Source organism: Allobosea sp. 2RAB26 (genome assembly GCF_052115465.1).
In the GTDB taxonomy this organism is placed as follows: Bacteria; Pseudomonadota; Alphaproteobacteria; order Rhizobiales; family Beijerinckiaceae; genus Allobosea.
In genome coordinates, this window is record NZ_JBFRGS010000016.1 from 1 (window position 1) to 111,589 (window position 111,589).

General features: G+C 64.9%; 109 protein-coding genes, 1 tRNA gene and 1 pseudogene (1 of these 111 cut by a window edge). 59 read left to right on the forward strand and 52 right to left on the reverse strand.

All coding sequences use genetic code 11. The features are described from left to right. Positions 1-178 precede the first annotated feature (178 nt). Both AB4118_RS25510 and AB4118_RS25515 read left to right on the forward strand, forming a co-directional pair. A complete protein-coding gene (locus AB4118_RS25510; RefSeq protein WP_441492373.1) occupies positions 179-568 on the forward strand; it encodes a helix-turn-helix domain-containing protein in 390 nt (129 codons plus the stop codon). Between the two features lie 222 nt (positions 569-790). Next, a complete protein-coding gene (locus AB4118_RS25515; protein WP_441492374.1) occupies positions 791-1,636 on the forward strand; it encodes a carboxylesterase family protein in 846 nt (281 codons plus the stop codon). Between the two features lie 72 nt (positions 1,637-1,708). Here the strand turns inward: AB4118_RS25515 and AB4118_RS25520 are convergent, their stop codons facing one another. The 5 genes from AB4118_RS25520 to AB4118_RS25540 all read right to left on the reverse strand — a co-directional run bounded on the left by AB4118_RS25520 (position 1,709) and on the right by AB4118_RS25540 (position 6,639). After that, positions 1,709-2,899: a M20 aminoacylase family protein gene (locus AB4118_RS25520; protein ID WP_441492375.1), complete on the reverse strand. Its 1,191-nt coding sequence runs from the start codon at positions 2,897-2,899 to the stop codon at positions 1,709-1,711. Between the two features lie 114 nt (positions 2,900-3,013). Beyond that, complete coding sequence (locus tag AB4118_RS25525) at positions 3,014-3,793, reverse strand: amino acid ABC transporter ATP-binding protein (protein ID WP_441492376.1); 780 nt, start codon at positions 3,791-3,793, stop codon at positions 3,014-3,016. Next, positions 3,790-4,713, reverse strand: coding sequence for an amino acid ABC transporter permease (locus AB4118_RS25530; protein ID WP_441492377.1), 924 nt, complete (start codon positions 4,711-4,713; stop codon positions 3,790-3,792). Before AB4118_RS25530 ends, AB4118_RS25525 begins: the two co-directional genes overlap by 4 nt. After that, entirely contained in the window at positions 4,710-5,600 is an 891-nt protein-coding gene (locus tag AB4118_RS25535; RefSeq protein ID WP_441492378.1) for an ABC transporter substrate-binding protein, read from the reverse strand. The genes AB4118_RS25530 and AB4118_RS25535 overlap by 4 nt, the downstream gene beginning before the upstream one ends. A gap of 76 nt (positions 5,601-5,676) precedes the next feature. Continuing rightward, on the reverse strand, positions 5,677-6,639 hold the full coding sequence (locus tag AB4118_RS25540; RefSeq protein ID WP_441492379.1) for a nitrate ABC transporter substrate-binding protein: 963 nt from the start codon (positions 6,637-6,639) through the stop codon (positions 5,677-5,679). 98 nt (positions 6,640-6,737) lie between these two features. Here AB4118_RS25540 and AB4118_RS25545 point away from each other — a divergent pair, with 98 nt between their 5' ends. Beyond that, entirely contained in the window at positions 6,738-8,063 is a 1,326-nt protein-coding gene (locus tag AB4118_RS25545) for an aminotransferase class I/II-fold pyridoxal phosphate-dependent enzyme (protein WP_441492380.1), read from the forward strand. Positions 8,064-8,152: 89 nt separating this feature from the next. Beyond that, the gene (locus tag AB4118_RS25550) at positions 8,153-9,190 is read left to right on the forward strand and encodes a DmpA family aminopeptidase (protein WP_441492381.1); all 1,038 of its coding nucleotides are present in this window, start codon (positions 8,153-8,155) and stop codon (positions 9,188-9,190) included. Positions 9,191-9,213: 23 nt separating this feature from the next. Here the strand turns inward: AB4118_RS25550 and rnk are convergent, their stop codons facing one another. Then, positions 9,214-9,642 carry a nucleoside diphosphate kinase regulator gene (rnk, locus tag AB4118_RS25555; protein ID WP_441492382.1) on the reverse strand — a complete coding sequence of 143 codons (429 nt, stop codon included), beginning with the start codon at positions 9,640-9,642 and terminating at the stop codon, positions 9,214-9,216. A gap of 558 nt (positions 9,643-10,200) precedes the next feature. Continuing rightward, a complete protein-coding gene (locus tag AB4118_RS25560) occupies positions 10,201-11,106 on the reverse strand; it encodes a dihydrodipicolinate synthase family protein (RefSeq protein WP_441492383.1) in 906 nt (301 codons plus the stop codon). Positions 11,107-11,214: 108 nt separating this feature from the next. On the opposite strand from AB4118_RS25560, the gene AB4118_RS25565 reads away from it, so the two are divergent. From AB4118_RS25565 to AB4118_RS25580, 4 genes are all read left to right on the forward strand, one after another. Then, positions 11,215-11,973: a FadR/GntR family transcriptional regulator gene (locus tag AB4118_RS25565; protein WP_441492384.1), complete on the forward strand. Its 759-nt coding sequence runs from the start codon at positions 11,215-11,217 to the stop codon at positions 11,971-11,973. After that, positions 11,970-12,938, forward strand: a complete 969-nt coding sequence (locus AB4118_RS25570; protein WP_441492385.1) for a tripartite tricarboxylate transporter substrate binding protein — start codon at positions 11,970-11,972, stop codon at positions 12,936-12,938. The genes AB4118_RS25565 and AB4118_RS25570 overlap by 4 nt, the downstream gene beginning before the upstream one ends. A gap of 102 nt (positions 12,939-13,040) precedes the next feature. After that, complete coding sequence (locus AB4118_RS25575) at positions 13,041-13,514, forward strand: tripartite tricarboxylate transporter TctB family protein (RefSeq protein WP_441492386.1); 474 nt, start codon at positions 13,041-13,043, stop codon at positions 13,512-13,514. A gap of 7 nt (positions 13,515-13,521) precedes the next feature. Beyond that, positions 13,522-15,033, forward strand: a complete 1,512-nt coding sequence (locus AB4118_RS25580) for a tripartite tricarboxylate transporter permease (RefSeq protein WP_441492387.1) — start codon at positions 13,522-13,524, stop codon at positions 15,031-15,033. A 106-nt stretch (positions 15,034-15,139) separates the two neighbouring features. Here AB4118_RS25580 and AB4118_RS25585 read toward each other — a convergent pair whose 3' ends face one another. From AB4118_RS25585 to AB4118_RS25610, 6 genes are read right to left on the reverse strand one after another with little or no spacing between them, the layout of a single operon-like run. Then, on the reverse strand, positions 15,140-15,427 hold the full coding sequence (locus AB4118_RS25585; RefSeq protein ID WP_441492388.1) for a hypothetical protein: 288 nt from the start codon (positions 15,425-15,427) through the stop codon (positions 15,140-15,142). 8 nt (positions 15,428-15,435) lie between these two features. After that, positions 15,436-15,729, reverse strand: coding sequence for a copper-binding protein (locus AB4118_RS25590; RefSeq protein WP_441492389.1), 294 nt, complete (start codon positions 15,727-15,729; stop codon positions 15,436-15,438). 31 nt (positions 15,730-15,760) lie between these two features. Then, entirely contained in the window at positions 15,761-16,249 is a 489-nt protein-coding gene (locus AB4118_RS25595) for a cupredoxin domain-containing protein (protein WP_441492390.1), read from the reverse strand. 32 nt (positions 16,250-16,281) lie between these two features. Continuing rightward, positions 16,282-17,718, reverse strand: coding sequence for a multicopper oxidase family protein (locus tag AB4118_RS25600; RefSeq protein ID WP_441492391.1), 1,437 nt, complete (start codon positions 17,716-17,718; stop codon positions 16,282-16,284). Positions 17,719-17,736: 18 nt separating this feature from the next. Beyond that, complete coding sequence (locus AB4118_RS25605; RefSeq protein WP_441492392.1) at positions 17,737-19,245, reverse strand: TolC family protein; 1,509 nt, start codon at positions 19,243-19,245, stop codon at positions 17,737-17,739. Then, positions 19,242-19,457, reverse strand: a complete 216-nt coding sequence (locus AB4118_RS25610; RefSeq protein WP_441492393.1) for a hypothetical protein — start codon at positions 19,455-19,457, stop codon at positions 19,242-19,244. The genes AB4118_RS25605 and AB4118_RS25610 overlap by 4 nt, the downstream gene beginning before the upstream one ends. Before the next feature lie 171 nt (positions 19,458-19,628). Here AB4118_RS25610 and AB4118_RS25615 point away from each other — a divergent pair, with 171 nt between their 5' ends. From AB4118_RS25615 to AB4118_RS25625, 3 genes are read left to right on the forward strand one after another with little or no spacing between them, the layout of a single operon-like run. Further along, positions 19,629-20,393 (forward strand): response regulator, encoded by a 765-nt coding sequence (locus tag AB4118_RS25615; protein WP_441492394.1) that lies wholly within the window; start codon positions 19,629-19,631, stop codon positions 20,391-20,393. Further along, positions 20,390-21,826 carry an ATP-binding protein gene (locus AB4118_RS25620; protein WP_441492395.1) on the forward strand — a complete coding sequence of 479 codons (1,437 nt, stop codon included), beginning with the start codon at positions 20,390-20,392 and terminating at the stop codon, positions 21,824-21,826. Before AB4118_RS25615 ends, AB4118_RS25620 begins: the two co-directional genes overlap by 4 nt. A 19-nt stretch (positions 21,827-21,845) precedes the next feature. After that, positions 21,846-22,274, forward strand: coding sequence for a DUF411 domain-containing protein (locus AB4118_RS25625; RefSeq protein WP_441492396.1), 429 nt, complete (start codon positions 21,846-21,848; stop codon positions 22,272-22,274). A gap of 59 nt (positions 22,275-22,333) precedes the next feature. Here the strand turns inward: AB4118_RS25625 and AB4118_RS25630 are convergent, their stop codons facing one another. Continuing rightward, a complete protein-coding gene (locus AB4118_RS25630) occupies positions 22,334-23,677 on the reverse strand; it encodes an ATP-binding protein (protein WP_441492397.1) in 1,344 nt (447 codons plus the stop codon). 10 nt (positions 23,678-23,687) lie between these two features. Then, complete coding sequence (locus tag AB4118_RS25635) at positions 23,688-24,353, reverse strand: response regulator (RefSeq protein ID WP_441492398.1); 666 nt, start codon at positions 24,351-24,353, stop codon at positions 23,688-23,690. 176 nt (positions 24,354-24,529) lie between these two features. Between AB4118_RS25635 and AB4118_RS25640 the strand changes: the two genes are divergently transcribed. The 7 genes from AB4118_RS25640 to AB4118_RS25670 all read left to right on the forward strand — a co-directional run bounded on the left by AB4118_RS25640 (position 24,530) and on the right by AB4118_RS25670 (position 29,488). Continuing rightward, a complete protein-coding gene (locus AB4118_RS25640; RefSeq protein ID WP_441492399.1) occupies positions 24,530-25,147 on the forward strand; it encodes a DsbA family protein in 618 nt (205 codons plus the stop codon). Positions 25,148-25,197: 50 nt separating this feature from the next. Beyond that, complete coding sequence (locus AB4118_RS25645) at positions 25,198-25,839, forward strand: L,D-transpeptidase (RefSeq protein ID WP_441492528.1); 642 nt, start codon at positions 25,198-25,200, stop codon at positions 25,837-25,839. 80 nt (positions 25,840-25,919) lie between these two features. Continuing rightward, complete coding sequence (blh, locus tag AB4118_RS25650) at positions 25,920-27,218, forward strand: bifunctional sulfur transferase/dioxygenase Blh (RefSeq protein WP_441492400.1); 1,299 nt, start codon at positions 25,920-25,922, stop codon at positions 27,216-27,218. A 32-nt stretch (positions 27,219-27,250) separates the two neighbouring features. Beyond that, positions 27,251-27,547, forward strand: a complete 297-nt coding sequence (bigR, locus tag AB4118_RS25655; RefSeq protein ID WP_441492529.1) for a sulfite-sensing transcriptional repressor BigR — start codon at positions 27,251-27,253, stop codon at positions 27,545-27,547. Continuing rightward, a complete protein-coding gene (locus AB4118_RS25660) occupies positions 27,544-27,948 on the forward strand; it encodes a YeeE/YedE family protein (protein ID WP_441492401.1) in 405 nt (134 codons plus the stop codon). Before bigR ends, AB4118_RS25660 begins: the two co-directional genes overlap by 4 nt. Continuing rightward, positions 27,945-28,388, forward strand: a complete 444-nt coding sequence (locus tag AB4118_RS25665) for a DUF6691 family protein (RefSeq protein WP_441492402.1) — start codon at positions 27,945-27,947, stop codon at positions 28,386-28,388. The genes AB4118_RS25660 and AB4118_RS25665 overlap by 4 nt, the downstream gene beginning before the upstream one ends. A gap of 305 nt (positions 28,389-28,693) precedes the next feature. Continuing rightward, a complete protein-coding gene (locus AB4118_RS25670) occupies positions 28,694-29,488 on the forward strand; it encodes a DUF899 domain-containing protein (RefSeq protein WP_441492530.1) in 795 nt (264 codons plus the stop codon). Between the two features lie 163 nt (positions 29,489-29,651). Here AB4118_RS25670 and AB4118_RS25675 read toward each other — a convergent pair whose 3' ends face one another. Both AB4118_RS25675 and AB4118_RS25680 read right to left on the reverse strand, forming a co-directional pair. Then, the gene (locus AB4118_RS25675) at positions 29,652-30,671 is read right to left on the reverse strand and encodes a PAS domain-containing protein (RefSeq protein ID WP_441492403.1); all 1,020 of its coding nucleotides are present in this window, start codon (positions 30,669-30,671) and stop codon (positions 29,652-29,654) included. Positions 30,672-31,657: 986 nt separating this feature from the next. Further along, a pseudogene (locus AB4118_RS25680) lies at positions 31,658-32,656 on the reverse strand (S10 family serine carboxypeptidase-like protein); the annotation flags it as partial. A gap of 15 nt (positions 32,657-32,671) precedes the next feature. Between AB4118_RS25680 and AB4118_RS25685 the strand changes: the two are divergent. Both AB4118_RS25685 and AB4118_RS25690 read left to right on the forward strand, forming a co-directional pair. Then, on the forward strand, positions 32,672-33,652 hold the full coding sequence (locus AB4118_RS25685; protein ID WP_441492404.1) for a L,D-transpeptidase family protein: 981 nt from the start codon (positions 32,672-32,674) through the stop codon (positions 33,650-33,652). Between the two features lie 65 nt (positions 33,653-33,717). After that, on the forward strand, positions 33,718-34,446 hold the full coding sequence (locus AB4118_RS25690; protein WP_441492531.1) for an extensin-like domain-containing protein: 729 nt from the start codon (positions 33,718-33,720) through the stop codon (positions 34,444-34,446). A gap of 86 nt (positions 34,447-34,532) precedes the next feature. On the opposite strand, the gene AB4118_RS25695 is transcribed toward AB4118_RS25690, so the two are convergent. From AB4118_RS25695 to AB4118_RS25715, 5 genes are all read right to left on the reverse strand, one after another. Beyond that, positions 34,533-35,813, reverse strand: coding sequence for a DUF763 domain-containing protein (locus tag AB4118_RS25695; protein ID WP_441492405.1), 1,281 nt, complete (start codon positions 35,811-35,813; stop codon positions 34,533-34,535). Between the two features lie 147 nt (positions 35,814-35,960). Next, positions 35,961-36,881, reverse strand: a complete 921-nt coding sequence (locus tag AB4118_RS25700) for a serine hydrolase (RefSeq protein WP_441492406.1) — start codon at positions 36,879-36,881, stop codon at positions 35,961-35,963. Positions 36,882-36,921: 40 nt separating this feature from the next. Further along, on the reverse strand, positions 36,922-37,737 hold the full coding sequence (locus tag AB4118_RS25705; RefSeq protein WP_441492407.1) for an ABC transporter permease: 816 nt from the start codon (positions 37,735-37,737) through the stop codon (positions 36,922-36,924). A 3-nt stretch (positions 37,738-37,740) separates the two neighbouring features. Continuing rightward, a complete protein-coding gene (locus tag AB4118_RS25710) occupies positions 37,741-38,676 on the reverse strand; it encodes an ABC transporter permease (protein ID WP_441492408.1) in 936 nt (311 codons plus the stop codon). A 46-nt stretch (positions 38,677-38,722) separates the two neighbouring features. Then, positions 38,723-40,249, reverse strand: a complete 1,527-nt coding sequence (locus tag AB4118_RS25715) for an ABC transporter substrate-binding protein (RefSeq protein WP_441492409.1) — start codon at positions 40,247-40,249, stop codon at positions 38,723-38,725. Between the two features lie 118 nt (positions 40,250-40,367). On the opposite strand from AB4118_RS25715, the gene AB4118_RS25720 reads away from it, so the two are divergent. Then, on the forward strand, positions 40,368-41,243 hold the full coding sequence (locus AB4118_RS25720; protein WP_441492410.1) for a LysR family transcriptional regulator: 876 nt from the start codon (positions 40,368-40,370) through the stop codon (positions 41,241-41,243). Then, positions 41,240-42,115, forward strand: coding sequence for a LysR family transcriptional regulator (locus tag AB4118_RS25725; RefSeq protein WP_441492411.1), 876 nt, complete (start codon positions 41,240-41,242; stop codon positions 42,113-42,115). Before AB4118_RS25720 ends, AB4118_RS25725 begins: the two co-directional genes overlap by 4 nt. 19 nt (positions 42,116-42,134) lie before the next feature. Here the strand turns inward: AB4118_RS25725 and AB4118_RS25730 are convergent, their stop codons facing one another. The 4 genes from AB4118_RS25730 to AB4118_RS25745 form a co-directional block, all read right to left on the reverse strand. Beyond that, positions 42,135-43,109 (reverse strand): ketopantoate reductase family protein, encoded by a 975-nt coding sequence (locus AB4118_RS25730; RefSeq protein WP_441492412.1) that lies wholly within the window; start codon positions 43,107-43,109, stop codon positions 42,135-42,137. Between the two features lie 71 nt (positions 43,110-43,180). Next, entirely contained in the window at positions 43,181-45,181 is a 2,001-nt protein-coding gene (locus AB4118_RS25735; RefSeq protein WP_441492413.1) for an AI-2E family transporter, read from the reverse strand. 216 nt (positions 45,182-45,397) lie between these two features. After that, the gene (locus AB4118_RS25740; RefSeq protein ID WP_441492414.1) at positions 45,398-45,961 is read right to left on the reverse strand and encodes a transglycosylase SLT domain-containing protein; all 564 of its coding nucleotides are present in this window, start codon (positions 45,959-45,961) and stop codon (positions 45,398-45,400) included. A gap of 407 nt (positions 45,962-46,368) precedes the next feature. Continuing rightward, a tRNA-Ala gene (locus AB4118_RS25745) sits at positions 46,369-46,444 on the reverse strand. A 118-nt stretch (positions 46,445-46,562) separates the two neighbouring features. Here AB4118_RS25745 and AB4118_RS25750 point away from each other — a divergent pair. The 5 genes from AB4118_RS25750 to AB4118_RS25770 all read left to right on the forward strand — a co-directional run bounded on the left by AB4118_RS25750 (position 46,563) and on the right by AB4118_RS25770 (position 49,742). Then, positions 46,563-46,853, forward strand: coding sequence for a YggT family protein (locus AB4118_RS25750; RefSeq protein ID WP_441492532.1), 291 nt, complete (start codon positions 46,563-46,565; stop codon positions 46,851-46,853). Position 46,854: 1 nt separating this feature from the next. Further along, entirely contained in the window at positions 46,855-47,172 is a 318-nt protein-coding gene (locus AB4118_RS25755) for a DUF167 family protein (protein WP_441492415.1), read from the forward strand. Between the two features lie 71 nt (positions 47,173-47,243). Continuing rightward, positions 47,244-47,942, forward strand: coding sequence for a carbonic anhydrase (locus AB4118_RS25760; RefSeq protein WP_441492416.1), 699 nt, complete (start codon positions 47,244-47,246; stop codon positions 47,940-47,942). Between the two features lie 90 nt (positions 47,943-48,032). Next, positions 48,033-48,701, forward strand: a complete 669-nt coding sequence (locus tag AB4118_RS25765; RefSeq protein WP_441492417.1) for a cold-shock protein — start codon at positions 48,033-48,035, stop codon at positions 48,699-48,701. A gap of 198 nt (positions 48,702-48,899) precedes the next feature. Continuing rightward, on the forward strand, positions 48,900-49,742 hold the full coding sequence (locus tag AB4118_RS25770) for an inositol monophosphatase family protein (RefSeq protein ID WP_441492418.1): 843 nt from the start codon (positions 48,900-48,902) through the stop codon (positions 49,740-49,742). A 207-nt stretch (positions 49,743-49,949) separates the two neighbouring features. Here AB4118_RS25770 and hemP read toward each other — a convergent pair whose 3' ends face one another. The 6 genes from hemP to AB4118_RS25800 all read right to left on the reverse strand — a co-directional run bounded on the left by hemP (position 49,950) and on the right by AB4118_RS25800 (position 54,868). Next, on the reverse strand, positions 49,950-50,132 hold the full coding sequence (hemP, locus tag AB4118_RS25775) for a hemin uptake protein HemP (RefSeq protein ID WP_441492419.1): 183 nt from the start codon (positions 50,130-50,132) through the stop codon (positions 49,950-49,952). Positions 50,133-50,376: 244 nt separating this feature from the next. Beyond that, positions 50,377-50,862 (reverse strand): bacterioferritin, encoded by a 486-nt coding sequence (bfr, locus tag AB4118_RS25780; protein WP_113517171.1) that lies wholly within the window; start codon positions 50,860-50,862, stop codon positions 50,377-50,379. A 124-nt stretch (positions 50,863-50,986) separates the two neighbouring features. Beyond that, positions 50,987-51,274 (reverse strand): (2Fe-2S)-binding protein, encoded by a 288-nt coding sequence (locus AB4118_RS25785; protein ID WP_043241883.1) that lies wholly within the window; start codon positions 51,272-51,274, stop codon positions 50,987-50,989. Beyond that, positions 51,271-51,810, reverse strand: a complete 540-nt coding sequence (irrA, locus tag AB4118_RS25790; RefSeq protein ID WP_441492420.1) for an iron response transcriptional regulator IrrA — start codon at positions 51,808-51,810, stop codon at positions 51,271-51,273. Before irrA ends, AB4118_RS25785 begins: the two co-directional genes overlap by 4 nt. A 145-nt stretch (positions 51,811-51,955) precedes the next feature. Next, a complete protein-coding gene (locus AB4118_RS25795; RefSeq protein WP_441492421.1) occupies positions 51,956-53,533 on the reverse strand; it encodes a DHA2 family efflux MFS transporter permease subunit in 1,578 nt (525 codons plus the stop codon). Positions 53,534-53,680: 147 nt separating this feature from the next. Continuing rightward, a complete protein-coding gene (locus AB4118_RS25800; RefSeq protein ID WP_441492422.1) occupies positions 53,681-54,868 on the reverse strand; it encodes an HlyD family secretion protein in 1,188 nt (395 codons plus the stop codon). 142 nt (positions 54,869-55,010) lie between these two features. Between AB4118_RS25800 and AB4118_RS25805 the strand changes: the two genes are divergently transcribed. Then, positions 55,011-55,670, forward strand: coding sequence for a TetR/AcrR family transcriptional regulator (locus AB4118_RS25805; protein WP_113517166.1), 660 nt, complete (start codon positions 55,011-55,013; stop codon positions 55,668-55,670). 5 nt (positions 55,671-55,675) lie between these two features. On the opposite strand, the gene AB4118_RS25810 is transcribed toward AB4118_RS25805, so the two are convergent. Continuing rightward, entirely contained in the window at positions 55,676-56,578 is a 903-nt protein-coding gene (locus AB4118_RS25810; RefSeq protein WP_441492423.1) for a DMT family transporter, read from the reverse strand. 187 nt (positions 56,579-56,765) lie between these two features. Continuing rightward, on the reverse strand, positions 56,766-57,800 hold the full coding sequence (locus AB4118_RS25815; protein ID WP_441492424.1) for an aspartate-semialdehyde dehydrogenase: 1,035 nt from the start codon (positions 57,798-57,800) through the stop codon (positions 56,766-56,768). 472 nt (positions 57,801-58,272) lie between these two features. Here AB4118_RS25815 and AB4118_RS25820 point away from each other — a divergent pair, with 472 nt between their 5' ends. Beyond that, entirely contained in the window at positions 58,273-59,337 is a 1,065-nt protein-coding gene (locus AB4118_RS25820; protein ID WP_441492425.1) for a hypothetical protein, read from the forward strand. 141 nt (positions 59,338-59,478) lie between these two features. Next, the gene (locus AB4118_RS25825) at positions 59,479-59,784 is read left to right on the forward strand and encodes a hypothetical protein (protein ID WP_441492426.1); all 306 of its coding nucleotides are present in this window, start codon (positions 59,479-59,481) and stop codon (positions 59,782-59,784) included. A gap of 136 nt (positions 59,785-59,920) precedes the next feature. On the opposite strand, the gene AB4118_RS25830 is transcribed toward AB4118_RS25825, so the two are convergent. From AB4118_RS25830 to AB4118_RS25845, 4 genes are all read right to left on the reverse strand, one after another. Beyond that, positions 59,921-61,357, reverse strand: coding sequence for a homospermidine synthase (locus AB4118_RS25830; RefSeq protein WP_441492427.1), 1,437 nt, complete (start codon positions 61,355-61,357; stop codon positions 59,921-59,923). Between the two features lie 168 nt (positions 61,358-61,525). Next, positions 61,526-62,053 (reverse strand): GNAT family N-acetyltransferase, encoded by a 528-nt coding sequence (locus AB4118_RS25835; RefSeq protein WP_441492428.1) that lies wholly within the window; start codon positions 62,051-62,053, stop codon positions 61,526-61,528. A gap of 117 nt (positions 62,054-62,170) precedes the next feature. Beyond that, on the reverse strand, positions 62,171-63,316 hold the full coding sequence (locus tag AB4118_RS25840) for a type III PLP-dependent enzyme (RefSeq protein WP_069878757.1): 1,146 nt from the start codon (positions 63,314-63,316) through the stop codon (positions 62,171-62,173). A gap of 584 nt (positions 63,317-63,900) precedes the next feature. Then, positions 63,901-64,458 carry a glyoxalase superfamily protein gene (locus AB4118_RS25845; RefSeq protein ID WP_441492429.1) on the reverse strand — a complete coding sequence of 186 codons (558 nt, stop codon included), beginning with the start codon at positions 64,456-64,458 and terminating at the stop codon, positions 63,901-63,903. A gap of 295 nt (positions 64,459-64,753) precedes the next feature. On the opposite strand from AB4118_RS25845, the gene AB4118_RS25850 reads away from it, so the two are divergent. Continuing rightward, positions 64,754-66,343 carry an OpgD/OpgG family glucan biosynthesis protein gene (locus tag AB4118_RS25850; protein ID WP_441492430.1) on the forward strand — a complete coding sequence of 530 codons (1,590 nt, stop codon included), beginning with the start codon at positions 64,754-64,756 and terminating at the stop codon, positions 66,341-66,343. 9 nt (positions 66,344-66,352) lie between these two features. Here the strand turns inward: AB4118_RS25850 and AB4118_RS25855 are convergent, their stop codons facing one another. Then, positions 66,353-66,736, reverse strand: coding sequence for a RidA family protein (locus AB4118_RS25855; RefSeq protein ID WP_441492431.1), 384 nt, complete (start codon positions 66,734-66,736; stop codon positions 66,353-66,355). Between the two features lie 173 nt (positions 66,737-66,909). Between AB4118_RS25855 and AB4118_RS25860 the strand changes: the two genes are divergently transcribed. Next, positions 66,910-67,605, forward strand: coding sequence for an AprI/Inh family metalloprotease inhibitor (locus AB4118_RS25860; RefSeq protein WP_441492432.1), 696 nt, complete (start codon positions 66,910-66,912; stop codon positions 67,603-67,605). Between the two features lie 21 nt (positions 67,606-67,626). Here AB4118_RS25860 and AB4118_RS25865 read toward each other — a convergent pair whose 3' ends face one another. After that, positions 67,627-68,244, reverse strand: a complete 618-nt coding sequence (locus tag AB4118_RS25865) for a GNAT family N-acetyltransferase (RefSeq protein ID WP_441492433.1) — start codon at positions 68,242-68,244, stop codon at positions 67,627-67,629. Between the two features lie 234 nt (positions 68,245-68,478). Here AB4118_RS25865 and zapE point away from each other — a divergent pair, with 234 nt between their 5' ends. The 8 genes from zapE to AB4118_RS25905 all read left to right on the forward strand — a co-directional run bounded on the left by zapE (position 68,479) and on the right by AB4118_RS25905 (position 78,621). Further along, the gene (gene zapE, locus AB4118_RS25870; RefSeq protein ID WP_441492434.1) at positions 68,479-69,678 is read left to right on the forward strand and encodes a cell division protein ZapE; all 1,200 of its coding nucleotides are present in this window, start codon (positions 68,479-68,481) and stop codon (positions 69,676-69,678) included. A 13-nt stretch (positions 69,679-69,691) separates the two neighbouring features. Beyond that, positions 69,692-70,291 (forward strand): TetR/AcrR family transcriptional regulator, encoded by a 600-nt coding sequence (locus tag AB4118_RS25875; RefSeq protein ID WP_441492435.1) that lies wholly within the window; start codon positions 69,692-69,694, stop codon positions 70,289-70,291. Between the two features lie 261 nt (positions 70,292-70,552). Further along, a complete protein-coding gene (gene mdh / locus AB4118_RS25880; protein ID WP_043241858.1) occupies positions 70,553-71,515 on the forward strand; it encodes a malate dehydrogenase in 963 nt (320 codons plus the stop codon). Positions 71,516-71,598: 83 nt separating this feature from the next. After that, positions 71,599-72,795: an ADP-forming succinate--CoA ligase subunit beta gene (gene sucC, locus AB4118_RS25885; RefSeq protein ID WP_441492436.1), complete on the forward strand. Its 1,197-nt coding sequence runs from the start codon at positions 71,599-71,601 to the stop codon at positions 72,793-72,795. Positions 72,796-72,804: 9 nt separating this feature from the next. Then, positions 72,805-73,689, forward strand: a complete 885-nt coding sequence (sucD, locus tag AB4118_RS25890) for a succinate--CoA ligase subunit alpha (RefSeq protein ID WP_069878765.1) — start codon at positions 72,805-72,807, stop codon at positions 73,687-73,689. 111 nt (positions 73,690-73,800) lie between these two features. Then, a complete protein-coding gene (locus tag AB4118_RS25895; protein WP_441492437.1) occupies positions 73,801-76,758 on the forward strand; it encodes a 2-oxoglutarate dehydrogenase E1 component in 2,958 nt (985 codons plus the stop codon). 45 nt (positions 76,759-76,803) lie between these two features. Beyond that, positions 76,804-78,030 carry a 2-oxoglutarate dehydrogenase complex dihydrolipoyllysine-residue succinyltransferase gene (odhB, locus tag AB4118_RS25900; RefSeq protein ID WP_441492438.1) on the forward strand — a complete coding sequence of 409 codons (1,227 nt, stop codon included), beginning with the start codon at positions 76,804-76,806 and terminating at the stop codon, positions 78,028-78,030. Positions 78,031-78,195: 165 nt separating this feature from the next. Beyond that, positions 78,196-78,621 carry a VOC family protein gene (locus AB4118_RS25905; protein ID WP_441492439.1) on the forward strand — a complete coding sequence of 142 codons (426 nt, stop codon included), beginning with the start codon at positions 78,196-78,198 and terminating at the stop codon, positions 78,619-78,621. Between the two features lie 26 nt (positions 78,622-78,647). On the opposite strand, the gene AB4118_RS25910 is transcribed toward AB4118_RS25905, so the two are convergent. Continuing rightward, a complete protein-coding gene (locus AB4118_RS25910; RefSeq protein ID WP_441492440.1) occupies positions 78,648-80,309 on the reverse strand; it encodes an L-lactate permease in 1,662 nt (553 codons plus the stop codon). Between the two features lie 221 nt (positions 80,310-80,530). Between AB4118_RS25910 and lpdA the strand changes: the two genes are divergently transcribed. After that, complete coding sequence (gene lpdA / locus AB4118_RS25915) at positions 80,531-81,928, forward strand: dihydrolipoyl dehydrogenase (RefSeq protein WP_441492441.1); 1,398 nt, start codon at positions 80,531-80,533, stop codon at positions 81,926-81,928. A gap of 138 nt (positions 81,929-82,066) precedes the next feature. Here lpdA and folD read toward each other — a convergent pair whose 3' ends face one another. Continuing rightward, a complete protein-coding gene (gene folD, locus AB4118_RS25920) occupies positions 82,067-82,930 on the reverse strand; it encodes a bifunctional methylenetetrahydrofolate dehydrogenase/methenyltetrahydrofolate cyclohydrolase FolD (RefSeq protein WP_441492442.1) in 864 nt (287 codons plus the stop codon). 223 nt (positions 82,931-83,153) lie between these two features. Here folD and AB4118_RS25925 point away from each other — a divergent pair, with 223 nt between their 5' ends. The 5 genes from AB4118_RS25925 to AB4118_RS25945 all read left to right on the forward strand — a co-directional run bounded on the left by AB4118_RS25925 (position 83,154) and on the right by AB4118_RS25945 (position 88,078). Beyond that, complete coding sequence (locus AB4118_RS25925) at positions 83,154-84,482, forward strand: cytosine deaminase (protein ID WP_441492443.1); 1,329 nt, start codon at positions 83,154-83,156, stop codon at positions 84,480-84,482. Further along, positions 84,479-85,906: an FAD-binding oxidoreductase gene (locus tag AB4118_RS25930; RefSeq protein WP_441492444.1), complete on the forward strand. Its 1,428-nt coding sequence runs from the start codon at positions 84,479-84,481 to the stop codon at positions 85,904-85,906. Before AB4118_RS25925 ends, AB4118_RS25930 begins: the two co-directional genes overlap by 4 nt. 2 nt (positions 85,907-85,908) lie before the next feature. Then, on the forward strand, positions 85,909-86,490 hold the full coding sequence (locus AB4118_RS25935; RefSeq protein WP_441492445.1) for an NAD(P)H-dependent oxidoreductase: 582 nt from the start codon (positions 85,909-85,911) through the stop codon (positions 86,488-86,490). A gap of 93 nt (positions 86,491-86,583) precedes the next feature. Beyond that, the gene (locus AB4118_RS25940; RefSeq protein WP_441480592.1) at positions 86,584-87,066 is read left to right on the forward strand and encodes a MarR family winged helix-turn-helix transcriptional regulator; all 483 of its coding nucleotides are present in this window, start codon (positions 86,584-86,586) and stop codon (positions 87,064-87,066) included. A gap of 97 nt (positions 87,067-87,163) precedes the next feature. After that, entirely contained in the window at positions 87,164-88,078 is a 915-nt protein-coding gene (locus AB4118_RS25945) for a DMT family transporter (protein ID WP_441492446.1), read from the forward strand. Positions 88,079-88,091: 13 nt separating this feature from the next. Here the strand turns inward: AB4118_RS25945 and AB4118_RS25950 are convergent, their stop codons facing one another. After that, on the reverse strand, positions 88,092-89,009 hold the full coding sequence (locus AB4118_RS25950) for an NAD(P)-dependent oxidoreductase (RefSeq protein WP_441492447.1): 918 nt from the start codon (positions 89,007-89,009) through the stop codon (positions 88,092-88,094). 98 nt (positions 89,010-89,107) lie between these two features. On the opposite strand from AB4118_RS25950, the gene AB4118_RS25955 reads away from it, so the two are divergent. Continuing rightward, entirely contained in the window at positions 89,108-90,187 is a 1,080-nt protein-coding gene (locus tag AB4118_RS25955) for a LacI family DNA-binding transcriptional regulator (RefSeq protein ID WP_441492448.1), read from the forward strand. Positions 90,188-90,194: 7 nt separating this feature from the next. Here the strand turns inward: AB4118_RS25955 and AB4118_RS25960 are convergent, their stop codons facing one another. The 5 genes from AB4118_RS25960 to AB4118_RS25980 form a co-directional block, all read right to left on the reverse strand. Then, on the reverse strand, positions 90,195-91,094 hold the full coding sequence (locus AB4118_RS25960; RefSeq protein WP_441492449.1) for an NAD(P)-dependent oxidoreductase: 900 nt from the start codon (positions 91,092-91,094) through the stop codon (positions 90,195-90,197). 47 nt (positions 91,095-91,141) lie between these two features. After that, on the reverse strand, positions 91,142-92,047 hold the full coding sequence (locus AB4118_RS25965) for a carbohydrate ABC transporter permease (protein WP_441492450.1): 906 nt from the start codon (positions 92,045-92,047) through the stop codon (positions 91,142-91,144). Between the two features lie 11 nt (positions 92,048-92,058). Then, a complete protein-coding gene (locus tag AB4118_RS25970) occupies positions 92,059-92,958 on the reverse strand; it encodes a carbohydrate ABC transporter permease (RefSeq protein WP_441492533.1) in 900 nt (299 codons plus the stop codon). A 129-nt stretch (positions 92,959-93,087) separates the two neighbouring features. Further along, complete coding sequence (locus tag AB4118_RS25975; RefSeq protein WP_441492451.1) at positions 93,088-94,407, reverse strand: ABC transporter substrate-binding protein; 1,320 nt, start codon at positions 94,405-94,407, stop codon at positions 93,088-93,090. 179 nt (positions 94,408-94,586) lie between these two features. Next, positions 94,587-95,639, reverse strand: coding sequence for an ABC transporter ATP-binding protein (locus AB4118_RS25980; protein ID WP_069878780.1), 1,053 nt, complete (start codon positions 95,637-95,639; stop codon positions 94,587-94,589). A gap of 264 nt (positions 95,640-95,903) precedes the next feature. Here AB4118_RS25980 and AB4118_RS25985 point away from each other — a divergent pair, with 264 nt between their 5' ends. From AB4118_RS25985 to AB4118_RS25995, 3 genes are all read left to right on the forward strand, one after another. Next, positions 95,904-96,659, forward strand: coding sequence for a FadR/GntR family transcriptional regulator (locus AB4118_RS25985; protein ID WP_441492452.1), 756 nt, complete (start codon positions 95,904-95,906; stop codon positions 96,657-96,659). 171 nt (positions 96,660-96,830) lie between these two features. Beyond that, positions 96,831-97,790 (forward strand): 2-hydroxyacid dehydrogenase, encoded by a 960-nt coding sequence (locus tag AB4118_RS25990; protein ID WP_441492453.1) that lies wholly within the window; start codon positions 96,831-96,833, stop codon positions 97,788-97,790. 134 nt (positions 97,791-97,924) lie between these two features. Beyond that, positions 97,925-98,602, forward strand: a complete 678-nt coding sequence (locus tag AB4118_RS25995) for an AprI/Inh family metalloprotease inhibitor (protein WP_441492454.1) — start codon at positions 97,925-97,927, stop codon at positions 98,600-98,602. Between the two features lie 105 nt (positions 98,603-98,707). Here the strand turns inward: AB4118_RS25995 and AB4118_RS26000 are convergent, their stop codons facing one another. Continuing rightward, positions 98,708-100,030, reverse strand: a complete 1,323-nt coding sequence (locus AB4118_RS26000) for a dicarboxylate/amino acid:cation symporter (protein WP_441492455.1) — start codon at positions 100,028-100,030, stop codon at positions 98,708-98,710. A 133-nt stretch (positions 100,031-100,163) separates the two neighbouring features. Next, positions 100,164-101,297, reverse strand: coding sequence for a 4-hydroxyphenylpyruvate dioxygenase (gene hppD / locus AB4118_RS26005; protein ID WP_441492456.1), 1,134 nt, complete (start codon positions 101,295-101,297; stop codon positions 100,164-100,166). Positions 101,298-101,423: 126 nt separating this feature from the next. On the opposite strand from hppD, the gene AB4118_RS26010 reads away from it, so the two are divergent. Both AB4118_RS26010 and AB4118_RS26015 read left to right on the forward strand, forming a co-directional pair. Further along, positions 101,424-101,894 (forward strand): Lrp/AsnC family transcriptional regulator, encoded by a 471-nt coding sequence (locus AB4118_RS26010; protein WP_441492457.1) that lies wholly within the window; start codon positions 101,424-101,426, stop codon positions 101,892-101,894. Positions 101,895-102,000: 106 nt separating this feature from the next. Then, on the forward strand, positions 102,001-102,894 hold the full coding sequence (locus AB4118_RS26015; RefSeq protein ID WP_441492458.1) for a tellurite resistance TerB family protein: 894 nt from the start codon (positions 102,001-102,003) through the stop codon (positions 102,892-102,894). 20 nt (positions 102,895-102,914) lie between these two features. Here the strand turns inward: AB4118_RS26015 and AB4118_RS26020 are convergent, their stop codons facing one another. After that, a complete protein-coding gene (locus tag AB4118_RS26020; protein ID WP_441492534.1) occupies positions 102,915-103,247 on the reverse strand; it encodes an NIPSNAP family protein in 333 nt (110 codons plus the stop codon). Positions 103,248-103,249: 2 nt separating this feature from the next. Next, a complete protein-coding gene (locus AB4118_RS26025) occupies positions 103,250-104,434 on the reverse strand; it encodes a pyridoxal phosphate-dependent aminotransferase (protein ID WP_441492459.1) in 1,185 nt (394 codons plus the stop codon). 367 nt (positions 104,435-104,801) lie between these two features. Here AB4118_RS26025 and AB4118_RS26030 point away from each other — a divergent pair, with 367 nt between their 5' ends. The 7 genes from AB4118_RS26030 to AB4118_RS26060 form a co-directional block, all read left to right on the forward strand. Then, on the forward strand, positions 104,802-106,622 hold the full coding sequence (locus AB4118_RS26030) for an IlvD/Edd family dehydratase (protein WP_441492460.1): 1,821 nt from the start codon (positions 104,802-104,804) through the stop codon (positions 106,620-106,622). Positions 106,623-106,653: 31 nt separating this feature from the next. Continuing rightward, positions 106,654-107,556: a LysR family transcriptional regulator gene (locus AB4118_RS26035; protein WP_441492461.1), complete on the forward strand. Its 903-nt coding sequence runs from the start codon at positions 106,654-106,656 to the stop codon at positions 107,554-107,556. An 89-nt stretch (positions 107,557-107,645) separates the two neighbouring features. Then, positions 107,646-108,659: a Bug family tripartite tricarboxylate transporter substrate binding protein gene (locus AB4118_RS26040; protein ID WP_441492462.1), complete on the forward strand. Its 1,014-nt coding sequence runs from the start codon at positions 107,646-107,648 to the stop codon at positions 108,657-108,659. A 9-nt stretch (positions 108,660-108,668) separates the two neighbouring features. Further along, complete coding sequence (locus AB4118_RS26045; protein WP_441492463.1) at positions 108,669-109,700, forward strand: zinc-dependent alcohol dehydrogenase; 1,032 nt, start codon at positions 108,669-108,671, stop codon at positions 109,698-109,700. Then, positions 109,697-110,353 carry a hypothetical protein gene (locus AB4118_RS26050; protein WP_441492464.1) on the forward strand — a complete coding sequence of 219 codons (657 nt, stop codon included), beginning with the start codon at positions 109,697-109,699 and terminating at the stop codon, positions 110,351-110,353. Before AB4118_RS26045 ends, AB4118_RS26050 begins: the two co-directional genes overlap by 4 nt. Positions 110,354-110,478: 125 nt before the next feature. After that, entirely contained in the window at positions 110,479-111,318 is an 840-nt protein-coding gene (locus AB4118_RS26055) for an isocitrate lyase/PEP mutase family protein (protein WP_441492465.1), read from the forward strand. Continuing rightward, on the forward strand, positions 111,315-111,589 hold the 5' portion of the coding sequence (locus AB4118_RS26060) for a hypothetical protein (protein WP_441492466.1). It continues 52 nt past the right edge of the window; only the first 275 of its 327 coding nucleotides appear in the window; it begins with the start codon at positions 111,315-111,317; the stop codon falls past the right edge of the window. Before AB4118_RS26055 ends, AB4118_RS26060 begins: the two co-directional genes overlap by 4 nt.

Sequence of the window (111,589 nt, forward strand, 5' to 3'; positions counted from 1 at the left end):
TGGTGACCGTGTCACGATCGATCGCGATGCAGAAGGACCCAGCTTCGTGCCCGGGCGACAGAAACGCCCGGCCCTTCACCTTGACCGCCGGCATGCCATAGCTGGTTGAAATCCCGGCGCCAGGAAGCGTCAGTGCGTAGGCAACGGCCGCATCGCTGACCCGGCGCGCGATGCGACCATGCTGTGCAGCGCCTTCGGGCTGTCGCGCTCGGCGCTGTATCGCCTGTTCGCGCCACTGGGCGGGGGGTCGGACTATATCCGTCGACGCAGGCTGGAGCGCGCGCGTCTCGCGCTGAACGGAGCGTCGCTCGAACGGGGCGGCATCGGCAAACTCACGCGCAGGTTCGGCTTCTCCAGGGACCATGCCTTTTCGCGTGCCTCCAAGGCCCGGTTTGGGCGCGCGCCCCGTGAGGACGCCCATGGCGCCGGCCGAGCCCGGCGACGACAGTCCGGAGGCTTGGCTACGACGCCTGGACTGGTAGTCACTGACGGTATTTGCGGCCCCGCCAGTGGGCGGTGTGAACGAGCTGATCTGCTTCCGGAAGTCCTGAGCCGTCGCGAGGCGTGAGACCTTCGCAGGCGAGGTTGAGCCGCGTTCGCCGGCTGAGCCACGAAGCGATCTAGGGTCGCTCGCACACGACAATCCACAAAGCGGCTCGAAGGCCCATTGCCTGCTCTGAGCCCAAAGAAAATCTATCAGCTCGGCAGAGATTTGACCGTTTGTGAAGCGTCAGACGACGGCAGATGAAGAGGCGGTGAACCCTGAGATTTCGCAACCGATGAGGACACGATGCGCCGATTGCTCAATCTTGCCGCGACGCTGCTTGCGGCATTCACCATAGCCGGATCCGCGGCTCAAGGCGGCGAAATCAGGGAAGATCGGCGCATCTCCCAGCCATCGCCGGCGCAGTTGGCGGCGGTCGAGTCCCTCGTCAAAATGCCGATCGACGTATTCCAGCCGAGCGTCTTCGCCGGTCCCAACGGGCGCAGCATTCCCTATCGTCTGCTTTCGCCGGCCGCTCAAAGCCAAGCGAAGTTGCCGCTCGTCATCGCACTGCATGCATCGGGTGGGGTTGGCACCGACAATGTCAGCCAGGTTGGGCCTTTCATCCGGAGCTGGGCCGCTCCATCGATCGCCCGTGAATTTCCGGCATACGTCGTCGTGCCGCAATTTCCGACGCGCAGCGCAAACTATACTGGCGAAGGCATCAATCGGGCCGCAGCCCCGAGCGACCATCTTGTCGACGTTTTGGCTTTGGTCGAGGGTTTGAAACAGCGCTTGCCGATCGATCCGCAGCGGGTCTACCTAGTCGGGTTCTCAATGGGGGCGTCAGCGGCGATCATCGCCGCGGCAACGAAGCCCAAGACGTTCGCCGGGGGCGTCGCATTCTCGGGAGTTCCGCCGCAGCGCGGCCTGGCGAAACAAGCGGCGAAGGTCCCGTTCCTGATCGTCCATGGAACCGGCGATCGAGAGAATCCGTATGCCGCGTCGAGATCATGGGCCGATGCGTTGGCCAGGGCCGGCGGTTCGCCCATGTTCGTGACCTATGACGGGATGGACCATAAAGTCAGCCCGGACCAGTTCTTGGCGCCGGAATGGCGCACTTGGCTCTTCAGCCAGCGAGCGCCACGGTAGCGTTGCGCCGCACGTTGCCCCGGTGGAGCCTGGGGCATGGGGCGGCATGCGGAAAGTCGACAGGGCCGGGCTTTATCCGTTGGCCTGCAGATAGCGCTCGACGAGCCGGGCCCACATCGCGGCGCCGACGGTCAGGCTGTCATCGGCGAAATCATACTGCGCACTGTGCAGGATCGGTGAGTTGAGGCCGTTGCCGAGGCGCAGGAAACTGCCTGGCCTGTGCTCGAGGAAATAGGCGAAGTCCTCGCTGCCGGGAATCAGCTGGCAGGTCGCGACCTTGTCGGCGCCGACCAGCTCCTCGGCGACCATGCGCGCGAAGCCCGTCTCGGCCTCGGCGTTGACCACGACAGGATAGCCGCGCTCGTAGTCGATCTCGATCGACGCGCCGTGGCCTTCCGCGACCGAACGCGCGAGCCTGACGATGCGCTCCTCCAGAAGGTCGCGAATCTTCGGCTCGAACGAGCGTACGCTGAGCGCCAGCCTGGCCTCTTCGGGGATGACGTTGACGGCCTGGCCCGCATGGATGGTGCCGACCGTAACGACGGCGGTCTGCGTCGGGTCGATATTGCGCGACACGACGGTCTGCAGCACGACCACGAGATGACAGGCGACCACGACCGGGTCGATGGTCAGATGCGGCCGCGAGGCGTGGCCGCCCTTGCCCCTGATCGTGATCGTGACCGTGTCGGCGGCGGCCATCATCGGACCTGACCGCAGCAGGATCGTGCCCTCCGGCGCGCCGGGATGGTTGTGCAACCCGAAGATCGCATCGATGGGGAAACGCTCGAACAGCCCGTCGGCAATCATCGCCTGGGCGCCGCTGATCTTGCCTGCTTCCTCGGCCGGCTGGAAGATCAGCGTCACCGTGCCGTCGAAGCGGCGGGTGCGGGCGAGGTATTCGGCCGTACCGAGCAGGACGGCAGTGTGCCCGTCATGGCCGCAGGCGTGCATCTTGCCGGGCCGAAGGCTGGCATAAGGAAGGCTGGTCTCTTCGGTGATCGGCAACGCGTCCATATCGGCGCGGATCGCGATGCTGCCCTTGCCGGTGCCGCTGCTCAGGCGCGCCACGACACCATGGCCGCCGACATTGCGGGTTACCTCGTAGTCCCAGGCCGTAAGCTTGTCGGCGACATAGCGCGCGGTCTCGATCTCCTCGTGGGAGAGTTCCGGGTTGGCGTGAAGGTAACGGCGCGTCGCCCTGAGATCGGCCTCCATGGCCTCGAAATCGGAGACGCGGGCGAAGCTGTTGTCGAGCGCGGACATGATCTATCTCGGTCTTTGCGGATGCGACCCGGCACTGGCCGGATTACTGCGGCTAGCGCATCGGTCCGAAACGCGGATCGCGGTTTTCGGGAATGCCGATGCAAACAAAGGAGGTCAGAGGAAGCGCGACAGGAAGGCCTGGGTCCGCGGATGGCGCGGATTGTCCATCACCTCTTCCGGTCGGCCCATTTCGACGATCTTGCCGCCATCCATGAACACCACCCGGTCGGCGGCCTCGCGCGCGAAGCCGATCTCGTGCGTGACCACGATCATGGTGAGCCCCTGGCGGGCGAGATCGCGCATCGTCGCCAGGACTTCGCCCACCAGTTCGGGGTCGAGCGCCGATGTCGGCTCGTCGAACAGCATCAGTTTCGGCTTGATCGCCAGGGCGCGGGCGATGGCGACGCGCTGCTGCTGGCCGCCGGAGAGCTGGCGCGGATAGCTTGCCGCCTTGTCGGAAAGGCCGACCCGATCAAGCAGGTCGAGAGCCTCGGCCGTCGCGTCCTTGCGGCTCACGCCATGGACGCCGATCGGCGCCTCGATGACGTTCTCCAGCGCCGTCATGTGCGGATAGAGATTGAACTGCTGGAAGACCATGCCGATCTTGCGGCGCTGGCGCGCGATGCCATTGCCCGTGAGCTTCTGCAGCCGGCCGTTGCGCATCCGGTAGCCGATCTGCTCGCCATCGACCTCGATGAAGCCCCGGTTGATGGCTTCGAGATGGTTGATGCAACGCAGGAAGGTCGACTTGCCCGAACCCGAAGGCCCGAGGATGACGACGACCTCACCCGGCATCACGTCGAGGTCTATGCCCTTGAGGACCTCGAGATGGTCGAAGGACTTGTGGATGTCGCGGGCCCTGACGAGCGGCGTGGTCGCTGCAGCGGCGGTCAATGGCTTGCCTCCTGCACGGCCGGCAGCGGAGCAGCCGCGCCGTCGCGGCGTTCGCCTCGGCTGTAATAGGCCTCGATATAGCTCTGGCCGACATTGAGGATCGAGGTGATCAGCAGGTACCAGAGGACCGCAACCAGCAGCATCGGGATGATCTCGAAGGTGCGGTTGTAGATCGACTGAACCGAGTAGAGCAGATCGGCCATGGCGATGACGCTGACGAGCGAGGTCGCCTTGATCATGCTGATGAGCTGGTTCCCGGTCGGCGGCACGATCGAGCGCATGGCTTGGGGAATGATGATCCGCCGCAGCGCCCGGCCCTTGGTCATGCCGAAGGCCTCGGCGGTCTCGGCCTGGCCGCGATCGACCGAAAGCAGGCCGCCACGGATGATCTCCGCCATATACGCCGCTTCGTTCAGCGCGAGGCCGACGATGGCAGCGGTGACGGGGGTGATGACCGAGTTGGTTTCCCAACTCGCCAGGGTCGGCCCGAACGGGATCGCGAGCGAGATCTGGGGGAACAGCGTCGAGAGATTGTACCAGAAGATCAGCTGCACGAGCAGCGGCGTGCCACGGAAGAACCAGATGAACAGCGACGCGGAGGAGCTCGCGAGAGTGTCCTTCGACAGCCGCGCGATCGCCAGGACGAGCCCGAGCGCGGTGCCGATCACCATGGCGACGACCGTCAATCCGAGGCTGACCGAGAGGCCGTTGAGCACGGTGCGGTCGAAGAAATAGGCGGCGACGACCGGCCAGCCGAAATTCTCGTTCCTGGCGACGATCAGGCCGAAATCGACGACGATTATGGCCGTGACCGCCCAGAGGATCAGGCGGCCGATCGGGAACGGGGCGTGCGCGTTGGTCACGTCCCTCGGGTCGGCGCCGCCGGAGCGCGGCGCGGTCATCGCGGGCGTGCCGCTCATTTCGGCAGGGCCCCACCGAGATTGAGGCCGGGCTCCTTGAGCATGTTGTTCCCGAGGCCCCATTTCTTCATGATCGCGGCATAGGTGCCGTTATCGATCAGGATCTTGACGGCATCGCGCAGGACCGGGCCGAGTGGCGAGCCCTTGGGAACGACGGCGCCCTGATAGAGATCCTCAAACCCGTTGCGTGCACCGACGCCGGTGAGTTCAAGCTGGCCGTTGGCCTGAGCGACGAAATAGGTGAGGGGCGCCTGCGAGGAGAAGAAGGCATCGGCGCGCTTGGAGCGGACTGACAGGATAGAGCTCGGCTGATCGGAGTAGGACTGCACCTCGATGGGGCTCTTGCCGTCCGCCTTGCACTTCTCTGCCTGGACCTGGATGACGCGCTCGGCCGAGCCGCCGGCCATGACGGCGATGCGGTTGCCGCAGGCGGTGTCGAGCGAGGTGATGCCCTTGGGATTGCCCTTCTGCACGGCGAAGACGACGAATTCCTGGACCCAGTCGACGAAGTCGTTGGCTTCCTGCCGGCTCTTAAAATCGCCGACCGGGCCGAAGGCGAACTGGTAGCGTCCGGCATTCACGCCGGCGAGCAGGGCAGGCAGGCCTCCCACCGTCGCATGCTCGATCGTGACGCCCAGAACCTGACCGATGGCATCGGTGAGGTCGGAACTCGCACCACTCATCTCGGTGCCGGTGACGATCTCGTAGGGCGGGAAGGAGCCGTTATTGACCGAAATCATCTTGCCCTTGCTGCGCAGCGTCTCAGGCAGGCGCGCCCGCAGCTCCTCGTTGACCGTCTGCTTCGCGATCGTGCCCTGCTGGGCCAGCGCGGATCCGGCCAGCGTCAATCCGGCGAAGGCGATGGAGGCAATCAATCTGAAATACATGGTGCTACTCCCCATTCTTGTCTGAACTTGCAGGCCGGGCGGTGGCGCCGGCCTGTCGCAACGCTTCTCGGGCGTGTCAGCGGGTCCGCGCTTGCCGCGGGAAAAGCTCGGCCGGTGTCAGCAGGCGCGGCAGGATCTTCTGCTCATGGAGCTCGGTCGCGAAATCGGCGATCATGACTTCGTTCTCGGCGAAACCGCTCGCGCTCCACGAAGAGGGCAGATCGCGGGCGCAACGGCGCAGCTCGTCGAACATCCAGGGTGTCGTATCGGCGTATTTCTCGCGCTTCTCGAGCCAGAGCCGCTGCGACTCGTCGATCAACGCACTGAGCTCGTCCATGATCCAGGGGTGGTCGCGGACGAATTCGGCTTTGAAGCCGATCAGGTGCATGCCCGGGATGTAGCCGACCTCGTGGAAATAGGTGGTCTCCGCCGCCCGGAAATCCTCGAGCACCTGACGGAACGGCGAGGCCGGATCGAAGAAGCCCTTGGGCATGAAGGGAGTGAAGACGGCATCGAGCCCGCCATCCCGCAGGAGATCCACCATCGGGCGCTCACCCGGAGCAGCCTCGATCCGACCGGGACGACCGAAGCCGTCGAGGCGGTCGGTGATCGGGTGAGCCTCGGTCAGGCGCCCGGCATACCACATGGCGTCCTCGACGCCGACGCCTTCGCGGCGCACGGCGGCGCGGGTCCACGTGTTGCCGGAATCGCGCCAGCCTGTGACGCCGATCTTCTTGCCGGCAAGGTCGGCGAGCGTGCGGATCGCGCTGTCCTTGGTCGTCACGATGCAGCGATGACGAAAGCCGCGCATGATGAAGTTCGGCATGCCGACGATCTTGTCGTTGCCGTCATGGCGCAGCTGGGCATAGCGGCTGAATGACAGCTCTGCGGCATCGTAAGCTTCGTCGGTGGCCAGATCGCCGACCAGTGTGCCGACGCGATCGACCTGGATCTTCAGGCGGGGCGAGGAGACGTCGCCAAGAACGAGCGGGGTCATATAGTCCCAATCGCGGAGTGCAAGGCGCAGCGTCACAGCCATGTTGGCAACTCTGAAAAGCTCTCGACAGGCCAAGTGCTAAATGTTCAAAAATGACTGCGCAAATGTTATTATGTTATTGAACATTAAATGGCCGGCAGATGAACAGCTCGATCAGCGCCGACTGGCTCGCAAGGACGATCGCTGATCGCAGCATCCGGGGCATCGCCCTGGAGACCAGCGCGCTGATCAGGGCGGGGGCGCTGCCGGTCGGGGCGCGGCTGCCGGCGATCCGCGACATCGCCTATGAAATGAAGGTCAGTCCCGCGACGATCTCCGAGGCCTGGAGCGAATTGCGCCGCCAGAAGATCATTCGCGGCCGGGGGCGCAACGGCACCTGGGTCAGTGGGGACCGCTTCATTGCCCAGCCGGAACGGCTGGCGAGTTCCGGCGACTACGGCGCCGGCGTGCTGAACCTGTCGCTGGCAATTCCCGACATAGCCCTGCTGCCACCGCTCGCACCGGCGCTGGCCCATGGCGCAACGGTCGAAAAGCTCAACAGCTATGAACGGAGCCGGGTCGTACCGGAACTGCGCGAGGCGGCCGAAGCGCGCTGGCCCTATCGACCGGAAGCATTCCTCGCCACCAATGGCGGTTACAATGCCGTCTACAATACCCTGCGCGCCCTTGTGACGCCGGGCTCGGCCGTCGCGATCGAGCATCCGACTGCCATGCGGCTGCTCGATATCCTCGAGGATCTTGGCGTCAGGATCGTGCCTGTGGCCTGCGACGAGCACGGCCCCCTGCCGGCCTCGCTCCGCGCCGCGGCGAAGGAACGGCTTGCTGCATTCGTGTTCCAGCCGAGACTGCACTCGGTTACGGGGCAGACGGTCAGCGCTGAGCGGCTCGCGCTGATCGGCGACATCCTTGCGGAGAGCGATGCGCTGATCATCGAGGATGACGGCGTGGCCGACATCTCGGGGGCACCGCCCGCGTCACTCGGCGTGCGCTTTCCGGAGCGCACCATCCATATCGTCTCCTATTCGAAGACCCTCGGGCCCGATCTGCGGCTCGCGGTGCTGTCGAGTTCGGCTGCGATTGTCGAACAGGTCCAGTCCTACCGGGCCTTCAGCGCGGGCTGGACGAGCCGCCTGCTCCAGGGCGCAACCTCCTGGCTGCTGCGTGACGAGGCGAGTCGGGATATCGTGGCGAAGGCCCGCACCGTCTACCAGCAGCGGCGCGACAGGCTGGCTGCGGCGCTGGCCGCGCGCGGCATCCGCACCGCGCCCGGAAGCGGCCTTTGCCTGTGGGTTCCGATCATCTCGGAGCCCTTCGCCATGGTGACGCTCGCCGCGCGCAACATCGCGGTCAATCCCGGCAGCAAGTTCTCAGTCCTGCCCAGCGCGCATATCCGCGTCGCGACCGCGACCCTGACCGATCGCTATGAGGAAGTCGCCGATGCGATCGCTCTCGCCCGGTCCCCCTGATCGCGGGAACGGGCCTGCGTTCCGGTGCTGGCGGATGCCGGGGTTTGCGCTATAGCCGGAAGTATCGTCAGCCAGCCGGATTGCCGCCCATGCCTGCCCGCGCCCGTTCCCTTGGTTTGATCTGCGGCTCGCTGCCGCCCGGCCCGCTCAATGCGATTACCGATGTTGCCGGCGTCCGTGTCGGCCACAGGACCATTTGCGACGGGGATATCCAGACCGGGTTCACGGCCATCCTGCCCCACGGCGACGATCTGTTCCGCGAGAAACTGCGCGCCGGTGTCGATGTCATCAACGGCTTTGGCAAGAGTGCCGGGCTGGTGCAGGTCTCCGAACTCGGCCAGATCGAAACCCCGCTTCTGCTGGGAAACACATTGTCGGTCGGAACTGGCTTCAATGCCCTGGTCACGCGCGCGCTCGCGGCCAATCCCGACATTGGCCGGACGACCGGAACGGTCAATCCGGTCGTGCTCGAGTGCAATGACGGTTTTCTCTCAGACATTCGGGCGCGCGTTCTGAGCGAGAGCGACGCCTTCGCGGCACTTGATGCTGCTATGGCAGGCCCGGTCGAGGAGGGCGCCGTCGGCGGCGGGACCGGCATGAGCGCCTTTGGTTTCAAGGGCGGCATCGGCACGGCCTCGCGCCTGCTCAGGCTGGACGGCAGGGATTATACGCTCGGCGTGCTGGTCCAGGCCAATTTTGGCAATGCGGGAGACCTGGTTCTGCCTGATGGCCGCCGGCCCGTTCCGCCCGCCATGCCGCACGCGGCCGCGCCCGAGCGTGGGTCCGTCATCATCGTGGTGGCGACCGATATTCCGATGGAGTCGCGGCAGCTGACGCGCGTTGCCAGGCGGTGCGGTGCGGGGCTGGCGCGGCTCGGCGCATTCTGGGGCAATGGCAGCGGCGATATCGCGCTGGCCTTCAGCACGGCCGGCCGCATCAGCCATCATGAGCGCGCCGATCTCGCGCCGATGGTCGTGCTCAACGAGAATCGAATCGATCTGCCGTTTCGCGCGGCCGCCGAGGCGACCCAGGAGGCCGTCCTCAACGCCATGCTCGCCGCGCCGGCGGTGGCGGGGAGAGACGGTCATGCGAGGCCTTCGCTCGCCGACGTTCTCGGCCGCTCCTGAGGACTCGCTGTCGCCCGTCGCAATCAGGCCGGTTGCGGCGCGCCATCGGCCGGATCGCGGACGGCCTGAACCGTCAGCCGCTTCACGTCGCCGCTGCGCGTCGTCCAGTTGATGGATTGGCCGACCGAGAGGCCGATCAGAGCGGTCCCGATCGGGGTCAGGATCGAGATCTTGCCCTGGGCAATGTCGGCCTCGGGCGGATAGACCAGGGTGACGGTCGTGGTCTTGCCCGTGACCTCGTCCTGGAACAGCACTTCGCTGCCCATGCGGACGGCGTCGGCAAGCTGGCGCCCCTTGGCGAGAACGCGGGCGCGCGCCACTTCGTCCGCGAGTTCCGCGGCGACATCGGGAAAGGTGTTGGTCGCCGCAATCGCGAGCTGGGTGAGCTTCTCGTGATCGATTGCGGTCAAGGTGATGCGGGGCTTTGCCCCGCCGGAGGTCCGGTTGGTCATGTGAACATCGTCCTGAATGAATGCGCGCCCGCAGGCCTCGCGTAGCAGTGGAAAATTGCGCGCAGGCGAGCTTGCACGATGCCGGACAATGGCGTCGGGGGGCTCTCTGCCTTCGGCAGACGCTTTCGTCGCTTGCGCTGATGGATGGGTTTGCGGGGCGTTGCCCGCTTCGACCTTAAGTCCGGAATGATGCCGATTCGGCGCCGGAAGGCCGACCGCCCCGAACCCGAGGCGCGCGGCGCGACGAATCCGGGGCTAGTTGCCCGCGATCAGGTTACCTGCCCGGTGCAGGCCGCGACGGAAATTGGAGAAGCGCGCCATCATGACTCATGACTTAGGCTCGCCGCCCGAATTGTCAAATCACAAGCCTGCCGGAAGGCCGCGGTCGCGGAGCGCAACGCTGCTCTGAGACGCGGGGCAAGGCAGGCGGGCCGACTCCGTCAGGCCCGATCACGACGCTCGATCATCAGGCCGGTATCGCATCCGGTCCATGATCCAACCTTCTGTGTTTGCATCGGCATTCCCGAAAAACCGCAATCCGCTTTTCGGGCCGCTGCCTTAGGCCGCAGCGCTGTAGGGGCCGAGCTGCGCGGCGTGCCGCCGCACGAGTTCCAAACCGAATTCCGTCGGGCGCAGAGCGGGGGACCGGTCGTGAATGGCAAGACCGGCGCGCTCGCCGAAGAGGCGCTTGCCGTAGCAGAGCAGGCTCTCGATCGACTGCATGATGAAGACGATTGCAGGCGAGACGTCGCGATAGGCGGCCTCCGCGCTGGGCTCGTCTCCAGCCATGAAGTGGTTATAGGCGCGTAGCGAGTGATCGATCGTGTCGGGGGCCAGGATCATGCCCGCGCAGCCGGCGCGCAGGTTGTCGACCAGTTCGAGGCCGCCGCGACCGTTGAAGACGGGAAGCCGCCCTTCCGTGGTCGTGATCAGCTGCCGAATGTCCACGGCTGGGCCTTCACCCTTGATCAAGCTGATATTCGGATGGCGCGACACCAGTTCGCGGATGTCTTCGGCCGAGAGGCCGCGCCCCATATAGGCTGGTGCATTCTGGATCGCGACGGGCAGGGAGGTCGCGTCAGCGACCCGGCCGAAGAAGCGGATATATTCAGCCGCTCCAAAACTGCCGACCATCGGCGGCTGCAGGATGACCCAGTCGGCCTTCGCAGCCTCGGCTGCCCTGACCTGCTCGATCTGTTCCGCGACGGACGAACCGTAGATCGTGAAGGCGAGCGGCACGCGTCCGGCAGTGTCCTCGGAAACCCATTCCATCAGCGCCAGGCGCTCGGACTGGGTCAGTTTGGACACTTCGGTGGCGAGGCCGAGCGCGGCCATGCCGTGCACGCCCAGCGCAAGGCAGAGCTCCGTCTGGCGGCGCATCGCTGCCCGGTCAAGCCGCTCCTGCTCGTCGAACAAGGCGTAGACCATGGCATGAATGCCGGCGAAAGGCGGCGCGAAGCCCATCTCGTATCCTCACGGTAGCGTATCGTTTCGAAGATCAGATGTTAAACATCAGATGAATAGTTGCAAGCGAAACCCGAGCGTGGCAATTTCATGAAAATGGAGGGTCGAATGTCCCAGGCTCATGGCATGCGGAAAGGCGCGAAGCCCGGAAAGATCGGCGCGATGGTCTCCGCGCTCGGCGCTGCGATCGTGCGCGGCGAGATCGCGCCGGGGGCGGTACTGCCTCCCGAGCACGAACTGGAGGCGCATTACCGGGTTGGCCGCAGCGTCGTCCGCGAGGCGATGAAGACGCTGACTGCGAAGGGGTTGGTGAGCGTCCGCCCGCGCCACGGCACGCATGTTCGTCCGGCCCAGGACTGGATGCTGCTCGACAGCGATGTCCTGGGATGGGTGCGGAACAGCGGGGGGCTCGACCGCAGCCTGTTGCTCGCATTGGAGGAAACCCGCGCGATCATCGAGCCGGCAGCGGGTGCCCTCGCGGCGCAGCGCGCAACGCCTGAGGATGTCTGGCGGATCAATGCCGCGCTTGCGGCGATGGACGACGGCCAGTTCGACCCGCAGGCAGCGATTGCGGCGGACAAGGCTTTTCACCTCGCCATTCTCGAGGCCACACATAACCCGGTGCTGCGCAGCTTTCGCGGCGCAATCGATGCGATCCTGAGCGCCATCTTCGACATCACCGTCGGCGTCTTCACCGGCAACCTGCCGAACCATGCCGCCGTTGCGCGTGCGATCGAGGCCCGCGACGCAAAGCAGGCGCGCGAAGCCATGGAAGTCCTGCTTGGTTACACCTACGGGCACCTGCTCTCGGACGGCGCAATAACGCCGCCGGATCTCAAGAAATCCACCCTTGGAGAAACGCCATGACATTCAAGACCCTGATGCTCGCCGCAGCGATGACGGCGACGAGCCTTGCCGCGTCCGCCGCCTGGCCGGAGCGGCCGGTCACCCTGATCGTGCCCTGGGCCGCCGGCGGCGGCACCGATGCCGTTGCCCGCATTCTCGCGGCGGGGCTGGAGAAGGAGCTCGGCAAGCCGGTCAATGTCGTCAATCGCACCGGTGGTGGCGGCGTCGTCGGCCATACCGAGATCGTCAATGCCAAGCCGGACGGTTACACGATCGGTCTGGCCACCGCCGAGGTGACGACCTTCTACTGGTCGAACACCGCACCCTTCACCTATGAGAAGCTGACGCCGCTGGCGCTGGTGAACTTCGATTCCGCCGCGTTCAACGTCGCGTCCAACAGCCCCTGGGCCAGTCTGCGCGCGGCGCTGGACGACATCCGCAAGCAGCCGGTCGGCCATTTCAAGATGTCGGGCATGGCGGCAGGAGCCGCCTATCACCTCGCTTTTGCCGGGCTGCTGCAGCTCGAGGGCATCGACCCGAAGAGCGTCGTCGTCGTGCCGAGCCAGGGTGCGGCGCCTGGTTTCCAGGAGCTGGCTTCCGGCGGCGTGCAGATCGTCCCGTCATCGCTGCCCGAGGGCAAGCCGATGATCGATGCAGGCCGCGTCAAGTCGCTGGCCGTGCTCTCGAAGGAGAAGACCTCGGCCTTCCCGTCGGTGCCGACGGTCAAGGACGCGATCGGCAAGGACTATGAGGGCGGTACCTGGCGCGGCCTTGCGGCTCCCGCCAATCTGCCGGCCGAGGTCACGGCACGTCTTGTCGAGGCGACCGACAAGGTGGCGAATTCCGACAGCTACAAGGGCTTCCTGGCCGAGCGCGGCTTTGGCTATGCCTTCGCCAAGGGGCCGGCCTTCGGCAGCTTCCTCGCCGAGCAGCACAAGCGCAATGGCGAGATCATGGGCGCGCTCGGCCTGCGCCTGCGCCAGTAGCGCCAGCCGAAGCCAGCCCGGCCCCGCGCCGGAGCATGACGCGGCGCTGGCTTGCCCGCGCCGCGTCCACCCCATCGTGTCCTTCGCGCCGGGCAGGTCTCCATGAAATTCAACGATCTCTTCGCCGGGCTGGTGTTTCTCGGGCTGGCCGCGCTCGTCGCGACGGCATCCTGGCATCTGCCGAACCCTTCGCAGCAACCGCTGGGCCCCTCGGCCTTCCCGCTGATCCTGTCCGGATTGCTGGCGCTTTGCGCCGCGATCCTCGGGGTCAATGGCGCTCGCGCGGTCGACCGCGGCCCGATGCTGGCCCTGGCCGACTGGGCACGCAGCCCTGCGGCGTTGATGAAGCTCGCGCTCGTGCCGGCCGCAGTGCTGTTCTACCTCTGGTTCTCGGAGGTGTTGGGCTTCCTCATCACGGCACCGCTGATCCTCTTCGTGCTGTTCATGGCGGGCGGGGTCCGGCCGGGCCTGGCACTCGCGCTCTCCCTGCTCGCGGCGCTTGCGATGCATTCGATCTTCTATCTCGGTCTCGGCGTGCAGCTGCCGTGGGGGCCCCTCGAACCGATCCGCTGGTGAGGCTGCCATGCTCGATGCCTATGTCACCGCGCTGGGGATGGTGCTCGATCCCTATGTGCTCGCTGTCATCACCGCCTCGGCCATTTACGGCCTCATTGTCGGATGCATTCCCGGCCTGTCCGCCACGATGGCGACAGCGCTTCTGGTGCCGCTGACCTTCTTCATGCCGCCCGTCCCGGCCATCGCCGCGATCGTCACGACCAGTACGATGGCAATCTTTTCCGGCGATATTCCGGGCTGCCTGCTGCGCATTCCCGGCACGCCGGCCTCGGCGGCCTATGTCGACGATTCCTACCAGATGACGCTGCGGGGCGAGCCTGAGCTGGCGCTCGGCATCGGGCTCTGGTTCTCGGTTCTCGGTGGCCTGTTCGGAACCGCGGTGATGATGGCGGCGTCCCCGGCCATCGCCGATTTCGCGCTTGGCTTCGGCTCGGTCGAGTTCTTCTGGATCGTCATGCTCGGTCTCGGCGGGGCAGTCTTCATTGGCTCTTCGACGCCGCTCAAGGCCTGTATCGCATTGCTGATCGGCCTGATGATCTCGCTTGTCGGCATGAACAATCCGGCCGGCCAGCCGCGCTTCACCTTCGACTCCACCGAGATGCTCGGCGGTGTCTCGCTGATCCCGATGATGGTCGGCATGTTCGCCTGCTCGGAGGTGATGCGCCACATGATCTCGGACGGAAGCGCGCCGCAGATCGTCATCAAGAAGATGGGGCCGATCTTCGCCAATATGTGGCGGCTGACCAAGCAGTACCCGTGGCAGCTTGTTCGCGGCAGTGCGCTCGGGACCGTCGTCGGCATCCAGCCCGGCAGCGGCGCCGACATGGCGGCCTGGATGTCCTATGCGATGAGCAAGCGCTTCTCGAAGACGCCCGAGAAATTCGGCACGGGTCACCCCGAAGGACTGATCGAGGCAGGAGCCTCCAATAACAGCTCGCTTGCCGGCGCCTGGATTCCGGCTCTCGTCTTCGGCATTCCCGGCGACTCGATCACCGCGATTGCCATCGGTGTCCTGATGATGAAGAACATGGCGCCGGGGCCGACGATCTTCGTCAACAATCCCGAGAACGTCTACGCGCTGTTTCTCGTCTTCGTCATTGCCAACCTGTTGATGCTGCCGCTCGGCTGGGCGATTATCAAGGTGGCCTCGCGGGTGCTGCAGGTGCCCCGCAAGATCCTGATGCCGATCATCCTGCTCTTCGCCATCGTCGGCTCCTATGCGATCAACAACTCGCTCTTCGATGTCGGGCTGATGCTGGCCTTCGGTGCGCTTGCCTTCGTGCTTGAGGAGAACGGCTTTCCGATTGCGCCGGTCATTCTTGGCGTGGTGCTCGGCCCGCTGCTGGAGGAGTATTTCATCAACTCGATGATCAAGTCCGACGGCAGCCTGATCGGCCTGGTCAATCGACCGATCGCGGCGGTGCTTGCGGCGGTGACGGTCGGGATCATTGCCTGGACGATCGTCGCCTCGCTGCGGGCGCCGAAGCATCCGGCAAGGCCGATGCCGCTGGACCTGTGACGCCGCTTGAAGCCAAAAAGGAAGGCCGGCAGCGATGATTGCGCTGCCGGCCTTCTTTCCATTGTGCTCTTTCCCCTGAGCGGACTGTCGGCAAGGGGCTCATCGGCTACCTGTCCCGCTCGTCCTCCGACGAGGGGCTGCTTGCTGTGCAACGACCAGCGATGCAGACCAGTTCGATCACCTTGTGCTCGGTACTGAGGCAGTTCGCCCGGTAGATGACGATCTTGCCCTGATCGGGCAGCCTAGTGACCTTGGCGTTGGCACAACCGGATTCGAGCAGGGCGCGTTGCAGGTCACCGTCGCTTGCGGCGCCAGGGGATGGAGCGGATATGACGAGGGCAGCGAGTGCCGCGAAGAACCGATCGCGCCCGCTGCCCGCCGAGTTGCGGGTCACCGCCGTGCTTACTTCGCCTTCTGCAGCGAGGTGACGGTGATCTGACCGTTGACGCGCTCGGCGGTGAACTTGACCTTTTCGCCGGCCTTCAACTCCTTGAGCATGGCCGGGTCGGCGGCCTTGAACACCATCGTCATGCCGTCCATGTCGAGGTTCTTGATCGGGCCGTGATCAAGCGTGATCTTGCCCTGAGCCATATCGACCTTCTTGACCGTCGCGCTCACCAGAGCTGCGTCCTGCGCCAGGGCCGCGCCAGCAAGGCTGCCGCTAACGAGCGCGATCGTGAGAAGTCTGCGCATCATGGTCTCCATCGTGATGTGAGGGTTGCCGCGGTCACTTGACGGTGATGGTGCCGGTCATTCCGGCTTCGCGGTGGCCGGGGATCAGGCACGAGAAATCGAACTGCCCGGCCTTGGTGAACTGCCAGACGATCTCCCCGGTCTTCTTGGGGGAGAGGCGCTTGGCGTTCGGATCGTCATGCTCCATGTCGGGGTTCTTCTGCATCTCGACGGCGTGCTTGAGGTTCTCCTCGAGCGTCGCCACGACCAGCTCGTGATCGAGCTCGCCATTGTTGCGCAGCTGGAAACGGATCTGTTCACCGCGCCGGACCTCGATCCTGTCCGGGATGAACTGCATCTTGCCGTCACGCTCGGCCATGGCGATCTGGATCAGCCGGGCCGGCTTCTTGGGATCGCCCGGCTTGCCATAGGCGGTCTCGTCGCCATGGCCGTGCCCGGCTCCGCCAGGACCGGCCAGCGCTGCGGCGGCGGAGAACATGACGGCCACAGCCGCCAAGCCGAGTTTCGTGAACTGCTTTGACATGGTTCCTCTCCCGAAGGGATGTCGATGGACGCTCAGTGGTTGGAAAGGCCGCCGGCCTTGGCCGCGGGCAGCGGTTTGCCATCCGGGCCGAGTCGGGGTTTGCGCGGATCCTTCACGCGCCAGTCGGCTGATTGCACGCCGCTGTCGGGCGCAGTCGCACGGGGTGCCTCGGTCAGCGTGGCGCCCTTGAATTCGTAGGCGACGGTGCCTTCCGGGTGCTTGAACCAGCCGGGGTCCTTGTAGTCGTTCTTGGCGAGGCCCTCGCGGACCTTCACGACCGAGAACATGCCCCCCATTTCAACCGGGCCGAACTGCGCGAAACCCGTCATCATCGGCAGAGTGTTGTTCGGCAGGGGCATTTCCATCGCGCCCATCTCGCCCATGCCGTTGGAGCCCATCGGCATATAGCCTGGCGCGATCTTGGCGATCCGCTTGGCAATGTCCTTCTTGCCGACGCCGATATAGGTTTTCACCGAGTGGCCCATGGCATTCATGGTGTGGTGCGACTTGTGGCAATGGATCGCCCAGTCGCCGAGCTCGTCGGCGACGAAGTCGAAGGCGCGCATCTGGCCCACCGCGACATCGATCGAGACCTCGTCCCAGGCGGCCGCTGGATCGACCCAGCCGCCATCCGTGCAGGAGACCTTGAACTCGTAGCCGTGCATGTGGATCGGATGGTTCGTCATCGTCAGATTGCCGAAGCGGATGCGCACCTTGTCGTTCTTCGCCACGACGAAAGGATCGATCCCCGGGAAGACCCGGCTGTTCCAGCACCACAGGTTGAAGTCGAGCATCGTGTTGACCTTCGGCACATAGGAGCCGGCCTCGATGTCGAAGGCATTGAGCAGGAAGACGAAATCACGGTCGACGCGGCGGAAGGCCGGGTCCTTGGGATGAACGACGAAGAAGCCCATCATGCCCATCGCCATCTGGACCATTTCGTCCGAATGCGGGTGGTACATGTAGGTGCCGGAGCGCCGCAGCAGGAACTCGTAGACATAGGTCTTGCCCGGCGGGATATGCGGCTGGTTCAGCCCGCCGACGCCGTCCATGCCGTTGGGCAGACGCTGGCCATGCCAATGGATCGTCGTGTTCTCTGGCAGCTTGTTGGTGACGAAGATGCGGACCTTGTCGCCCTCCACGGCCTCGATGGTGGGGCCCGGCGACTGGCCGTTATAGCCCCAGAGATAGGCCTTCATGCCCGGCGCGAGCTCGCGCTCGACCGGTTCGGCGACGAGATGGAACTCCTTCCAGTCGCCGTTCATCCGCCAGGGCAGGGTCCAGCCGTTCAAAGTGGCGACCGGCTGGTAATCCGGCCCGCTGGTTGGAACCAGTGGTGCCTGGGTCGAGGCGTCCGTCATGGTCGGCGCCTCGGGGACCGAAGCGAAGGCGGTGCGGCCGGAGACGGCTGTCGCACCGGCAAGGACGAGGCCGGACGAGCCGATGAAGCCTCTGCGTGACATGGTCATGGTGTCGTTCCTTGCTCGCTAATGGCCTGCGCCGCCGCCGTCGCCACCGGTGCTCGCGGCGGCGGTCGCTCCACCGCCACCGGTGCCGCCACCGCCGATCACGACGTGCTTGAGGTCGGTATGGGCGATCCAGAAATCGCGGCGCGCATTGATCGCGGCGACATTTGACAGGATGCGCCCGCGCGCATCGGTGATGAGCTGCGTCACATCGACGAGCATGCCGTTATAGTGCAGCAGCGACTCGTCCTGGATGATCTTGCGCAGCGGCAGGACGTTATTCTGGTATTGCCGAGCGATGTCATAGGTGGCGCGATAGCTGGTATAGGCTTCGCGCGCTTCCGAGCGGATTTTGACGGCCTTCTCGGCAAGCTTGTTGGCGGCCTGCATATAGTTCTGCTCGGCCTGGACCACGCGCGACTGTCCGAAATCATAGATCGGGATCTCGATTTCGAGTTCGAGCGTGGTGCTGCGCTTCGACTCCCGCTCGACGTCACCATCGGCCAGAGCCCTGCGCCCACGGTCATAGGTGCGCCGGCCGAGCAGATCGACGTCGTTGACGAAGCGGGTTGCGTTGGTGAGGCCCAGCGACTTCGCCAGCGCGTCGAGATCGCCGCGGGCGATCTGCAGATCGATCCGCTTGCGCAAGGCCTCGGCTTCGATCGCCTTGGCACTCTGGATTTGCGGAAGGGGCGCAAGATTGGCGGGGATCTGGAACTTCAGCTCGTCGCCCCACAGGCCAAGCAGCCGCACGAGGCGTTCGCGCTCCTGGCGCTGCAGCAGGCGTGCCTGGCCGAGCTGGGCGTCGAGCTCGGCGTCGAAGGCGAATTCGCGGGCCTGATCGAGCTTGTTGATGCCGCCGGACTCGCCGAGCCGCTTGAACAGCTCGGAGGCGGCGTCGGTGGAGTTCTTGGCCTGCTCGAAGAAGCCGACCTGCGCATTGGCGGCGACGGCCCGGTAATACTGCCGGCGCGTTTCGGCTGCCAGCTTCAGCACGGATTCGGCGGCGCGCAACTGGGCGGTCTGGAATGTCTCGCGGGCGATTGCGGCGCGCGCCGGCAATGTCGCAAGCGCGAAGAGGCTGCCTGCGACCTGGCGCTCGATCTCCAGTTCAAATCGTCCTGAAAGCTTGGAGATGCCAAAGCGGGGATTGGGCGGCAGGCTCGCCGCGACCATCTGTGCCTCGGCAATGCCGAGATCATTGAAGGCGGCTTGCAGGCCGCGATTGTTAAGCAGCGCGATCTGCACCGCGGAATCGGCCGTCAGCGGTTTCCTCAGCAGCTGGTCGACGCGAGCCTTGGCGCTGATCGCCGCCCCGGCATCATTGATCTTGACCACGTCCTTCTTCAGCTCGCTGAAGGCGAGATTCTGCGCCGGGCCGATGCCGCCATCGGCGGAGAAGGTCGCGCAACCGCCAAGGAGCGCGGCCATGCCGGCGACAAGGGCGAGGCGGGAAACAGACGGGAAGCGCATGATCGACCGGAAAGGGACGGACGCAGGCGTGGCCACAGTGATCGGTCCTTCGGTCATGGCTGCGGTCCAACGCGCCGATTGAGTTCACGCCAGTCCTTCGGCTCGGCCGGGCGCAGCACGGTGCTGCCGGCAGTGACGCTCTGATAGGCAGGGGCGGGGACGTTCACGTTCGGATCGGCCGGACGTGCGAGATAGTCAGGCAGCGGTTTGCCGGCGCAGGCGCCGAGCACGATCGCAAGGGTTGCGAGGAGGAGTGGTCTTGCAATCATTGCGATTCGGCGTCTCCAGCGGCGTGGTGACGTCTGACTAGCAACGGCGCTCCGGCCGCGTCCGTTACAAATTGTTGCGAAGCGATCCGCGCATTTGGCGCAAGCAGGCGTTATCTTGACCCTTGAGCCGCGTACCGATCACTCCTCGCCCGTCCAGTCGGAAGTCCGAAGTTGAACCCATTCCCTGCAAGCGTTCAGGCCGAGGATCACGGCCATGTGCTGGTGGTCGACGACGACCCGCAGATCCGCCTGCTGGTCGCGCGCTTCCTGCAGCGGCATAGCTATCAGGTCAGCGGCGCCGCCGATGGCGATGCGATGTTCGACATCCTCAAACGCAGCGAGATCGACCTCGTCATTCTCGACCTGATGCTGCCGGGCCGTTCGGGGATTGAACTCTGCCGCGATATCCGCGCGGTCTCGCCGGTGCCGATCGTGATGCTGACGGCCCGCAGCGAGGAGAGCGACCGCATACAGGGGCTCGAGGTCGGCGCCGATGACTATGTGACCAAGCCGTTCAGTCCACGCGAGCTGCTGGCGCGGGTTCGGGCCGTGCTGCGGCGCACGCGCATCCGCCGGGGCGAGCCGAGTGATCGCGCCAGCGAGCAGATAGGCTTCGATGGCTGGACGATGGATCTGCGCCGCCGGGAATTGCTGTCGCCGTCGGGAACGCTGGTCGATCTTTCGACTGGCGAGTTCGACCTGCTGCTTGCCTTTGCCGAACACGCCAACAGGGTGCTCTCGCGAGAGGCGCTGATGCAGTTTGCCAAGACGCGCAGCAGTGACGACCCTTTCGACAGGACGATCGATGTCCAGATCAGCCGCCTGCGCCGCAAGCTCGAGGCGGATACGAATGGCAGCCAGCTGATCAAGACCATCCGAGGCTCGGGCTACATGTTCACGCCGACCGTGCAGGCGCGCGAGGGTGAGCCGGCATGAGCAAGTCCCTCCGTCCGCGCTGGCCCGACACGGTTGCGGGCCGCGCCATCCTGATCCTCGTCGCGGCGCTGCTGGCTTTCCATTTCGCCGGCTACTGGGCCTATCGCGTCAGCGTCGACAGCATGGCCAATGTGCAGCGCGACAAGGCGCTGGCGGAGCGCATTGTCACGATCAAGCGCGCGATCGCCGGCAACGTGCACGATGCAGAGCGCGATCGCGTCGCCCATGATCTGTCGAGCGCGAGCCTGGAGGTGCACTGGAGCAATGTCAGCCTCGTCCTCGGTACCGCGCCGAAAACCGAACGCACGCAGGCGATGGCGGCACGGCTGAAGGAACTCGCGCCTGAGCTCGCATCGGAATCGTTTCGCCTGGGCTATGCCGATGGCGGGGCCCCAGGCGCCGGAGAGGGAGATGCCGATCGCCACATGATGCTGGTCTCGGTCAGGCTGGACGACGGCTCCTGGGTCAATTTCTCCTCGACGACGCTCGGGGCCGCGCAGCATGCCGACTGGAACGTGCTGGCGATCATGATCTGTTTCGGCGTGGCGATCATCGTCATCGGCGTGCTGCTGCTGCGCTGGGCGACGCGGCCGCTGCGCGACCTGGCGCTGGCAGCCGAGCGCTTCAGCCTCGACCAGGCCCCGACACCGCTCAGCGAGGTCGGCCCCGCTGAGGTGCGCCGGGCGGCGCGCGCCTTCAACACCATGGGCGAGCGCATCCAGCGCCTCGTCGCCGAGCGCATGCAGGCGCTGGCGGCGGTCTCGCACGACCTGCGCACGCCGATCACGCGTCTGCGGCTGCGCTCGGAGCTGATGGAGGACGATGCGACGCGCGATCTGGTCGATGCCGACCTCTCCGAAATGGAGGCGATGATCGATTCGACGCTCGAATTCCTGCGCGGCGGCGTCTCCAGCGAGGCGATCCGTCCACTCGACATCGTCTCGGTGATCGAAACCATCGTCGACGACCATATCGATCAGGGGCGAACGATCACGCTCAGCGGACTCGGTCATGGCCGCGTACTCGGGCGACTGCTCGCCTTGAAGCGCGCCTTCTGGAACCTGATCGGTAACGCGGTGAAATATGGCGATCAGGTCTCGATCGCCATATCGGAGACACCGACCGGCCTGAGCTTCATCATCGAGGATGACGGGCCGGGCATTCCCGAGCAGGAGGTCGAGCGTGCCTTCCAGCCATTCGTCCGGCTCGAGGAATCGCGCAGCCGGGAAACCGGCGGTACCGGACTCGGGCTGACGATCGCGCGCGCGGTCATTCATGCCCATGGCGGCGAGATCTTGCTCGCCAACCGGGCGGAAGGAGGCCTCCGGGTCACGGTGACGTTGCCGACGCTGGCTGCCAGCGAACAGCAATTCGCGGATGCGCTGACGACGGGGCGCTTTCCCTTGCCGGCCGCGAACCCGGCCCGCTCATGATGTCTATCTGGAGAGAACGATGAAAACCCTTGCTACCGCGCTGACGCTCGCGCTCTTCGCTGCTCCGGCGGCGGCCCAGTCGATCCAGGTCCATCTCAGCCCGACCTGCGGCTGCTGCAAGTCCTGGGTCAAGCATCTCGAACAGGCGGGGTTCTCGCCCAAGGTCGTCGAGAGCAAGGACATGGCAGCAAGCAAGCGCCTGGTCGGCGTGCCCGATAAGGTCCAGTCCTGCCATACCGCGATCATCGAGGGGTATTTCATCGAAGGCCATGTGCCGGCCCCGGACATCCGCAAGCTGCTGCAGGACAAGCCGGCTGCAATCGGCCTGGCTGTGCCCGACATGCCGGTCGGATCTCCCGGCATGGAGGTCGAGGGCGTGACGCCGGACCGGTATGAGACGCTTCTGGTCGGGGCAGATGGCGAGACGACGGTCTTCGCGAAGCACTGACCTAACCACCTGTGTTTGCAGCGGCCCGAGTAGCGCAATCCACCCTTCCGGCCGCTGCTTCAGCGCTGCAGCGAACCGTCGTTCCAGAGGAGCGCTGCCTGCAATCCCGGGCCGTCTGTGCGGTTGCTCAGGACGAGCAGCGCTCCGACGCGCCTGGCGGCGATGTCGACGATGGTCAGGCCGAGCCCTGTGCCTGTCGGGCTCTTGTGGCGACCGCGGTAGAAGCGTTGCGTGACCAGGCCGAGTTCTTCCTGGGGGATGCCGGGGCCCTGGTCGAATACCGCGACGCCGCGACCATCGGCCGTCGGACGCCAGGACACGACACCACCGCCCGGCATATGCTGGATCGCGTTTTCGTGCAGGTTGCGCAGCGCCAGGGCGAGGCTCTCGCGGTCGCCTGGCACATCCAGGGCTGCGAGCCCAGGGTCGATTTCGACGTCGATGCCGGCCGCCGGAGTCGCATTGTCGATGATCTCGGCGAGGAGCCCGCTGACCCGGACACGGCCCGAGACCGGACCTTGCTGTTCCGTTTCGAGCTTGGCGAGCGTCAGCAGCTGCCGAACGAGGCGGGCCGTCCGGTCCACTGAGATCAGGATCTGGCGTAGCGCGCCTTCCCTGATCGATGCGTCGGTTGTGGCCAGCGCGATCTGCGCCTGCGTCTTCAAGCCAGCCAGCGGGGTTCGCAATTCATGGGCGGCGAAGGCCGTGATCTCGCGCTCATGGCGGCGGGCGGCCGCAACCTTGTCGAACAGACCGTTCAGCGCCTGCGCGAGCGGCCGGACCTCGATGGGGGCTTCGGCCGCCGCGAGGGGGCGCATGTCCTCGGCGTCACGGGACTTGAGTTCCGCAGCCATGGTCGCGAGCGGGCGCAAGCCCCGGCCGAGGCTGAGCCAGATCAGCAGGCCGAGCAACGGGGCGATCAGCAGCGCGGGCGCGAGAAGCCCGGTGATCAGGTCGTTGACCAGCCCATGACGCAAGCCGATGCGATCGCCGACCATGACGCGGATGCCCTTCTGGGCATCCTCGACCGCGTAGACCCGCCAGCGTTCGCCATCGACCGTTCGATCGGAGAAGCCGGCGGCCTGATCGGTCAGCTGGGAGCCCGGCGCACCGCTGGAACGGGCAACCAGCCGGCCGTCGAGCGACCAGATCTGGCAGGATAGCTGGCGCTCGTAGAATGCCGGCTCGACCGTCGCGCCGGGTAGTCCGGCGATAGCGGTGTCCGGCATCCGGCCGGCGTCGACCAGCGAATGCACCATCTTCGCCGCCTCCTGCAGGCGGGTGTCGAGCACATGTTCCAGCTTGGACCTACTGTCGAGATAGATCCAGGCGACCGCGCTGAGCCAGATCAGCCCGGTGGCGGCAATCAGGATGACGAAGAGGCGCGTGCGCAGGGAGGTCATGGCCCAGGCCTCATTTCGTCACCTGTCTCATCCGGTAGCCAAGGCCGCGCACGGTCTCGATCACGTCGCGGCCGATCTTGGCACGCAGATTGTGGATATGGACCTCGACGGCGTTGCTCTCGATATCCTCCTGCCAGCCATAGAGCCGGTCTTCGATTTCACCCTTCGAGCGGACCGCGCCAGGACGCTCCATGAGTGCCGACAGCACTGCGAATTCGCGTCGGGAGAGCGTGACGGGCGTGCCGGCGACGCTGGCAGCAAGCGTTGCGGGGTCGAGCATGATGGCGCCCGCAGCCATGACGGGCGCGGCCCGACCGGCATTTCGGCGCGCCACGGAGCGCACCCTGGCCGCCAGCTCGTCGAGATCGAAGGGTTTGCCGAGATAGTCGTCGGCGCCGGCATCGAGGCCGCGGATCCGGTCTGCGACCTCGTCGAGCGCCGTCAGGAGGAGGACGGGCGTGCGGTCGGACTTGCCCCGCATCTCCTTCAGCACGTGGAGCCCGGACCCATCCGGCAACATCAGATCGAGCACCACGGCGTCAAAACAGGAGGTCGCGAGCGCGGCCAGCGCCTCGGCGCAGGTCTCGACGCGGTCCACCGTCGCCCCGGCAAGCCCGAGCCCGACCTTCAGCCCGTCCGACAGAACAGGATCATCCTCGACGACGAGGATACGCATTTCGGTTCTCTCCATTGGCCACGCCCTCCCTCGCTGGCGCGGCTTAAGGCTGGCTTAAGGTGGATTTCCGACCCGGGGGCATCCTTTGCGCAGCGCATGGCCATGCCGTCCGGCGTGCCGTGCGGTGCCAGACCTCATTCGTCCATCCGGACCCGGAAGCCTGAGCGGAACCCAGCATGAATCGCAGAAACCTCATTCGTATTGCGGCCGCGCTGGCCGCTGCGCCCTTCATCTCGCCCATGGCGATGGCCCAAACCATCGATGTCGAAGGAATCCTCAATGATCCCGAAGCGCCGGCTGGCGGGAACCCGAAGGGCGATGTCACGATCGTTGCCTTCCTCGACTACAACTGCCCCTACTGCAAGAAATCCGCCCCCGACCTCGCGCGCGTCGTCAGGGAGGATGGCAAGATCCGCCTTGTCTACAAGGAATGGCCGATCCTGGGCGAATCCTCTGTCCTTGCGTCGCAGATCGCGCTCGGTGCCGGCTATCAGGGGCGCTACGAGGCCGTTCACAAGGCTCTGATGGGGCTTCCCGGCCGGCTGAGCTCGAAGGACACGATCCTGACGGCGGTCAAGGGCGCAGGCGTCGACATGAACCGCCTGCAGGCCGATCTCGATGCGAATGCAGAGAAGATCACGGCACAGCTGCGGCGCAATCTGGCGCAAGCGGATTCGCTGGGCCTGCAGGGCACGCCAACCTATCTGGTCGGACCGTTCCGGACCTCGACGCTCGACTACAAGGGCTTCAAGCAGGTCGTCGCCGATGCACGCGGAAAGCAGGCGGCACGATGAGGCTGCAGACTCGCTCGGCGATGCTGCCATCGCGCCGCAAGGCGGTCAGGATGGTCCTCTCCGCCGTCGGCTTTCCGCTTCTGGCCGGCGCCTGCACGACGACCTCGCTGCCGCCGCCGCAGATCGCGAATGCCATCCCGACCGTCGACCCGCTGGCGGCTGAGCGCTATGCGGCGCTCGACAATGAACGCTTCTCTGTCCCTGCCGTTTCGCTCGAGGATCTGAAGCCGGCCTATATGCGCCAGCTCGTCGATTACCGGACCCGCGAGCAGCCCGGAACGATCGTCGTCGATCCCGAGGCACGCTTCCTCTATCTCGTGCAGGAGGGCGGCAAGGCGCTGCGCTATGGCGTCGGGGTCGGCAAGGAGGGGCTTGAATTCACCGGGACGGCGCGCGTCGAGCGCAAGGCGCAATGGCCGCGCTGGACGCCGACGCCGGACATGATCCGGCGAGAGCCCGGCCGCTATGCGAAATGGGCCGGCGGCATGGCAGGTGGCGCGAGCAATCCGCTCGGCGCCCGGGCGCTCTATCTGTTCAAGAACGGCAAGGACACGCTCTACCGCATCCACGGCACCAACGAGCCCTGGACGATCGGCGAGGCCGTCTCGTCAGGCTGCATTCGAATGATGAACCAGGACGTGATCGACCTGTATAATCGCGTTGCCGGCGGCTCCAGGGTGGTGGTGCTCTGACCGCGTGACGTGCCTCTTGCGGGCCTTCAATATACATTATATGATATTGTATATTGAAGACCCGCAAGAGGAGCGACGCCATGCCGACCGTCAGGATCAGCGACAGGCTCACCATTGGTGGCCAGCCATCGCTTGCCGAGTTTGCGCAGCTCGCAGGCGAAGGCTTCGCGACGGTCGTCAACAACCGGCCCGATGGCGAGGAGGCCGGGCAGCCCGGCACCGAGGCCGAGGCGTCCGCCGCAGCTGAAGCCGGGATTGCCTATGCGCACATACCCGTCACCGGGCCGACCATCACCGAGGCCAATGTGCGGGCATTCCAGAGAGCGGTCGCCTCGGCATCCGGACCGGTCTTCGCCCATTGCAAATCCGGAACGCGCGCGTTGACCCTGCACGCGCTGGGCGAGGTTATCGACGGGCGCCTCGAGGCGGCGGATGTCCGGGCATTCGGCGAGCGGCTCGGCTTCGATCTCAAGGGCGCGCAGGCCTGGCTCGCTGCCCGAGCGCTGCCGGCCCGGCCCGAGGTCAAGGGGTTCTACGAGCCGCGCAGCGGCAGCATCCAGTATGTCGTCTCGGATCCTGCGACGAAGAGCTGTGCGATCATCGACCCGGTGCTCGACTATGACGAGAAATCCGGGGCGACCAGCACGGCGAGCGCCGATGCGCTCCTGTCGCATGTCGCGGCGCAGGGGCTGACCGTCGCGTGGATTCTCGACACCCATCCGCATGCCGACCATTTCTCAGCCGCGCATTATCTGAAGCAGAGGACCGGGGCGCCGACCGGCATCGGTGCGCATGTGGTCGAGGTGCAGAAGCTTTGGAAGAAGCTCTATAACTGCCCGGCGCTGCTGACCGATGGTTCGCAATGGGACCGGCTGTTTTCTCATGGCGACCATTTCAGGCTTGGCTCGATCGATGCGCATGTCCTGTTTTCGCCCGGCCATACGCTGGCCTCGATCACCTATGTGATCGGCGATGCCGCCTTCATCCATGACACGCTCTTCATGCCGGATTCCGGCAGCGCCCGGGCCGATTTCCCCGGCGGCAGCGCCACAGCGCTCTGGGCCTCGATCCAGGATATTCTGGCGATGCCTGACGAGACCCGGCTCTTCACCGGTCACGACTATCGGCCGGGCGGACGCGAGCCGCGCTGGGAGAGTACGGTCGCAGAGCAGAGGCGAGCGAACCCGCATGTCGCGGGGATGGACGAGGTGGGCTACGTCGCGCTGCGCGAGGCACGCGACAAGACATTGCCGATGCCAAAGCTGATCCTGCATGCGCTGCAGGTGAATATTCGGGGCGGGCGCCTGCCGGAGCCGGAAGACAACGGCCGGCGCTATCTCAAGATCCCGCTCGATGCGCTCGAAGGTGCCGTCTGGTGACCCTGTCGAGCGAGGTGACGAAGCCAGTCGATATGGCGGCCCGCGCGGACGAGGTCGCGGGACTGCTCAAGACGATGGCCCACCCGGCGCGGCTGATGCTTGCCTGCATGCTTGCCGAGGGAGAATACGCCGTCGGCGAACTGGAAAGCCGGCTCGGCATTCACCAGCCGACGCTCTCGCAACAGCTCACGGTGCTGCGGGAGGCGGGAATTGTCGAGACGCGGCGGGAGGGCAAGCAGATCTTCTATCGCCTGACGGCGGACAAGGCGGCGCTGCTGATCCGCGCGCTCTATGACATCTTCTGCGAGCCGGAGGCCCCGCAACCATGAGTTACTGGCCCTCGCTCTTCGGCGGCATGCTGATCGGGCTCTCTGCGGCGCTGCTGCTGCTTCTCAACGGTCGCATCGCCGGCATCAGCGGCATCGTGGGCCGGCTGGCGCAGGGCGCTCAGGTGCCGGCCAACGCCGCTTTCCTGATCGGGCTCCTGGCCGGTCCGGTTCTCTTCGCCATCGCCTTCGGCCGCTGGCCGCAGGTGACGATCGCGGCCTCCTTGCCGATCATCCTGATTGCGGGGCTGCTGGTCGGCTTCGGCACGCGGATGGGCTCGGGCTGCACATCGGGCCACGGCATCCTCGGGCTTGCGCGCTTCTCCCGCCGTTCGATTGCCGCGACCGTCACCTTCCTGGTAGCCGGAATCGCTGCGGCCACCCTCATGAGGCTCGTCGGATGACACAGCGCTTGCCACGCCTGTTCGTCGCGCTTGTCGCCGGCGCCATGTTCGGCTTCGGCCTTGCGCTGTCGGGCATGCTCGATCCGGCCCGCGTCATCGGCTTCCTGGATATCGGGAGCGATCATTGGGACCCGAGCCTCGCCTTCGTGCTCGGCGGCGCTCTTGCCGTTGCGCTCGCTGCGATGGCGCTGGTGCGGCGAATGAAGCGTCCCGTCCTCGACGATCATTTCCATATCCCTGTGTCCGGCCAGGTCGACCGGCGGCTCATCCTCGGATCTGCTCTGTTCGGGCTCGGCTGGGGCATGGCCGGCTTCTGCCCGGGTCCGGCGATTGCCGCGCTTTCCATGGGGTTTCTGCCGGTCGAACTGTTCGTTGCGGCCATGCTGGCCGGCATGACGATTCATGACCGCTTCGTCGCCGCCGGGACTGCAGGCGGTTGATTCGATCCGTGTCAGTCCGGATCTGAGCCCTCAACGCAGCTTCGGATTCTTTGGCGCATGGAGTTTGTCCTGCCGCTCAAAGGGGCTGAGTGGCAGGGTCCGATCGCGGCGACTTCCTTGAGTGGCGCAGGCCCCGCGCCTGCGATCAGCGGCTCCGTCCGAATATCGCCACGCTTGTTACTCCCACTGGCCGATCTGCGGTGCCAAACTGCCTGACGATCAATGGCGATCAATGAGCGCCAAATGGAAGCGTGTTGCGTCCTGAAGGTGCGGGAGATCGCCTAAACCAGGAGGTTTCAGAGGCCATGACACAATCAGCCGAGAGCGGACGGAAAGGCGGACAACCGGTCATGCGGACACCAGCGGTCGTACCGTCGCTGGCATGGGAGGAAGCCCGCAAGCAACTGATCGTGAAGGAAAAAGCCCAGACCCTGGCCCGTGACGCCCTGGCCGCTGAGCGGCGGCGCATGCCGTGGACGGCCGTGACGAGTGCGTATGCGTTCGAGGGGCCTGCGGGCAAAGCCAGCCTGCTCGACCTGTTCGACGGTCGGCGGCAGCTGATCGTCTACCGCGCCTTCTTCGAGCCGGGCGTTTTTGGCTGGCCGGACCATGCCTGCCGGGGCTGCTCCATGGTGGCCGACCAGGTTGCGCATCTCGCCCACCTGAACGCCCGCGACACCACCCTCGTCTTCGTCTCGCGTGCGCCGCAGGCGGATATCGCACGGCTCAAGGAGCGGATGGGCTGGACGATGCCCTGGTTCACCCTCACGGACGGTTTCGATGCCGATTTCGGCGTGGACGAATGGCACGGCACGAACGTGTTCTACCGTCACGGTGGTCGGGTGTTTCGCACCTATTTCATCAATAACCGCGGCGACGAGCAGATGGGGAACACCTGGAACTATCTCGACATCACGCCGCTGGGCCGGCAGGAGGTCTGGGAGGACTCTCCCGCAGGCTATCCGCAGACGCTAACCTATAAGTGGTGGAACTGGCACGACAGCTACGTTGCCGACGCGGCGCCCGACAAAAAATGGGTCGAGGTGTCGGATGCCGGAGAGGCTGCCTTCCGGGACCGAAAGGCAGATCCAACGGCGTGAGCCGTGCCTCACGCCGTTTCCGAGTTCTGCCGGGAGAATTTTACGCCTGCGCTGCCATTGAGCGTTCAGGCGCCTGAAACGGTGTCCTGAACGTTGCAACGCGGTTCTGGCCGACGCGAGCCCTGCGGGTCTGGCCGGTCATGACATGGAGGTCGATGGCGCATCAGCGACGCAGATCGGCGAGGTCCGCCTCGATCACTGCGACCAAACCGGTGGGCAGCCAAAGGTACTGCATCTTGGCGCCAAGCTGAGATTGCGCCGCCCTATCGACGAGAACGCTGCCGAAGCCCGGCTGTCCGGAAGGCGTGACCACGTCGGGGCCGCCGATCTCTTGCCAGGTTATGAAAAGCTGCTCCTGCCGAACCTCGGTGGAAACCGACACGGACCCGCTTTCGCTGGACAGCGCACCATACTTGACCGCATTGGTCGCCAGCTCATGAAAGATCAGCGCCAGCGCGGTCGCTGCACTCGGGCCGACCGCAGCATCCTCTCCTTGAATGGTCACGCGATCTGCGTGGCCCTCGCGATAAGGGTCGAGCAGGCGTGACAGCAGCAGCGTCAATCCTCCGTCGCCGATCTCCTTGTCGACGACGAAGGCATGGGCGCGATGCAGGGCCTGGAACCGGCTCTGCAGTTTCTCGGCGAAGCCCTTGCTCGCCGGCTCGAAGCGGGCCGCCATCCGCACCAGACTGTTCACAACGGTGAAGATGTTGGCGATTCGATGCGAAAGCTCGCGGGCGATCAGCTCACGCTGCTCTTCGGCGCGGCGCCTTGCTGTAATGTCGATATGGGCCCCGACGAGGCGAACCGCGCCGCCATGCTCGTCTCTGGTGATTTCGGCCTTTGCGAGGATCCAGCGCGTCTGGCCGTCACTTGGCCTGATGATGCGATACTCGACTTCGTACTCGGTGGCAGGGCTTTTAACGGTGGCGAGGAAATGGCCCACGACACGCGCGCGGTCATCGGGATGAATCCGGGCAACCCAGGCCTCGTGGCTTTCATGGATCGCGTCCGGCGGTAATCCGTGGACGGCCAAATACTCTGGCGAGCGGACATTCTTGAATTCACCGTGGCGCAGGTCGACCTCCAGGCCGCCGATCTGCCCGATGCGTTGGATGCGTGCGAGCTCGGCTTCGCGGGCGCGAAGTTTGCTCTCGGCCGATTCACCTAGGTTGTTCAACATCTTGTCCCGGCTCAATCGGCGCAGGATCCTATATGTCGCCGTGCTTGACCACCCGCAATGTCATTGGACATGGCGTGGCAGCTTTCGCTGTGATCAGTTGGGAAAGCGGGGCTTCAGCGCGAGGGCCCGGCTCCTCCTCACAATCCCTGGCGGGCCTCGATCATGGTGCGAGCCGCCTCGCGCAAATTCGCGCGCGAGGCGTCACGCGAATAGAACATGTGCCCGCCGGGAAGGACCTGCAGCTTGACGCGGGCAGGATCGCCCAAGGCAGGCAGTTGATCGAGAAGCAGCTTGGTCTCGAAATAGGGCGTGACGAGATCGGTGAACCCGTGTGCGACGATGACCTCGAGGCGGGGATCGAGCGCGAGCACATTGCGGAGCTCGCGGATGGATTCGCGGTCGCCGCGACCCTGGCCATAACTCCAGCGGCGGTTGACCTCTTCGTTCAAAAGAAAGTAGCGCCCTTCGGGCCGCCAATTCAGATCGCTCGCATAATGACTGAGCATTGCGCTCGTCAGGGGGGCCGTGATCGCGCCCAGCACGGCGTCCGGCGCCCGGCCGCGCGCGGCTTCGGGATCGGGGTCGAGGGCCGCGACGTTTCCATCATAAGGACTGCCGACAAGCCCCTTGTTGCGGTCCAGCTCGCGCAGAAAGGTGGTTGCATCGACCTTGCCGCCCATGCGCTCCACGAGAGCCCGGTCGAGCCCTGTCAGCGCTGAGACCCTGTCGGCCAGTCGTTTGGTCGCGTCGCTGTCGCGTGGCCCCTTCAGGAGATCGGCGAGATAGTCGCCGGCAGCATAGTTTTCGGCCTCTGCGAGCGTCTGGTGGGAGAGTTTGCCTTCGCGCTCCAGCTTCACCGCGGCCATCGCCGGGAGCGACACCACCCAGCGAAGCGGCGAGCTGCCGGCGTCGCGCTGGTAGGTGAAGTCGAGTACCGGGGAGAGCATCACGATGCCGGAGACGCCGACACCGTCGCCGGTCTGCAACTCGCTGGCGATCTTGGGGGCGCGGAACCCGCCATAGCTCTCGCCGACGAGGAATTTCGGCGAAGCGAGGCGGTCGTTCAGCCGCAGCCAGTTGGTGACGAAGCGTGAGAGCGACTTGTAGTCTCCCTCGACCGACCAGAGCAGCCCGCGTGCCTCATCGGTGCCGGCGGCGAAACGGCTGAATCCCGTGCCCACCGGGTCGATGAAGACGAGATCGGTGAAGTCGAGCCAGGTATCGGCATTGTCGACGACGAGGGGCGGCATGGACGGGGCGTCGCCCTGCCGGCCGAAAGGCAGCCGCTTCGGCCCCATCAGGCCGAGATTGAGATAGGCAGAGGCGGCACCAGGTCCGCCGTTGAAGGCAAATGTGACCGGGCGCGACGAGGCGGGGACGCCCTGACCACGGTCGAGCACATAGGCGATATAGGCGATTTCGGCGAGCTTGCGGCCGGACTGATCACTGACCGGCAGCGCGCCGGCCGTGGCCGTATAGCGCAGCGTACGGCCGGGCAGGGTCAATTCGTGACGCGTGACGGAAGGCGGCGGCAGGGCTACGCCCTGGCCGGTGACAGGGCGAGACTCCTGCCGATTTGCCTGCGCATCTGCTGGGCCCTGATCCCGCCGCGCCGGCGCAGTCTCCTGCGCTCGCGCCTGGTCCAGGAAAGCCAGAGGCGCTGAAATGGACAGCCCGGCAACGGCAAGTGCGAAAAGCGCGCGAAATCTCATGGCATGTCCCGATGACGATCCCCAAGAACTTAAGCTGATCCAATGCGGAACATGCCAAACATCTCGTATCACGAAGCCGTTAGGTTCCCTGGGCGAGGTCGCTTCGGTAGCGCATCTGCGTGATGGTTGTCGGAGGTCTAATGGCTGTTGGATTGCCGACCATGCCGGCGTCCCAAGGGCGACTTGGCCACGCTGACTGGCTGAGCCGAACTGGTGCCCTGTCAAGATCTCGGGAACATGTTGGCGCTTCCGCCGTATAGGGTTTGACCTCATCGGAACCCCCGATCGATGAAGCTCACCGATCTGCACGTAATGGTCCTTATGGTGCTCGTACTCGGTGCGGCCCCTGTGTCGGCCTTGACGCCCGATCAGATCAACACGGCGACATTCGCGCGACCGATCCGTCAGGCGGCGAACGGGCCCGATCCCTTCATCGTGAAGGCTCAGGCCCTGCTCAGCCGGCGCAGCATCTCGCCCGGCGTGATCGATGGCGTCGATGGCGAGAACTTTCGCAAGGCGGTCGCGCAGTTCCGGCGCCAGGAGAACCTAGGCGAAAGCGACGAGCTGGACGAGGTCGCGTGGCTCGGTCTCGGCGGCGATACCGATCAGGATGTCGTGGTCGAATACAAGCTGTCCGAAAAGGACACGGAATACAAATTCGCCGACGCCATTCCCCGCGACTACGCCAAGCAGGCCAGGATGAAGCGGCTCTCCTACACGAGCCCGCAGGAGATGCTCAGCGAGCGCTTTCACATGAGCGAAGGGCTATTGATGGCGCTTAATCCCGAGCAGCGCTTCACCAGCGCTGGCCGCGGAATTTACGTCATCTCTTCCGAACGCTCTCTCCAGAAGGGCGCTGCCAAACGGGTCGATGTCGTTAAGAGTACGGGCATGGTCGTCGCTTATGGCGATGGGGACACCATCCTTTCCAGCTATCCGGCAACAATCGGAAGCACTGACACGCCCTCTTTGAGCGGGCAGTACAAGGTCACGCGCATCGCGAGGAACCCGAGATACACCTACAATCCCGAGAAAAACTTCCGGCAGGGCAAGAACGATGAAACCCTCGTCCTTCCGCCCGGACCCAATGGACCGGTTGGAACCGTCTGGATCGCTTTGTCGGAACCGACATACGGCATACACGGCACGCCGGAACCCTCGCGGGTCAGCAAGACGACGTCGCATGGATGCGTGAGATTGACGAACTGGGATGCGGAGGAGCTGGCCGACCTCGTGCGCCCGGGTGTGCCGGTGCGATTCCTGGATTGAGGGCGGTGTCAGGTCGCCAGAGACGGCGAGTTCTCGCAGGGATCGCGCTAGCCATTTCTCTGTTCATGTTCGGCTTCGGGGCGCTGGCGCGCGACAGCCAGGCAAAAGTGCAAGGCGTTTCGCAATCGGATCCAGCACGCGTGCTCGCGCCGCTGCCTCCGCCGCGGCCGAGCAGATTGGCCCCGCAGGCTGACTCCACTGCAAACGGGAATTCGTTGGAACAGCGTGTTCCGGCAGTTCCATCGACCTGTATCAGGGCCTTCGAGGAGAGCGGGGGTTTCGTATTGCCCTCGCAGAACGGCGCAAGCACGGGGGAATGTGCGATCGAGGATCCGGTGACGTTCCAGCGCTTGACCATGCCCGACGGTTCCAGGATCGAGTTGGACAGCGCGATCACCGTGCGGTGCTCTCTTGCGCTCGAGGTTCTCGCCTGGATCCGCGACGATCTCGCTGCGCTGGCGAGGCAGGAGAACGCCCGGCTTGCGAAGCTGACAGGGGTCGGCGGATATGCCTGCCGGTCACGAAACGCCGATACAGGTGCGCCGATCAGTGAGCATGCGAGCGGCAACGCTCTCGATGTCGGCGGGTTGCTGATGCAGGATGGCCGCGCCGTGGCATTCGCGGGTCAGGAGCCTCTGTCCCGCTCAATGCGCGACGCGGTGCAGAAGAGCGTCTGCCAACGGTTCGCCACCGTGCTCGGCCCGGGAGCCGACAGTTCCCACAAGGACCATCTTCATCTCGACATGCGCCAGCGCTCGCGAGGGTTTCGCATTTGCCAGTGGACGGTCGAATGAAGAGCAGTCCTGTTCTCCCCCCAGTCAGCATGCCAGACGCCGTCGGCGGAATGCCGATGGCGACGCGCTGGCGCCATGGCTGACGGTCAAGCCGGGTTCGCCTTCGCAGGCGGCGCGGGTGCCGCTTCACCGTCCGACCGCTCCCAGCCGAAGACGCTCCGGCCACCATACTCGGCGGAGCGCAGTCTCTCCTCCGTGACATACTCATCCAACGTCGGACCGGAGACGACGCGCTCCAGGCGCCGGCTTTCCCGGTCCAGACGTGCGATGGCAGCGAGCCTGTCGTCCTGACCGAGTTTCGCCCGATCGATGGCGGATTTCAGCACCGCGATCGTCTGGTCGTAGACCTTGGTGGGCACGGCGAACGGCTGTCTGTCCTTGCCGCCATGGGCGAGAGAGAAGCGCGCAGGATCGGCGAACCGGCACGGCGCGCCATGGATCACTTCCGCGACCATCGCAAGCGAACGGACCGTGCGGGCGCCGACGCCGGGCACGAGCAGCAATTCCGAGAAATCGGCGGGGGCGCTGTCGGCGGCTGCGGCGAGCGCACCATGGAGCCGTCGCGCAATGACGTCCTTGGGCCTGACCTCGTGATGTGCCGGCATGACGAGATGAGGTAGGGAAAGCTGCGCCGGCGACAGGACCGGCGGCGCCCGGTCGCGCTCCAGCGCCGCAAATTCCCTCACGATCCCCGACGGTCCGATGTCGCGCAGCAGATCGATCTGGCCGTTGCGGGAGAGGGCGGCGCGCCTGTCGGTCAGATTGATGATGCTGCCCTGGTTCTTGCCATCGATGGCGGCATGTGGCGCCTCGACGAAACTGCCCAGCCCTTCAGACTGCCAGTGATAGCGCCGGGCGAGGCCGCCATCGCCATTCATGCCCTGCTGCACCACGACCCAATGGCCGTCATTCCCGACGAAGAAGCCATGGAGATAAAGGTCGAAGCCGTCCTGCACGGCGGCACTGTCGACCTTGGCGACCAGCCGGCTCGCGGTGGCGAGCGCCTGTCCGTCGAACCCGACCCTCGCTCCAATCTGTTCGAGCTCGGCCGGTGTCTCGCGCGAATGGCGGCCCCGCCCGCCACAGACATGCAGGCCCAGCTCGCCCGACAGCGGAGCCAGCCCACGCTTGAGCGCGCCTATCACGCTGGTGGTGATACCCGACGAGTGCCAGTCCATTCCCATCACCGCCCCGAAGGACTGGAACCAGAATGGATGCGCCAACCGCCGCAGCAACTCGTCGCGGCCATAATGATGGATGATCGCCGCGCAGATGACCGCGCCGAGCTGCGTCATGCGCCGACCGAGCCAGGCGGGCACGCGGCCATGGTGGAGCGGAAGGTCGGCGCTGCCGGATCGCCGGGTCATGGCGAAGTCTCGCGAACGAAAGAGGAACGCCTGATATAGCCCGGCCTGTCCCCGCTTTCTACAGAAATTGATCCTCGTCGAGGCGGCTGGTCCTGTCGCTCCGTTGCGCCCGACCGCCGGTCGTCGCCGTGCACATCAAGATTCCGTTCAAATCCCGGCTATCTCGGCTGCAACCAACTTACCAATCCCCGGCAGGAAGCCGTCATCCTCTCCGATCGCTTCGCCCTGGGTGAAGACGGTCAGGATGAAGTCCTCGCCGCCAGGCAGGATGGCGCGCATCGCGTCGTGACGGCGAAATTCGGCGCGTACATCGCCCAGCCAGCGGGTCCGTCCGGCCTTGGACCAGATCCGCGAACCGTCCGGCAGGCCGCCGCCGAGATATCCGAGCAGTTGATAGGCGCCGCGGGCCCGGTCGGGACTTTCCTGGTCGCGAATGAGGTGGTCGCGCACCCGCTTCAGGCGAGCTTCCGGCAACAGCGAGGAGCCATAAAAGATCTCTGACATCAGACGCGCCATTGCGATCGGCGTCAGGCGGTTGTGGCCGATGGGAGAGAGATCGAGCCCGATTTTCTCGCGGCCGTAGCGCAAATCATCCATCAGCTTCTGGTCGAGATTGATGCCGACCAACTCGGACCAGCCCAAGCCGGCGAAGAAGCGGTTGATCTCCCGGCGGCGCTCGCACCAGTCGGCCAGGGCCTCCCCCTGCAGCAATGTGTCGCCGGTCGTGCCGGTGAGCAGGTCGATGATGTAGTTCGTTGCCGAATTGGACGACCAGAGGATCATGTCGCGCATCGCGCGGTCGAGTTCCTCATGCTCGGTCAACCGTCCCTCCGTGAGGGCCGCCTGCGCCGCGACGAGGTGAAAGACCTTGACCAAAGAGCATGGGTAGCTCCGCCAGTCGGCATGGCGGGCAGCTCCAACCGGTTTCTCACCAGCAGGCTGAGGGCGCAGCAGGACATAGGCGAACTGGTCCAGCGGGACACCACGTCCGGAATAGATCGAAGACGCATGGGCCTCGATGGCGCGGCCGATCCGCTGCAGTTCTGTATCGTCGCGAAAGAAGCTCATGATGTCCTCATGGCGCAGGCATCGGCCGCGCAGGAAAAGGTCAGCCCTTCGGGCGCAAGGCGGTGTCGAGCCCCTCGCCGATCAGGGCGAAGGTCACACCGGTATAGATGATGGCGAGACCCGGGCAGGTCGCGATCCACCAGGCGTCGAACAGGAACTCGCGGCCGTCCGAGATCATCAGCCCCCATTCCGGTGTCGGCGGCTGGATGCCGAGGCCGAGGAAGCTGAGCGAGGTCACGGCCAGGATCGTCAGGACGACATCCGCCATTGCATAGACGATTGCCGGGGTCACGGCGTTGGGCAGGACATGCCTGGCAACGATGTGCCGGTCGGTACCGCCGAAACTGCGTGCTGCCTGCACGAATTCGAGTTCGCGCAGCACCAGCACCTCGCCACGGACAATGCGGGCAAACGAGATCCAGTTCACCAGCAGGAAGGCGAGATAGAGGTTGAATTCCCCGGGACCCAGCACGCCGACGATGGCGATCACCAGGACATGGAAGGGGAAGGCCCAGAAGATGTCGGTGATACGCATGATCACGGTATCGACGCGGCCACCGACATAGCCGGAGAGCGCACCGATCGCCGCGCCCAACATGGCCGGCGCCGCGACACAGATCAGTGCCACCCTCAGATCGACGAGACCGCCCGCCATGACCCGCGAGGCGACATCGCGCCCGAGATCGTCCGTGCCGAACCAGTGGCCGAGTGAGGGCGGCTGCAACGTATTGCCGTAGTCGATGAGGAAGGGATCATGCGGTGTCCAGACTTGCCCCAACCCGACGAACAGGCTCAGCAGGGCGAGCATCACGAGGCCGATTAGCAGCGTCGGATTGAGGCGGCGCAGTCGCGTCATGGTTCAATCCAGCCTGATGCGCGGGTCGGCCAGCGCGTAGGCGATATCCGTCGCCAGGTTGATCAGGACCACGAGCACGGCAAAGACGATGGTCAGCCCCTGGATCATCGGGTAGTCGCGGGCGAATATCGATTCAACGAAGAGCGAGCCGAGCCCGGGCAGGGCGAAGACCGTTTCGATCACGACCGTGCCACCGATGATCCAGCTCGTATGTGCGCCGAGCACCGAGATCGAGCTGATCAGGGCATTCGGCAGGACGTGCACGCGCATCGTGCGGTTGGTGCCATTACCCTTGGCCCGGGCCGTCGTGACATAATCCGAGCCGAGCACGTTCAGGATGCCGCTGCGCAGGCTGCGGATCGTCAGCGATGCCGTCGCGAGGGCAATCACCAGGGCGGGAAGCGTCAGATGATGCAGCCGCGAAAGAAAGCCGTCCCCGTACCCGGAGGTGGGGAACAGTGGCACCCAGATCGCCAGCATTACGACAAGGACCAGCCCCAGCCAGAATGAGGGGATGGCGAGCAGGATGGTGAAGACGAGTTTGATCAGGACATCCACCGGCTTGTCCCGCTCGACCGCCGAGAGCAGGGCAAGAGGAACGGTGAGGATGACGGCAATGATGGTTGAATAGGCGACGAGCCACAGCGTCGCCGGCAGGCGCTCGAGCACGAGTTCCGAGACCGCGCGGCCGTGCACCACCGAACGGCCGAGGGTCCCTGAACCGATATCGCCGAGGAACAGCCAATATTGCCGCCAGAGCGGCAGATCGAGCCCGAGGCGCTGTTTCAGCAGCGCAACTTCCTCAGGGCCGCCGCGCGCCCCGAGCAAGAGCGTTGCCGGATCCCCCGGCAGCGCGCGCAGCAGGAAGAAGCAGGCCAGCGTGATGCCAAGCAGCACCGGCACCAGCTGGAACAGCCGTTTGAAGATGTAACCGACCATGATGAGCTTCTGAAAGAAGAGGCGGCCCTGCGGGGCCGCCGGCGCTTCACTTCAGCTTGACGTCCTCCAGGCGGAAATTGGAGGTCGGAAGCACTTCGAAGCCTTCGACATTGCTGCGATAGGCGTAGGACGTGCCGGGATAGAACAGGAAGACCGACGGCGCGCCCTCATGCGCGAGCTTGATCATCTCCTTGAACATCCCACCGCGCTCCGGACCATCGGCCGTGACGCGCTCCTTTTCGTAGAGCTCGTTGACCCGCTCGCTCTTCCATTCCGTGTGGTAGGCATTGGCGCGCTCGGGATTGACGATCAGAAAGCCGGCGAGCTGATCGGGATCGATCGTGTCGCTCGAGGCATAGGAAACCGCCATCTCGTAGTCGCCCGCCTTGGTTGTCGACCAATGCGTGCCGCCTTCGACCAGCTTGATCTCGGCCGTCACCCCGACCTGCGCCAGAGCGCTTTGCATCGCCTGTCCGAGCTGGCGGTGCAGCGGACGTCCCGAGTGGATCAACAGCGAGGTCTTGAAGCCGTCCGCATAGCCGGCTTCCTTCAGCAGGGCTTTCGCCTTGGCGACATCGTGGGAATAGGGCTTCAGCGTCGAATCGGCATAGGCCATGGGCGGCATCGGCGAGTTCGCGACCTTGCCGGTTCCATAGAGCAGCGCCTTGACCAGGCCTTCCTTGTCGACGGCATAGTTCAGCGCTTGACGGACACGGACATCGTCGAAGGGCTTCTTCTTCGTGTTCATCATCACGAAGTCGCTGCGCAGGACATCGGCAACAGCAGTCTTGATCGCGCCCGAACGGCTGAGGCTCTGCAACTGGTTGAGCGGGATTTCCAAGGCGACGTCGATCTCACCAGCCTGCAGTTTCAGGACGCGGCTGTTGCCTTCGGGAATGACAAGGAGCTCGGCGCCGTCGAGGTCGGGCTTGCCGGCCTGCCAGTAGGATGCGTTCTTCTTCAGCGAAAGACCCTGGCCCTTATTCCATGCTGCAACCGTAAAGGGGCCCGAGCCGATCGGCTTTTCGAAGAAGCGGTCGGGCGCCGCCTCGAAAGCCCTTTGCGGCAAGATGGCGGAAGAGAACAAGGCCAGGTTGTTCAGAAGCGGCGTGAAGGGCTTCTTGAGCGTGAGGATCACCGTGCGCTGATCCGGCGTCTCGATCGTCTCGATGCCCGAAAAGAAGCGCTTCCAGTTGCTCGCATCGCTGCCGGCCCGCTTCAGTGAGAACGCCACATCTGCGGACGTGACCGGGGTACCGTCGGAGAATTTCGCTTCGCGCAGCTTGAATGTGTAGGTCGTGCCGTCGGCACTGAGCTGCCAGCTCTCGGCAAGGCCAGGCTCGAGCTTGGTGGCATCCTTGCTCGGGCGGAGCAGTGTGTCGAAAATCAGCAGTTGCGCGAAGATCGAAGCGTTGTCGCTGGTGGCGATCGGATCGAGCGAGACGAGATCCTGCGTCTGCGCCAGTCTCAACACACCCTTGGCAAGGGCGGGGGAAGCAAGGCCGCCCATCACAGGCGTCATCACGGCGAGCGCAAGCGCGGCAGCCGAAACCATCGAACGAAATCTGGTCATCGCGATCCCCTGTGGTGCCGGTTCTATGCCGACAATGGCCGGCATCCTTTCATGGGCCTCCTAGTCTTGCTAATGAAAGATTTGGCAAGATCTTCAACCAGTTGGAATAGGGTGCGTCATGAAGCTCTCCTCACTGCAGGTCCTCGACGCCTTCGTCCGGCTCGGCGGGACCGGTGAGGCGGCGCAAGGGCTAGAGATGAGCCAGTCCGCCGTGATCAAGGCGTTGAGGCTTGCCGAGTTCGAACTCGGCTTGAACCTCGTCACAACCTTGCAGGGCCGCTTGATGCCGACGCCTGAGGCGCAGGCCCTGACCCAGCGGGCGCAGCCGGCTTTCGCGGCGCTCAGGCGGGCTCGCCATGAGGCCGACATGATGCGGGTCGGCATGGTCGACCGCCTCCGGATCGTGACGGTGCCGGGACTGGCCCACAGCATCCTGCCGCCCGCGATCACGGCAGCCCGACGCGCCATCGGCGATGCGGCACCTGTCGAGATCATGTTCGATCATGTCGCCGCCCATCTGGCGGCGGGAGATGCCGATCTCGCAATCACCTACGGGCCCCTGCCGAACGAAGGGCTGCGGAATATCACGCTGCAGGAAAGTCCGCTTGTCTGCGTGTTTTTTCAGACAGATCCATTGGCTGCGCGAGACGAAATCGGCCTCGAGGACCTCGCGGGGCGTCGACTGATCAGCTATGGGCCGGATGGTTTCAGCAGCGCCGACAGTTTCCAGCAGGCTCTGACCAAAGCGGGCCTTGCACCGCGGATCTCGATCACCGTCCGTCATACCGACTCGGCTTGCCATCTCGTGCGCGAGGGCTGCGGCGTCGCCATCGTTGATGGTTTCGTGATCAGCAGCGGATTGACCGAGGGGCTGGCCGTGCGGCCGCTGCGCGCGAGCCCGGCCGTCATCGCCTATGCGCATCATCGGGAAGGCTCCCACCTGCAGCACTCCGGGCAGGTCCTGCTCGCCTGCTTGATGGAGCGCGCCCCATGAGCGAACTCACGCCGACCCAGGCCGGCATCCTGCTTGCGGTGCATCGCTTGGGCACGACGATTGAGGCCGCACGTGCGTTCAACCTGACGCAATCGGCCATCAGCAAGATCGTGGCGAGGAGTGAAACAAGCCTTGGTGTGCCGGTCTTCGAGCGGCGCGACGGCAGGTTGGTATTGCGCTCCGAAGCGCGGGAACTGATGGCGAGCCTCGACGCGGTCGAGAGCGAATGGTGCAATCTGCGAGAAACCGTCGCGGATTTGCGTGCCGGGCGCGCCTTGCCACTGCGCATCGCCGCGACGCCCAGCATCGGACAGGGACTGGTTGCAGGGGCCCTGCGCAAGCTGCTGGCGACGCATCCCGACGCACGTGCTGAGCTCATCATGGGCAATCCGGTCGCGGAGCTTTCGAACGGGACGGCCGATATCGGCTTCATGTTCTCGCCGCGCGTGAGCGACGACATTGCTTTGACGCCGCTAGCCGAAGGCTCGATCGTTGCCCTGGTCCGGAAGGATGATCCTCTGGCTGCGCAGGGCAGCGTCGATCTTGCCGAACTCGCGGGGCGCCGGTTGCTCTGCTTCGATCGGGAATCGTCGCCGCTCGGCTGGCTGATCGCCAAGGCGCACGAAGAGGCCGGGCTCGTCTACGCCCCTTTCATGACGGCGCCCTACAGCATCACCGTCGCGCATTTGCTGGCCCGGGATGGCGATGTCTCACTCGTCGACAGCATGCTGTTCGAGGCGCAACGTTTCGATGGCCTCGCCCAACTGCAGATCACGCCGCGCATCCCGATCACGATATGCATGATGACCGCCCGCAGCCGCCCGCTGTCTCACCTGGCAGCGCGCATGGTCGAGATCATCACAGGCGGATAATGTTCTGACCTCGCCCCGATCATTGTCCCCATCGCTGCTGCCAGGCATTGGCCGCCAGGGCGCCAACGCACTCGATCAGCGGCGTTGGCACGCCCGTCCTGCGACCGAGTTCCGCAACAGCGCTGACAATGGCGCCAAGCTCCAGCGGGCGCCCCGCCTCCATGTCCTGCAGCATCGAGGTTTTCACACCGATCAATGTCGGAGGGAGTTCGAGGCGTGCCTCGAGCTCTGGCAGATTCTCGACCCCGAGCGCGGCGGCAACCGCGACACACTCCGCCATGATCGACTTTGCGACGGCCCTGACCGCAGGATCTCCCACGATCTTGTCGACCGTCGCCCCGGTCACGGCCGAAAGCGGATTATAGGCTGCATTGCCGAGCAGCTTTTGCCAGACCTCAGTCCGGATATCTGCGCTCTGCTCGCTATCGACCCCGCCCGCTCTCAACAACGCGACGACGTCTGCCAGCCGGCTGTCATGCGGCTTCAATGGCTCGCCGACAACAAGACGCTTTCTGCCGTTCCAGGCGATGACGTTCGGCGCGGGCCGGTTTGCACCGATATAGACGACGCAGCCGAGAACCTGACCGGCTGGAATGGAGGCCTCGATCGCACCGCTCGCATCGACCGATGCCAGCCTCCGGTCGCCGAACTGCGTTCCCAGACCTTGCAGATACCACCAGGGAATGCCGTTCAGCATCGGCAGAACGATCGTCGATGGCCCGATCAGGGGCCGGATCGAATCGAGACCGCTCGCCCAGTCATGAGCCTTGAACCCGACCAGAACGAGATCCTGGACCCCTGCGGAGGCTGCATCGGCGGCGACCTGCACCGCCACGGTTTCGGTCCCTGAGGGAGACTGGAGCGTCAGGCCCTCCGTTGCGAGCAGAGCAGCGGTCTCAGCGCGCGCGATGATAACGGGCCGCTGACCCGCCTGGGTCATATGCCAGGCAACAACCCCGCCGATCGCTCCTGCTCCAACGATTGCAACGCGCATGGTTCCGCTCACTGATGGACGATCGCCACGACTATAGGGGAGAGTGCTCGGTGCGATAGCGTAGGCCTGTCTTAGCTCGAATGTCCGGCGGACATGGTCGCCAAGTTTCCTGACATTCCGATGTCGGGCACACTCAACTCTTTGGCGATGGAGGTGTCTGTGTTGCGCATCGCGTGCGTCAGGCAGGCATTGCTCATGCCGCGCAGGCTCGTTTCGACCTCGTCGGCGAGGACCGCCGTCTTGAGTTGGGCCGCCGAGCCCGCTGCTGGCGACAAACTGCCAAGGATGATAATCGCGGATGGTAGCCTGCGGCGCAGGCGCTTGATGGCGTATTTCATATGAGCGGAGCTCGTGCCGTCGAGATAGCACAGGCAGATCAGGGCGGGTTGATCCGCTGCCAGCGCGGCGAGGTTATTCGTCGAGAGCGTGTCTGTAGGCAGTACGCGGGCCGGGAGCCCATGCTTGCTGAGGATCTGCGCCAGCATTAGGGCAGCAGCCTCATCGAGCTCCGATTGGGCGGCGACGCAAACCACCCGGTCTTCACCGCGGAAGGCCTCCCCCAGGTTTTCCGATGCCAGAATCGGCAGGTCGGCTGAACTTTCGGCCTCGTCGGTTTCTGCGATTGCTGCTTCTGCCTCGGGGTCGTTGGTCGTTTCTCCGACTGTTGGATTGCGGTCATCATGGTCGGCGAGGTCATCGACGACTTCCCGCACCGTTTCCAGGATCCGTGCCTGTCGTGTCGCATCAAGGACGCCGCGCGCCGCGTCGCTGGCTGCCAGCCGCAGACCTTCCAGGGCGACTTCGTCATAGTAGACGGAGAGGGAGCGCTCCTTGAGAACCTCTTCGGCCTTGTCTGCTGCCTCAGCGGGATCCCCGGCGAGCACACGCTGATAGAAGATCTCGGGAGCGGACAGTGCTGGCCGATCTCCCAAGAGGACATCGAGAAACTCCAGCCGTTCGACATGACGGCCCAGAACCACGAGGCAAACTGTCAGCGGAGTCGCAAGGACCAGCCCGATCGGCCCCCACAACCACGTCCAGAACGTGGCAGCAACGACGATCGCGACAGGCGAAAGCCCCGTCGAGCGGCCATAGACCAGCGGTTCGACAACATGACCGGCGAGCGGCTCGGCAACCAGAAACAGCGCGGCGGTCCAGGCCAGCATAGTCCAGCCGGGATCGACGGATGCAGCGATCACCATTGGGAAAATCGCGGAGAGGATGGCGCCGAGATAGGGAATGAAGCGAAGGATCGCCGAGAGAATGCCCCAGAGCAGGGCGCTCGGGACGCCGATCATCCAGAGCCCGGTGCCGATGACGAGACCGAAGCCGGCATTGAGGACAAGCTGGGTCAGGAACAGCCGGCTGAGGCGGCGAGCGGCGTCGTCGAATGCGGCTGTGGTCTTCTGAAGATCATAGGTTCCTGTCAGCCGGATGAACCTGTTCCTCAGATCCTCACGCTGCAGAAGGATAAAAACGACGAAGATCAGGACGATACCCGTCGTCGTGAGCGGATGGATGAGGGGAGTGAGAAAGGCTCGCAGTGTCTCCAGCGCTCCTGGCTCTGGCTGGTGAACCTCGACCGGGATCGGCCTCGCGTCCGGGGGGCGGACCGTCGGGTCCAACGGCGAAGCGTCCTTCTTTGGCCTATCGAGCTCCTTGCCCAGATCCTGCAGGACGTCCGCCGCGCGCGAGAGGACACCGCTGCCTGGGCCGGCCCCCCGCAGCGAAGCGATCTTCTCCCGCATCGTGCTCTGATAGACTGGGAGTTCTCCCGCGAGCTGGGTTGCCTGGCCGACCATGGCCACCGTCAAGGCGCCGAGCGCCGCGAAGGCGATGAGAACGACAGTGATGACGGCGAGCGAACGGGGAACCCGAAGTTTCTGGAGCCCTTTGACGAGTGGCGCGAGAACAAAACTGAACAGGATTGCGAGAGCAATCGGAACGAAGACATCGCGCCCGAGATAGAGCGCCGTCACGATCAAAGCGCCAATGGCAACATTGCCAAGGCCACTGTCGATCGCCCGAGCGGGCGCCGCCCGAGAGGGGGCGAGAGGCGCGATCGGACGCATGAATTGGTTTTCCTCGGCCACGTTTCATCCACTCAGCGGTAGAAGGTGCGCGCTGTTGGTCACTGCTGGCTGAACGGGAGATCGACCCCGATGTTCCAGCAGGTCTACGGATGCACCTGCCTCTCAGTGTCCGAGAACGATCTCAGACGTGCCCAGGCCCGTCCGGGCGCGAGAACGGCGGGTGACTGACGTCCTCAGTCGCATGGCCTAGCTTCGCTAACGAGCCTCGGGAACTCTGTCCGTCGCGTGGCGGGATTTGGCTAGCCGCGTACGGTCCTTGCCGAGACCGGTTGCTTCGAGAAGCCCCTTCCGCTTGGCATCGTAATAGTACCCATTGCGATAGTAGCGGTCGGCGCGGATCTGATCGCGATCGGCCACGAGCCAGGCTCCCCGCAGGTATTTGAGCCCATAGGTGAGATTGACTTCGGGATCGAGCAACCCGGCCGCCGGGCCGGCATAACCCATGGTTCGCGCCGTCGCGTGTTTGATCTGCATCAGGCCGAAATGGCCATTCTTCTGGGCGGTGGGGCGATAGTTGCTTTCGCGCTTGACGATTCGACGGACCCAATCCGCAGGGAGTTCGTAATGCGCGGAATGTCGTTCGATAAGTCGGTCGATTCCCGCGCGGTCCGAGCCCGGTTGCGGGTCAACGGGCTGTTCGCTGGAGTAAGCGAGCGGTTTCGCTGCCTCCGCGGAAGCGTCGTCCGTGGTGGTGCATCCCGCAATCCCGGCAGACAGCAGGATGATACCGGCTGCAACAAGACATCTTTGCCAAGACAATCTGGCCTCCATCAGCTGATGAACCTGCTCACGGGGACGCCAACAACTCCTGATCCTAGGCTCAACTACCCCAGGCTCCAAGGTACGCGGACTTGCGGCAACTCTGCGGCGGACGATCTGGACACGTGACGGGTGGCTTCCTGCCCAATGACGCTCGATATTGGTTCGGGGATTTGGTGAGGCCGGTCCGGCTGGAGCGTTCGAAGTTAGCTACGCTCCCCCTGTCATCCCGCCAGCGTCGGCAGGACTGCGGAGCAGATTGATGAAGCAATCGGGCAGTCACCCATTGGCCGGGAAGAGGCAGCGAAAAAGCTGGTTCGCGAACCAGGAGCGCCCATGTGCACGCGCCGTGACGGCGGCTGCGTCAGGCCCTTGTTTCTTCTAGCTTAATTCCACCAGGAAAGGCCTGGTGGAGCTGAGGGGATTCGAACCCCTGACCTCTGCAGTGCGATTGCAGCGCTCTCCCATCTGAGCTACAGCCCCAAGGCGCTGGCCTTCTAGGCCTTGCGTCGCGTGAATGTCAATCGCCTGCGCCGGGAGTTTTTCGGCGATGGCGAAATCTTTCCGCGTCACCAGCCTGAAGACGACAAGAGGAATGTCGATGCGTGCCGTTCTCGACGTGGTGATGCTCGCGCTGAACATCTACACTTGGCTCCTCATCATATCAGCGGTTTTGAGTTGGCTGATCGCCTTCAACGTCGTTAATACCCGCAATCAGTTCGTCTCCTCGGTCTGGGATTTCCTCTATCGGGTGACCGAGCCGGTGCTCAGGCCGATCCGGAACATGCTGCCCAATCTCGGCGGTATCGACATCTCGCCGATCATCCTGCTGCTGATCATCTTCTTCATCGAGCGCGTGATCGAGCGCTATCTGTACCCTGCCGTATTCTGAGATGGCCGTTCCCTGGACGGCGACGCCCGGGGGATTGCGGCTGAGCGTCAGGCTGACCCCGCGCGGTGGGCGCGACGGGGTCGACGGCATCGAGGTCCTCGCGGACGGCCGTGCCGTGCTCAAGGCACGGGTGCGGGCCGCGCCCAGCGAGGGGGAGGCCAATGCGGCGCTGATCGCCTTGCTGGCGCGCAGCTTGTCGGTCTCCCGCTCCGCCGTGACACTGGCTGCCGGAAGCACGGCGCGGCTCAAGAATCTGCTGGTTGCGGGGGAAACCGACCTGCTCGCGGCGCGGCTGGAGCAGCTCCTTGCGTCGGGCTAGGGGCTCTTCGCTCCTCCCGCGCTGCACAAATCTCTTGACGAAGGCGGCCAGTTCCTGTCCGAACAAGGGCAATGGACACACCCCAGTCTTTTCCTGAGCGGCTCACGGAAGGCTATCGCGTCTTCCTCGACGAACGTTTCTCGCGCGAGAGGAGCCGCTATGAGGAGCTCGCCGAAAGCGGCCAGACTCCCAAGATCATGCTGATCGGTTGCTGCGACTCGCGTGTCGCGCCCGAAACCATCTTCGATGCGCGCCCCGGCGAAATGTTCGTGGTGCGCAACGTCGCCAATCTGGTTCCGCCATTCTCGCCCGACGATCAGCTGCACGGCACCTCGGCCGCGCTCGAATATGGCGTTCAGGCGCTGAAGGTCGAGCATATCGTCGTGATGGGCCATGGCCGCTGTGGCGGCATCCGCGCCTTTGCCGATGATGCGCAGGGGCCGCTTTCGCCCGGCGATTTCATCGGAAAATGGATCACGCTGATCAATCCGGCAGCACAGCGCAGTGGCGGCCGCGGCCGCAACGAGGACCTAGAAACCTATGTCGAGCGCCTGGCGCTGGCCTCGATCCAGCAATCGCTCGCCAATCTGCGGACGTTTCCCTGCATCAGCATCCTCGAGGGCAAGGGCCGGCTGAAGCTGCACGGTGCCTATTTCGCCGTCGCGACCGGCGTGCTGATGGTGCTCGATGCCGCGACCGGACAGTTCGTTCCGGCCATTGGCGAGATGCCCAAAAAGGTGCAGACTATCCGCTGCAGCGAAGCCGGATGAGGGCGAAAATTTAGCTGCTCCGCCCCCCATGACGGCGGGCGCGGCTTGCGCTAGATTGTCGCTTCCCGGTCACTGATTTTTGAAGCTCGCATGTTCGATCGTCGTAAGCCCTCGGCTCCCGCTCCCTTCGTCACCCACGAAAATATCGAAGCCAAGATCAAGTGGTTCGACCCTGAGAAGGGCTTCGGATTCGCGTCTCCTGCCGACGGATCCGGCGACGTTTTTGTGCATGTCTCGTCCATCGGTCCGCTCGATCCGCAGGATCTGCAGCCGGGTGCGACGATCGTTGCCGATCTCGGCGAAGGCCGCCGCGGTCTTCAGGTCGTGGCCGTGCACGAGATCGACGCCTCGACCGCAACGCCCGCCGCCCCGCGTGGCGAGCGTGCTCCGCGCCCGTTCTCGCCGCGCCCGCCGCGTGACGATTTCGGTGGTGGCGGCTATGGCGGCGGCGGTGGCGGTGGTTATGGTGGCGGTGGTGGTGGCTACGGTGGCGGCGGTTACGACCGCGGCGATCGCGGCGGCTTCGGCGATCGCAACAGCGCCCCGATGGAAGGGCCCTATGACGGTGCCGTCAAGTTCTTCAACTCCGATCGCGGATTCGGCTTCATCGCGCCTGACAATGGCGGACCGGATGTGTTCCTGCATGTCAGTTCGCTGAGCCGCAGCGGCCTGCAGCCGCCGATGGACGGCCAGCGCGTGCGCTTCTCGATCCGCGCCGGCAAGAAGGGCCCGGAAGCTGCGAACGTCAGTTTCATCTGATCGTTGCTTTTGCACCGACCTGATCCAAGGCCCGCCGGTTTGGCGGGCCTTTTTGTTTCGCGATCGGTGCTCGCGGTTCGGGCGCGAGTTCGGGGCGCTTCCTTTGAAACGCGGCGCCGGTTTGGGTGGTGGTAGGCGGTCCTTGGCAAATTGGCGGGATCCAGAGGGCAAGCCCGAGATAGGGGAGCCGAAATCACGATGAGTCTGATCGATAAAGTATCGACGGTTCTGCGACAGGCAGCTGCAGAGGCGATTTTGCCGCGCTTTCGCAATCTGACCGCGCGTGATGTGGAGGAAAAGTCCCCGGGAGAACTCGTCACCGTTGCCGATCGGCATGCCGAACGGTTGATCGGCGAGCAATTGCTGCTGCTTGATCCGTCCGCCAGGGTCGTGGGCGAGGAAGCCTGCGCAAAGACGCCAGCATTGGCTGACACTCTCGATCGGGGCACCGTCTGGTTGATCGATCCGCTGGACGGCACCGGAAATTTCATTTCCGGCCGAGGGCCATTTTCGATCATGCTCGCACTGCTGCGCGAAGGCGAGGCCGTCGCAGCCTGGATGCTCGATCCGTTGTCGGATCAGCTTCATGTTGCCGAGCTGGGCAGCGGCGCCCAGATCAATGGAGTGCCTGTGGTCGCTGATGGGAAGCCGGATGGGCTGCGGAGGGGCTCTATCTCCACTCGTTTCCTGCCGCCTGACGTGCTTGAGGCCATCGAGGCGCGCTCGGATCGAGTGCCCTTGATCGTGCCGCCGCTGCTTTGCGCGGGGGCCGAATATCCTGCCATTGCTACTGGCGAGCGCGATTTCGCCGTCTTCTGGCGAACGCTGCCATGGGATCATCTGCCCGGAGCGTTGTTCTTGAGCGAGGCTGGCGGCCGCGTCGCCCGCTGGGATGGTTCACCCTATCGCGCCGGACAAGACGGTTCTGGCTTATTGGCAGCGCGCACGCCCGATCATTGGCGAGCGACGCACATTGCGCTCTTCGATTGGCGCAATGATCGCGCAGGGGCGAGTGATTCTTGGTTGCGAGCGCTCGACTAGACCCGTTCGAGCGCGCGATGCGGGAGGTCAGGCAAGGTCAGGCCGATGGCATCGCCTGGGCGGATTTCGCCGCCCGCCAGAACGATCGCCATGATCCCGGACTCGCGCACGAGCCGGCCCTCGGAAACGCGCCCGAGGACAGCGGAGAGGAGCCCGGGACGGAAGCAGGCTCTCTGGCACAGAGCGCGTGGCTTGGCGAGCGGGGCGCTATTTGGTCAGGATCAACCGGTCGCGGGCGGTGACGCGCAGGCGATAGGCTTCGCCAAGATGCATCAGGATGACCTCGCGTCCAGTGCCGACCAGTTGACGGACGTCGACGACCGGGACGTCCGATTGTCCGGGGTGGGGTGCTGTTTTGCCAGCAAGATCAGATGGCGGAACGGAACTCATCGCAGCGATCCAAATCGACAATCTGCAGGAGGCAGACAAGGTTCGGCGCTGATCTTCCGTAGAGCTTCAGTATTGAACGATAATCATTACAAACTACGTCGGTATCAGCCTATGAATTAGGTCGCTTTCAATCGCTCCGTCAAGGCGGTGGTCCTGTTGCGACTTCGAGCAACTGCTTCCGCACGAAAAAGCCGGACCTGCGGGGCAGGTCCGGCTTGCGACTGGCGTCGGAATGCTTCGGGGATCAATGATCCGCTTCGAGTCCGCCAATATGCTTCTGGGTGTAGAGTTCGATGCCGACGCGCTCGATCAGGTCGAGCTGGGTCTCGAGGAAGTCGATATGACCTTCCTCATCCTTCATCAGCGCCTTGAACAGGTCCTCGGACGGGTAGTCGCCGACCTCGCGGCAATACTTGGCCGCTTCCTGATAGAGTCCGCGCGCCTCGACCTCGGCCTTGAGATCGCACTCGATCACTTCCTTGACGTTCTCGCCGATGCGCAGCGCGTCAAGCGTCTGCAGATTGGGGAAGCCCTCTAGGAAAAGGATGCGGTCGACGAAACGGTCGGCATGGACCATTTCCTCGATCGATTCCTTCTTCCAGGTCTTGGCCATCTCCTTCAGCCCCCAATTGTCGAGCATCCGGTAGTGCAGCCAGTACTGATTGATCGCGGTCAGCTCGGAGCGGAGCCCCTTGTTGAGGTATTCGATGACCTTCTTGTCACCCTTCATCGCAGCTCTCCTCGGGCTCGCATCACATTAGAATGATCCTAATGTAGAGCGGCAATTCGGAGAATGAAAGGGAGAAGTCGCGCCAGGACCGGGAAATATCGACGTGGCCCGCGGCCGAGAAGCCTCAGGCCGCGATCGTGTCTTCCTCGATCGCCAGCCCGTCCATCATCTGGGTGACGGAGACATGTACCGCGCATTCAACGTCGCGACTGGCGCAGGAATGGCATTGGCTGGCGCAGGCGGCGCGGGCCTCAGCAAGAATGGCTCTGACGGCCCGGGCGCAACGTCCGCAGTCCGGGCTGCAGCCCAGACAGTCATAGGCCTCGCCAGCCGTCACCGGTCCAGTGCCATCGGGGGCAATGGTTCCCTTGATCTGCCGGCAGGACAGGACGTTGCAGGAGCAGACGATCACGCGTGGTGCCCAGCTCCGGCGGCGACCCGGGTCTCGACTTCGGCGCCATCGGCGTTGCGCAGGCGGACAATGACCTCCACGGACGAGATCATCATGCCTTCCGGGGCGACGGGCAGGCCGGAGACCTGGATTTCCGAGCCAGGGATGTCGACGACGGTTTCGTCGTCCTCGTTATAGAAATGGTGATGCTCCGACACATTGGTGTCGAAGAAAGTCTTGGGGCCGGACACCGAAACCTGGCGGAGCAGGCCAGCTTCCGAGAACTGCCGCAGCGTGTTGTAGACGGTCGCGAGGGACAGCGGTTCGCGGGCGCGCAGTGCCTCCTCATAGAGCATTTCGGCGCTGACGTGCCGGTCGCCCTTGGCGAAGAGCAGCCAGCCCAGCGCCATGCGCTGCCTGGTCGGACGCAGGCCAGCATTGCGTAGCCGCGTTTTCACCGCGCTGATCGGGCAGGAAGCAGGGCTCTTCTGCGGCCACGGAATCTGTTCCGCGGCAGCACGGGCCTGGCTGGGATCCTTCACGGGCAAAACGCTCATCGGTACGCCTTCCACATCGCCGGCATGCCGGCCTCGTAGTTTAGAAAACATCTAAACTACTGATATCATTGCTATATTTGGCGGGACTCCGCGCGAATGTCAATCCGGAGCCGGCTGCGACACGGTGCACCACGTCCCGGTGCGGCTAGTGCCCGGCCTCGGCGGGGGCCGCTTTCGGCGGCTTGCGCATGAACACGGCCAGCACGACCAGCCCTGCAAAGATCCAGGTCAGGCCGAGAAAGACATCGCCGAAGGCCATGACCAAGGCCTCGCGATGGGCGAGTTGGCTGATTTTGGCGAGCGCCATCGCCTCGGCATTGGCGCCATAGCCGGCGAAAAGCTGCATCATCTGGGCCAGCCTCTCTTCGGCGACCTGGCTGCCGACAGCGACAGCTTCATGCAGCCGGGTGATGTGCAGGTCGGTCCGGGTGTTCAGCAGCGTGTTGATCACGGCGAGGCCCACCGCGCCGCCAAGATTGCGCGTCAGGTTGTAGAGGCCCGATGCGTTCTTGAGCTGCGCCGGAGGCAAGGTGCCGAGCGCCAGATTGTTGATCGGCACCATGCACAGCATCAGCGAGACGCCGCGCAGGATCTGGGGCAGCAGCAGTTCGTGGAAGTCCCAGTCCTTGGTGATGAAGGACGCGAGATAGGTGCCGGCGGCGAAGCCGGCGAAACCGATCATCATCATCACGCGTGGATCGAGCTTCTGCGACAGCTTGCCGGCGACGGGCGCCGTCAGGAACATGCACAGGCCGGTGACGAACATCGTCTCGCCGATCATCAGCGCGTCATAGCCGCGGATGCGGCCGAGAAAGACGGGGTAGAGATAGGTCAGCCCGTAGAGGCCAATGCCCATCGTGAAGCTGAAGAGCGAGCCGAAGGCGAAGTTGCGGTTGGTGAAAGCGTAGAGATCGACGAGCGGATCCTCGCGCGTCAGCGCCCGCCAGAAGAACAGGACCGCGCCCACCAGCATCAACGCGGTGAAGAACACGATCTCGTGGCTCTGGAACCAGTCGAGCCGCGTGCCTTCCTCCAGCACATATTCGAGGCTGCCGAGGAAGGCGGCCATGCTGGCGAGGCCGAGCCAGTCGAAACGCTTGAGCAGGCCGGGCTGCGGCTTGTCGAAATCGATCAGCGTCCAGGCTGCGATGGTGACGCCGATGCCGGGGATGACGTTGACCAGGAAGAGCCAATGCCAGGAGAAGGCATGGCTGAGATAGCCGCCGACCGTCGGGCCGATGGTCGGCGCGAGCGTCGCGACAAGCCCGATCAGCGGCGAGACGATCGGCCGCTTCGAGGCCGGGAAGATGGTGAAGGCGGCCGCGAAGACGCCGGGAATCATGCCGCCGCCGATGAAGCCCTGGACCGCGCGCCACAGGATCATCTCGTTGATCGAGGACGACATCGCGCACAGCACGCTCGAGACCGTGAACCCGGCTGCGGCGATCGAGAAGAAGACGCGGGTCGACAGCGCCCGGCTGAGATAGCCGGAGAGCGGGATCATGATCACTTCTGCGATCAGATAGGCGGTCTGGACCCAGGCGATCTCGTCGGCGCTGGCTGACAGGCCCGCCTGGATCTCGGCCAGCGAGGCGGAGACGATCTGGATGTCGAGGATCGCCATGAACATGCCGAAGACCATCGCCAGGAAGGCGAAGATCCGCCGCATCGGGATGGCGTCGGAGGCCGCCGGCGCGCCGGCTGTCAGTGTTGCAGTGGCCATGACGGCCTCGTCTTCCTGGCGCCCTGCACCGTCGCCCTGGCCAAGCGGCATTGGCCGCGCAAAGCCGGGGTCAATCGGTGGGCGTTACGGCTGCATGGATTCCGGATCGTCGCGACGCGCCATCCGGAATGGGTCTTGTGGTTCCGTTCAGGCCTGAGGGCGCGGGTCGATCTTCACCACGACCGACATGCCCGGGCGCAGCGCATGGCGCGCAATGGCCTGCGGGCTGAGCGTGATGCGCACCGGGACGCGCTGGACGATTTTGGTGAAATTGCCGGTGGCGTTGTCAGGAGGCAGCAGCGAGAACACCGAGCCCGTGCCGCCGGAAATGCCGCTGACGACGCCGTCAAACACCTGATCGGGCAGGGCGTCGACCGTGACCCTTGCCTTGTCGCCGATCTTCAGGCCGCCAACCTGCGTCTCCTTGAAGTTGGCATCGATATAGACCTGGTCGAGCGGGACGATCGACATCAGCCGCTTGCCGGCACTGACGAGGTCGCCAAGCTGGACATTGGTGTTGGCGACCAGTCCGTCGATCGGCGCTGCGATCCTGGTGAAGGACAGGTCGCGGGCGGCCTTGTCCTCGGCGACCTTCAGCTCGTCCATCTGGCGGGAGGCTTCGTTGCGCTGTGCCTCCAGCACCTTGATATTGGCTTCGGCCGCGGAGACCCCGGCCTCGGCGCTGGCCAGTGCGGCGCGGGCTCGGTCACGCGCTGCCGTTGCCGCATCGAGGGTCGCCTGCGATCCGTAGGACTTGGCGGCAAGGCTGTTGGCGCGGTCGAAATCGGCGACGGTGCGGATGATATCGGCCTGGGTCGAGTCCCGCTGCGCCTGGGCCTGCAGCAGGCTGGCGCGGCCGGCCTCGATCTGGCTGTCGATGCGCAGCAGCGTCGCGGCTGCCGTCGCGCTCTTGGCGCGGGCGCTCTCCAGTGCGATGCGCTGGTCGCCATCGTCGAGGGTGACCAGCGGCTCGCCGGCCTTGACCTGCTGGTTCTGCTTGACGGCGACAGTTGCGACATTGGCTGCGAGCTTGGCCGAGATCGTGGCCATCTCGGCGCCGACATAGGCGTCGTCAGTCGAAACGATGAAACGGCCATTGCGCCACCAGTCGACGCCGAACCAGAGTCCGGTGCCGAGCGCGGCTGTCGCCAGCAGCATCATGCCCGCACGGCGCACCGTCTTGCCGCGCGGCTTGGCGGCAGCAGGGCTCTCCGCTTCGCGCGGAGCTGCTTCGTCGGCCTTGCGGGCCTGGGCGGGGAGCGGCGTGGTTTCGAGCGCGGGGTCGACCAGCTTCAGCCGGTCCCGACGCGACTCAGTCTTTGTCTCGGCGGACATGGGCGATCCTGATAATCACTGTTCGAACCGATCGGTTCGATTTCAGTTGAAGTAGCGCTGGCGATGGCGCATATCAAGTGAAATCGAACTGAGCGGTTCGATTATTTTTGTGCGGCGCAAAATGCCGGGACGAGATGGGGTTATGGACGAGGTTGTGAAGATCGCAGGAGTGCCGCCGCGCCGGAAGCGGCGTGCGGCGGGCGCAGATCCCGACAAACGTCGCCAGATCCTGGACGGAGCCCATGAGGTCTTCCTGACGCGCGGGTTCGACAATGCCAGCATGAGCGACATTGCCGCGGCCGCGAATGTCTCGAAGGGCACGCTCTATGTCTATTTCGAGGACAAGGAACATCTCTTCGTCGCTCTGATCGAACGCGAGCGTGAAGAACAGAAGCGCGGGATCTTCGAAGCGCTCGACGATGATCCCGATCTCGGTCATGCGCTGACGCATTTCGGCGAGCGGATCGTCCAGCTCTTGGTCTGCGATTTTGCGCTCAGCGCCCAGCGCATCGTCGTTGGCGTGGCGGAGCGCATGCCCGATCTCGGCCGTGAATTCTACGAGAACGGACCGTTGCAGGGCGCACGGCGCATCGCCGGCTATCTAGACCGCAAGGTAGCGGAGGGACAGCTGGAGATCGACGATACCGCGCTGGCAGCCGTGCAATTCGTTGACCTGTGTCAGTCGACCGTGCTGCGCCCGCGCCTGTTCAATGCGGTGCGCGAGCGACCGTCCGACGCCGAGATCTCCCGCGTGGTTGCCTCGGCGGTCGCGATGTTCCTCGCGCGATACGGCAAGCGATAGTCCGCTTACAAGGCTCGCGCCCGCATCCGCTCGCGATGGGCGGTGTAGAGGCCCGAGGCGGCGATGATCACCGAGCCCAGCAAGGTGAAGAGATCCGGCAGGACCGAGAACAGGAAGAAGCCGAAGACCGAAGCCCAGAGCAGCTGCACATAGGAGAAGGGCGCGAGCAGCGAGGCGTCGGCATGGCGGAAGGCGATGATGACGAACCAGTGCCCGATGGTCGAAGCGACGCCGATGAAGATGCCGATGGCGATCGCCTCCGCCGTCAGTGGCTTCCAGCCGAGGGGCTGCAGCAAAGTCAGCAGCAGGAAGCCGACCACGGCCGACCAGGTCAGCGTCGTCACCGGGTCCTCCGTCGTGCTCATCATGCGGGTGACGATCAGGGCAAAGGCCCAGGTCGCGGCTGAAAGCGCTGGCAAAAGCGATGCGGCGTGGAAGTTGGCACCTCCGGGCCGGACGATGATCAGGACACCGGCCAAACCGACCAGGGTCGCGGTCCAGCGCCGCCAGCCAACCTTCTCCCCAAGCATCGGGATCGACAAGGCGGTGACGAAGAGCGGCGCAATGAAGCTTGTTGCGGTCGCATCAGCGATCGGCAGGTATCGCAGCGACGAGACGAAGATGATGGAGGAGAGGGTGACTGCGACGCCTCTGAGCAACTGCATGTGCAGACGCTTCGGTCGCAGGCGTGCTGCGCCGCCGCGCAGTGCCACCCCCAACATGATCGCCGTAAAGGCGGCATAGCGCAGCCAGGTGATCTGTAGCGCGGGCATCGTCGCCGCGAGATATTTCGAAGCGACATCGGAGCTGGACAGGAAGATGCTGGCAAGCAGCATCAATCCGATGCCGCGCAGCGCAGCATCGCGACGTTGCGGCACGGGAGGAACGGCCTCGGTATGCGCGGGCAAGGCCGGTACCGGAGCTTTTGAAGGGTGGGGAGAGGACAAGGCGACGCCGGAACTGGAGAGTGGGACGACGCTAGCAGGATTTGCCTGCGGCGGGCGCGCAAACTCGGAACAGCGCCCATGCGCCCGGGCCCTTCATGAAAAAGGCGGGCTTGCGCCCGCCTTCGTGGAGCTTTCCGAGCTGTCGGAATCAGGCCGCCTTCTTGCGCGGCTGGATCAGCTTGCGGTTGACCAGCACCTCGGCGATCTGCACGGCGTTCAGGGCTGCGCCCTTGCGCAGATTGTCCGAGACGCACCAGAAGGCGAGACCGTTCTCGACCGTATTGTCCTCGCGGATGCGCGAAACATAGGTCGCGTCCTCGCCGGCCGCCTCGTGCGGGGTGATGTAGCCGCCGGGCTCGTGCTTATCGATGACGAGGATGCCGGGCGCGGTGCGGAGCACCTCGCGCGCCTCGTCGGCGGTGATCGGCTTCTCGCATTCGATGTTGACGCTCTCGGAATGGCCGATGAAGACGGGCACGCGCACGCAGGTGGCGGTCAGCTTGATCTTCGGATCGAGGATCTTCTTGGTTTCCGCCATCATCTTCCACTCTTCCTTGGTGAAGCCGTCCTCCATGAAGACGTCGATCTGCGGGATGAGGTTGAAGGAGATGCGCTTGGGGAACTTCTTGGTGACGACGTCGCCGGCCGAGAACACGGCGCGCGTCTGGTTGAAGAGCTCGTCCATGCCCTCCTTACCGGCGCCGGAGACCGACTGATAGGTCGAGACGACGACGCGCTTGACGCCGAAGCGGTCATGCAGCGGCTTCAGCGCCACGACGAGCTGCGCGGTCGAGCAGTTCGGGTTGGCGATGATGTTCATCTTGGAGAAGCCGGCGGCCGCTGCGGCATTCACCTCCGGCACGATCAGGGGCACGTCGGGATGCATGCGCCAGGCCGAGGAATTGTCGATGACGACGCAGCCCTGGCCGCCGATCTTCGGCGACCATTGCTTCGAGACCTCGCCCCCCGCCGACATCAGGCAGATATCGGTATCGGAGAAATCATAGTGATCGAGCGCCTTCACCTTCAGCGTCTTGTCGCCGAAGGAGACCTCGGTACCAATCGAGCGCGAGGAGGCAAGCGCCACGACCTCGCTCACCGGGAAAGCCCGCTCGGCAAGGATGTCGAATATTTCGCGACCCACATTGCCTGTGGCGCCGACAACCGCGACCTTGAAGCTCATGCTGCTGTTCCTTTTGGAAGTAACCGGTTCTGTCTCCCCCGGGAGATGCCGACCCGCCTGGTCTGGATGGCGGGTTCGGCCGTAGCCCCCGCCGGGGGGGAGGGCCCGGAACCGAGGCGAAGCGTCAGCGCGACGTCCGGAGCGTGCCGGTCGTCGTTTTGGTCGTGCGTTTCGTCGTCAGGGCGACAATCACAAGCCAAATCCCATAGGGCTGAAAGCATTCGCGGTCGCGCTCGAGTGGATCCTCGCCTCGCGATGCCCATCCAGAACACCCGCGGCGATAAAAAGTCAATTGGTCTCGGCAGCCCAGCGCGTCAGGACGGGATTAACCCTGCCTCCTAACCAGCGATTCACGACAATCGCGGTTCGCAGGCCGCCGGTAACCCGATACTGACCCGGATGCCCTCAGCGTCGCCGGCGGGTGAGGACAGGCTGCTGGCGCGGAGGCGCAGGCAACGAGCGGGGTCTTGTCGTGTCGCGTGAGTTCGCAGCGTTACTGGTCAATGGCTTTCGCCGGCTCGGCTCGAGCTGCCGGGAGCTCGGCTCGGCGGCCGCACATCGTGCCTTGCCCGTGGCGGGTAGCGTGAAGGGCAAGCTCGGCGGTCCCGATCCGATCGGCGCCTTGATCAGCGTGATGGACCATGTCGAGGCCGCGATGCGGACAATCCTCCGCTGGCTGCGCGCTGCAGTCCGCCATCGTGGCCTGGGCCTGACCGGCGGTCTGGTCTGGCGCGGCCTGGCAGCCGTTGCCGGTATCGGGATGGCCGCTGCGCTCGTCACGAGCCTTTCGGGCGATGGCGGCGAAATGCAGGTCGCCAGCCTTGCCGAGCAACCGGCTGCGGAGATCCGGTCCGTTCGGGACGTTCGCCAGGAGCCGCGCCTGCTCGGCGCCCAACATGAAGACTGGACCAGGATCGCGCGGCCGATCGCGATGTTTGGCCTCGACTCACCGGAACTGGAGCGCCAGGCCATGGCCTATGAGGCGAGCCGGAGCCAGGACGGCGCGAAGCGTGAGGATGTGTTGAGCTTTGGGGTGTTCGCCGAGGCAAAGCCGCATCTGCTCCTGCGCCTCGTCGTCGACCATGGCGACGATCATCTGACGCAGCCCTTCATCATCGCGCTGGTGCGCGAGGCCGCTGCACGCGGCATGTCCGTGCAGCGCAGCGGTGCGCCGACAGGGCTCCCCACCAAATTCGGCTCTGTCGAAGCCACGGATGTGACCCTGAGCGATGGTGCGACTGAACGCGCCTGCATCGGCTTCCGCCACCGGGGCGGCGACACGCCGCTGCGACTGAGCGGCTGGTGGTGCGGTGGGGCGGCGCGCCCGGCCGATCGTCAGCAACTGGCCTGCCTGGTCGATGGGCTTGCCCTGCTCAGCGCCGGCGAGGATCAAGTGCTGCGCAGCCTCTTTGCCGCATCTGAACGCAACCGCGACGTTGCCTGCTTGCCGCCGCGCCCGTCCGCGGCCGGTCGCAAGACGTCATCGCTCGACGCCGAAGGCACGGTGCCGAGCCACAAGGCGGCCGCGAAAAGGTGAGGGGGCGGCCGTTGAAATCAGCTGCCCGAGCGTTATCTCTGAGCTATGGGGCAGTAAAAGCGTTAACCGCGGCGGGATAGATTTGGCGCTATCAATCGCCGCTTTGCTTCCCCTTGGTCATCGCCTCAGGAGACCCTCGCCATGAATTCCTTCAAGCGTCTCGCCGCCGGTCTCGGCATTTCGCTCGTGGCGTTGACCGCGGTCGCTTCGGTGGCCGAGGCGCAGCAGCAGCGCAAGCCGTTGCGCGTGATCGTGCAGAAGCGCAGCTATCTCGATCCCGGCAATGTCGTGCCGGTCGGCTCGCTGAACCGATACGCCACTCAGCAGCTCATCTCACCCCCGGTCTATTCGAATGTCGCTGAGCTTTACGGCGATAGCACCTTGCCGCCGCGCATCGGCGCCGGTGTGAACCCGTTCCGGAACACGTTTTCGACGCCGGGCTTCTGAGCCGTCCGGGCAGAGACGAGAAAGGCCCGCCGGTTTGGCGGGCCTTTCTGTTTGGTGCGTGCTGCCTTGCTTCAGGCGGTGCAACGGGGGCCGGAGACCCTCGGGCCGGTGCGAGGCGTCCCGAGGATGGTAGGCGTCAGCGGACCAGAATGTTCCGGAACTGCCAGGGATCGCTGGTGTCGATATCCTCCGGGAAGAAGCCCGGGCGGCCCTGCAGCGGCGTCCAGTCGGTATAGGTCCCGACCACCGGGCCGAGATAGGGCAACTGCACTTCCAGGCAGCGACGGAAATCGAGCTCATCGGATTCGACGATGCCGGCCTTCGGGTTCTCCAGCGCCCAGACCATGCCGGCAAGCACGGCGGAGGTCACCTGGAGGCCCGTGGCGTTCTGATAAGGCGCAATCCGGCGGGTCTCTTCCACGGAGAGCTGCGAGCCGAACCAGTAGGCATTCTTGCCGTGGCCATAGAGCAGTACGCCGAGTTCGTCGATGCCATCGACGATTTCGCTCTCCTCGAGGATGTGCTGCTTCTCCTGCACCTTGCCGGCGCTACCGAACATCTCATGCAACGAAAGCACGGCGTCATTGGCGGGGTGATAAGCATAGTGGCAGGTCGGCCGATAGGCCGGGTTGCCGGCCTCGTCGCGTACGGTGAAGTAATCGGAGAGCGAGATCGCCTCGTTATGCGTCACCAGGAAGCCGTATTGCGGGCCGGGCGTCGGGCACCAGCTCCGCACGCGCGTCTCGGCCCCGGCCTGGAGCAGATAGATCGCCGACTGGCAGCCAGCCTCATGCGTGCGACCGTTCTCTGGCATCCAGCGCTCATGCGTGCCCCAGCCGAGCTCCGCCGGCTGCTGGCCTTCCGAGACGAAACCCTCGACCGACCAGGTGTTGACGAAGACATCGCGCGGCTTGGGATGCTTGGCACGCTGGGTGTCGCGCTCGGCGATATGGATACCCTTGACGCCAACCTGCTGCATCAGGGCGCCCCATTCGGCGCGGTTCTTCGGTTCGGGGGTCTGGAGGCCGAGATCGGCCGCGACGTTGAGCAGGCCCTGCTTGACGAACCATGAGACCATGCCGGGATTGGCGCCGCAGCAGGAGACCGCCGTGGTGGTGCCGGCCGGACGCGCGCGCTTGGCAGCCATGGTGGCTTCGCGCAGCGCATAGTTCGAGCGGGCCTCGGGACCCTTGCTGTGGTCGAAATAGAAGCCGAGCCAAGGCTCGTTGACGGTGTCGATATAGAGTGCGCCAAGCTCGGAGCAGAATTGCATGATGTCGAGCGAGCCGGTGTCGACCGACAGGTTGACGCAGAAGCCCTGGCCACCGCCTTCGGTGAGAAGCGGCTGCAGCAGGCTCTTGTAGTTCTCGGGGGTCACCGCTTCCTGGATGAAGCGGATGCCGCGCTCGTCGAGGAGGGCACGGTTGGTGTCATGCGGGTCGATGACGACGAAGCGGCTGCGGTCGTATTCGAAATGCCGCTCGATCAACGGCAGTGTTCCGCGTCCGATGGAGCCGAACCCGATCATTACGATCGGTCCGGTGATGGTGCCGTGGACGGGCCAATGAGTCATGATGTTTCCTTGGTTGGGGTGGAACGGGGGTAAATCTTTCGCGGGCTCGTATGGAGAGCGGCCGCGCTCGTCAATCCGGAACGCCATTTTTGCGCCGCCAGGGTCGATTTCGACCCCGACGACGCTGAAGACAACCCGGTGCGGATGACGCCGCGGTGACGCTCGCGATCAGGCTGCGAGCGCCGCGGCAGGCAGGGGCTCGATCAGGCGCCCCGTTGCGGACAGGACGCCGGCGGCGCCCGCGAGCGCGCCGGGGCGCAGTTCGAGGCCGAGGAAGCGCTCGCGCTCGACCGGGCCGGGCATGGCAAGATCGCGCATCGGCTCGGCCGAGAAGCCAAACCGAGCGTAATAGGGCGCATCGCCGACCAGCAGCACAGCGCCGTGGCCATGGCAGGCGGCGCGCCAGATCGCCTCGCGCATCATCGTCTTGCCGAGCCCTTCGCCGTGCAGATCCGGGGAGACGGCGAGCGGCCCGAGCAGCAGCGCATCATGGCCGCCGGCATCGATGTTCCAGAGCCTGACGGTTGCCACGACTGCGCCGTCGCGCTCCGCGACAAGCGCCAGCCCGGCGGCCGGCATCCGGCCTTCACGCAGGCGTTCGCTGGTCTTGGCGAAACGGCGCTCGCCGAAGCAACGGTCGAGCAGGGCCTCACGGGCCTGGATGTCGAACGCGGTTTCCTCGCGGATCGTGATCATGACGCACCTCCGGCCGGAGCGCCTGCGCAAGAGCGCAGATCTTCCCGGCGCCGCGCGCGAACGCGGCCAAACAGAATGATTTGGGGGGCGGCTCCGGCAGGTGCCGGAGCCAGAACGTCAGATGACGTATTGCTTCAGCGGCGGGAAGCCGTTGAAGGCGACGGCCGAATAGGTCGTCGTATAAGCACCGGTGCCCTCGATCAGCACGCGATCGCCGATCTCCAGGCTGAACGGCAGCATGTACGGGGTCTTCTCGTACATGACGTCGACCGAGTCGCAGGTCGGGCCGGCCAGGACGCTCGGCACGGTCGCGTCACCGTCGCGCGGGGTGCGGATCGGATAGCGGATCGCCTCGTCCATGGTCTCGGCGAGACCGCTGAACTTGCCGATGTCGAGATAGACCCAGCGAACCTGATCGTCCTCGCTCTTCTTCGAGACAAGCACGACCTCGGCCTCGATCATGCCGGCTTCGCCGACCATGCCGCGGCCCGGCTCGATGATCGTCTCCGGAAGCTGGTTGCCGAAATGCTTCGACAGCGCCCGGAAGATCGCATCGCCATAGGCCGGAACGCCCGGGATCGGACGCAGGTAGCGCGCCGGGAAGCCACCGCCGAGATTGACCATCGACAGCGACATGCCACGGGTGGCGCATTCCTTGAACACCGCCGAGGCCGAGGCCAGGGCGGAATCCCAGGCGTTCACATTCGCCTGCTGCGAGCCGACATGGAACGAGATGCCATAGGCGCCCAGGCCAAGACGATGGCCATGCTCAAGCACGTCCGCGGCCATTTCGGGCACGCAGCCGAACTTGCGCGAGAGCGGCCAGTCGGCGCCGGCGCCGTCGCAGAGGATGCGGCAGAAAATGCGCGCGTCCTTGACCGCGGTGAGGGCGGCGGAACGGGCGATCTTGTCGACCTCGGCTACGCAATCGACGGCGAACAGGCGCACGCCGAGCTCCATGGCGCGCGCGACGTCGCGCTCCTTCTTGATCGTGTTGCCATAGGAGATGCGGTCAGCGGTGGCGCCGGCCGCGAGAGCGAGCTCGATCTCGACGACCGAGGCGCAATCGAAGCAGGAGCCGAGCTTGGCCAGCAGGGCAAGCACCTCCGGTGCCGGGTTCGCCTTCACGGCGTAGAAGACGCGCGTGTCGGGAAGGGCCCGGGAGAAGGCACGATAATTCTCGCGCACGACATCGAGATCGATGACGACGCAGGGACCGTCTTCACGGCGGTTACGCAGAAATTCACGGATGCGCTCGGTCATCGGCGCGACTCCCCTACGGCGCAAGCGGCGCCGATACGACGTATCGCCGGGTGAGTCGTTCGCAGGTCACGGCGCGATGGAGACGCCGAGAACAGCGGACGAAACGTCCGGACCCGAAACACCGTCGATTGGGGACCCCCCGCACGGCCGGCAATGAAGGACAAGCCTCTTCGGTGTTGACCTGTGGAAAGCCAACGAGACCAAAAAAGCCCGCTCCGTCGTTGCTTTAAGCTGCGTCCCCCGTGGAGATTCGGGGTTTGCCGGTTTCGCCTCCGGCTGCTGGTCGCTGTTCGGGAGCGGCTCTCTTGCGAGAACCGGGAGCGTGATTTGAGGGGATATCCATCCCCCTCCATCCGTTTCCCATCCCTGGCGGCTGTCCGGCCTCTTGTCCGAATGCCCACCGACCAGCACGCGGCCACAGGCACGTGCGAATTGGGTAAGCCGCATATACGAACTGCGGCCCCCCTCTACAAGTTCTTTTTGACCTCGGGGTTCGGTTTTTTCGCCGAACGCGCGAGGCAGAAGCGCGCCGGGCTGGTCGACGGGCGCGCAATCGCAGGTATCGAGGCTGATCGAGCCTCAATCTAGACCCGCTTCTCGCAAAAGCGGATGCGGTTCCCAAATGGGTCCGGCACCTCCAGCGTGCGACCGCCCGCGCCATTTTCCTGGATACCGGGTTTCGAGAAGGGATAGCGCTTGCCGATCAGTTCGGCGCGATAGGCGTCCACGCCCTGCATCCAGACGAAGACGGTCGACCCTGGGCTGGCGTCGCCATGATGCTCGGAGAGGTGAAGTTGCAGGCCCGAGCGTGAAACCTGCATATAGATCGGGAATTCAGGTCCGTAGCGGTGGTCCCAATCCATGCTGAAGCCGAGGAAGCCGAGATAGAACTCCTTGGCTTTCTCCAGGTCGAAGATCCGCAGGATCGGGATACCCATATTCAGGGTCACGCCTGTCTGGTCGGTGCCGGCGGCCGGGCGGGCTTCTGCCTCGCCGATTTTCGCCGCGAGGATGTTCCAGTCGTCATAGCCGAACTGCCGGGCGATGATTTCGAGCGCCTGGGCGTGTGAAAGCGCGGTCTGCGGAGCCACGGCTTCGCGCAGGGCCTTGGCCATCAGTTTCGCATCGCGATAGGTGCGCATGGTCACAATCCTTCTCGATGGTGGACGAAGCGGCCAGGGCTCGCATTGCTGGAAGCGTCCACCGGATCGATCGGGATCGGGACGGAAGCGGGATGCATTCACCATGCCCTGGGAGGGCGCGAGCGGCGGGCTGCATCCGGCCCGGGGCGAAACGTAGAAAACAGGGCGATCGGCTGTCAACATCGTGCGTGCCGGAGATGCGCCGCCGCTGCGCCCTAGACCGGCCCCATTTCATCGCCTAAGTCGTTGGCGAGATGCGCCTTCGGGCGCAAACGCGACGGGGCTTCCTCGAATCATGATCGTATCCAATCGCCGCCAGATCCTGGCCGGCCTTTCCGCCGCCTTGAGCTTTTCCGTGGCGCCCGCCGCGCTGCTCGCGCAGCAGCCGGAGACGCAGCCGGCTCCGGCCCCGACCCCACCGCAGCCGCGCTTCGGCTTCGAGGACGTGGTGCGCCGGGCTCGCGAGATCGCGGCCGCGCCCTATGAGCCTGGTCCGACCCTGCCGGAACCGTTGTCGCGTCTCGATTTCGACGCCTGGCGCGATATCCGCTTCCGCCCCGAGCGGGCGCTGCTGGCGCCGACCGGTTCGGGTTTCCGGATGCAGATGTTCCATCCCGGCTTCCTGTTCACGCGCCCGGTGACCGTGAACATCGTGCGCGACGGCGTACCGACACCGGTGCCTTATTCGTCGAACCTGTTCGACTATGGCCGGATCAAGTTCGAGAAGCCGCTGCCGGTCAATCTCGGCTTTGCCGGCTTCCGCCTGCATTATCCGCTCAACGATCCGCGCATTTTCGACGAGCTGATCTCCTTCATCGGCGCCAGCTATTTCCGGGTGCTCGGCCGCGAGCAGCGTTACGGGCTTTCGGCGCGCGGCCTGGCCATCGGTGCCGGCGTGCCCGGAGGCGAGGAGTTCCCTGTCTTCCGCGAGTTCTGGGTGGAGGCACCGAGCGCGGGCGCCGAGCGCGTCACGGTCTATGCGCTTCTCGATTCAGCCTCGGTATCGGGCGCCTACCAGTTCCATATCTATCCGGATGTCGACAGCGTGGTCGATATCAGCGTCGCGCTGTTCCCGCGCAAGACGATCGAAAAGCTCGGCCTCGCGCCGCTGACCTCGATGTTCTTCACCGGCGAGAACGACCGGCGCTTCCATGACGATTTCCGGACCGAGCTGCATGATTCCGACGGCCTGATGGTGCACTCGCGCACCGGCGAATGGATCTGGCGGCCCTTGCGCAATCCGCGGCAGCAGGCGGTTTCCTCCTTCGTCGAAAGCAATGTGCGCGGCTTCGGGCTGATGCAGCGCGACCGTGTCTTCGAGCACTATCAGGATCTCGATCTCAGCTACGAGCTCAGGCCGTCCTACTGGATCGAGCCCCAGGGCGACTGGGGCGAGGGCGTGGTCGAGCTGATCGAGCTGCCGACCGGCGACGAGACCAATGACAATATCGTCGCGCTCTGGGCACCCAAGGCCGCGCTCGAGGCCGGCCGCGAGTTCCGCTTCGGCTACAAGCTGACCGCGCTGCTCGACTCCAGCGACCTCCACCCCGGCGGCCGCGTGATCAACACCTACCAGGCGAAGCCGAAGGCGCTCGGCTCGGGCGAGCCCGTCACCGATGGCGCGCGCCGCTTCATCGTCGATTTCGCCGGCGGCGATCTCGACTATCACCTGAAGCAGCCGGAGAAGGTCGAGATCGTGCCGTCGATCGCCTATGGCCGGATCAACCGTGCCTTTATCGTGCCCAACCCGAAGACCGAAGGTTTCCGCGCCTTCATCGACATCGTCGTCGAGCCCGGGCAACTCGCAGAGATGCGTGCCTTCCTGAAGAGCGGCGACAAAACGCTGACGGAGACCTGGAGCTATCCGTGGCGTGCCGAGGCCTGATCGCTCGGATCAGGCTGCTGCGGCCACGACCTCGATCTCGACCTTGAACTCTGGCAGCGTGAAGCCGGAGACGATCATCAGGGTGGAGGCCGGAGGCGGCGTGCCGACATGAGCGTCACGCGATTCCATATAGGGCTTCATATACGCCCGGTCGGTGACATAGGCATTGATCCGCACGATATCGGCGAGCGTCATGCCGGCTTCGCCGAGGATCTTGGCGATGTTGGCGAAGCAGAGATCGGCCTGAGCCCGTGCATCTTCGGGAATGCTGCCATCGGCCGTGATGCCGAGCTGCCCGGAGCAGAAGACGAGGCGCTGCCCGCCGGGCAGTTCGGCTCCATGGCTATAGCGGGCGAAGGGCGGGCGGATCGAGGGCGGGTTGAGCGGCTTCATGCTGGTTCTCCAAAGCTGCCGGATTATGCCGCGCCGGGCACCCAAGAACCAAATGCCCCGTGGCGGAGTTGATCAGTTCCGGTATTTGGGGGATTGAGGTGCTCATGCCACGTTCATTGCGCAGGCCTAGGCTTGCGAATCAGCTGAGCCAACGAGACGGGAATAGGCACCGCATGACGACCGTGACCGCGACACGACATCGCTTCTTCAAGGCCGCCTGCCTGCTGCCCTTCCTTGCGCTCACGGCCTGCGCGGGGTCGCAGCGTTTCAACGGGCCGGGACCCGGCTTTTCCGGTGGGCCGGGCTACGGCCAGCCTCAGCTGCAATCGGCTCCGCCGATCAGCTCTGCTCCCGTGACGTCGCAGCCCTTGCCGCCGCCGGGCGGATATCCGGCCGCCTCCGCGCCTTCGTCGCCGGGAGCCCTGCCTCCGCCGCAGGATCCGTTCTTCGATCCCAATGCAGGACGGCCGCAACCGCAGAGCGCGCCGCCTGTCGCCGGGGCAACCGAGATTCCGCAACTCAGAGGCGGCAGCGGCCAGGTTGCGACGCTGGGCCAGAGCGCGGCACCCGCCCGCAGCACGGGATCTTCGCGCGACAGCGTCATCGGGAGCTGGACCGCGCGCGAGGCGACGGGCAGTTCCTGCCGGATCCAGCTGTCGAGCACGCCGGCTCTCGATCTCTACCGCGCCAATGCGGCAGGCTGCGCCAATCGTGACCTGCAGAAGGTCAATGCCTGGGACTATCGCGACGGCGAGGTCTATCTCTACCAGCCCGGCGGCACGGTAGTCGCGCGTTTGCGTGCCGGGGACAGCGGCAGCATGAACGGCGCCGTCACCAAATCCGGCGCCGCCCTCTCGCTCAACCGCTGAGGCGGGCCTGCTCGTCGCGCCTCATGGGCGCGACGACGATCTCGCGAAAAAGGCCGGGCGCCAGAACCGGCGCTGCAGCGACAGCGCCAGAGTGGCAAAGCCCTTGGCATTGTCGAAGGCTTCGTCGAGGACGGTGAAAGGCGTCGGCCCGCCGGTGGCGATCGTCCCCTCGACATCGTTGTAGCCGCCAATCAGCTCGGCCTCGAACTTGCGCGCCAGCCGGCGCATGGCAGCGTTCTCGGGCAGGCAGGTCATGTAGAGCGTGCGAATGCCGCGATTGCGCGAGGCCGTGATCAGCCGCGTGAACAGCGCTTCGCCGATGCCTTGCCGGCGCCAGGCCTTCTCGACGCTGAACGCGGCTTCGCCCGTCTGGGTGACGATGTCTTCCAGGCCGCGCAGTTCGGCCGCGCCGCGGACCTTTCCGTCCTCGATATAGGCATAGACCAGCCCGCCGACGCCGAAGGTGGTCTCAGCGTAATTGACGAGAAAATCGTCGTTGACGGCCGTGCCAAAGCGCTCGCGACGCGTAAGCACGTCCAAGCGCAGCAGATGATCGATGAAGAGGGTGCGTTCCGCAGGCCAGAGCCGGCGAATTTCACCCTGGCCGGACATTGCGCCGGCCTTTGTCGAACGAGCCAATTGTCTTCTCCTGTCACAGCGCCAAGTCGCGCTACCGTCCAGGAGGCGTTCGTCCCTAGAGCTCGGGTCGGAAGATGCGCCCCCAATCTGGGAATGCAAGAGGCGAAGCTGTGGCAAATTTGGGCGGGAGCGCGGATATTTCGCCCAATCTGCCCCGATCTGCGGCCCATGCCTAAGCGTGCATCAGCCAGCAGGCTTGCGGTTGCGCCGAGCCTGGCTTAACCCGGGCAGCCGATGCTGTCCCGCCCGCAGGCCATGCCCGCCACCATCTCCGAACGCTATGTCGCCATGGTCGAGGCCGGCGTCATCGAGCGCGATGCGGCGCAATTCGCCGTGGTGAAGCGGCTCGAGGCGTTGTCGGAGACGCTCGCCTCACGCCAACTGGCCAGAAAGAGCAGTGCGCTCGGCTGGCTGTTCGGCAAGCGGCAGGCGTCGGCCAATGGCATCAAGGGCCTCTACATCTGGGGTTCGGTTGGCCGCGGCAAGACCATGCTGATGGACATGTTCTACGACTCGGCGCCGGTTACGGCCCGCAGGCGCGTGCATTTCCATTCCTTCCTGGCCGATGTCCATGCGCGCATCCACGCCTACCGCCAGCGCCTGAAGGCGGGCGAGGTCAAGGAGCCCGACCCGATCAGTCCCGTCGCAGCCGAGCTCGCCGAAGAGGCGACGCTGCTCTGCTTCGACGAATTCACCGTCACCGATATCGCCGATGCGATGATTCTGGGGCGCTTGTTCACGGCGCTCTTCGCGGCCGGCGTGGTGGTGGTCGCAACCTCGAATGTCGAGCCGTCGCGTCTGTATGAGGGCGGGCTCAACCGAGCGCTGTTCCTGCCCTTCATCGCATTGCTGACCGAGAAGGTCGATGTGCTGCGTCTCGATGCCCGCACCGACTTCCGGCTGGAGAAGCTTGGCGGCGCACCGACCTATCATGTGCCTGCCGATGCAACGGCCAGGGCCGCGCTCGACAAGGCTTTTCTGACTCTGAGCGGGGTCGCCCATGGGCAGCCGCTCGTCCTGTCCGTCAAGGGGCATGAGCTGCGCGTGCCGGAAGCGGCCGGCGGCGTCGCGCGCGCCGGTTTCAGGGATCTCTGCGCCGAGGCCTATGGCGCCTCGGATTATCTCGAGCTGGCGGAGCGCTTCCATACGCTGATGATCGAAGGCATTCCGGTGATGGACGAGACGCAGCGCAACGAGGCGAAGCGCTTCATCATCCTGATCGACACGCTCTATGAGCTCCATGTGAAGCTGATCGCGTCGGCGCAGGCCGAGCCGCACGAACTCTACATCGCCACGAGCGGTCGCGAGGCGTTCGAGTTCGACCGTACGGTCTCGCGGCTGATCGAGATGCGCTCCGGCGATTACCTGGCCTTGCCGCATGGCCGTGCCGATTCCGCCGCCAGCGGCGACACGACCGGCCTGGTCGAGACTTGAGAAGCGTCGCCGCATGCCGACGCGCGAGCCGAGCGAAACCCGCATCCTCACCGTCGCCAGCGAGCATCTGCGCCTGCACGGGCTGAAGCGCTTCACCGTCGTGGCGGTCGCCGAAGAAGCCGGCATGACGCATGCCAATGTCTATCGCTATTTCCCGTCGCGGGCCGCGCTCGTCGACGCCGTGGTCGATGTCTGGCTCAAGGCGACGGAGCGCAGCCTCGCCGACATCGCCGACGGACCAGACCCCGCCCATGACAAGCTGGAGCGGCTGATCCTGGCTCTGGCCAAGGCCAATCGCGACCTGCTGCTGGAGGACCGGCATCTGTTCGCCGCGTTGTCGCAGGCTGTCGCCGGGCGTCATGCGATCAGCCGTCGCAACCGCACCCGGGTGAGGGCGCTGTTCGAGCGGGTCATCGACGAGGGCATCGGCTCGGGCGCCTTCGAACCGCGCGATCGCGACAGGGCGATCGCCTTCGTCATCGATGCCACGCATCGCTTCATTCACCCTGCTGCGCTGGCGCTCGACGCGGATGTGCCGCAGGCTTCGGTAGACCTTCGGTTGGCGACGCTGATCAGGGTCATCCTGCGCGTGCTGGCGACGGGCATCGTCTGAAAAATCTGGCTACAAATTACATTTTTTGTAATTTGTAATCGGAAATTTGCCGGCCTTATTCCTGCCTCGCGCGAGGCGTGCATTGCGCAAGACATTGATTTGACGGCGAGAAAGGTGAAGGCTGTTTTCCAGGGCGCGTGCGCTCCAGCCCGACCGTGATCGCCATAAGACGACTTGCAGCAAAAGGCCTGTTTGGGCCAAAGAAACCCACGGTTTCGCCGGGTCTCCGGCATCTCGCAGCGCAAGCACAAGGACTAGGCTATGGCCCGCAAGAAGATCGCCCTCATCGGCGCCGGCCAGATCGGCGGCACGCTCGCCCATCTCGCCGGGCTCAAGGAACTCGGCGACGTCGTGCTGTTCGACATCGCCGAAGGCATCCCGCAGGGCAAAGGCCTCGACATTGCCGAGTCATCCCCGGTCGACGGCTTCGACGCCGGCTACAAGGGCACCCAGTCCTATGAGGACATCAAGGGCGCCGATGTCGTCATCGTCACCGCCGGCGTGCCGCGCAAGCCCGGCATGAGCCGCGACGACCTGATCGGCATCAACCTCAAGGTGATGAAGTCGGTCGGCGAGGGCATCAAGCAATATGCGCCGAAGGCCTTCGTGATCTGCATCACCAACCCGCTCGACGCGATGGTCTGGGCCCTGCAGAAGTTCTCGGGCCTGAAGCCCAACATGATCTGCGGCATGGCCGGCGTGCTCGACTCGGCCCGTTTCCGCCATTTCCTGGCTGAAGAGTTCCAGGTCTCGGTCAAGGACGTCTCGGCCTTCGTGCTCGGCGGCCATGGCGACGACATGGTGCCGCTGGTGCGCTATTCCGGCGTCGCCGGCATCCCGCTGCCCGATCTCGTCAAGATGAAGTGGACGACGCAGGAGCGTCTGGACGCCATCGTCGAGCGCACCCGCAAGGGCGGCGGCGAGATCGTCAACCTGCTCAAGACCGGCTCGGCCTTCTACGCTCCGGCGGCCTCGGCCATCGCGATGGCCGAGAGCTACCTCAAGGACCAGAAGCGCGTCCTGCCGGCGGCTGCCGCGTTGAAGGGCCAGTACGGCGTGCGCGACATGTTCGTCGGCGTTCCCGTGGTCATCGGCGCCAAGGGCGTCGAGAAGGTCGTGAAGATCCGTCTCAACAAGGCGGAGCAGGAAATGCTCTCGAAGTCGGTGGCTTCGGTGCAGGGCCTGATCGACGCCTGCAAGTCCATCGATTCGTCATTGGCGTGAGATAGAGCGAAGGGCGTGCGGCAGTCTCGCTGCTGCGCGCCCTTCCATTCGCCCTCGCCAGCGCACGCAAGGAATTCGAGCACATGAACATCCACGAATATCAAGGCAAGGCGGTCCTCAAGGAGTACGGCGCGCCCGTCTCCGCCGGCTTCCCGGCCCTTACGGTGGCGGAAGCCGTCGAGGCCGCCAAGAAGCTCCCGGGCCCGCTCTATGTCGTGAAGAGCCAGATCCATGCGGGTGGTCGCGGCAAGGGCAAGTTCAAGGAACTGCCGGCCGATGCGAAGGGGGGCGTGCGTCTCGCCAAGTCGATCGAAGAGGTCGAGTCCCATGCCAAGGAAATGCTCGGCAACACGCTCGTGACGGCCCAGACCGGCCCGGCCGGCAAGCAGGTCAACCGCCTCTATATCGAGGACGGCTCGGACATCGAGAAGGAGTTCTACCTTTCGGCCCTGGTCGACCGCGAGACCTCGCGCGTTGCCTTCGTGGTTTCGACCGAAGGCGGCATGGACATCGAGGCTGTCGCCCATGACACGCCCGAGAAGATCCTGACCTTCTCGGTCGATCCCGCGACCGGCATCATGCCGCATCACGGCCGCACCGTTGCCAAGGCGCTGGGTCTCACCGGCGACCTCGCCAAGCAGGCCGAGAAGGTCATCGCCCAGATCTATGCCGCCTTCGTCGGCAAGGACATGGCGATGCTCGAGATCAACCCGCTGATCGTGACGACGCAGGGCCAGCTCAAGTGCCTCGACGCCAAGGTCTCGTTCGATTCCAACTCGCTCTACCGTCACCCCGAGGTGATGACGCTGCGCGACGAGACCGAAGAGGATGCCAAGGAGATCGAGGCGTCCAAGTATGACCTCGCCTATATCGCGCTCGACGGCACGATCGGCTGCATGGTCAACGGGGCGGGCCTCGCCATGGCGACGCTCGACATCATCAAGCTCTACGGCGAGGAGCCGGCGAACTTCCTCGATGTCGGCGGCGGCGCCTCGGAAGAGAAGGTCACTGCAGCCTTCAAGATCATCACCGCCGACCCGCAGGTGAAGGGCATCCTGGTCAACATCTTCGGCGGCATCATGAAGTGCGACGTCATCGCGCGCGGCGTCATCGCCGCCGTGAAGGCGGTCGGCCTCCAGGTCCCGCTGGTGGTGCGCCTCGAGGGCACGAATGTCGAGGAAGGCAAGGAGATCATCCGGACCTCCGGCCTCAATGTCATCCCGGCGGACGACCTCGACGATGCGGCACAGAAGATCGTCGCTGCGGTCAAGAAGGCTTGAGGAAAAACAATGTCCATCCTGATCGACAAGAACACCAAGGTCATCTGCCAGGGCTTCACCGGCAAGAACGGCACCTTCCACTCCGAGCAGGCGATCGCCTATGGCACGCAGATGGTCGGCGGCACCTCGCCCGGTAAGGGCGGTGCGCTGCATCTCGGCCTGCCGGTCTTCGACACCGTCGCCGAGGCGCGTGACGCGACCGGGGCCGATGCCTCCGTCGTCTATGTGCCGCCTCCGGGCGCAGCGGACGCGATCTGCGAGGCGATCGACGCCGAGATCCCGCTGATCATCTGCATCACCGAGGGCATCCCGGTGCTCGACATGGTGCGGGTCAAGCGTTCGCTTTCCGGCTCGAAGTCGCGCCTGATCGGGCCGAATTGCCCGGGCGTCGTCACCGCCGGCCAGAGCAAGATCGGCATCATGCCGGCCAATATCTTCAAGCCCGGCTCGGTCGGCATCGTCTCGCGCTCCGGCACGCTGACCTATGAGGCCGTGTTCCAGACCACCCGCGAGGGTCTCGGTCAGACCACTGCCGTCGGCATCGGCGGCGACCCGGTCAAGGGCACCGAGTTCATCGACATGCTCGAGATGTTCCTGGCCGACCCCAAGACCGAGTCGATCGTCATGATCGGCGAGATCGGCGGCTCGGCGGAAGAGGACGCCGCGCAGTTCATCAAGGACGAGGCCAAGCGCGGCCGCAAGAAGCCGATGGTCGGCTTCATCGCCGGCCGCACGGCTCCTCCCGGCCGCCGCATGGGCCATGCCGGCGCGATCATCTCCGGCGGCAAGGGCGGCGCGGAAGACAAGATCGCCGCGATGGAAGCGGCCGGTATCCGGGTCTCGCCTTCGCCGGCTCGCCTCGGAAAGACCTTGGTCGACGTGTTGAAGGGCTGAACGCCCACGCGATGAGATGGCCGGGCCAGCCCGGCCATCTTACTTAAGACGCAATGACGGCATGAGACGCTCCGGGAACGGGGCAGGACGACGGTAGAAGGCAGGACGACAATGGCTCGCCAGGACATCAACGAGGCTCTCGCGCAGACGGGTTTCCTCTATGGCGGCAACGCGGCCTATATCGAGGACCTCTATGCGCGCTATCAGGCCGATCCGAATTCGGTCGACGAGCAGTGGCGCGGGTTCTTCGCCGGGCTGAAGGATGATGGCCCGGCCATTATCCAGAACGCCAAGGGTGCGTCCTGGACGAAGCCGAACTGGCCGATCCATGCCAATGGCGAGCTCATCTCGGCGCTTGATGGCCATTGGGGCGTGGTCGAGAAGGTCATCGGCGACAAGCTCAGCGCCAAGGCCAAGGCTGCCGGCGCGACGCTCAGCGCGTCGGACGTGCAGCAGGCGACGCGCGATTCCGTGCGCGCCATCATGCTCATCCGCGCCTACCGGATGCGCGGCCATCTCCACGCCAAGCTTGATCCGCTCGACATCGAGCAGGCGAGGGATCCCGAGGAGCTGTCGCCGGCCACTTTCGGCTTCACCGACGCTGATCTCGACCGCAAGATCTTCATCGACAACGTGCTCGGCATGGAGTTCGCCACGCTTCGCGAGATGGTCGCGATCCTGCAGCGGACCTATTGCAACACGATCGGCATCGAGTTCATGCACATCTCCGATCCGGAGCAGAAGGCATGGCTGCAGGAGCGGATCGAGGGGCCGGACAAGGAGATCGCCTTCACCCGCGAAGGCAAGAAGGCGATCCTCAACAAGCTGGTCGAGGCCGAGGGCTTCGAGAAGTTCATCGACCTGAAATATACCGGCACCAAGCGCTTCGGCCTTGATGGCGCCGAGGCGCTGATCCCGGCGCTGGAGCAGATCATCAAGCGCGGCGGCGCGCTCGGCGTGCGCGACATCGTCTTCGGCATGGCCCATCGCGGCCGCCTCAACGTGCTGACCCAGGTGCTGGGCAAGCCGCACCGCGCGCTGTTCCACGAGTTCAAGGGCGGCTCCTTCGCTCCCGACGATGTCGAGGGCTCGGGCGACGTGAAGTACCATCTCGGTGCCTCGTCCGACCGTGAGTTCGACGGCAACAACGTCCATCTCTCGCTGACCGCCAACCCGTCGCATCTCGAGATCGTCGATCCCGTGGTGCTCGGCAAGGTCCGCGCCAAGCAGGACCAGTTCGGCGATATCGTCGAGCGCTCCAAGGTGCTGCCGCTGCTGCTGCATGGCGATGCCGCCTTCGCCGGCCAGGGGGTCGTGGCCGAGTGCCTCGGGCTGTCCGGACTGAAGGGCCATCGCACCGGCGGCTCGGTGCATTTCATCATCAACAACCAGATCGGCTTCACCACCTATCCGCGCTATTCGCGGTCCTCGCCCTATCCGTCCGACGTGGCGAAGATGGTCGAGGCGCCGGTCTTCCATGTGAACGGCGACGACCCCGAAGCGGTCGTGTTCGCCGCCAAGATCGCGATCGAGTTCCGGCAGAAATTCCACAAGCCGGTCGTCATCGACATGTTCTGCTATCGCCGCTTCGGCCATAACGAAGGCGACGAGCCGGGCTTCACCCAGCCGCTGATGTATCGCAAGATCCGTGGCCACAAGACGACGCTGGAGCTCTACGCCACCAAGCTGGAAGCCGAAGGCGTGGTGCAGCCGGGCGAGTTCGACGAGATGAGGGCGGCCTGGAAGGGCAAGCTCGAGATCGAGTTCGACGCCGGCCAGACCTTCAAGCCCAACAAGGCCGACTGGCTGGACGGGCGCTGGGCCGGCATGAAGGCGATCCGCGCCGACGAGGACGACCCGCGCCGCGGCGCGACCGGCGTTCCGGCCGCGGTGCTGAAGGAGATCACCGAGAAGATCACCTCGACGCCGCCCGGCTTCAACGTCCACCGCACGATCCAGCGCTTCCTCGACAATCGCCGCAAGGCGGTCGAGGCCGGGCAGGGCATCGATTGGGCGACGGCCGAGGCGCTCGCCTTCGGTTCGCTGCTGCTCGACGGCCACCCCGTGCGTCTCTCCGGCCAGGATTGCGAACGCGGCACCTTCTCACAGCGCCACTCGGTGCTGATCGACCAGGAGACCGAGGCTCGCCATACCTCGCTGAACAACATCCGCGAAGGCCAGTCGCGCTACGAGGTCATCAACTCGATGCTCTCGGAAGAGGCGGTGCTCGGGTTCGAATACGGCTACTCGCTGTCGGAGCCCAACGCCCTGACTGCATGGGAAGCGCAGTTCGGCGATTTCGCCAATGGCGCGCAGGTCGTTTTCGACCAGTTCATCTCGTCGGGTGAGCGCAAGTGGCTGCGCATGTCGGGCCTCGTCTGCCTGCTGCCGCATGGCTATGAGGGCCAGGGGCCGGAGCATTCCTCGGCCCGCCTCGAGCGCTTCCTGCAGATGTGCGCCGAGGACAACATGCAGGTCGCGAACTGCTCGACCCCTGCGAGCTATTTCCACATCCTGCGCCGGCAGCTGAAGCGCGACTTCCGCAAGCCGCTGATCCTGATGACGCCGAAATCGCTGCTGCGCCACAAGCGCTGCATCTCCGACCTGTCGGAGCTGGCCGAGGGCTCGACCTTCCACCGCGTGCTGCATGATGATGCCGAGCGCGGCCGGTCCGAGACGAAGCTGGTCAAAGATGGCAAGATCCGCCGGGTCGTGCTGTGCTCCGGCAAGGTCTATTTCGACCTGCTCGACGAGCGCGAGAAGCGCGGCATCGACGACGTCTACCTGATGCGCGTCGAGCAGCTCTATCCGTTCCCGCTGAAGACGCTGGCGCAGGAGTTGGCGCGCTTCAAGGCCGCCGATGTGGTCTGGTGCCAGGAGGAGCCGAAGAACATGGGCTCCTGGACCTTCGTCGAGCCCTATCTCGAATGGGTGCTGGGCCATGCCGGCTCGAAGCCGAAGCGCCCGCGTTATGTCGGACGCCCGGCCTCGGCCGCGACAGCGACCGGCCTGATGTCGAAGCATACCGCCCAGCTCGCAGCGTTCATGGACGAGGCCTTCGCGGCCTGACCCTGTCCGAAGACGCCAGACAAAGACACGAACAAGAGGCCTGATATGGCGACCGAAATCCGCGTACCCACACTCGGCGAATCCGTCTCGGAGGCGACGATCGGCAAATGGTTCAAGAAGCCGGGCGAGGCTGTGAAGGCCGACGAGCCCCTGGTCGAGCTCGAGACCGACAAGGTCACGCTCGAGGTGAACGCCCCGGCTGCCGGCGTCCTCGGCGAGATCGTCGCCAAGGAAGGCGAAACGGTCGGCGTCAACGCCCTGCTCGGCTCGATCTCGGCCGGTGACGGCGTGGCTGCAGCTCCGGCAAAGCCTGTCGCGGCTGCCGAGGCTGCGAAGCCTGCCGCTGCTCCGGCCGCTGCTGCTGCGCCGGCGACCAAGGCTGCCGATTCCGGCCCGGCCGTCGCGCGCCTCGCCGCCGAGAGCGGCGTCAATCCGACGAATGTCGCGGCGTCCGGCAAGGACGGTCGCGTCACCAAGGGCGACATGCTGGCCGCCATCGCGACGGGTTCAGTGGCTGCGGCTGCGCCCGCAGCTCCGGTCCAGGTCCGCGCCCCGTCGGCTCCCGATGACGCTTCGCGCGAAGAGCGCGTCAAGATGACGAAGCTGCGCCAGACCATCGCGCGCCGCCTCAAGGAGGCGCAGAACACTGCCGCCATGCTCACCACCTTCAACGAGGTGGACATGTCGGCCGTGATGGCGCTGCGCAACCAGTACAAGGACGTGTTCGAGAAGAAGCACGGCGTGAAGCTCGGCTTCATGGGCTTCTTCGTGAAGGCCTGCGTGCAGGCCCTGAAGGAAATCCCCTCGGTCAATGCCGAGATCGACGGCACCGATATCGTCTACAAGAACTACTACCATATCGCGGTCGCGGTCGGCACAGACAAGGGCCTCGTCGTGCCGGTGGTTCGCGATGCCGACCAGCTCTCGATTGCCGGTGTCGAGAAGGAAATCGGTGCGCTCGGCAAGAAGGCGCGCGATGGCGCGCTCAAGATCGAGGACATGCAGGGCGGCACCTTCACGATCTCGAATGGCGGCGTCTATGGCTCGCTGATGTCGACGCCGATCCTGAACGCGCCGCAGTCGGCTATCCTCGGCATGCACAAGATCCAGGAGCGCCCGATGGTGGTCGGTGGCCAGATCGTCGTGCGCCCGATGATGTATCTGGCGGTCAGCTACGATCACCGCATCATCGACGGCAAGGAGGCTGTGACCTTCCTCGTTCGCATCAAGGAAGCTCTTGAGGACCCGGCACGTCTCGTCCTGGACCTCTGAGTTCGCATAGGACCGCGGGACCCGTGCCCGTGCCCGGCACGTCGCTCAGGCGGCCATCGCCGGGTGCGAGCTTGGTTCCCATTTCAAGGGCCTGATCCGGCTGCGCGACCACTCGGCTTGTCTTGCGGTCTCGCGCTGGGATCAGGGATAGGGAAGGAGTTCGCGATGGCTTTTGGCCCCAATCCTCCCTCGCTCCAGGCGCATCTTTGCGTCAAGGGCGGCCTCCAGGCGATCGCCTTCTACGAGAAGGCTTTCGGCGCCGAGTGCACCTTCAAGCAGATGGCGCAGGATGGCGTGCGGGTGTTGCACGCCAATCTTGCGCTGTTCGGCAGCGAAATCCTGCTGCATGACGAGTTCCCGGAATTCGGGGGGCCTGTCGCTTCGCCGCATGCACATGGCGGCGCCAGCATCGCGCTCAACGTCAATCTGCCGAGCCCGAGCGATGTCGACGCGGCAATGGCCCGGGCGGAAGCTGCGGGCGCAATCACCTTGATGCCGGCGGGCGATGTGTTCTGGGGCGCGCGTTACGGCCGCCTGACCGATCCCTTCGGCCATGTCTGGGCCTTCAACGCGCCGCTGGCGCCGGGCTGAAGCCTAAGCCCGATCGCGCCATTGCTTCAGTGCACGACCATCGCCGAGAAGGGGTGGACATAGGCCTGCAGCATCACGAGGCCGCCGACGAGGCAGGCCAGCGCGATCGAATGCCAGAAGACGAAACGCAGGATCGTGCCCTCGTGCCCGAACCAGTTTGTCGCCGTGGAGGCGACGACGATCGACTGGGCATCGATCATCTTGCCCATGACACCGCCGGACGAGTTCGCCGCCCCCATCAGGATCGGCGAAAGGCCGAGCTGTTCGGAGGTGACCTTCTGCAGATTGCCGAACAGCACGTTCGAGGCGGTGTCCGAGCCCGTCAGCGCCACGCCGAGCCAGCCGAGCAGGGTGCCGAAGAAGGGATAGAGCACCCCGGTTCCGGCAAAGGCGAGCCCGAGGGTGGCATCGATGCCTGAGAGCCTGGTCAGGGTACCAATCGCCAGCATGGCCGAAATGGTGATCAGAGAATAGGCGCAGAGCCTGATCGTCCGGACATAGGTCATGATCATGCGACCAGGCGTGAATCCCATGACGAAGCCGGAAATGATCGCTGCGATCAACATGCCCGAGCCGGTATAGGAGAGCCAGGTGAATGAGAACACGGCGGCCTCCGGTGTCGGACGTGGCGCAACCGGCGCCACCTTGGCGATCTGGTTATGGAGATCCGGCACCGGATAGCTCCACACGGCCCAGGAATTCACACTGGTCTTGAACCAGTCCGTGCCCCAGATCAGCAGGATCGCGCAAACGATGATCCAGGGCGCCAGGGCCATCCAGACCTGCGCAGGTGCGGGCCGCTCCGTGGATACAGCCGGTATGATTCGCCCCTCGGCGGAGATGTCATGGCCGCGCAGGGCCGGGGAGGCCCAGATCTCGCGGGGCTTCCAGATCTGCAAGAAGCCGATCAGGCAAGCCATCGAGATCAGCGAGGCGCCGATATCGACGATCCAGGGATTGATGAAGTTCGAGATGAGGAACTGCGGCACTGCAAAAGAGACGCCGGTGACCAATATCGCCGGCCAGATCTGCAGCATGCCACGCCGGCCGGCGAAGACCCAGATCAGCCAGAACGGCACGAGCAACGAGAAGAACGGCAATTGTCGGCCGACCATGGCTCCAAGCAGGAACGGATCAATTCCGGTGACCTGGCTGAGCCCCTGGATCGGGGTTCCAAGAGCACCAAAGGCAACCGGCGCCGTATTGGCGATGAGCGAGAGCCCAGATGCCGCCAAGGGGGAAAAGCCGAGGCCGATCAGGATCGCACCTGTCACCGCGACCGGAGTGCCGAAACCGGAAGCGCCTTCGAAGAAGGCTCCGAAGGCGAAGGCAATCAGCAGGAGCTGAATCCGTCGGTCGCTGGTCACTCCGCCGATCGTGGTCTGCAAGGTTTCGAAGGCGCCTTTCTCGACCGTAAGTCGGTATAGAAAGATAACATTTAGGACAATCCAGCCTATTGGGAAGAATCCAGTCACCGCTCCGAGCGCCGTAGCGCGGGCCGACATTCCGGCGGGCATCGTGAATATAAATATCGCCACAAGATTGGCGACAATCAGAGCAATGATCGCTGCAATATGTGCTTTGACGGTATTTGATGCGATCAATCCTAATAATACAAGGACCGGAAGCGCTGCGGCGAGCGTCGACAGGGCGCTGTTTCCGAATGGGTCGTAGACCTGATTCCACATGGCGCTATCTTCCCTTGAGCCATCGCAAGGCGGGAACGCGAAATGTGCTTCTTGGTATTGTTGCGAATTATACGCTCAATCAACGGAAATGATAGCAATCGCGCTCGCAATGTCGACACCTATTGCGGGCATGGCGGACTGCGTCAAAGCGATGTATTGCGGCCGGTAAGACGCCGCGCCGCGAGTGTCGGCGCGCATTGCCTGCTCAACGGAAGGAAGTCATGTCCTACGATCTCGTCGTCATCGGTACTGGCCCCGGGGGCTATGTCTGTGCCATCCGCGCCGCTCAGCTCGGCCTCAAGGTCGCCGTGGTGGAGAAGCGCAAGACTCATGGCGGCACCTGCCTGAATGTCGGCTGCATCCCGTCCAAGGCCTTGCTGCACGCGTCGGAAATGTTCGAAGAGGCCGGCCACACCTTCCCGAGTCTCGGCATCAGCGTCGGCACGCCCAAGCTCGATCTCAAGCAGATGTTGGTCCACAAGCAGGAGACCATCGACGCGAACGTCAATGGCGTCGCCTTCCTGCTGAAGAAGAACAAGATCGAGGCCTTCCAGGGCACCGCGAGCATCCCCGGCGCGGGGAAAGTCGAGGTCACGGGTGCGGACGGCAAGAGCCAGGCCCTCGAGACCAAGAACATCGTCATTGCGACGGGTTCGGAAGCGGCCGGCCTGCCGGGCGTCGAGATCGACGAGAAGACCGTGGTGACCTCGACCGGCGCACTCGAGCTTGCGTCCGTGCCGAAGGAGCTGCTGGTGGTGGGCGCCGGCGTGATCGGTCTCGAAATCGGTTCGGTCTGGAGCCGTCTCGGCGCCAAGGTCACCGTGGTCGAATATCTCGACCGCATCCTGCCCGGCATGGATGACGAGATCGCCAAGCAGTTCCAGCGCATCCTGCAGAAGCAGGGCTTCGAATTCCACCTGGGTTCCAAGGTCACCAAGGTCGAGACGGGCAAGAAGGGCGCGACCGTCACGGTCGAGCCCGCCGCCGGCGGTGAGGCCAAGACGCTGTCTGCCGATATCGTGCTGGTCGCGATCGGCCGTCGTCCGAACACCGATGGCCTCGGCCTGGACGCCGCTGGTGTCGCGACCGAGCGTGGTCGCGTCGTGATCGACGACCATTTCAAGACCAACGTCGCGGGCATCTATGCCATCGGCGACGTGGTGCGCGGTCCGATGCTCGCTCACAAGGCCGAGGACGAGGGCATGGCGGTGGCCGAGCTGATCGCCGGCAAGGTTGGGCATGTGAACTATGACGCCATCCCGAGCATCATCTACACGGCTCCCGAAGTCGCCGCGATCGGCAAGACCGAGGAGGAACTGAAGGCTGCGGGCATCGCCTACAAGATCGGCAAGTTCCCCTTCACCGCCAATGGCCGCGCCCGCGCCATGCGCCACACCGAGGGCTTCGTGAAGTTCCTCGCCGATGCGGCGACCGACCGCGTGCTCGGCTGCCATATCATCGGCCCGCATGCCGGGGACCTGATCGCCGAAGTCACGGTGCTGATGGAGTTCGGCGGCTCGTCGGAGGATCTCGCCCGCACCTGCCATGCTCATCCGACGCTGGCCGAGGCGGTCAAGGAAGCTGCGCTCGCCGTCGACAAGCGCGCGATCCATATGTGAGCGGCATCTCGATTCCCGGCCGAAGCGTAGGCGGAGGCCCGGGAAACTCAGCCCCTATGACAAACGCCCGGCGCTTCGCCGGGCGTTTCACGTTTCGGGTGATGCGAAGGCAGAACCGGCGTCCGCGTGACCTCGGCTTTATCGGCCCCGCCTTGCGTGAAAGGCGGTCAGGGTGTTGCGCAGCAGGCAGGCGATGGTCATCGGGCCGACGCCGCCCGGTACAGGCGTGATCGCGCCTGCAACCTTCATGGCCTCGGCAAAGTCGACATCGCCGGCGAGCTTGCCGTCGGGCAGGCGGTTGATGCCGACATCGATTATGGTGGCGCCGGGCTTGATCCAGTCACCCCTTACGAAGTGGGGCCGCCCGACCGCCGCGACCAGGATGTCGGCGCGCCGGCAGATTGCGGGAAGATCGCGGGTACGGGAATGGGCGATGGTGACGGTGCAGTCGGCCTGGACCAGCAACTGCGCCATCGGCCGGCCGACGATGCCCGAGCGGCCGATCACCACGGCTTCCAGTCCGGCGAGCGTTGGCAGGGTCTGCTTCAGCAGGATCATCGAGCCGAGCGGCGTGCAGGGGATCAGGCTGGCCTGTCCGTTGGCGAGGCGGCCGACATTGATCGGATGGAAGCAGTCGACGTCCTTGGCGGGGTCTATCGCCTCGATCACACGGTCGGGATTGATGTGCTTCGGCAAGGGCAATTGCACCAGAATGCCGTCGACGCTGTCGTCGGCATTCAGCGCGGCGACCTTGGCCAGCAACTCCGCTTCGCTGGTCTCGGCCGGCAGGCGGTGAACCGCAGAGTTCATGCCGATCTCGCCGGCAAGCTTTTCCTTGGAGTTCACATAGACACGGCTCGCCGGGTCGTCGCCGACGAGCACGACATGCAGGCCGGGGACTAGGCCCCGTTCAGCCTTGATCGCGGTGATCTCCTGGCCGATCTCGGCACGCAGTGCCGCAGCTGCCGCCTTGCCGTCGATGATGCGCGCCTGATCCGCCATGACCCACCGCCTGTGTTTCGCTGAGTGCTCCTCATGCGCGATCATCGTGCGGGCGGCAAGTATCGACGCACCATTATCGATGCGCCGTCGCCTTGGCCATTTGCGCCACAGGCGCTGTTCTTGCCTGCGGCGACGGCAGCGTGATCGCCGCCTTGCCGCCACTCATGCTGGCCTGTATCGAGCGAGGGCAAGGCAGCGATTGACGGGATGGAGTGCTGACGACGTGACGACAGGATTTGCCGCCATTCCCGCCTCGACCAGCTATCGCCTGACCAATGCCCGCTCCCCGCTCTGCCTGATCGAGGGCGCGGATCTTGCAGCCGATCGTGACGGGCTGGCGCTGGTCGACCTTCGCGTCGAGGATGGGCGCATCGCGTCGATCCTGCCGGCCGGCACGGAAGCGCCGGAGGGCGGTCCCGGGCTCGATCTCGATGGCGGCATCGTGCTGCCGCGGCTGGTCGATGCGCATGTCCATCTCGACAAGGGCCATATCTGGCCGCGCCGCCGCAATCCGGACGGCACCTTCATGGGCGCACTCGAGAATGTCATGGCCGATCGCGAGGCCAATTGGACGTCGGAAGATGTGCGTGCCCGCATGGATTTCGGCCTGCGCTGCGCCTTCGCCCATGGCACGAGCGCGGTCCGCACCCATATCGACTCGCTCGGCAAGCAGATCGGCATCTCCTGGCCGGTGCTGGCCGAGATGCGGGCGGAATGGGCCGGGCGCGTCGCGCTGCAGGCCTCGCCGCTTTTCGGCATCCAGTTTGCGCTCGACGCCGAGCACATGCAGGCGGTGACGCGGGCCGTGAAGGCGCATGGCGACGGCATCTTCGGCTGCGTCACCTATATGATCCCGGAGCTCGCGGAGGCGCTCGACATCGTCTTTCGCACGGCGATCGAGAACGGCTTCGACCTCGACTTCCATGTCGATGAGACCAATGATCCGGCGGCGCGGTCGCTTGAATACATTGCCGAGGCAGCGCTCCGGCATCGCTTCAGCGGAAAGATCCTCGCCGGCCATTGCTGTTCGCTCGCGGTACAGGCTCCGCAGGATGAGGCGCGGATCATCGCCAAGGTCGGGCAAGCCGGCATTGCGGTTGTGTCCCTGCCGATGTGCAACATGTATCTGCAGGACCGCGACGGCGGCCGCACGCCACGCTGGCGCGGCGTCACTGCGCTGCACGAACTGAAGGCTGCCGGCGTGGCGGTGATGATCGCTTCCGACAATACGCGCGATCCGTTCTATGCCTATGGCGATCTCGACCTCGTCGAGGTGCTGCGCGAAGGCACCCGCATCCTCCAGCTCGATCATGGCCCGACCGATTTCGCGGCGATGATCGCGCGCGCACCGGCTGCGATCATGGGCGTCGCCGACAAGGGCGTTGTGGCGCAAGGGCTGTCCGCCGACCTGATCCTGACCCGCGCCCGCGACTGGACCGAATTCTTCGCGCGCCCCCAGGCTGATCGCACGGTGCTGGTCGCCGGCAAGGCGATCGACCGGACGCTGCCGGACTACCGCGAACTCGACCATCTGATGAGCAAGAGCGCATGAGCCCCCGCTACGACATCGCCGCCCTGAAGAACCGTCTCGGCGGAATCAGGACCGAGGACAATCCGGCACTGGTGAAGCAGAAGAGCCGCGACTTCTTCTGGTACTCGCCCACCCTCAAGCGTCAGCTCGACCACGTCACGGCCGATATCATCGTCTCGCCGACCAGCGAGGCCGAGGTGCTGGACGTCCTTGCGGCCGCTCATGCACTCGGCATTCCGGTGACGCCGCGCGGCACCGGGACCGGCAATTACGGCCAGGCGATGCCGCTCTCTGGCGGGGTGCTGCTCGATCTCTCGGGGTTCAACAAGGTCAAGTCGATCCGGCCTGGACGCTATGTCGCCGAGCCGGGCGCGGTCATGGCCCGCATCGACGAGCAGACGCGGGCGCATTCCAGGCAGGAGCTGCGCCTGCATCCCTCGACCTATCAGACCGCTTCGATCGGCGGCTTCATCGCCGGTGGCTCGGGCGGCGTCGGCTCGATCAAATGGGGTGGCCTGCGCGACTGGGGCAACATCATCCGGCTCAAGGTCGCGACGATGGAGGCCTCGCCCCGGATCCTCGAATTCACCGGCGACGACCTGCACAAGGTTGCCCATGCCTATGGCACCAACGGCATCATCACCGAGGTCGAGATGCCGCTCGGGCCCGCCTATGACTGGGTCGACGTCATCCTCGGCTTCGACACGCTGCGCGCGGCGACCGAGTTCGCCAATGCGCTCGGCGAGCAGGACGGGCTGGCGCTGAAGAACCTCGCGGTCGTCGCGGCCCCGGCGCCGCATGACTATTTTCTGCGGCACAAGAAATTCCTGCCGCGCGACAGCCATGTCGTGATCGTCATGGCCGCGGATTTCGCAGTCGATGCGCTGCTCGCCTACGCCCGGCATTTCCGCGGCGCCGAACTGCTGATGCGCTCCGACAAACTCTCGCCGGAAGAGGCCAAGGGCCTGCCGCCGGGCTATGAGCTGGGCTGGAACCACACGACGCTGCGGGCGCTGCGGGTTGACCCGTCCATCACCTATCTCCAGGTGCTCTACCCCTTCCCGAACCAGGTCGAGCTGATCCAGCGCATTCATGAGCGCTTTGGCGACGAGGTGCGCTGCCATCTCGAATTCGTCCGCTTCGACGGCAAGGTCACCTGCTTCGGCCTGCCGCTGGTGCGCTTCACCAGCGAGGAGCGGCTCGAGGAGATCATGGCGATCCACGAGGAGATGGGAGCGCCGATCTTCAACCCGCATCGCTATACCTTGGAAGAAGGCGGCATGAAGCAGACCGACGAGCTGCAGCTCGCCTTCAAGCGCGAGGCCGATCCGCAAGGGCTGCTCAATCCCGGCAAGATGATCGCCTGGGAGGATCCGTCCTACGATTACAAGTCGGGCAAGACCTTCCTGTTCCGCAGCCTGGCCGATGCCGGCGTGGGTGGCTGATCATGCGCGTGCTCGTCCTCTACGCTCATCCCGATCCGGACAGTTTTGGGGCGGCGTTGCATCGGGCCGTGGTGAAGGGGCTCGAAGAGGCCGGCCATGACGTCGACGATTGCGATCTCAATGCCGAGGGCTTCGATCCGGTGCTGAGCCGGGAGGGCCGGGTCGGCTATCACGATGTTGCCAGCAACACGCTTCCGGTTGCCGGCTATGTCGAGCGGCTACGAGCAGCCGAGGCGCTGGTCCTGTGCTTTCCTGTCTGGAATTTCGGCTATCCCGCGATCCTCAAGGGCTATTTCGATCGCGTCTTCCTGCCCGGTGTTTCGTTCAAGCTGAACGATGGCAAGGTCAGGCCCAATCTCTGGAATATTCGCCGTCTCGTGGCCGTCACGACCTATGGCGGCTCGCGCTGGCGCGCCTTTCTGATGGGCGATCCGCCGCGCAAGGTGGTGTGTCGGGCCCTGCGCGCCGTTTGTCATCCAAGTGCGCGGCCGCTTTACCTGGCTCACTACGACATGAATCGCGCAACAGCGGGGAGCCGAGACGCCTTCCTTGCGCGCGTCTCGAAAAAGATGCGTACTCTGTGATTGTGCGCTGCACTTGCGTCATCACACTGTCATGATCGCAAGCGATCTCAGAGCCGGCGAATAGATTTCCGAGCAGTTTCCAAGGACCGGCTCATGACCAAGTCCCTCGAGAAAAGCGTCGGTCGAGCTCTCCTTGTGGCGGCGCGCCTGCATCGGGCGCGCATGGGCGAGAGGCTCAACGGCCTCGGACTCTTTCCCGGGCAGGAGCAGGCGCTGAAGGCCCTCCAGCCAGCCCCGATGACGATGGGCGAACTGGCGACCCTGCTTCGGGTCAAACCGCCGACCGTGTCCAAGACCATTGGCCGGCTCTCCTTGCAGGGGCTGGTGACGCGCGAGGGCGGTAGCCGCGATGGCCGGCTGGTTCAGGTCGCGTTGACCGAGCACGGTCAGAAGACCGCGGCTGCGCTCGATGCGGTCTGGAATCAGGTCGAGGACGAACTGCTGGAAAAGCTAGACGCCAAGGAGCGCAAGCAGCTCCGCAAGCTGCTGCGCAAGGCCTCGAAGGGCCTTTCCAAGGCCGGGGCCGAAATCGACGAGCCTGACGCCGATGGGGATGAGGCCGAGGCTGAGGCCTGATCAGCGCATGGAACGCATGCCCTCTGGCGCTGGCGTCGTTCCCTAAATCGGTTAAATCTCTCTCCGTCATTCTCCTCACGCATGACGGGACGGTCCTTTGCCCGCCTATTCCCATCGACCGGAAACGGGCCGCTCCCGCCTGATCGCCATCGGGCTGATGTGCGGTGCTGTGCTGTGTTTCTCGCTGCTCGATACCAGTGCGAAATGGCTGGCCGGTCATATGGACCCGCTTCAAGTGGTGTTCGCGCGCTATGCCGGCAGCATGATCCTGGTCTCGCTGCTGCTGAACCCCTGGAGCCATCCCGGTATCCTGCGCACCAAGAAGCCCTGGCTGCAGGCGGTGCGTTCGCTGCTGCTACTCGGTTCGACGGCGCTGAACTTCTTCGCGCTGAAATACCTGCAGCTCGCCGAGACCGTGTCGATCATGTTCGCGACACCGCTTCTGGTGGCGCTGGTTTCCGGGCCGCTGCTCGGCGAATGGCCGGGGCCGCGCCGGCTCGCCGCGATCGGTGTCGGGTTCATCGGCGTGCTCGTGATCACACGGCCCGGCCTTGGCGGCATGCATCCGGCGGCGCTGCTCTGCATGATCGGCGTCGTCTGCTACGCCTTCTATTCGATCTCGACCCGGCTTCTGGCGGCCTTCGACCCGCCGGAAACGACAATGGTCTATTCCGGCGTCGCGGGAACGGTTGCGCTGCTGCCGCTCATTCCCCTGTTCTGGACCTGGCCGAACGGGCCGTTGCCCTGGGCGCTGATGCTGGTGACCGGCGCCATGGGCGGCTTCGGGCATTGGCTGCTGATCCTGGCACACCGGCTGGCGCCCGCCACGGTGCTGGCGCCGTTCATCTATTCGCAGATCGTCTGGATGGTCACGCTCGGCTATCTCGTCTTCGGGCAGCTTCCCGACCGCTGGACCTTCATCGGCGCAGCCATCGTGATCTCGTCGGGCCTCTATCTGCTCTATCGCGAGCGGGTCCGGGCCGTGCCCGAGGGCTCGGCCCGGCTCGATTGAGCACTGGCAGGGCTCAGTCCTTCGGCGCCAGCGAAACGCCGCTCTGCTGGGCGATCCAGTCGGAGAGCATCGGCACGTAATCATCGCCCCGGCCATTGGCCACGGCGGAGGCATAGGCGTTCTTGACGGCGTTGCCGATCGGGTTCGGGACGCCTGCCGCATTGGCGACGCCTTCGAGATAGCGCACATCCTTCAGCGCGTTGACCAGCGTGAACTTGTGCGCGTCACGGTCGCGCTCCAGCACGTATTTCATGAAGGTCTGATAGAAGCCGCAATCCATCCGGCTGCCGGAGAGCACGCTGTTGAAGGTCTGCGGCGTGATGCCGATCTTCTGGGCCAGTGCGAGCGCCTCGGAATAGATCGCGCCATAGCCCATCGACAGGAAGTTGTTGAGCAGCTTCATCTTGTGGCCGTCGCCGACGGGGCCGAGATGGACGACCTTCTGTGCCCAAGCCTCGCAGGCCGGCTTGATGCGGGCGAAGACCGCATCGCTGGCGCCGATCATGGTCGAGAGCTGGCCCTGGGCGGCCTGTGCCGGCGTGCCGCCGAGCGGTGCGTCGCAGAGATGCAGGCCTTTCGCCTCGAGTTCGGCAGCAAGGCGGATGGTCGAACCGGGATCTGAGGTCGAGCAATCGACCACGATCGTGCCGGGCCCGGCGCCGGCGACGATGCCGTCCGGGCCGTTCAGCACGGCCTCGACCTGGGGCGAGCCGGTCACGCACAGGAAGATGATCGTCGCCTGCGAGGCCAGTTCCTTCGGTGTCCTGGCCTCGGTTGCACCAGCCGCCACCAGTTCCTCGACCGGCTTGCGGTTGCGGTGGCCCATCACCGTCAGCTGGAAGCCCTTGTCGAGCAGATTGCGGGCCATGCCTTGCCCCATCAGGCCGACGCCGATGAAGCCGATCGACTCTTTCGCGGTGCTCATCTTCAATTTCTCCGACTTATATGAGAAGGACTCGATCAGACGGCCTTTCGCAGGCCGGTTGAAACTCGCGGGACTCTTTCGCTTCCGTCTGAAGAGGGCGTGTCATGACCAGCAACGGCCACACCCCCGAGGCCGGGCCAGCCGGGAAGGCGGGACTGGCTGCGCCGGGCCGTGGGCGGGTGACATTGCAGATCATCGCCGACCATCTCTCGGTGTCGACGGCGACGGTGTCGCTGGCCCTGCGCGGCTCGCCTCTCGTCGCGGACGCGACACGGCTGCGGGTTCAGCAGATCGCGCGCGACATGGGCTACAGCTACAACCGCAGCGCCGCGTCGCTGAGGACCGACCGCACCAATATCCTTGGCGTCGGCTTCCACGACATCACGAATCCCTATTTCGCCGAACTCCTGGCCGCGATCGAGGAAACGGCGACGGCGCATGGCCGCTCGATCCTGCTCGGTACCTATGCGGAGAACCTGGAGCGGCAGGACCGGGTCCTGAACACCCTGAAGGAGTATCGACCCGACGGCATGGTGATCTGTGCCGCAGGCGGCAGCACGGCTGAAACCTTCGGCCATCTGATTGAGGCCGGTGTTCCGCTGGTCCAGCTCTCCCGGGAGATTCCGGGTCTCAACCTCGATTTCGTGGGGTCGGATGATCATCACGGCACCGTGCTGGCGCTGGAGCATCTGATCGGTCTTGGCCACCGGCGCATCGCCTTCCTCGGCGAAAACAACCTGATCTCGACGGGCCGGAACCGGTATCGGGGCTATTGCGAGACGCTCGCCCGGCACGGGATTCCGCTTGATCCTGCGTTGGTCTATGCGTCGATCGGCACCCGCGAGAACGGCCTCAAGGGCATTCAGAAGGTGCTCGATGCGGAGATTCCGCCAACCGCGGCCGTCTGCTTCAATGACCTCATCGCCTTCGGCGCGATGCTCGGCCTGCGTCATCGTGGGCTGGAGGCCGGGGTCGAGTTTTCGCTCGTGGGCTGCGACGACGTCCAGGAAGCGGCGCAGTGGTATCCGGCGCTGACCACGCTGAAGAACTTCCAGGACGAGATGGGCCGCAAATCGGCGGAACTGCTGATCCGGCGCATCGAGAATCCGACTGCGCCGACGCAGCGGATCGTGCTGACGCCGGAGCTCGTCGTGCGGGGCACGACGACACCGCCCAAACGCTAGATCCCGCTCATGGATCATTCGCGGGTTTGGCGTTGAGCGCGCGATAGGCGCGCACGACCTGCGAATCGTCGCGCGCGCCATGGCCGAGGCCCGAGCTCGCCAGGAACATCTGATGTGCAGCGGCGGCGAGCGGCAGTGCTGTCCTGGCGGCGCGGCCGGCATCGAGCACGATCCCGAGATCCTTGACGAAAATGTCGACCGCACTGGCGACGGGGGCATCTTCCAGCAGCATGCGCGGACCGCGATCCCGCAGCATCCAGGACGAGGCAGCCGAGCCACCCATGATCTCGAAGAGAATCTTGCCGTCGATCCCCGCCTTCTCGGCGAGCGAGAGCGCTTCGGCCGCCACCGCGATATGGACGCCGCAGAGCAGTTGGTTGACCGTCTTCACGGTCGCACCCTGCCCGGGCTTCTGGCCGACATGGAAGACCTTGTCGCCCATCGCATCGAGCACGGGCTTTGCCAGTGCGAAACTCTCCTGCGGCGCACCGACCATGATGGTCAGCGTCGCGCCGCGCGCGCCGCTGATGCCGCCGGAGACCGGGGCATCGACGAAGTGACGGCCGGTTTTCGTGACCTCCGTCGCGATCGCCTCGACCTCGCCGGGAGGGCAGGTCGCCATCAGCTGCACGCTTGCGCCGGGAGCGAGTGCCGCCAGGGCGCCGGCCTCGAACAGGACCGAGCGCGCCTGCGCGGCATTGACGACCATCAGGACGAGCGCATCGGCATCTCTTGCGGCCGCCGCGGCGCTCTCGGCAGCGTGGCCCCCGGCTGAAACCAGCGCCTCGCGGGCGCTCTTGCGCATATCGAAGCCAGTGACCCGGAACTGACGCTTCACGAGGTTCTCGGCCATCGGCGCCCCCATGGCGCCGAGCCCGACGAAGGCGATGGATTTGATCTCGTTCACGAACGCAGTCCCTCAAACGCAAACGGGGCCCGGCGGGCCCCGCTGGATTATTCCTTCACGGCTCCGGTCATCGACGAGACGTAATGCTCGACGAAGAAGGAGTAGAGAATGACGACCGGGAGCGAGCCGAGCAGCGCGCCGGCCATCAGCGCCCCCCATTCATAGACGTCCCCGCGCACCAGCTCGGTGAGAACGCCGACAGCGACGGTCTTGTTCTCCGAGGACTGGATGAAGGTGAGCGCGTAGATGAACTCGTTCCAGGAGAGGGTAAAGGCGAAGATGCCGGCCGAGATCAGCCCCGGCACCGCCAGTGGCAGGATGATCTTGACCAGGATCTGCCAGCGGCTGGCGCCGTCGACGAGCGCGCATTCCTCCAGCTCGTAGGGGATCGAGCGGAAATAGCCCATCAGCAGCCAGGTGCAGAACGGCACCAGGAAGGTCGGATAGGTGAAGATCAGCGCGAGCTTGGTGTCGTAGATGCCGAAGCCGAAGATCAGCACGGCGAGCGGGATGAACAGGATCGAGGGCGGTACGAGATAGGCGAGGAAGATCGCCAGCCCGGTGACCCGCGAGCCACTGAAGCGCAGACGCTCGATCGCATAGGCGGCGAACACGGCGGCGGTGAGCGACAGGATCGTCGATCCGATCGAGACCAAGATCGTGTTGAGCAGCCAGTGCGGATATGTAGTTTCGAACAGCAGATATTTGATGTGGCGCAGCGTAGGCTCGCCCGGCCAGAGCGGGTTGTGGCTCTTGAAATCCGTCAGCTCGTGATTGGGCTTCAGCGCCGTCACGCCCATCCAGTAGAACGGAAACAGCAGCACGAAGATGAAGACCATGAGCGGCAACCAGGTGGTCACCAGCCGACGCGGCAGGTTGGCCATGTAGCTGGTGCCGACGCTTTCGTCGGTGAGCTGAACGCGCGGGGCGGTCGGTTGACTGATGTCGGTCATGGCTGGCGTCCTCAGTCCGCGCCGCCCTGCTGCCATTTCCGCCGCTGCAGGCCGAAATAGCTGAACAGGATCGCTCCGAGCAGGAAGGGGATCATCGCGACTGCGATCGCTGCGCCTTCGCCAAGCTGGCCGCCGGGGATGGCGCGCTGGAAGGAGAGGGTCGCCATCAGGTGAGTGGCGTTGAGCGGGCCGCCGCGGGTCAGCACGTAGATGAGCTGGAAATCGGTGAAGGTGAACAGCACAGAGAAGGTCATCACGACCGCGATGATCGGCGAGAGCAGAGGCAAGGTGATGAAGCGGAAGCGCTGCCAGTTGGTTGCACCGTCGAGCATCGCGGCCTCGTAGAGCGAGGGCGAAATGGTCTGCAGGCCGGCCAGCAGCGAGATCGCGACGAAGGGAATGCCGCGCCAGACATTGGCTGCGATCACCGAGGCGCGCGCATTCGTGGTGTCGCCGAGGAAGTTGATATTGGTCGAGATCAGGCCGAGCTCCTTCAGAGCCCAGGAGATCACCGAGAACTGGGTGTCGAAGATCCACCAGAAGGCGATCGCCGAGAGTACGGTCGGCACCACCCAGGGCAGCAGTACAATGGCGCGGATGAAGGCCTTGAAGGGTAGGTGCTCGTTCAGGAGCAGCGCCAGCCAGAGCCCGAGCGCGAATTTCAGGGCCGAAGCGACGACCGTGTAGAGGATGGTGTTGAAGACCGCGAGCCGGAACACCGAGTCGGTCAGCAGCGACTCGTAATTCTCGAGCCCGATGAAGACGCCCGCCCGGCCGATGCGGGTATCGGTGAAGCCGAGCCAGACGCCGAGGGCCAGCGGCCAGGCGAGGAAGACGATCAGGAAGATCGCCGCGGGCACCATGAACAGGATGCCGAGTCCGTTGCGGCTCTGGCCCAGCCGCGCCAGCATAGAAGGTCTCGCACGCTCCGCCGGCCGCGCGATTGCGGTGTCAGCCATGGTGATCTCTCCCGGATGCAGGGCCGGCGGCTCTTCGCCGCCGGCGGGCGCGGCCGTGGCCGCGCCGTTTCGTTGCAGCGATCAGACGCGATAGTAGCGGTTGATCCGTGCCTCTGCGCGCTTGGCTGCTTCCTCAGGCGTCCGCTGGCCGGTGGCGCCTTCCGCGAACATGTCGACAAGAACGTAGTCGGCCATCACCGCAGCCGAAGCGTAGCCGAGCGGGCCGGAATAGCCGTTCGGGCGCAGTGTCTCAGAGGCCTTCTGATACGGGGTGTGAACCGGATCCGAGGTCCAGACCGGATTATTGGCGTAGGCCTTCAGCGGCTGGCAGCAATAGGCGCTGGCCTGGGTGATCCAGGTCGGCATCTGTTCCTGCTCGTACATGAACTGGAGATAGGCCTGTGCCGCCTGCGGGAACTTGGTGTGCTTGAAGATCACGCAGGTGGTGGTCTGGTGCAATTCGACCGACTGGCCCACCGGGCCGATCGGCATGTTCGCCGACCTCATGTCCTTGGCCATGTCGGCGAGCTTGGGGTCGTTCTTCGCGGAGTAATAGAGCGAGACGCCGTTGGCGGTGACCGAAACCTCACCGGCCAGGAAGGCGCGGTTGTTGTTGATGTCGAGCCAGCTTTCCGTGCCCGGGATGAAGGTCTTGTAGAGCTCGGCGGCGTATTTGATGGCCGCGATCGTCTCGGGGCTGTTGATCGCGACCTTGCCGGCATCATCGACGGTTCGGCCACCATGGCTCCAGAGCAGCCAGTGGCAGAAGTTGTTGCCGTCGCCGACACCCTTTCCGAGGGTGAAGCCGGCGGGGTGCCCCTTGGCCTTCAGCGCCTTGCAGAGATCGAGGAAGGCGTCGGTCTTGGTCGGGAAGGTCGAGTGGCCGGCTTCCTTGACCCAGCTGTCGCGATAAAGCACGGCGTTTGCGATGGCAGCCAGCGGCAGGCCGATGAACTTGCCGTCCTTCTTGGCGTAACCTTCAAGGCCGGGATACCAGCCGCCATATTTGCCGCCGAGATAATTGCCGAGCTCGGTGACGTCGAGCAGCTTGTCGGGATACTGGAAGGCATCGTCGAACCAGACGAGCACGATGTCGGGGCCTGCGCCGACATTGGCGGCGACGGCGGCCTTCGGACGAATATCTTCCCAGCCTTCCTTGTCGACCCGGATCTGAACGCCGGTCGCATCCGTGAACTTCTTGGTATTGGCGAGCCAGGCGTCTTCCTCACCCTTGACGAAGGGGGCCCAGCGCAGCACGCGCAGTTGAGCGCCTGGTTCGGGGGTGAATTTTGGAGCGGCCGCCTGGGCGAAGGCGGGGGCGGTCCCCAAGTGCCCCATCAGGCCGGCGCCCGCAGCCACGCCGGCGCTGCCCAGCAGCATATCGCGTCTTGAAATCGTCATTGGTTGTTCCTTCCCGGAAAGAAGGGACCTTTTATATGTGGCCTGCGACCCGTCCCTGGAAGTCATCGCCGGCTCTTTTGGCTGCGCCAGGCCAGCCGGTGTCCGTGCTGGCCTGTCGTAACGTCATGTCATGCGGGCCAAGGCGCAATCAGGCGCGGGCCTCCGCAGCAGTCAGAAGCTCAGATACGCTTGCCGGTGGCGGCGTCGAACAGATGCGTGACGCTGGTGTCCGGCGTGATGCCAATGGTCTCGCCGGGCTTGGCCGTGATGCGTTCGCGGAAGACGCAGGTCAGTTCCTGCCCGCCGCAGCGCACGACGACCTGCGTCTCGGAGCCGGTCGGTTCGATGACCACGACCTCGGCCTTGAGGCCGTTGGGGTTGAGTTGGAGGTGCTCCGGACGGATGCCGAAAACCGCGGCCTTGCCGTTCGAGTCAGCCGGATGCTGCCCGATGGGCCAGATCACGCCGCCCTCGGTCTCGAACCCGGCCGCGGTGATCTTGCCCTTGAGGAAGTTCATCGACGGCGAGCCGATGAAGCCCGCGACGAAAAGGTTGTTCGGCCGGTCGTAGAGGTCGAGCGGAGCGCCCATCTGCTCGACGATGCCGTCATGCATCACGACGATCTTGTCGGCCATGGTCATGGCCTCGATCTGGTCGTGCGTGACATAGACCGTCGTGGTCTTGAGACGCTGATGCAGTTCCTTGATCTCGGTGCGCATCTGCACGCGCAGCTTGGCGTCGAGATTCGAAAGCGGCTCGTCGAAGAGGAAGACCTGCGGATCGCGCACGATCGCGCGGCCCATGGCGACACGCTGGCGCTGACCGCCCGAAAGCTGGCGCGGATAGCGGTCGAGCAGCTTGTTGAGGCCGAGAATGCCGGCAGCCTTGTTGACGCGCTCGTCGATCTCGGCCTTGGGGGCATTCCGCAGCTTCATCGAGAAGGCCATGTTGTCGGCCACTGTCATGTGCGGATAGAGCGCGTAATTCTGGAACACCATGGCGATGTCGCGCTCTTTCGGCGGCACGTCGTTGACGACGCGCGGGCCGATGCGGATCTCGCCTCCGGAAATATTCTCCAGCCCGGCGATCATGCGCAGAAGGGTCGATTTTCCGCAGCCCGAGGGGCCGACGAGAATAACGAACTCGCCATCGTTGATGTCGATATCGACGCCATGGATGACCTGCGTCGAGCCGTAAGCCTTGCGCACATCAGCGATCTGGACTGAGGCCATCTGAACCCTCTCCCGGACTTAAGTTTCCTCTGGGGTCCGGTATCGTCCCGTGTCCGGGCACTCCGCACCGCCGCTGCTGTCGGCTTCTCGTGACCGACCGACGAAAAGCGCCGCAGACCAGGCAGTGCCTGTTGCGCCGGGTTTCATCTACGATAAAGTCATACGATACGGACAGGCGTGTCAAGCGCCGGAATCGCTCCAATGAAACCGCCTTCCGGCGGCTTGGGCGCGATTGAAAACGGGTGAGGACGCCAGCAGATGCGGGTGCGCGACTTTTCGCGGCCGACGACCCTGAATCCCGACCGCCTGTTCGGGCAGGTGGCTCAGAAGCTCGCGGTTGCGATCATTTCAGGGACGTTCAAGGCCGGCGAACTGTTGCCGAACGAGGCCGATCTGAAATCCGAAATCTCGGTCTCGCGCACCGCCTATCGCGAAGCTGTGAAGTACCTGACGGCGAAGGGGCTGGTCGAGGCGCGCCCGAAGAGCGGCACGCGGGTAGCGCCGCGCGACGGTTGGAACCTGCTCGATCCCGACGTGCTGTCCTGGCATTTCGAGGCCGACCCGAACGAGAAATTCATTCGCGACCTGTTCGAGTTGCGCAGTTTTGTAGAGCCGAGCGCAGCGCGCCTTGCGGCCCTGCGGCGTACACCCGCCGATCTCGTACGAATCCAGGCGGGCTATCACGGCATGATCGACAACCCGCCCTATGCCGAGGCAACCATTCGCGCCGACCTGGCTTTCCACGAGGCGATCCTCGCTGCCGCGCAGAATTCGACGCTGCAATGTCTGGCAAGCGTCGTCTCGGCGACGATCCAATGGTCGCTGCTGCTGAAATCGGGAGACGATCAGGGGTTCTATGTCACGTCGCTGTTCGATCACGAGCGGGTGCTGGATGCGATCATCCAGCGGGACGGCGATCTCGCCGCGGCCCGGATGAGTGCGCTTGTAACGGACAGCCTGAACACCACGCTCACCTTCCTGGCATGGGCCGGACAGCAGAGCACCCCGAAAATCGCCTGAATAAGTCATACTACATATGACAACGACGCGCTTTTCTCGCTCTGCAGCCCGTGTAGTACTGCTCTGCCGATGCCGCGTGGCGGAGGCCTTGAGGTTTCGCGATCTAATCGTTTTAAAGAATTGAAATCAAGCCAGCCGCTCTGACACTCACGCCCGACGAAAGTTCACGATATGACCGACATCATCATGACCGGCCCGCTGATGGCCTATGCTGCCGACCAGTTGAAGGCCCGTTTCACGGTGCATGAACTCTGGAAGGCAGAGGACCGGACCGCCATGCTGAAGGAGATCGGCGGCAAGGTTCGTGGCGTCGCCGGGGGCGGCGCGCATGTCAGGATCGATGGCACGCTGTTCGACGCCCTGCCGAAACTGGAGATCGTTGCCAATTTCGGCGTCGGTTACGACACCGTCGATGCCAAGGAAGCCGGCAAGCGCGGGCTGATCGTCACCAATACTCCGGACGTGCTGACCGATGAGGTTGCGGACTTGGCACTCGGCCTGCTGCTCGCGACGGTGCGCCAGCTGCCGCAGGTCGACCGGTACCTGCGCGCCGGCAAGTGGCTGGAGAAGGCCTATCCGCTGACGACCTCGCTGCGGACCCGCAAGGTCGGCATCGTTGGGCTCGGCCGAATCGGCAAGGCCGTGGCGCAGCGTATCGAGGCCTTCGGCCTGCCGGTCAGCTATCATGGCCGCACCCGCCAGGCGGATGTGTCCTATCGCTACTATCCTTCGCTGATCGAGATGGCGGCCGATGTCGACACCCTGATCTCGGTTGCGCCTGGCGGCGCTGCGACTCGTCACATGATCAATGCCGACGTCCTGAAGGCGCTCGGCCCCAATGGCATCGTCATCAATGTCGGCCGCGGTTCGGTGGTCGACGAACAGGCGTTGATCGAGGCGCTCAAGAACAAGGTCATCCTTTCGGCCGGCCTGGACGTCTTCGAGGACGAGCCGCGCGTGCCGGCCGAACTGATCGCGATGGATCATGTGGTGCTGTTGCCGCATGTCGGATCGGCATCGGTGCATACGCGTGAACAGATGGGCCAGCTTCTGGTCGACAACCTGGTTTCATGGTTCGATGGCAGGGGTCCTCTGACGCCGGTTGCCGAGACACCATGGAAGAAAGCCTGAGACACCACGTTTTGGTTCAGATGAGGCGCGGATGCCTGCCGCTTGTGGCGGGCGTCCTTTTCGCGGGGCCCGTACAGGCGCAGAAGCCGCCGCTTCCGAAGGGAGCGGAGACCGCGCCTGACACCGTTCGCCCCATGATCGGTGCCTGGAACCTCGAACAGGTCGGCGCGCCGCGCCAATGCACCATTACCCTTGGAGCGGAACAGTCGGGACAGGGGCGGCAATTGCGCTTCCCTGCCACCTGCCGCCGCGCATTGCCCATTATCGGGCAGATTGTGTCCTGGAGTGTGGCTGAGGGGGGCGGGCTGCGCCTGAATGACGAGGCCGGCAAGGCCGTGATCACGCTCAGCAAGTCCGGCGCCGGCCTGAATGGCAAGGGCACGGACGGGCAGGACTATCTGCTGGATCCGAAGGATCATCCCCGCAGCGCGCGCCCGGTGCCTCCGAGCGCGGCAGAGCGCGCCGCGACCGCTGCGGCCCGGCCGACCGTCGTCGACCCTGCGGGCGCGCCTGCCACCGACGCCGTGCCCGGCCGCTATGTCACGATGCGCCAGCAGAACCGCGAGGGATGTCGCCTCATGCTTGCGGCCGGCCCCGCAAATTCTCCGGGTGGCGCTCCCGCCCGTTTCGACGGGCGCTGCGACGATACTGGCTTGACGATCTTCGATCCCGTCGGTTGGCGCTATGCGGCCGGGCGCCTTTCGCTGGTTGCACGCAAGGGGCACAGCGTCGATCTCGTCTTCGAGAACGGCCAATGGCGCAAGGACCCTGCGGTGGGCGCACCGCTGATGCTGCGCAAGCTCGCGCCCTAAGCATCGGCCCGAAAAGTGGATCGCGGTTTTCGGGAAAGCCGATGCAAACACAAAGGTGAGATCATCGGACTGGATACGATATCCCGTCCGATGATCTGGCAGCGCTCAGACCGCCACGACGCGCTCGGGCTCGGCGGCGTCGTAATCGGCTTCCTTGGCGAGGATGCGCTGCATGCGACGCTCGTCGAGCGAATTTTCCCATTTCGCCACGACGATCGTCGCGACGCCATTGCCGATCAGATTGGTGAGGGCGCGCGCCTCCGACATGAAGCGGTCGACGCCGAGGATCAGGGCGATCGACGCCACGGGAATAGTGCCGACCGAGGCCAGTGTTGCGGCGAGTACGATGAAGCCGGAGCCCGTGACGCCGGCCGCGCCTTTCGAGGTCAGCAGCAGCACGGCGATGATGCCGATCTCCTGCGACAGGCTCAGCTCGGTATTGGTTGCCTGGGCGAGAAAGATCGCGGCCATCGTCAGATAGATGCAGGTGCCGTCGAGGTTGAAGGAATAGCCGGTGGGGATGACCAGGCCGACGACATTCTCCTTGCAGCCGAGATAGCTCATCTTGGCGATCATCCGTGGCAGGACGCTCTCGGAGGAGGAGGTGCCGAGCACGATCAGCAGCTCTTCCTTGATGTAGGCGATGAACTTCACGATGCTGAAGCCATGCAGCCGGGCGATCGTGCCGAGCACGAGGAAAATGAAGATGAGGCAGGTCGTGTAGAAGGCGGCCATGAAGCTGCCCAGCGACAGCAGCGTGCCGATGCCGAATTTTCCGATCGTGAAGGCCATCGCGCCGAAAGCACCGATCGGTGCCGCCTTCATGATGATGCCGACGATCTTGAAGAAGACCTGGGCGATATCGTCGACGAAGTGCAGGACCGGCTTGCCGCGTTCGCCGAGCATCTGCAGACCAAAGGCAAAGAGCAGGGCGAAGAACAGCACCTGCAAGATTTCGCCGGTTGCGAAGGCACCGACCACTGTCGCCGGGATGATGTCCATCAGGAAGCCGATGGTACTCTGCTCCTTCGCCTTGGCCGTGAACGCGGTGATTGAGCTGGTGTCGAGCCCGCCGACATCGACACTCATGCCGACTCCGGGTTTCCAGAGATTGATCACGATGAGCCCGACGATGAGCGCAAGCGTCGTCACCACCTCGAAATAGAGCAGTGCCTTCACGCCGACGCGGCCGACCTTCTTCATGTCGTCCATCGACGCGACGCCGTGCACGACGGTGAGAAAGATGATCGGCGCGATGATCATCTTGATGGCCTTGATGAAGGCGTCGCCGAGCGGCTTCATCGCCTCGCCGGTATGCGGATAGAAATGCCCGACGAGCACCCCGATCGCGATGGCGGTCAGCACCTGGACGTAGAGATGCGTCCACCAGGGACCCTGATGACCGCGCGTAATCGCAGCTGTCGACATGGGCAGTCCCTCGAGACGCGCACTTGGCTGCGTGCGCGCTCTCGAAAATGCTACGCTTGTCTTGGCTCCCCGACAAGCGAAACGCGGCGCTGCCGTGGGGGCGGCGCCGCGTCCTGTGCCGCGATCGCGGAGGTTACTCGGCCGCCTCGACCTTCAGCACGCCGCGACGGATCTGGTCCTCTTCGATCGACTCGAACAGGGCGCGGAAGTTGCCCTCGCCGAAGCCGTCATCGCCCTTGCGCTGGATGAACTCGAAGAAGATCGGCCCGAGCACCGTGCCGGAGAAGATCTGGAGCAGGACCTTGCTCATCCGGCCCTCCTTGGAGCCGACCGCAACCGCACCCTCGCCGTCGATCAGGATGCCGTTGGCCTTCAGCCGCTCGACCGGTTCGCCATGGCCGGGAACGCGCGCCTCGACGCGCTCATAATAGGTTGCCGGCGGCGCCGGCATGAAGGGCAGGGCGTTGCGGCGCAGCTGCTCGACGGTGGCGTAAATGTCGTGGGCTCCGAGCGCGACGTGCTGGATACCCTCGCCCTTGTACTGGCGCAGGTACTCCTCGATCTGGCTCTTGTCGTCGAGCGACTCGTTGATCGGGATGCGGATCTTGCCGCAGGGCGAGGTCAAGGCGCGCGAGATCAGGCCTGTGAGCTTGCCCTCGATATTGAAGAAGCGGATCTCGCGGAAGTTGAAGAGTTTGCCATACCAGCCCGCCCAATGGTCCATGCGGCCGCGATGGACGTTGTGGGTGAGGTGGTCGAGGTAATAGAGACCGGCCTGCTCCGGGTGCGGATCCGGCTCGTCGATCCACTCGAAATCGACATCCCAGATCGAGCCCTTCGCGCCATAACGCTCGACGAAATACAGGATCGAGCCGCCAATGCCCTTCACGGCGGGAATTTGCATCTCGCCGGGGCCGACCTTGCTTTCATAGGGCTCGGCGCCAAGCGACACGGCGCGCTCGAAAGCATGCCTGGCATCGACGACGCGGAAGGCCATGGCGCAAGCGCAGGGGCCATGCTCGGCCGCAAAGCGCTGGGCAAAGGAATCCGGCTCGGCATTGACGACGAAATTGACGTCACCCTGACGGTACAGCGTGACCTTCTTGGAGCGATGCCGGGCGACGGCGGTGAAGCCCATCTGCTGGAAGAGCGGGCCGAGCTTCTCTGGCTCGGGATGGGCGTATTCAACGAACTCGAAACCGTCCGTTCCCATCGGATTGGCCTCGGAAATAGCGGGAGGGGCGGTGTCGTGCGGAAATGGACCCATGGCGTTCTCCTCTCGATATGATTGCCGACATGGTCGCGCACGGCGAAGGCAAGGAGCTTGCAAAATGCCGCGTCATGGCGCGAGATCCGCACAGTTCGTGCAGGGAGGTCACCAACGGTGCGTGATGTGAGCGGTCTCGATTCTTTCGACTGGCGCTTGATCGATGCGCTCCAGCAGGATGCCTCCCTGACGAATGGCGCGCTGGCCGAGAAGGTCGGGTTGTCGGCGAGCCAGATTTCCCGCCGGCGCCAACGGCTCGAGGAGGAGGGGACGATCCGTGGTTACCGCGCGCTGATCGATCCGGCAGCCGTCGGGCTCGGGGTGACCGTCTTCATCCATGTCGCGCTGAACGCGCATTCGCGTGACAATGCCCGCCGCTTTCGCGATCTCGTCAAGCTGACTCCCGCGATCCTGGAGGCGCATGCCCTGACAGGTGAGGCGGATTATCTGCTCAAGGTTGCGGTAGGCGACCTCAAGGAGCTCTCGCGCTTCGTCAACGAGATCCTGATGCCGCATGAAAGCGTCGCGCGGGTCCGCTCGGAAATCGCGCTTGAGACGTTGAAGGAGCCGGGGCTCCTGCCGTTGCCTTTGTCATGATCGCGTCAAGGTTCCCTTCCATGCGGGGCGGCTTGTGAAGCCCGTGGCCCGGGTGCAGGTTACGCCGCCGCTTTGCGGTGAATGGCCTAAACGAGGGAGCCTCTCGATGTTCAACGCAAAATCTCTGCTGGACGCGCTGGTCAGCGCCGGCAATCAAGCCGGTCAGCAGGCCGGCCAGTCCGGGGGGCTCGGCGGAATGCTGGGCAATCTGGCGCAACAGGTTCAGCCGGCCGGTGGTTCGGGCGGCATTGGCGGCCTCGTCGGCAGCGTGCTCGGCCAGGCGACGCAGGGCATGCAGGATGCCGCGCGCCAGACAGGGCTGGAGCAGAAGGCGAGCGACGTTCTCGGCCAGGTCTCCGGCGGCAAGACGCCCGACCAGTTGCTGGAACAGGCCAAGGGGATGTTCAGCAGCAATCCGGCCGTGGCGACGGCGGTGCTCGGCGGCCTCGGCGCCTTGCTCTTCGGTTCCTCGGCAGGGCGTTCGGTTGCCGGCTCTGCGGCGAAACTCGGCGGCCTCGCGCTGATCGGCGGCCTCGCCTACAAGGCCTACCAGAACCATCAAGCCGGCAAACCCCTGCTCGATCTGAAGCGTCAGGAGGTTCTGCCGGCACCAGTCGGGACCGGTTTCGAGCCGGAGGCCGCAAGCGAGGCGACGGCCCTGATCTTCATCCGGGCGATGATCGCAGCCGCTGCCGCCGACGGTCATATCGACACCGAGGAGCGCAATGCCATTCTCGGCGGCCTGCGCGAAGCCGGTTTCGATCCGGAAGCCAATGCCTGGCTCGCCCATGAAATGGCCAATCCGGCTTCGGTCGATGTTCTCGCCGAAGCGGCGGAAACGCCCGAACTCGCGGCGCAGATCTACACGGCGGCTCGCATCGCCATCAATCCGGATACGCCCGCGGAGAAGGACTTCCTCGCCGGGCTTGCGGGCTCGGTCGGGCTCGATGCCGAACTGGTCGCCAATATCGACGCGGCCGCGAGCGCGGCGAAAGCCTGACGCCGTTCCAATCGGCGCGATCAGGGTGCGCGGCGCGCGCCCTGATCGTCTTCGAAGACCGGTCGGAAGAATGAGCGTTCATAGCTGATGATGAAGCGGTGCTTCTCGTTCATCGCCACGGCCGCCAGGCATTCCTCGTCCTTGAACGAGGCGGTGCGATACTCCTCATAGGCCGCAAGCGACGGAAAGCTGAACATCGCCAATGCGACGTTCGACGAGCCTTCCGAGGGCATGAAATAGCCGTGATGCTTGCCGCCGAATTTCTCGACCAGCCTGATCCAGAGCTTGCCATAGGCCTCGAAGGCCGGCAGCTGGTAGGGATCGACGATATAGCTCAAATGGCAGGTGATCATCGTCATGCTGCCTTCGCGTTGGCGAGGAAGCTCTTCATCCGCTCCAGCGCGCGTTCGATGTTCTCCAGCGAGTTGGCATAGGACAGGCGGATATAGCCTTCGCCATGGATGCCGAAATCGGGCCCGCCGATCGTCGCGACACCCGCATCCTCGAGCAGGGCGGAGGCCAGTTTCTTCGCCTTCCACCCGGTCTTCGAGATATTCGGGAAGGCGTAGAAGGCGCCCTTCGGCACGGCGCAGGACACATCGGGCAAGGCGTTCAAGCCGGCGACCACCGCCTTCCGGCGCCGATCGAACTCGGCGACCATGGCATGCACCGCGTCCTGCGGGCCGGTGAGTGCGGCGAGCCCGGCCCATTGCGCCGGGGCGTTGACGCAGGAATGCGAATTGACCGCGAGCTTGCGGGCATTGTCGTAGAGCGGCTTCGGCCAGACCGAGAACCCCATGCGCCAGCCGGTCATGGCATAGGTCTTCGACCAGCCATTGAGCAGGATCAGCCGGTCGCGAATTTCGGGGTAGCTCAGCAGGCAGACGTGCTTCTCGCCGTCATAGAGCATCTGGTCGTAGATCTCGTCCGACATCACCGCGACATTGGGGAAGCGGCTGAGCCCGGCAACGAGCTTGTCGACCTCGGCCTTCGGCGTGACGCCGCCGGTCGGGTTTGCCGGCGAATTGACGATCAGCAGCCGGGTTTTGGGCGTGATCAGCGAGAGCGTCTCCTCGGCCGAGAAGGCAAAACCGTTCTCCTCGCGGATCGGTACCGGGATCGGGGTCGCGCCGGTGAACTCGATCATCGAGCGATAGATCGGGAAGCCGGGATCGGGATAGAGGATCTCGGCGCCGGGCTCGCCGAACATCAGGATCGCCATGAACATGGTGACCTTGCCGCCCGGCACGATCATCACCTCTTCCGGCGAGACGTCGACCGAGAAGCGCTTGTGCAGGTCGGCGGCGACCGCCTCGCGCAGCGGCAGGATGCCATTGGCCGGCGTATAGCCGTGATGGCCGTCGCGCAGCGCCTTCACCGCGGCCTCGACGATGTGGTCGGGCGTCGGGAAATCGGGTTGGCCAATGCCGAGATTGATGATGTCCTTGCCCTTGCGCTGCAGCTCGGTCGCTCGTGCCAGCACGGCGAAAGCGTTTTCCTCGCCGATCCGGGCGAAGGAGGAGACGGTCTGCAGCGTCATGGTGCGTTTTCCTCTGCAAGCTCTCGACGCGGGTGGCCCTGTCGCGGGCCTTGCGCTGTCGTGGTGCGCTGTCTTGGCCGGAAACGCAGCGGCGATGCAAGCCCGCCGTCTGCACCGGCCGCCGGGCGGCCGCGCATTTGGAACACTTGCAAACTGCGGGGCGGCGACCTTTCCTGCGCAGCCGGCATCTGCATGGATTGGCGAAGTAATTTGTGTGCTGTATGCAGAATGCAGGCGACGCGATTTGGTCGAATTTGACTCTTGTCGCGCGCATGGCGATCGGCATGATTGGCTGGTCAAATCGATTTAAAGACCATGGCGGACGCGGCGCGAAGGCTGCGCGCCGGTGCGAGAGGGAATGACGGGGATGGCCAAGACGCCTGCAAGGAAGTCGGTCCGCAAGATCAAGCCGGAGCAGCTGCGCTCCAAGGCCTGGTTCGATAATCCCGCCAATGCCGACATGACCGCGCTCTATATCGAGCGCACCATGAATTTCGGCCTGTCGCGCGAAGAGCTGCAGTCGGGCCGCCCGATCATCGGCATCGCCCAGACAGGCTCCGATATCGCGCCCTGCAACCGCCATCATATCGAGCTCGCCGCCCGCGTCCGCGACGGTATCCGCGAGATGGGCGGCGTGCCTTTCGAGTTCCCGATCCATCCGATCCAGGAAACCTGCAAGCGCCCGACCGCGAGCCTCGACCGCAACCTGCAATATCTCTCGCTCGTCGAGATCCTCTACGGCTATCCGCTCGACGGGGTCGTGCTGACGACCGGCTGCGACAAGACCACCCCGGCCCAGATCATGGCGGCCGCCACGGTCGACATCCCCGCCATCGCGCTGCCGGGCGGGCCGATGCTGAACGGCAATTTCCGCGGCGAACGCACCGGTTCGGGCACGATTGTCTGGAAGGCGCGCCAGATGATGGCCGCCGGCGAAATCGACTATCGCGGCTTCGTCGATCTGGTGGCGTCGTCGGCTCCGTCGGCCGGCCACTGCAACACCATGGGCACGGCCTCGACCATGAACTCCCTGGCCGAGGCGATGGGCATGACCCTGCCCGGCGGCGCCGCCATCCCGGCGCCCTATCGCGACCGTTACGAGATGGCTTATCACACCGGCAAGCGCATCGTTGAGATGGTCTGGGAGAACCTGATCCCGTCGAAGATCCTGACGCGCGAAGCGCTGGAGAACACCATCGTCGTCAACTCGGCAATCGGCGGCTCCACCAATGCGCCGATCCATGTCAACGCCATCGCCAAGCATATTGGCGTGAAGCTCGACAACGAGGATTGGACTGCGATCGGCTACGACATCCCGCTGCTGGTCAACCTGCAGCCCGCCGGCGAATATCTCGGCGAGGATTTCTACCGCGCCGGCGGCGTGCCTGCGGTCGTTGCCGAGCTCGTCGCCAAGGGCAAGATCAAGCCCGCCATCACCGCCAACGGCAAGACGCTGGCCGAGAACTGCGAAGGCTTCTTCTCCGGCGATCGTCGCGTCATCAAGGCCTATGACGAGCCGATGAAGGCGCAGTCCGGCTTCCTCAATCTGCGCGGCAACCTGTTCGATTCCGCGATCATGAAGACCAGCGTGATCACGCCGGAATTCCGCAAGCGCTATCTCGAGAACCCGAAGGACCCGATGGCCTTCGAGGGCAAGGCAATCGTCTTCGACGGACCGGAGGATTACCACCACCGCATCGACGATCCGTCGCTCGCGATCGACGAGCACAGCGTGCTCTTCATTCGCGGCGTCGGGCCGATCGGCTACCCCGGCGCGGCCGAGGTCGTGAACATGCGGCCGCCGGATTACCTGATCAAGAAGGGCATCACGGCGCTGGCCTGTATCGGTGACGGCCGCCAGTCCGGCACGTCGGGCTCGCCCTCGATCCTGAACGCCTCGCCGGAAGCGGCGACCGGCGGCGGACTTGCGCTGCTGAAGACCGGCGACAAGGTCCGCATCGACCTGAAGAAGCGCACGGCCGACATCCTGATTTCCGACAAGGAGCTGGACGAGCGCCGCGTCGCGCTGAAGGCGGCCGGCGGCTACAAATATCCGAAGAGCCAGACCCCCTGGCAGGAGATCCAGCGCAAGATCGTTGGCGAGCTCTCCGAGGGCATGGTGCTGAAGCCGGCGGTCAAGTACCAGAAAATCCACAAGAAGTTCGGCGTTCCGCGCGACAATCACTAGTCGGTCGTCGCTGGCGGAGGAGCGCGCCGCTTTGCTGCTCACGCTGAGGCAGATCGAAGTCTTCCGCGCCGTGATGCGCGCTCGCACCATCGTCGGTGCGGCGCGCGATCTCGGTATCGCCCAGCCGACCGTGACCAAGACGGTGCGGCGGATCGAGGATATCTGCGCGTTTGCCCTGTTCGACCGGCATGGCGGCCGCCTGACGCCGACGGCGGAGGCGCATCGTCTTCTCGGTGAGGTCGACATCGCCTTCGACCAGCTCGAAGGCGCTTTGGCGCGGGCGCTCAGGCTGGCACGCGCCGATACCGGCTCGCTCCGTCTCGGCGCTTCGCCGAGCATTGGCCGCGTCCTGATCCCGCGCGCAGCCGCCAGCCTGCTGAATGACCATCCCGGGCTCAGCCTGCATCTCGATATCCTGTCGGTCAGCCAGGTGATGGAGTATCTGCTCTCGGCTCAGGGCGAGGGTGCCGTCACCTTGTTCCCTATTCTTCATGCGGGAATCCGGAGCATATCGGTCGGGACCGGCAAGGCGGTTGCCGTGTGTCCGCGTGACTGGCCGCTGGCTTCGGCCAAGCGCCTGTCGCCCTCGGCTCTGGCCGGCATCCCGATCATCGTGTTCGAGCCACAATCCGTGCATGGTCAGGTCGTCGACGCGGTTCTGCGCGACGGTGGCGTCGTGCCGGAGCGGACGCATGTCGCCCGCTTCGCCGAAACCGCGATTGCGCTTGCCGAGGCAGGGCTCGGTCTTGCCATCGTCGACCGTTTCAGCGCGCTGGCGGCCAACCGCGATGTGGTCGCGCTCCTGCCGCTCGATCACCCGGCCCAGTACGAGGTCTTCCTGCATCGGAATGTCGAACGCGCGCGCAGCCGCCTGATCCAGCATTTCGAGACGGTGTTGCGGGCCGAGATCTCAAAAGTCGGGGCTGATCTATAGCCTCAGGCTATCGCGGGACGCAGGATTCGCTGTTGTCGCCCCTCCCCATCGATGGCCTTGTCGTTGCAATAAGAGCAGGAGGAAACATCATGACGGACCCGTTGGCGCTTACCCCCACCCGGCCGGGCCCCCTGAGCAGGCGTGAGGCGATGGCGGCGGCGCTCGGGCTGCTTGCGRCAACGGCTGCCGGGCCGGCGCGGGCCCAGGCCTATCCGGTGCGGGCCATGCAGCTCGTCGTGCCCTTTGCTGCAGGTGGTGGCGTCGATGTCGTGACGCGCGTCGTTGCCGAAGCGGCGGGCGACGTGCTCAAGCAGCGCTTCGTCATCGAGAACCGCGGCGGTGCTGCCACGATCCTCGGCTCCCAGACCGTCGCCAAGGCTGAGCCCGACGGCTACACGCTGCTCGCTGCGCCGACCACGATGGTGATCAATCCCGCGCTGAAGGCGAATGTGCCCTTCGATTGGGAGAAGGATTTCGTCCCGGTCGCGATGATCGCGAAGCTGCCCTTCGTTGTTGCGGCCGGGAAATCCTATCCGGCCAATACGATGAAGGAACTGGCTGCGCATGGGCAGGCGAGCAAGCGGCCGATCACCTTCGGTTCGGGCGGCACCGGCACGGTCGCGCATCTGGCTGGAGAATTCTTCGGCCTGGTCTCGGATACCAAGGTCCAGCATGTGCCCTATCGCGGCGAAGCGCCGGCTTTGACCGATGCGATCAGCGGCAATATCGACGTCATGTTCTCGACCCTTGCCGGCGCCTCCAGCCACGTCAAGGGCGGCACGATGAAGGCGCTCGCGGTGACCACGGGCAAGCGTGCCTCGTTGTTGCCGGATGTGCCGACTGTCGCCGAGCAAGGCTATCCCGGCTACGACCTCTCGGCCTGGGTGGCCCTCGTCGCTCCCAAGGGAACGGCTCCCGAAGTGGTGCAGGTGCTCAATTCCGCGATCAATGCGGCCTTGGCCCGGCCCGATGTGAACACCCGCCTGGTCGAGATCGGCGCCGAGCCGGCGCCCGGCACGCCGGCCGAACTCGCGGCGTTCATGGCCAAGGATGCCGAAACCTGGGCAAAGGTGGTCAAGTCGGCTGCGATCAAGGTCGAGTGAGAGCGGTTCATGCTCGCGCTTCGCAAGACCGCCCCCGCGCCCGGGCTCTGGCTCGGTGAGATATCCGAGCCGAGTGCCGGTCCCGGCGAAGTGCTGCTTGAGGTTATGGCTGCCGGTCTTTGCGGCACGGATCTCCATATCGCGGACTGGTCGGGCGGATACGAAGCGATGGCGGCCGCAATGCCGGTTACGCTCGGGCACGAGTTCGTCGGCCGCGTCCGGCATTTCGGGGAAGGCACCGACGGAATCGCGGTCGGAACACGCGTGGTGGTGCGTCCCTCCGTCGTCTGCGGGCGTTGTGAGCGCTGCCGCTCAGGGCGGGCGGAAGATTGCACCACGCGGACCGGCATCGGCATTGCTCGCAATGGCGGCTTTGCAGCCCTTGCTGCCATTCCGGCAGAGAACTGCATCGCCCTTCCCGATGAGCTCGATGATGCGGTTGCGGCGCTCGCCGAGCCGATGACGGTTTCGACCGAGGCCGTGGATATAGGCGGCGTCAAACCGGGCGATATGGTGCTGGTCATCGGGCCCGGCACGATCGGGCAAGGGGCAGCGCTGGCCGCCGAGGTGGCGGGTGCAGCGCGGGTTGTCGTGGCTGGGCGCGACGACGCGGTCCGCCTCGCCACCGTCGAGGGACTCGGCTTTCCCGAGACGGTTGACACGGCCGGGACGACCTTGCGAGAGGCGCTCACGCGCGTCGGCCTGCCTGTCAGCTATGATGTGATCATCGAGGCCGCGGGCGCACCGGCAGTGGTGCCGGAGGCGATCGATCTGCTTGCCTTGCGCGGTGTCCTGGTCATCTGCGGGATTCATCCCCGTCCGGCGCCAATCGACCTGACGGCGCTCGTGCGGCGGCACCAGCAGATTCGCGGGAGTTATCGCTCGCCATTGGCAACTTGGCCGCGGGTGATCGCGCTCATGGCTGCGCAACAGGAGCGCATCCGGCGGATGATCAGTGAAGAGAGGCCGCTCGCAGCGGGGCTCGACGCCTTTGCAAGAGCAAGCCGTCGCACTGCATCCAAGATCGTCCTGCGGCCATGACGGGCATGCCGTCAGGTTCGGCCGATTGGCCCGGACCAGTCTTCCTGGCGATCGGCAACAGCGTCGACCCGGCCATGCGCCCGGATTACGAGGCCTGGCACGGGGGCGAGCATGTCCCGGAGCGGCTGACGATGCCCGGCTTCCTCGCCGCGAAGCGTTACGTCGGGGGGCGTGGCGCCGCCGCCCGCTATCTGACGCTCTACGACCTCGGCTCGGCAGAGGCACTGGAGACGCCCGAATATCTCGATCTGCTTGCCAATCCGACCCCGGAAACGCGCAGGATGCGACCGGCCATGGGGGCGTTCAGCCGCTCTGTCTATCGTGAGACGGGCCGGGCCGGGCGTGGCCTCGGCCGCTATCTCGCTGGAGTGACATGGCAGGGCAGGGGTGAAGAGGCGGTGCCGCCACCGAGCCTGGTGGACCTGATCGGGCGTTCTGGCGTCCTCTCGGTCCGAACAGGCGTTGCCCTGGCGGCCAGGCCCCATCCCGCCTTTCCCACAACGCAGGATGCGAGTGCAGCGCATGGCATTGCCCTGCTCAGCGGCACAGACCGGGAGGCACTGCCTGCGCTCCTGCGCGGTGCTCTTGCCTCCGGGATCCCGGGCCCGGCCGGTCTCACGGCTTTCATCTACGAGCTGATTGCAGCCTATTGATCGGCCTCCATGCCGGTTGCGCATCGGCGCCGAGCCTTGACGCATGACGTGAAGGGCTGACAAACGGCACGCGCCCGGACAGTATGGGGCATCGCTCGGCCAACTCGCATCTGAAACGATTTAAAATGACCGACAGTCCGCAGATCGCCGCCTTTCGTGCACTTCACGAATCTGGCTGCTTCGTCATGCCGAACCCATGGGATGTCGGTTCGGCGCGCTGGCTGCGCGGGCAGGGTTTCAGGGCACTGGCCACGACCAGCGCCGGTTTCGCCTTCACGCAGGGGCGGGCTGATCAGGACGTGCCGCGCGACATGATGCTCGCTCATATCGCGGATATGGTGAAGGCCGTACCGGACCTGCCGATCAACGCCGATTTCGAGAACGGCTATGCCGACGAACCGGCCGATGTCGCGCTCAATGTGAAGGCTTGTGTGGCGACCGGTGTTGCCGGGCTCTCGATCGAGGATGCGACCGGGCGCGATGACGTGCCGCTCTATCCTTTCGAGCTCGCGGTCGAGCGGATCCGCGCGGCGCGGCGGGCGATTGACGAGACCGGCTCCGGCGTTCTGCTGACGGCGCGTGCCGAGTGCTTTCTCACTGGCCATGGCGACCCGCTGAACGAATCGGTCAGGCGCATTGCCGCCTATGCCGAAGCTGGCGCCGATGTGCTCTACGCGCCCGGACCAAAGACACGCGAGCAGATCGCCGCGATTGTCGCGGCTGCCGGCGGCAAGCCGGTCAATGCGCTGATCTATGGCGATTTCGGCCTGACGGTGTCTGATGTCGCCGCACTTGGTGTCCGGCGCATCTCGATCGGCGCGGCGCTGGCGCGCGCGGCCTGGGCTGCCTTCATCGAGGCGACACGCCTGATCACCGAGCAGGGCAGTTTTGCAGGCTTCGCCGGCAACGGGCCGTCGGTCCCGCTTAACAATTTCTTCGAGGACGACCTCAAGGCGCGCTCGTGAGCAGCGAACTCGTCATTGCGCCCGAATGGCTCGGGCGAAGCGGCCTCTGGATGATCGACGCCAAGGGCAGGCGCAAGGCGATCGACGCTGAGGACGCCGGTCTCTCCGAGGCGTTCGGCGATCGGCTGGAAGCCTGGATGGATGCGTTCGACGCGATCTACGATGAAGAGGACGAGGCGGCGTCGGCCTTCGCGAACGAGGTCGAGCGGCTTGTCTGGGAGGCGGAGGGTTCAGCGCTTGCCCATGCGGCCGCTGCCGAGCTCGGTGCTGG

What these genes read in the sequence shown, in the direction of transcription:
- AB4118_RS25510 (WP_441492373.1), top strand. Translation starts at nt 179, where the DNA reads ATGCTGTGCAGCGCCTTCGGGCTGTCGCGCTCGGCGCTGTATCGCCTG.
- AB4118_RS25515 (WP_441492374.1), top strand. Translation starts at nt 791, where the DNA reads ATGCGCCGATTGCTCAATCTTGCCGCGACGCTGCTTGCGGCATTCACC.
- AB4118_RS25520 (WP_441492375.1), bottom strand. Translation starts at nt 2,899, where the DNA reads ATGTCCGCGCTCGACAACAGCTTCGCCCGCGTCTCCGATTTCGAGGCC.
- AB4118_RS25530 (WP_441492377.1), bottom strand. Translation starts at nt 4,713, where the DNA reads ATGAGCGGCACGCCCGCGATGACCGCGCCGCGCTCCGGCGGCGCCGAC.
- AB4118_RS25535 (WP_441492378.1), bottom strand. Translation starts at nt 5,600, where the DNA reads ATGTATTTCAGATTGATTGCCTCCATCGCCTTCGCCGGATTGACGCTG.
- AB4118_RS25540 (WP_441492379.1), bottom strand. Translation starts at nt 6,639, where the DNA reads ATGGCTGTGACGCTGCGCCTTGCACTCCGCGATTGGGACTATATGACC.
- AB4118_RS25545 (WP_441492380.1), top strand. Translation starts at nt 6,738, where the DNA reads ATGAACAGCTCGATCAGCGCCGACTGGCTCGCAAGGACGATCGCTGAT.
- AB4118_RS25550 (WP_441492381.1), top strand. Translation starts at nt 8,153, where the DNA reads ATGCCTGCCCGCGCCCGTTCCCTTGGTTTGATCTGCGGCTCGCTGCCG.
- rnk (WP_441492382.1), bottom strand. Translation starts at nt 9,642, where the DNA reads ATGACCAACCGGACCTCCGGCGGGGCAAAGCCCCGCATCACCTTGACC.
- AB4118_RS25560 (WP_441492383.1), bottom strand. Translation starts at nt 11,106, where the DNA reads ATGGGCTTCGCGCCGCCTTTCGCCGGCATTCATGCCATGGTCTACGCC.
- AB4118_RS25565 (WP_441492384.1), top strand. Translation starts at nt 11,215, where the DNA reads ATGTCCCAGGCTCATGGCATGCGGAAAGGCGCGAAGCCCGGAAAGATC.
- AB4118_RS25570 (WP_441492385.1), top strand. Translation starts at nt 11,970, where the DNA reads ATGACATTCAAGACCCTGATGCTCGCCGCAGCGATGACGGCGACGAGC.
- AB4118_RS25575 (WP_441492386.1), top strand. Translation starts at nt 13,041, where the DNA reads ATGAAATTCAACGATCTCTTCGCCGGGCTGGTGTTTCTCGGGCTGGCC.
- AB4118_RS25580 (WP_441492387.1), top strand. Translation starts at nt 13,522, where the DNA reads ATGCTCGATGCCTATGTCACCGCGCTGGGGATGGTGCTCGATCCCTAT.
- AB4118_RS25590 (WP_441492389.1), bottom strand. Translation starts at nt 15,729, where the DNA reads ATGATGCGCAGACTTCTCACGATCGCGCTCGTTAGCGGCAGCCTTGCT.
- AB4118_RS25595 (WP_441492390.1), bottom strand. Translation starts at nt 16,249, where the DNA reads ATGTCAAAGCAGTTCACGAAACTCGGCTTGGCGGCTGTGGCCGTCATG.
- AB4118_RS25600 (WP_441492391.1), bottom strand. Translation starts at nt 17,718, where the DNA reads ATGACCATGTCACGCAGAGGCTTCATCGGCTCGTCCGGCCTCGTCCTT.
- AB4118_RS25605 (WP_441492392.1), bottom strand. Translation starts at nt 19,245, where the DNA reads ATGACCGAAGGACCGATCACTGTGGCCACGCCTGCGTCCGTCCCTTTC.
- AB4118_RS25610 (WP_441492393.1), bottom strand. Translation starts at nt 19,457, where the DNA reads ATGATTGCAAGACCACTCCTCCTCGCAACCCTTGCGATCGTGCTCGGC.
- AB4118_RS25620 (WP_441492395.1), top strand. Translation starts at nt 20,390, where the DNA reads ATGAGCAAGTCCCTCCGTCCGCGCTGGCCCGACACGGTTGCGGGCCGC.
- AB4118_RS25625 (WP_441492396.1), top strand. Translation starts at nt 21,846, where the DNA reads ATGAAAACCCTTGCTACCGCGCTGACGCTCGCGCTCTTCGCTGCTCCG.
- AB4118_RS25630 (WP_441492397.1), bottom strand. Translation starts at nt 23,677, where the DNA reads ATGACCTCCCTGCGCACGCGCCTCTTCGTCATCCTGATTGCCGCCACC.
- AB4118_RS25635 (WP_441492398.1), bottom strand. Translation starts at nt 24,353, where the DNA reads ATGCGTATCCTCGTCGTCGAGGATGATCCTGTTCTGTCGGACGGGCTG.
- AB4118_RS25640 (WP_441492399.1), top strand. Translation starts at nt 24,530, where the DNA reads ATGAATCGCAGAAACCTCATTCGTATTGCGGCCGCGCTGGCCGCTGCG.
- AB4118_RS25645 (WP_441492528.1), top strand. Translation starts at nt 25,198, where the DNA reads ATGGTCCTCTCCGCCGTCGGCTTTCCGCTTCTGGCCGGCGCCTGCACG.
- blh (WP_441492400.1), top strand. Translation starts at nt 25,920, where the DNA reads ATGCCGACCGTCAGGATCAGCGACAGGCTCACCATTGGTGGCCAGCCA.
- bigR (WP_441492529.1), top strand. Translation starts at nt 27,251, where the DNA reads ATGGCGGCCCGCGCGGACGAGGTCGCGGGACTGCTCAAGACGATGGCC.
- AB4118_RS25660 (WP_441492401.1), top strand. Translation starts at nt 27,544, where the DNA reads ATGAGTTACTGGCCCTCGCTCTTCGGCGGCATGCTGATCGGGCTCTCT.
- AB4118_RS25665 (WP_441492402.1), top strand. Translation starts at nt 27,945, where the DNA reads ATGACACAGCGCTTGCCACGCCTGTTCGTCGCGCTTGTCGCCGGCGCC.
- AB4118_RS25670 (WP_441492530.1), top strand. Translation starts at nt 28,694, where the DNA reads ATGACACAATCAGCCGAGAGCGGACGGAAAGGCGGACAACCGGTCATG.
- AB4118_RS25675 (WP_441492403.1), bottom strand. Translation starts at nt 30,671, where the DNA reads ATGTTGAACAACCTAGGTGAATCGGCCGAGAGCAAACTTCGCGCCCGC.
- AB4118_RS25685 (WP_441492404.1), top strand. Translation starts at nt 32,672, where the DNA reads ATGAAGCTCACCGATCTGCACGTAATGGTCCTTATGGTGCTCGTACTC.
- AB4118_RS25690 (WP_441492531.1), top strand. Translation starts at nt 33,718, where the DNA reads ATGTTCGGCTTCGGGGCGCTGGCGCGCGACAGCCAGGCAAAAGTGCAA.
- AB4118_RS25695 (WP_441492405.1), bottom strand. Translation starts at nt 35,813, where the DNA reads ATGACCCGGCGATCCGGCAGCGCCGACCTTCCGCTCCACCATGGCCGC.
- AB4118_RS25700 (WP_441492406.1), bottom strand. Translation starts at nt 36,881, where the DNA reads ATGAGCTTCTTTCGCGACGATACAGAACTGCAGCGGATCGGCCGCGCC.
- AB4118_RS25705 (WP_441492407.1), bottom strand. Translation starts at nt 37,737, where the DNA reads ATGACGCGACTGCGCCGCCTCAATCCGACGCTGCTAATCGGCCTCGTG.
- AB4118_RS25710 (WP_441492408.1), bottom strand. Translation starts at nt 38,676, where the DNA reads ATGGTCGGTTACATCTTCAAACGGCTGTTCCAGCTGGTGCCGGTGCTG.
- AB4118_RS25715 (WP_441492409.1), bottom strand. Translation starts at nt 40,249, where the DNA reads ATGACCAGATTTCGTTCGATGGTTTCGGCTGCCGCGCTTGCGCTCGCC.
- AB4118_RS25720 (WP_441492410.1), top strand. Translation starts at nt 40,368, where the DNA reads ATGAAGCTCTCCTCACTGCAGGTCCTCGACGCCTTCGTCCGGCTCGGC.
- AB4118_RS25725 (WP_441492411.1), top strand. Translation starts at nt 41,240, where the DNA reads ATGAGCGAACTCACGCCGACCCAGGCCGGCATCCTGCTTGCGGTGCAT.
- AB4118_RS25730 (WP_441492412.1), bottom strand. Translation starts at nt 43,109, where the DNA reads ATGCGCGTTGCAATCGTTGGAGCAGGAGCGATCGGCGGGGTTGTTGCC.
- AB4118_RS25735 (WP_441492413.1), bottom strand. Translation starts at nt 45,181, where the DNA reads ATGCGTCCGATCGCGCCTCTCGCCCCCTCTCGGGCGGCGCCCGCTCGG.
- AB4118_RS25750 (WP_441492532.1), top strand. Translation starts at nt 46,563, where the DNA reads ATGCGTGCCGTTCTCGACGTGGTGATGCTCGCGCTGAACATCTACACT.
- AB4118_RS25755 (WP_441492415.1), top strand. Translation starts at nt 46,855, where the DNA reads ATGGCCGTTCCCTGGACGGCGACGCCCGGGGGATTGCGGCTGAGCGTC.
- AB4118_RS25760 (WP_441492416.1), top strand. Translation starts at nt 47,244, where the DNA reads ATGGACACACCCCAGTCTTTTCCTGAGCGGCTCACGGAAGGCTATCGC.
- AB4118_RS25765 (WP_441492417.1), top strand. Translation starts at nt 48,033, where the DNA reads ATGTTCGATCGTCGTAAGCCCTCGGCTCCCGCTCCCTTCGTCACCCAC.
- AB4118_RS25770 (WP_441492418.1), top strand. Translation starts at nt 48,900, where the DNA reads ATGAGTCTGATCGATAAAGTATCGACGGTTCTGCGACAGGCAGCTGCA.
- hemP (WP_441492419.1), bottom strand. Translation starts at nt 50,132, where the DNA reads ATGAGTTCCGTTCCGCCATCTGATCTTGCTGGCAAAACAGCACCCCAC.
- bfr (WP_113517171.1), bottom strand. Translation starts at nt 50,862, where the DNA reads ATGAAGGGTGACAAGAAGGTCATCGAATACCTCAACAAGGGGCTCCGC.
- irrA (WP_441492420.1), bottom strand. Translation starts at nt 51,810, where the DNA reads ATGAGCGTTTTGCCCGTGAAGGATCCCAGCCAGGCCCGTGCTGCCGCG.
- AB4118_RS25795 (WP_441492421.1), bottom strand. Translation starts at nt 53,533, where the DNA reads ATGGCCACTGCAACACTGACAGCCGGCGCGCCGGCGGCCTCCGACGCC.
- AB4118_RS25800 (WP_441492422.1), bottom strand. Translation starts at nt 54,868, where the DNA reads ATGTCCGCCGAGACAAAGACTGAGTCGCGTCGGGACCGGCTGAAGCTG.
- AB4118_RS25805 (WP_113517166.1), top strand. Translation starts at nt 55,011, where the DNA reads ATGGACGAGGTTGTGAAGATCGCAGGAGTGCCGCCGCGCCGGAAGCGG.
- AB4118_RS25815 (WP_441492424.1), bottom strand. Translation starts at nt 57,800, where the DNA reads ATGAGCTTCAAGGTCGCGGTTGTCGGCGCCACAGGCAATGTGGGTCGC.
- AB4118_RS25825 (WP_441492426.1), top strand. Translation starts at nt 59,479, where the DNA reads ATGAATTCCTTCAAGCGTCTCGCCGCCGGTCTCGGCATTTCGCTCGTG.
- AB4118_RS25830 (WP_441492427.1), bottom strand. Translation starts at nt 61,357, where the DNA reads ATGACTCATTGGCCCGTCCACGGCACCATCACCGGACCGATCGTAATG.
- AB4118_RS25835 (WP_441492428.1), bottom strand. Translation starts at nt 62,053, where the DNA reads ATGATCACGATCCGCGAGGAAACCGCGTTCGACATCCAGGCCCGTGAG.
- AB4118_RS25840 (WP_069878757.1), bottom strand. Translation starts at nt 63,316, where the DNA reads ATGACCGAGCGCATCCGTGAATTTCTGCGTAACCGCCGTGAAGACGGT.
- AB4118_RS25845 (WP_441492429.1), bottom strand. Translation starts at nt 64,458, where the DNA reads ATGCGCACCTATCGCGATGCGAAACTGATGGCCAAGGCCCTGCGCGAA.
- AB4118_RS25850 (WP_441492430.1), top strand. Translation starts at nt 64,754, where the DNA reads ATGATCGTATCCAATCGCCGCCAGATCCTGGCCGGCCTTTCCGCCGCC.
- AB4118_RS25855 (WP_441492431.1), bottom strand. Translation starts at nt 66,736, where the DNA reads ATGAAGCCGCTCAACCCGCCCTCGATCCGCCCGCCCTTCGCCCGCTAT.
- AB4118_RS25860 (WP_441492432.1), top strand. Translation starts at nt 66,910, where the DNA reads ATGACGACCGTGACCGCGACACGACATCGCTTCTTCAAGGCCGCCTGC.
- zapE (WP_441492434.1), top strand. Translation starts at nt 68,479, where the DNA reads ATGCTGTCCCGCCCGCAGGCCATGCCCGCCACCATCTCCGAACGCTAT.
- AB4118_RS25875 (WP_441492435.1), top strand. Translation starts at nt 69,692, where the DNA reads ATGCCGACGCGCGAGCCGAGCGAAACCCGCATCCTCACCGTCGCCAGC.
- mdh (WP_043241858.1), top strand. Translation starts at nt 70,553, where the DNA reads ATGGCCCGCAAGAAGATCGCCCTCATCGGCGCCGGCCAGATCGGCGGC.
- sucC (WP_441492436.1), top strand. Translation starts at nt 71,599, where the DNA reads ATGAACATCCACGAATATCAAGGCAAGGCGGTCCTCAAGGAGTACGGC.
- sucD (WP_069878765.1), top strand. Translation starts at nt 72,805, where the DNA reads ATGTCCATCCTGATCGACAAGAACACCAAGGTCATCTGCCAGGGCTTC.
- AB4118_RS25895 (WP_441492437.1), top strand. Translation starts at nt 73,801, where the DNA reads ATGGCTCGCCAGGACATCAACGAGGCTCTCGCGCAGACGGGTTTCCTC.
- odhB (WP_441492438.1), top strand. Translation starts at nt 76,804, where the DNA reads ATGGCGACCGAAATCCGCGTACCCACACTCGGCGAATCCGTCTCGGAG.
- AB4118_RS25905 (WP_441492439.1), top strand. Translation starts at nt 78,196, where the DNA reads ATGGCTTTTGGCCCCAATCCTCCCTCGCTCCAGGCGCATCTTTGCGTC.
- AB4118_RS25910 (WP_441492440.1), bottom strand. Translation starts at nt 80,309, where the DNA reads ATGTGGAATCAGGTCTACGACCCATTCGGAAACAGCGCCCTGTCGACG.
- lpdA (WP_441492441.1), top strand. Translation starts at nt 80,531, where the DNA reads ATGTCCTACGATCTCGTCGTCATCGGTACTGGCCCCGGGGGCTATGTC.
- folD (WP_441492442.1), bottom strand. Translation starts at nt 82,930, where the DNA reads ATGGCGGATCAGGCGCGCATCATCGACGGCAAGGCGGCAGCTGCGGCA.
- AB4118_RS25930 (WP_441492444.1), top strand. Translation starts at nt 84,479, where the DNA reads ATGAGCCCCCGCTACGACATCGCCGCCCTGAAGAACCGTCTCGGCGGA.
- AB4118_RS25935 (WP_441492445.1), top strand. Translation starts at nt 85,909, where the DNA reads ATGCGCGTGCTCGTCCTCTACGCTCATCCCGATCCGGACAGTTTTGGG.
- AB4118_RS25940 (WP_441480592.1), top strand. Translation starts at nt 86,584, where the DNA reads ATGACCAAGTCCCTCGAGAAAAGCGTCGGTCGAGCTCTCCTTGTGGCG.
- AB4118_RS25955 (WP_441492448.1), top strand. Translation starts at nt 89,108, where the DNA reads ATGACCAGCAACGGCCACACCCCCGAGGCCGGGCCAGCCGGGAAGGCG.
- AB4118_RS25965 (WP_441492450.1), bottom strand. Translation starts at nt 92,047, where the DNA reads ATGACCGACATCAGTCAACCGACCGCCCCGCGCGTTCAGCTCACCGAC.
- AB4118_RS25970 (WP_441492533.1), bottom strand. Translation starts at nt 92,958, where the DNA reads ATGCTGGCGCGGCTGGGCCAGAGCCGCAACGGACTCGGCATCCTGTTC.
- AB4118_RS25975 (WP_441492451.1), bottom strand. Translation starts at nt 94,407, where the DNA reads ATGACGATTTCAAGACGCGATATGCTGCTGGGCAGCGCCGGCGTGGCT.
- AB4118_RS25980 (WP_069878780.1), bottom strand. Translation starts at nt 95,639, where the DNA reads ATGGCCTCAGTCCAGATCGCTGATGTGCGCAAGGCTTACGGCTCGACG.
- AB4118_RS25990 (WP_441492453.1), top strand. Translation starts at nt 96,831, where the DNA reads ATGACCGACATCATCATGACCGGCCCGCTGATGGCCTATGCTGCCGAC.
- AB4118_RS25995 (WP_441492454.1), top strand. Translation starts at nt 97,925, where the DNA reads ATGATCGGTGCCTGGAACCTCGAACAGGTCGGCGCGCCGCGCCAATGC.
- AB4118_RS26000 (WP_441492455.1), bottom strand. Translation starts at nt 100,030, where the DNA reads ATGTCGACAGCTGCGATTACGCGCGGTCATCAGGGTCCCTGGTGGACG.
- hppD (WP_441492456.1), bottom strand. Translation starts at nt 101,297, where the DNA reads ATGGGTCCATTTCCGCACGACACCGCCCCTCCCGCTATTTCCGAGGCC.
- AB4118_RS26015 (WP_441492458.1), top strand. Translation starts at nt 102,001, where the DNA reads ATGTTCAACGCAAAATCTCTGCTGGACGCGCTGGTCAGCGCCGGCAAT.
- AB4118_RS26020 (WP_441492534.1), bottom strand. Translation starts at nt 103,247, where the DNA reads ATGATCACCTGCCATTTGAGCTATATCGTCGATCCCTACCAGCTGCCG.
- AB4118_RS26025 (WP_441492459.1), bottom strand. Translation starts at nt 104,434, where the DNA reads ATGACGCTGCAGACCGTCTCCTCCTTCGCCCGGATCGGCGAGGAAAAC.
- AB4118_RS26030 (WP_441492460.1), top strand. Translation starts at nt 104,802, where the DNA reads ATGGCCAAGACGCCTGCAAGGAAGTCGGTCCGCAAGATCAAGCCGGAG.
- AB4118_RS26045 (WP_441492463.1), top strand. Translation starts at nt 108,669, where the DNA reads ATGCTCGCGCTTCGCAAGACCGCCCCCGCGCCCGGGCTCTGGCTCGGT.
- AB4118_RS26050 (WP_441492464.1), top strand. Translation starts at nt 109,697, where the DNA reads ATGACGGGCATGCCGTCAGGTTCGGCCGATTGGCCCGGACCAGTCTTC.
- AB4118_RS26055 (WP_441492465.1), top strand. Translation starts at nt 110,479, where the DNA reads ATGACCGACAGTCCGCAGATCGCCGCCTTTCGTGCACTTCACGAATCT.